This is a genomic window from Citrobacter sp. CK188 (assembly GCF_030333525.1).
In the GTDB taxonomy this organism is placed as follows: domain Bacteria; phylum Pseudomonadota; class Gammaproteobacteria; order Enterobacterales; family Enterobacteriaceae; genus Citrobacter_B; species Citrobacter_B koseri.
On the sequence record NZ_JAOWFU010000012.1, the window covers coordinates 1 to 115,343 of the forward strand.

The window sequence follows — 115,343 nt, forward strand, 5'->3', positions numbered from 1 at the left end:
GATGGTGCATCCGGGAGGATTCGAACCTCCGACCGCTCGGTTCGTAGCCGAGTACTCTATCCAGCTGAGCTACGGATGCAAATGGCGGTGAGGCGGGGATTCGAACCCCGGATGCAGCTTTTGACCGCATACTCCCTTAGCAGGGGAGCGCCTTCAGCCTCTCGGCCACCTCACCACGCGCCTCTTACGAGTGCTTCGAAGAACTTGTTTCTGCTCATCGTCGCTGCGTGGCGCACATATTACTTTCTGGGACTTATAAGTCAAACAATTTTTCCCACGCTTTTATCGTTTGCACACTTCACGCTCAATTAGTCTGCAAAAACGGCAAAAAGGGTGTTTTATCAACAGATAAATCGGCGTGTTACACCGCCTGAGCGCAGGCAGAAAAACAGAATAACCAGGAAAGAGCCTGCCGGCACCGGAAGCGATACGGAAAAAGAGTGAAGAAAAATGAAAAAGAGAAAGGAAGCGAGGAGCAGGTTGCGCCTCATCGGAAGAGATGAGACGCGAAAACCTTAGTAACTGGACTGCTGGGATTTTTCAGCCTGGATACGCTGGTAGATCTCCTCACGATGGACAGAGACTTCTTTCGGGGCGTTTACGCCAATGCGCACCTGGTTGCCCTTTACCCCTAAAACTGTCACGGTGACCTCATCTCCAATCATGAGGGTCTCACCAACTCGACGAGTCAGAATCAGCATTCTTTGCTCCTTGAAAGATTAAAAGAGTCGGGTCTCTCTGTATCCCGGCATTATCCATCATATAACGCCAAAAAGTAAGCGATGACAAACACGTAAAGTGTAAGCAGTCACGGCATCACATTCTGTTAAACCTAAGTTTAGCCGATATACACAACTTCAACCTGACTTTATCGTTGTCAATAACGTTGATGCAAACGCCGCAGACCGGGGCCTGCGGCGTTAGATAACGCTTATAGTTATTACAGTTTTGCGCTAACCCAGCCTTTCACACTGGCTAACGCTGCTGGCAGAGCAGCCGCATCCGTACCACCGGCTTGCGCCATGTCTGGACGTCCGCCGCCCTTGCCGCCCACCTGCTGAGCGACCATGCCGACCAGCTCCCCTGCTTTCACGCGGTCGGTCACATCCTTCGACACGCCCGCAATCAGAGAAACCTTACCTTCCGCTACCGTTGCAAGAACGATAACGGTAGAACCCAGTTGATTTTTCAGATCATCAACCATCGTACGCAGCATTTTTGGCTCAACGCCCGCAAGCTCGCTAACCAGCAGCTTCACGCCGTTGATATCAACCGCTTTGCTGGAAAGGTTCGCACTTTCCTGCGCGGCAGCCTGTTCTTTCAACTGCTGCAACTCTTTTTCAAGCTGACGCGTACGTTCCAGTACAGAACGGACTTTTTCGCCCAGATTCTGGCTGTCGCCCTTCAGCAGCTGTGCGATATCGCTTAAGCGATCGCTTTCAGCGTGCAGCGTAGCAATCGCGCCTTCGCCCGTAACCGCTTCAATACGACGAACGCCTGCCGCAGTACCAGATTCAGAAACGATGCGGAACAGACCGATATCCCCCGTACGGCTGGCGTGCGTACCGCCACACAGTTCGGTGGAGAAATCGCCCATGCTCAGCACACGAACGCGATCGTCATACTTCTCGCCAAACAGCGCCATCGCGCCTTTGGCTTTCGCCGCTTCAAGGTCCATGATGTTGGTTTCGACCGGCAGGTTGCGACGGATTTGCGCATTCACCAGATCTTCCACCGCACGGATTTCAGACGGTTTCATCGCTTCATTATGCGAGAAGTCGAAACGCAGGACTTTGTCGTTAACCAGCGAGCCTTTCTGCGCTACGTGCGTGCCCAGAATCTGGCGCAGCGCCGCGTGCATCAGGTGCGTCGCAGAGTGGTTCAGGCGAATACGCGCCCGGCGAGCGTCATCCACATCAGCCTGCACCGCATCGCCCACTTTCAGGGAACCGGTCGAAAGCGTACCGATATGTCCAATCGCCTGGCCATATTTTTGCGTATCGCTAACCGCAAACGCGAATCCTGCGCCTTTCAGTTCGCCTTTATCGCCAACCTGACCGCCGGATTCCGCATAGAACGGCGTCTGATCCAGTACGACAACGGCTTCCTGACCCGCGCTAATCGCATCTACCGCTTTACCATCCACAAACAGCGCGGTCACTTTACCGTTCAGTTCCAGATGGTCATAACCTTTAAATTCTGACGCGCCGTCAACGCGGATCATCGCGTTATAGTCTGCGCCAAAACCGCTGGCCTCACGCGCGCGACGACGCTGTTCTTCCATCGCGGCTTCAAATCCCGCTTCATCAACTTTGATGTTGCGCTCGCGGCAAACGTCCGCCGTCAGGTCAACCGGGAAGCCGTAGGTGTCATACAGACGGAAAGCGGTTTCGCCATCCAGCGTGTCGCCGGAAAGCTTCGCCAGCTCTTCGTCCAGCAGCGCCAGACCACGTTCCAGCGTACGGGCAAACTGCTCTTCTTCCGTTTTCAGAACCTGCTCAACCTGCGCCTGCTGGCGCTTCAGCTCTTCACCGGCAGAGCCCATAACGTCAATCAGCGGCCCAACCAGCTTGTAGAAGAAGGTCTCTTTCGCGCCCAGCATGTTGCCATGACGAACCGCACGACGAATGATACGGCGCAGCACATAGCCACGGTTTTCATTCGACGGAACCACGCCGTCGGCGATCAGGAAGGCGCAGGAACGGATGTGGTCGGCAATCACGCGCAGCGACTTGTTGCTCAGGTCGGTCGCGCCAGTCACCTTCGCAACGGCTTCAATCAACGTGCGGAACAGGTCAATTTCATAGTTGGAGTTAACGTGTTGCAATACAGCGGCAATACGCTCCAGACCCATACCGGTATCGACGGACGGTTTCGGCAGCGGTTCCATCGTACCGTCAGCCTGACGGTTGAACTGCATGAAGACGATGTTCCAGATCTCAATATAGCGATCGCCATCTTCTTCCGGGCTTCCCGGAGGGCCGCCCCAGATGTGATCGCCGTGGTCGTAGAAGATCTCGGTACATGGACCGCACGGCCCTGTATCGCCCATCTGCCAGAAGTTGTCGGACGCGTATGCCGCGCCTTTGTTATCACCAATTCGGATGATACGTTCGCGCGGAATGCCGACTTCTTTTTCCCAGATCTCGTAGGCTTCATCGTCAGTTTCATAGACGGTCACCCACAGACGCTCTTTTGGCAGGGCAAACCAGTTTTCACCGGTCAGCAGTTCCCACGCAAACTGAATCGCGTCGTGTTTGAAATAGTCGCCGAAGCTGAAGTTACCCAGCATTTCGAAGAAGGTGTGGTGACGTGCAGTGTAACCGACGTTTTCCAGATCGTTGTGTTTACCACCCGCACGTACGCAACGCTGCGAAGTGGTGGCGCGGGAATAATTACGCTTGTCGAGCCCAAGGAAAACATCCTTGAACTGGTTCATCCCGGCGTTGGTAAACAACAAAGTTGGGTCATTGTTTGGCACCAGGGAGCTGCTGGCAACTACCTGATGTCCCTTACTGTGGAAAAAATCGAGAAACGCCTGACGGATCTCAGCGGTGCTCTTGCTCATAATTATCCTGAAATCAAGCTAACGAAATATCATTACCCGCCTCAGCGCTCATATGCCCTGCCCGGCTGGCAATTGAAAAAAGTGGGAATAAGATAAGTTTTCTTTACGGGGAAGTAAAATCCCGTATGCAGTCAATCGTCAAAATTTCGCCATATCTCCTGAATATCCTCCATCAGATAGCCACGATAAAGCAGGAAACGCTGGACTTTGACCTTTTCCGAAAATGCGGCTGGTAAGGGTTCGCCATATTTTCGGATCGCCTGTTCGCGTGCAAGAAGCAACCACTCAATCTCACATTCACGCATCGCGCGTTCAATCGCCTCACGCGCAATGCCTTTTTGATTCAGCTCCTGCCGAATACGTGCCGGGCCATAACCTTTACGGCTGCGGCTGGCGATAAAGCGCGAAACAAAACGATGATCATCAAGGTAGTTGTGCTCATGGCACCAGGCGATAACCCGTTCATAGTCTTCCGGTGCCGCATCGATCTCTTCCGGCCCGTTTTTTCCCATAACCGGTGCAGAGAGTTTACGCCGCAGTTCCTGTTCACTGTGATCGCGTACCGCCAGAATACGTACCGCGCGATCCAGCAGACGGTTATATGCGGGGCGTCGCGGTGTGGATTCACTCATAACAAACCTTCGGAAAAAGAAATGCAAAAAGGGCCGCAAGATATGCAGCCCTTCAAAGTATAAGCCCGATAAAACGCCAGAGCGCCGCCACCGGGCAATGCAACGATTAGAAATCTTCGTTGGTTTCTTTCACACCTTCACCGTTGTCATCAACGGAGAAGTCTGGCGTCGAGTCCTGATTGCTCAGCAGCAGCTCACGCACTTTTTTCTCGATCTCTTTGGCGGTCGCCGGGTTCTCTTTCAGCCAGGCAGTGGCATTCGCTTTACCCTGACCGATTTTCTCGCCGTTATAGCTGTACCATGCACCGGCTTTCTCGATCAGCTTCTCTTTCACGCCCAGGTCAACCAGTTCGCCATAGAAGTTAATGCCTTCGCCGTAGAGGATCTGGAACTCTGCCTGTTTAAACGGCGCGGCGATTTTGTTCTTCACAACCTTCACGCGGGTTTCGCTACCCACGACGTTTTCGCCCTCTTTCACCGCGCCGATACGGCGGATATCCAGACGAACGGACGCGTAGAATTTCAGCGCGTTCCCCCCGGTAGTGGTTTCCGGGTTGCCGAACATAACGCCAATTTTCATACGGATCTGGTTGATGAAGATCAGCAGGGTGTTGGACTGTTTCAGGTTACCGGCCAGCTTACGCATCGCCTGGCTCATCATACGCGCCGCGAGGCCCATATGAGAGTCGCCGATTTCACCTTCGATTTCCGCTTTCGGCGTCAACGCCGCCACGGAGTCAACAACGATAACGTCTACAGCGCCTGAACGCGCCAGCGCATCACAGATTTCCAGCGCCTGCTCGCCGGTGTCCGGCTGGGAGCACAGCAGGTTGTCGATATCGACGCCCAGTTTGCGGGCATAGATAGGGTCCAGCGCATGTTCGGCGTCGATAAACGCACAGGTTTTGCCTTCACGCTGTGCAGCGGCAATCACCTGAAGCGTCAGGGTGGTTTTACCGGAGGATTCCGGCCCGTAGATTTCTACGATACGCCCCATCGGCAGGCCACCCGCGCCCAGCGCGATATCCAGAGAAAGCGAACCGGTGGAGATGGTTTCCACATCCATGGAACGGTCTTCACCCAGGCGCATGATGGAGCCTTTACCGAATTGTTTTTCGATCTGGCCCAGCGCTGCCGCCAACGCTTTCTGTTTGTTTTCGTCGATAGCCATTAACTACTCCTGTCATGAGCCGGGGTCCGCTTGCGCTTGTACCGGATAGTGAGTTCTGTACTGTTAGGTGCGATTATACTGTACAGTCATACAGTATCAAGTATTTTGTAGAAATTGTTGCCAGAGCGTTTTGAGCGCATATTCCGTCGCCTGGCGACGCACGCTGTCACGGTCGCCGCTAAAGCACTCCCGGCGGGTGATCCCCTCGCCCTGCGCGGTTGCGAAACCAAACCAGACAGTGCCGACGGGCTTCACGTCGCTGCCGCCGTCCGGCCCGGCAATACCGCTGATAGAAACGGCATAATTCGCGCGGGCCGCTCTGAGCGCGCCAATCGCCATCTCAATCACCACCGGTTCGCTGACCGCGCCGTGCTGCTCAAGCGTCGGTTCGCGCACGCCAATCATTTGCGCTTTCGCTTCATTACTGTAGGTAACAAAACCGCGTTCAAACCAGGCGGAACTCCCGGCGATATCGGTAATCACTTTCGCTACCCAACCGCCCGTGCAGGACTCCGCTGTCGTTAACGTTGCGCCGCGCTGTTTCAGCGCCAGCCCTACCACTTCGCTTAACTGCATCAATTCATGGTCAGTCATCATCGCTTAAGGCTCCTGAAAAACGTGCAGCACAAGATAGCACTTTCTGAGCAGATATGGGGACGAGGTGCGGATTTTACGAGGAGGCTTCAGAAAAAAGCCGATGCGAAGCATCGGCCAATCGTACGGTTACTTCATGCTGTTGGCGATGGTCTCAACATTGTGGCGAAACGCTTTTACGTAGCTATCCGCCACGCCGCCTTTTGCCGACAAGGCTTCAGGATACAGCTCGCCGCCCGGCTGTGCGCCCGTCGCGCTGGCGATCTGTTTTACCAGACGCGGATCGAGCTGATTCTCCATAAACCAGGTGTTCACCCCATCAGCTTTAATCTGCTTAATGAGCGCGGCGACCTGCGCGGCAGAGGCTTCACTTTCCGACGACAGCCCCTGCGGCGCCAAAAACTCAACGCCGTAGGCGCGACCGAAATAACCGAAGGCGTCGTGGCTGGTCAGCACCTTGCGTTTCTCCTGCGGGATCTGGCTAAAGCGCGCTTTCGCCCACGCGTCCAGTTCAGTCAGCTGTGCGATGTAAGGTTTGCCGGAAGCCTCCAGCGCGGCTTTATCCTGCGGGTCGGCGTTGACCAGCCCGGAAAGAATATTCTGCGCATACAGCGCGCCGTTCGCTGCGCTATTCCAGGCATGCGGATCGGTGACGGTTTCGCCGTCTTCATCCAGCGTATGCGTCTTCACCCCGTCGGAAGCCACCACCAGCGTACCTTTGAAACCGGAGGCTTTTACCAGCCGGTCAAGCCACCCCTCCAGCCCCAGCCCGTTCACTACCACCACATCCGCTTTGCTCAACGCCGCGCTGTCTTTCGGCGAAGGCTCGAAGGTATGCGGATCGCCATCCGGCCCAACCAGCGTAGTGACGTTGACATTCTTACCGCCGACCTCCTGGGTGATGTCGCCGAGAATAGAAAAACTCGTCACCACATTCAGCGTTTTCGCCAGCGCGCCTTGCGTCATCAACCCCAACGCGAGCGCAATCATTACCCCTGTACGTTTCATCTTTTCCCCTTGCATTAAAAAAGCGCGCGCAGACTGTCAGCCAGCCTGCTGCGCGTGCCGAATAAAATGGAAATAAAGAACAGCGCGCTGGCGGTCAGTACAATCGACGGCCCGGCGGGTAAACTCACCGCCCAGGAAAGGCTTAGCCCCAGCCATGCACAGACGACGCCGCTGCCGCCGGCGAGCAATAACAGCCCCGGTAACGTGCGCGCCCAGCAGCGGGCCGCAACGGCAGGAAGCATCATCAGCCCTACCGCCATCAGCGTGCCGAGTACCTGAAAGCCAGCCACCAGATTCAACACCAGCAACGAGAGAAACAGCCCGTGCAGCAGCGAAGGCAGCCAGCGCGCGTTAACCTGCAACCATGCGGTATCAAACGCTTCACTCACCAGACCACGATAGAAAATCGCCAGCATGATCAATGTGAATGCGCATACCCCCGCCACGAACAGCGCGGAATCGCGATCGACCGCCAGAATGGAACCAAACAGAAGATGCAGCAGATCGACATTTGACCCGCGCAGCGACACCAGCGTAACCCCCAGCGCCAGCGATCCCAGGTAGAACCCGGCGAAGCTGGCGTCTTCTTTTAGCGGCGTACGGCGACTCACCATTCCCGCCACCAGCGCTACCGTAATCCCGGCGATAAACCCGCCGATGCTCATTGCCAGCAATGACATTCCACTGAGCAGATAGCCCACCGCCACGCCGGGTAGCACCGCATGCGACAGCGCGTCTCCCATCAGGCTCATATGTCGCAGCAGTAAAAAGACGCCAAGCGCCGTCGTGCTGACCGAAAGCGCCAGACAGACCACCAGCGCCCGCCGCATAAAGCCGTATTCAATAAACGGCTGAAAGAAGATATGCCAGATCATGCCACCCTCACCCGCTCGGTCATCCAGTGAGACACATCCGTATCCAGCCGTAACGTCTGCGGAAAATAGCGCGCCACCCGTTCGCTGTCGTGCAGCACCGCCAGCACCGTTTGCCCTCGCTGATACATCTCCAGCATCAGCCCCATCAGTACGTTGCAGGTCTCCTCATCCACGCCGGTAAAGGGTTCATCCAGCATGACCAGCGGCGCTTCCTGCACCAGCACACGGGCAAACAGCATGCGTTGAAACTGACCGCCAGAGAGTTCATCAATGGTCATCGTCGCCATTGCCTCCAGCCCCACGCGCTCAATAGCGTGGGCGACACGCAGACGGGTTTTGCGTTGAAATCCCCCCAGCAGGGAAATAGCAGGCCAGCACCCCATGCTCACCACGTCCTGAACGGTAAGCGGAAACTGCGTCTCCAGCGCGTGACGTTGCGCCAGCCAGCCAATTACCGGGCGGCGTCCGCGCCAGCGAAATGCGCCGCTCACCGGAGGAAGAAAACCGGCCAGCGTTTTCAGCAGCGTTGATTTGCCGCAGCCGTTAGCGCCGATAATCGCCGTCATGCTGCCGCGTTCCAGCGTGCCGGTCAGCGGCGACGTGACCGGCTGTCGCTCGTAACCGGCCACCAGTTGATTCAGGATAATCATGGCAATGCCACCGCCCAGCGCACGGCTAGTCCGATAAACAAAACAAGCGCGATAGCCATCAGCAGGCGAGTCAGAGCCGAAAGAGAGAAGAGTGAAGCAGACATATTCGCACCACAATAAAATGTTATAACATAACAATAATGAAATACGATGCGGATGTAAATGCCAGGAAAAAAGGGAGTGTGGCGAAATGTTTCAGACGTGAAATAGCGCAGCAGCGGCGCTGCACGCTCCCCTTTCTCTCAGGGAAAAGGGAGCGTAATCCAGACCGGGTAAGCGTAGCCCCCCGGAAAACACACCGCGGCTACTGACTAAACGGCGACGCCGCAGGTACACGCGCCAGCGCGACGGCCTGACCAAGCTGCCAGACCGCCATCGCATAGTGAGTGCTGTGGTTATAGCGCGTGATGGCATAGAAGTTCGGCAACCCGTACCAGTACTGATAGCCCGTACCCACATCCAGACGCAGCAGGCTGGCCTGCTGATGATTACCCAGCGACTGCTGCGGCGTCAGCCCGGCGGCCGCAAGCTGAGCAATGCTGTACTGGGTTTTAAAGCCGTTCGCCAGCCCTGGCGCCTGACCGTTGGCCGGAACGGCGACCACATCGCCTTTCACCCAACCGTGGGCTTTGAAATAGTTCGCCACGCTGCCGATGGCATCAACCGGGTCCCACAGGTTGATGTGCCCATCGCCGTTAAAGTCCACCGCGTACTGCTTATAGGACGACGGCATAAACTGTCCGTACCCCATCGCACCGGCAAAAGACCCTTTCAGATCCAGCGGGTCGTCCTGTTCATCACGCGCCATCAGCAGAAACGTTTCCAGCTCGCCGGAGAAATACTCCGCCCGACGCGGATAGTTAAACGACAGCGTCGCCAGCGCATCCAGAATTCGCGTTTTACCCATGATGCGGCCCCAGCGGGTTTCCACGCCAATAATGCCGACGATAATCTCCGGCGGGACGCCATAAACCTGCCATGCACGGTTCAACGCATCCTCATATTGATTCCAGAACGCCACGCCGTTTTGCACATTGTCCGGGGTAATAAACTGCTTGCGATAGCGCAACCATGCGCCATTCGGCCCCGCTGGCGGTTGTGTGGTCGGCGCCTGTCTGTCCATCAGTCGCAGAACGTAGTCCAGGCGCTTCGCCTGCGACAGGATCTCCTGCAACTGCTGGCGATTAAAACCGTGCTTGTTCACCATCTTCTCAATGAACTGCTGCGCGTTCGGATTATTGGCGAAATCACCGCCCATCACCATGACATTGTGCTGTGGCTCAAGCAGGAAACCGCCGGACGGCGCTCCCGTTGTCGTTTGAATTTCTGAAGACTGTGGTTTGCTGCTACAGGCAGCAAGCAACGCAAAGAGAGGAAGTAGTGCTACATAACGACGCTTGAACATGAGACATCCATTAAACAGATTCAGCCAGGGGGAAGTATGGTAAAGCATCCCGCTTCGCACAAGGAAGCGCTCTTCACAGAATACGCACTATTCTCCCGTAACATCCCTGCTTTTTTTCTCCGCAACAAACGCAAACTTTCACTTTAAAATATTTATCTTTCATTTTGAGATCAAAATAACACTTTTAAATCTTTCGATCTGATTAAAATAACTCACCAATTGGCAAGATAACAACAAACCCTACAGGAGAGAACAATGATCGAAACCATTACACATGGTGCGGAGTGGTTTATCGGGCTGTTCCAGAAAGGCGGAGAGGTGTTCACCAGTATGGTGACCGGCATCCTTCCGCTTTTGATAAGCCTGCTGGTCATCATGAATGCCTTAATAAACTTCATTGGCCAGCAGCGTATTGAACGTTTTGCCCAGCGCTGCGCCGGGAACCCGTTATCCCGTTACCTGCTGCTGCCGTGCATCGGTACGTTTGTGTTTTGTAACCCGATGACGCTGAGCCTGGGCCGCTTTATGCCAGAAAAATACAAGCCCAGTTACTACGCGGCGGCCTCCTACAGCTGCCACTCGATGAACGGACTGTTCCCGCACATCAACCCCGGCGAGCTGTTTGTTTACCTGGGCATCGCCAGCGGCCTGACGACACTCGGCCTCCCGCTTGGCCCGCTCGCCGTCAGCTATCTGCTGGTCGGTCTGGTCACCAACTTCTTCCGTGGCTGGGTGACTGACCTCACCACATCCATCTTTGAGAAAAAAATGGGCATTCAACTTGAGCAGAAAGTCCACCTGGCTGGAGCAACATCATGACGCGTATTCGTATTGAGAAAGGCACCGGCGGCTGGGGCGGCCCGCTTGAACTGGATGCAACACCCGGAAAGAAAATCGTCTACATCACCGCCGGGACGCGTCCGGGGATTGTCGACAAACTGGCGCAACTAACAGGCTGGCAGGCGGTGGATGGCTTTAAAGAGGGCGAACCGCCTGAGGAAGAGATCGGCGCGGCGATCATCGACTGCGGCGGCACGCTGCGCTGCGGGATTTACCCGAAGCGGCGCATTCCAACCATCAACATCCACTCTACCGGGAAGTCGGGGCCGCTGGCGCAATACATCATGGAAGATATTTACGTCTCCGGGGTGAAAGAAGAGAACATCACGCTGAGCGGCGAGGCGCCTGCAAACGCGCAGCCTGTCGCCTCGCCTGCGGGCCGCGATTACGACGCCAGCAAAAAAATCACCGAACAGAGCGATGGCCTCTTGGCGAAAGTCGGTATGGGGATGGGCTCAGCGGTAGCGGTGCTGTTCCAGTCCGGGCGCGACACCATCGATACGGTGCTGAAAACCATTCTGCCGTTTATGGCCTTCGTCTCGGCGCTGATCGGCATCATTATGGCCTCCGGTCTCGGCGACTGGATCGCTCACGGCCTGGCGCCGCTTGCCAGCCATCCGCTGGGGCTGGTCACGCTGGCGCTCATCTGTTCATTCCCGCTGCTGTCGCCCTTCCTCGGCCCTGGCGCGGTGATCGCCCAGGTTATCGGGGTGCTGATTGGCGTGCAGATTGGTCTGGGTAATATCCCTCCCCATCTGGCGCTGCCCGCGCTGTTCGCGATTAACGCTCAGGCCGCGTGCGACTTTATTCCGGTCGGTTTATCGCTGGCAGAGGCCCGCCAGGACACCGTTCGCGTCGGCGTGCCTTCCGTACTGGTGAGCCGCTTCCTGACCGGCGCGCCTACCGTTCTCATCGCCTGGTTTGTTTCCGGCTTTATTTATCAATAAGAGGTTCAGAGATGACCGTGATTTACCAGACCACCATCACCCGTATCGGCGAGAGCGCGCCGGACGCGCTCTGCGACAGGATGCTGATTACCTTTCGTGAAGGCGCGCCGGCGGATATCGAAGCGTTTTGCTTTATCCACTGCCACGGCGAGCTGAACGGCACGCTGCAACCCGGCGCACAGTTTCAGCTGGGTGAGCATCGCTATCCGGTGACTGCTGTGGGCAGCGTGGCCGAGCAGAATCTGCGTGAACTGGGGCATATCACCCTGCGCTTCGACGGGCTGAACGAGGCGGAATTTCCCGGCACCGTACACGTTGCGGGGCCAGTACCGGACGACATCGCGCCGGGCTGTATTTTGAAGTTTGTGGCTTAAAGGTTTAAGGAGAGAAAAATGAATCAGGTTGCCGTTGTCATTGGTGGAGGCCAGACCCTGGGGGCCTTCCTCTGCCGTGGGCTTGCAGAGGTTGGTTATCGCGTCGCCGTTGTCGATATTCAGAGTGATAAAGCCGCAAATGTGGCGCAGGAGATTAACGCCGCGTTTGGCGAAGGCATGGCGTACGGTTTTGGCGCCGATGCCACCAGCGAGCAGAGCGTTCTGGCGCTCTCTCGCGGAGTCGATGAAATTTTTGGCCGGGTTGATCTGCTGGTCTACAGCGCGGGCATCGCCAAAGCGGCGTTTATCAGCGACTTCCAGCTCGGCGATTTCGACCGTTCGCTACAGGTGAATCTGGTGGGGTATTTCCTTTGCGCTCGCGAATTCTCCCGCCTGATGATCCGCGACGGCATTCAGGGACGCATTATCCAGATCAACTCCAAGTCCGGGAAAGTGGGCAGTAAACACAACTCCGGCTATAGCGCGGCGAAGTTCGGCGGCGTGGGCTTAACCCAGTCGCTGGCGCTGGATCTGGCAGAATACGGCATTACCGTGCATTCGCTGATGCTTGGCAACCTGCTGAAATCACCAATGTTCCAGTCGCTGCTGCCGCAGTACGCCGCCAAGCTTGGCATCAAGCCGGACGAAGTGGAGCAGTATTACATTGACAAAGTTCCGTTAAAACGCGGCTGTGATTATCAGGACGTACTGGACATGCTGCTGTTTTACGCCAGCGCGAAGGCGTCGTACTGCACCGGACAGTCCATCAATGTGACCGGCGGTCAGGTGATGTTTTAAGAGGTATGATTGCCCGGTGGCGCTGCGCTTACCGGGCCTACGAATATTATGTAGGCCGGATAAGGCGCAGCCGCCATCCGGCAAAATCAAAGGAGCGCATTATGGTTTCCGCACTGATCACCGTCGCCGTTATCGCCTGGTGTGCGCAACTGGCGCTGGGCGGCTGGCAAATCTCCCGCTTTAACCGGGCGTTTGACAAACTTTGCCAACGAGGGCGAGTGGGCGTCGGGCGCTCCGGCGGACGCTTTAAACCGCGAGTGGTGGTCGCCATCGCTCTGGATGACCAGCAGCGCGTCACGGATACCTTATTCATGAAAGGTCTCACCGTCTTTGCCCGACCGGTTAAAATTCCCGCAATACAGGGCAAACATCTTGATGAATTACAGCCTGATGTGATCTTTCCCCATGATTCGCTCTCACAGAATGCACTATCATTAGCGCTTAAACTGAAACATGGGTAATTTCGTTGTGAATGCTAATTGCTTGCGAAATTATCATTTCACAACTTATACATCAGTCAGGGTAATTACGCCTATGAAACCACGTCAGCGTCAGGCTGCTATTCTGGAGCATCTGCAAAAGCAGGGAAAATGCTCGGTTGAGGAGTTGGCCCAGTACTTTGACACCACGGGCACCACCATTCGCAAAGACCTGGTCATTCTGGAAAATGCCGGAACCGTTATTCGCACGTATGGCGGCGTGGTGTTGAATAAAGATGAATCCGACCCGCCTATCGATCACAAAACGCTGATCAACACCCATAAAAAGGCGTTGATCGCACAAGCGGCCGTTCAGTTTATCCACGATGGCGACTCCATCATCCTTGATGCCGGAAGCACCGTGTTGCAGATGGTGCCGATGCTTACCCGCTTTAGCAATATCACCGTCATGACCAACAGCCTGCACATTGTTAACGCCCTTTCGGAGCTGGACAACGAGCAGACCATCCTGATGCCCGGCGGCACATTCCGCAAAAAATCTGCGTCATTTCACGGTCAGCTGGCAGAAAACGCCTTTGAGCAGTTCAGTTTTGATAAACTGTTCATGGGCACCGACGGCATCGATCTCAATGCCGGAGTGACCACCTTTAATGAGGTCTATACCGTCAGCAAAGCGATGTGCAATGCCGCGCGCGAAGTGATTCTGATGGCGGACTCCTCAAAATTTGGGCGTAAAAGCCCCAACGTTGTGTGCAGTCTGGAAAGCGTCGACAAACTGGTTACCGACGCGGGTATCGACCCCGCGTTTCGTCAGGCGCTGGAAGCAAAAGGGATTGAAGTGATCATAACCGGAGAAACCAATGAGTGATGCATTACTGAACGCGGGTCGCCAGACATTACTGCTGGAGTTACAGGAAGCAAGCCGTCTGCCGGAACGCCTGGGCGATGATTTTGTCCGTGCCGCCAATACTATCCTCCACTGCGAAGGCAAAGTGATTGTCTCCGGTATTGGCAAGTCAGGCCATATCGGCAAAAAAATCGCCGCGACTCTCGCCAGTACAGGAACGCCCGCGTTCTTTGTCCACCCGGCAGAAGCGTTACATGGCGATCTCGGCATGATCGAAAGCCGGGATGTGATGCTATTCATCTCCTATTCCGGCGGTGCGAAAGAGCTGGATCTCATTATTCCGCGCCTGGAAGATAAATCGATAACCCTGCTGGCGATGACCGGAAAGCCGACCTCCCCGCTGGGTCTGGCGGCAAAGGCTGTGCTGGATATCTCCGTTGAGCGTGAAGCCTGCCCGATGCACCTGGCGCCGACCTCCAGCACCGTCAACACCCTGATGATGGGCGACGCGCTGGCTATGGCGGTGATGCAGGCGCGCGGTTTCAATGAAGAGGATTTCGCCCGTTCACACCCTGCCGGGGCGCTGGGCGCGCGTCTGCTCAACAAAGTCCATCACCTGATGCGCCGTGACGATGCGGTGCCGCAGGTTCAGCTCACCACCAGCGTGATGGACGCCATGCTGGAGCTGAGCCGTACCGGGTTAGGTCTGGTTGCGGTATGCGACGCGCAGCGCGTTGTAAAAGGCGTCTTTACCGACGGCGACCTGCGCCGCTGGCTGGTTGGCGGCGGCACACTGGCTACGCCGGTCAGCGAAGCGATGACCCACAACGGCATTACGTTGCAGGAGCAGAGCCGCGCCATCGATGCCAAAGAACTTCTGATGAAGCGCAAGATCACCGCCGCGCCGGTGGTGGATGAAAACGGTAAACTCACCGGCGCAATCAACCTGCAAGATTTCTACCAGGCAGGCATCATCTAACTTTTCAGCCCCAGACGCTTCGCCAGCCGATGCAGGTTGGCGACGTCTGTCTCCAGCGCCCGCGCGCAGGCAGCCCAGTTGTGGTTATTTTGCGCTAACGCACGGCGAATCATCTCCCGCTGGAAAGCCTCGGTCGCGTCGCGCAGATTGTGATTTGCCGGTAGCGTCGGCGTACTGTCGTCAGGCAGAGCGGGAGAAACCTCCTCCTGTAAGGCAAAATGCTGCGCTTCCAGCACCACCTCATCCCCCGCCCGGGTCGCTCTTGCCAGAACCACCGCACGGTGGATCGCATGTTCCAGTTCGCGAACGTTCCCCGGCCAGCCATAGCTCAGCAGGTGGCTACGCGCCCCCGGGCTCAGCACCACGCGGGAAAGCCCCAGCCGCAGGCGGCACTGTTCGCAAAAATACCCGGCCAGCAAGACCACATCCTCACCACGCTCACGCAGCGGCGGCACGGAGAGCGGGAACACGCTCAAACGGTGGAACAGGTCGGCGCGAAAACGCCCGGCCAGCACCTCTTCGCGTAAGTCGCGGTTAGTCGCCGCCAGCACGCGTACGTCGACGCGCAGGCTGCGATCGTCCCCGACGCGTTGAATATCGCCATACTGCAAAACGCGCAGCAGTTTCGCCTGCAACGCCAGCGACAGCTCGCCGATCTCATCAAGAAACAGCGTGCCGTTATCGGCCATTTCGAACTTACCGCTACGGTTGCTGATTGCCCCGGTAAACGCCCCTTTGACGTGGCCGAAAAGCTCGCTCTCCGCCACGCTTTCCGGCAGCGCGGCGCAGTTCAGATACACCAGCGGGTTCACCGCCCGTGGCGAGCCTTCGTGAATCGCTTTCGCCACCAGCTCTTTCCCGGTTCCCGTTTCGCCGCTGATCAGCACGTTGAGATCCGACCCCGCCACAATCTCAATCTCTTTTTTCAACTGCATCATATTTGGCGACAGGCCGATCATCTGCGTTTCTTTCACCTGTTCGAAAGAGGCGGAAGACCCCGGCAACATATTCTGGCTTTCTAATTGCTCAATAAGCAGCGCATTGCTCAGCGCCCCCGCCGCCAGCGCTGCGATGAGCCGCAGCTCTTCATCGCTGAAAACATCAAACTGATCGGGTTCCATGCCGTCAAGCGTGAGTGCGCCAATCAGGGTTTGCCCGGCGAACAGCGGCAGCCCGATACAGGCGTGTACCTTCAGGCTCTCCTGATCCGGGATCAGCCCGTCATACGGGTCCGGCAGATCGCTGTCGGCCGGAAAACGCACCACATCCCCGGCACGGGCAATGGCTTCCAGTCGCGGATGCCCTTCCAGAGTGAAGCGCCTGCCCAGTACATCCTGCGCCAGACCGTCGATCGCCAGCGGAATAAACTGCCGCCCCTCATAGCGCAGCAGCGCCGACGCATCGCACTCCAGCACCTGACGCAGCGTGGTGATCAGGCGCTGAAAGCGGTCCTGATGCCCGATACCACTTTGTAATTCAATGGCGATGCCCGCCAGGACATCAACTGAAAAGCTCATGGCTACCTCATTGTCATTTTGACAATCAATAGTGTCATATTGACAATTAATTGAATAGTCTTTTTGACTACCATTTTATGAGTATAAATTTTTTAATTATTTAAAATCAATCAGTTAAAAAGTTGGCACGCATTCTGCTATTAGCAATACATCTTTCTTAAAAAAACTGTATTTACTGAGGTTGCTATGTCTATTCTGGTTAAAAATAACATTCATTGGGTTGGCCAACGTGACTGGGAAGTTCGTGATTTTCACGGGACCGAATATAAAACGCTGCGCGGCAGCAGCTACAACAGCTATCTCATCCGTGAAGAAAAAAATGTTCTGATCGATACCGTAGATCATAAATTCAGCCGCGAATTCGTGCAAAACCTGCGTAGCGAAATCGACCTGGCCGACATTGATTACATCATTATTAACCATGCGGAAGAAGACCACGCGGGCGCGCTGACCGAACTGATGGCGCAAATCCCGGATACGCCGATCTACTGCACCGCAAACGCCATTGACTCCATTACCGGTCACCACCATCACCCGGAATGGAACTTTAACGTCGTAAAAACAGGCGACACGCTGGATATCGGCAACGGCAAGCAGCTGATTTTTGTTGAAACCCCGATGCTGCACTGGCCGGACAGCATGATGACCTACATGACGGGCGACGCGGTACTGTTCAGTAACGACGCCTTTGGTCAGCACTATTGTGACGAACGTCTGTTCAACGATGAAGTCGATCAGACCGAGCTGTTCGAGCAGTGCCAGCGTTACTACGCCAACATCCTGACGCCATTCAGCCGTCTGGTCACGCCAAAAATCACCGAAATCCTCGGCTTCAACCTGCCGGTAGATATGATTGCCACCTCTCACGGCGTGGTATGGCGCGACAACCCAACCCAGATCGTTGAACTGTATCTGAAATGGGCGGCAGATTATCAGGAAGATCGCATCACCATTTTCTACGACACCATGTCCAACAACACCCGCATGATGGCCGACGCGATTGCGCAAGGCATCAACGAAGTTGACCCGAACGTGGCGGTGAAAATCTTTAACGTCGCACGCAGCGATAAAAACGAAATTCTGACCAACGTGTTCCGTTCCAAAGGCGTGCTGGTCGGTACTTCTACGATGAACAACGTGATGATGCCGAAAATCGCCGGTCTCGTTGAAGAGATGACTGGCCTGCGCTTTCGTAACAAACGCGCCAGCGCTTTCGGTTCCCACGGCTGGAGCGGTGGCGCGGTAGACCGTCTGTCCACCCGTCTGCAAGATGCCGGCTTCGAGATGTCACTGAGTCTGAAAGCGAAATGGCGTCCTGATATTGATGCCCTGGAACTTTGCCGCCAGCACGGCCGCGATATTGCCCGTCAGTGGGCGCTCGCTCCGCTGCCGGAAACAAATGTGAAAGCGTCAACCCAGGAAGAAGAGTGCGCCTGTGCCGCCGCCGCTGCGGCTGACCTCGGCCCAAGCATGCAGTGCAGCGTATGCCAGTGGATTTACGACCCTGCAAAAGGTGAGCCGTTGCAGGATGTCGCGCCGGGTACGCCGTGGAGCGACGTACCGGATAACTTCCTGTGCCCGGAATGTTCATTAGGTAAAGACGTCTTTGATGTGTTGGCAACGGAGGCAAAATGAGCCGGGGAATTGTCATTATTGGTTCGGGCTTCGCCGCCCGCCAGTTAGTCAAAAACATCCGTAAACAGGACGCGACCGTAGCGCTGACCCTGATTGCCGCTGACAGTATGGACGAGTACAACAAACCCGACCTCAGTCACGTCATCAGCCAGGCGCAGCGTGCCGACGACCTCACCCGCCAGTCGGCGGGGGAGTTTGCCGAACAGTTTAATCTGCGTCTGTTCCCACACACCTGGATTACGGACATTGATGCCGACGCCCATGTGGTAAAAAGCCAGGACAAGCAATGGCAGTTCGACAAACTGGTACTGGCGACAGGGGCATCAGCCTTTGTTCCGCCGGTTGCCGGACGTGAGTTAATGCTCACACTGAACAGCCAGCAGGAGTATCGCGCCTGTGAAACGCAACTGCGTGACGCGCAGCGCGTACTGATCGTCGGCGGCGGTCTGATTGGTAGCGAGCTGGCAATGGATTTCTGCCGTGCGGGTAAAGCCGTCACGCTGATTGACAATGCCGCCAGCATTCTGGCCTCGCTGATGCCGCCGGAAGTGAGCAGCCGTTTGCAGCATCGTCTGACCGATATGGGCGTACATCTGCTGCTGAAATCGCAGTTGCAGGGTCTGGAGAAAACCGCTACCGGTATTCGCGCCACGCTGGATCGCGATCGTCAGGTAGAGGTGGATGCGGTCATCGCCGCGACCGGCCTGCGCCCGGAAACCGCGCTGGCGCGCCGTGCCGGGTTGACCATCAACCGTGGCGTCTGCGTTGACAGCTATCTGCAAACCAGCCACCCGGATATTTATGCGCTGGGAGACTGCGCGGAAATTAACGGCCAGGTTCTGCCTTTCCTGCAACCGATTCAGTTAAGCGCCATGTATCTGGCGAAAAATCTGCTCGGCGGGAACGCGCCGCTGAAGCTGCCCGCCATGCTGGTGAAAATCAAAACGCCGGAATTGCCGTTACATCTTGCAGGCGAAACCCAGCGTTGCGACCTGAACTGGCACATTGCGGCGGAGTCCGAAGGGATGGTCGCCCGAGGCATAAATACCGAAGGTCAGCTTTGCGCCTTTGTGGTGAGCGAAGACCGCATGAAGGAGGCCTTTGCGCTGCTGAAAACGCTGCCCGCGTAAGTTCATTGTGCCGGATGGCGGCTGGCCTGCAAATCATGACGCCGTAGGTCTGATAAGCGCAGCGCCATCAGGCAATGTTCGAACATCTTTGCCGGATGGCGGCGTAAACGCCTGATCCGGCCTACGGGAAGCGCCTGTTTGTACGTCGCCATCCGGCGATACTGCCACTGATTTATTAACCTCACGCACACGGAAGTGCGCTGCTGCTTGTCGGTATGCCCCGACACGTTTCGCCCCGCCAGTCCCGGGGCTTTTTTTTATTTCTGCGCCAGCTCGCGCGCTGCGGCAATCGCTCCCTGCCCTAACGACACTCCCCCATCCCCGGCTGGTAAACGCTGCGGGAACAGTAAGGTAAAATCAGCAAGACAGAACGCCAGACGCCTGCACAGCAAGCGGTTATGCAGCACGCCGCCGCCGAATACCAGCGTGGTGATCCCGCGTGCGGTCGCTTCCTGACGCAGCAGCGCGGCGAACCCATGCGCCAGCGCGTCGTGAAAGGCCCACGCCCGCTCCTCGGGAGCGGCCTGCCAGTTCAGCCACTGCCGCCAGAACGTGGCTAAATCCAGCTGGTTGTTTTTAACCGGCATCGTCACCGGATGTTCAACGCGATTGCATCGCGAAGCCAGCGCCTCCAGCGCACAGGCCGCTTCTCCTTCATAACTGAGTGTGTCAGGCGCGCAGCCTGATGCGGCGGCGACGGCATCGAACAGGCGTCCGCACGACGACGCCAGCGGGGCGTTGATTCCGCGCTCAATGGCCCGCGCCAGCACGTTCCACTGCTGTCGTTGCAGCGCAGCCGTTTCTGGATAGTCCCGCCAGTCAGGAACGAAGCGCAGACACTGCGCCAGCAGGTTGCGCCAGGGCTGCTTCGCGGCGAGATCGCCGCCCGCCAGCGCGACGGCGGGCAGGCCGCCAAGATGCTCGCATTCACGGTAATTAACGCGTAAACACTCTCCGCCCCACAGCGCGCCGCCCTCTCCCATACCGATGCCGTCGAGCGTCAGGGCAATCACATCGCCGCCGTTCAACGGCCAGCCGTGCTCGACCATGCATGCCGCCGCATGCGCATGGTGGTGCAATACCGTTTCGGTCGGAAGCGTCATCTCGCTGGCCCACTGGCTGGAGACGTAGCCCGGATGCGCGTCGCAGACAACGCGTTGCGGCGTAAAATCGTAAATGTTCTGAATCAAACGCAGCGCGTCACGCCACTGCGTTTGAATGCCGTCATCGCTGAGATCCCCCAGATGCTGGCTTACCACCGCCTGCTCGCCGCGCACCAGACAGAAGGTATTTTTCAGATCGGCGCCCAGACAAAGCATCGGCGGCACATCGCGAAATCCCGGCGGCAGCGCGATCGCATCCGGCACATAGCCCCGCGAACGGCGTAGCATTTCGCCGCTGTCACGCACGACCGAGTCATCCATTCGCTGCACGATATCGCGGTTGTGCAACAGAAAACCGTCGGCGATCGCCTTCAGGTCGTCCAGCGCCTGTTGGTTAGTGATGGCCGGCGGTTTACCGCTAAGGTTGCCGGAGGTCATCACCAGCGGACAATTCAGCGCCTGTAAAAGCAGATGCTGGAGCGGATTCGCAGGCAGCATTACCCCCACTTCCGCCAGCCCCGGCGCGATCCCCTCGCACAGCGACGCGACATGCTGTTTATCCACCAGCACGATGGGGGCGGCCGGCGTAGTCAGCAGTCGGCGCGCCGCATCCGGCAAGCCTTCCGCATCCGGCAACATTACCGCCAGCGGTTTCGCAGGGCGGCGTTTACGCGCCCGCAGCATCGCCACCGCCTCATCGTTTTGCGCATCGCAGGCCAGATGAAAGCCGCCAATACCTTTGATGGCGACAATGCCCCCCGCTTTTAACATCGCGACGGCAGCCTGTAGCGCAGCGTCTTTTTCCGCCCGCGCGCTGCCAGAGCGCCACGCCAGATGCGGGCCGCAGGCCGGGCAGGCAACAGGTTGGGCGTGGAAACGGCGGTCGTACGGATCGCGGTATTCCGTCGCACACTTCCTGCACAACGGAAACGATGCCATCACGGTAAACGGACGGTCGTAAGGCATCGCACGAATGATCGTAAAACGCGGGCCGCAGTGGGTGCAGTTGATAAAAGGGTAACGGTAGCGCCGCTCGCCGGGCGTATTCATTTCGGCGAGACAGGCCGGGCATGTGGCCGCATCGGGCACAATTTGCGTATTCATCGTTCCGCCCGCACTCTGGCGGATGGAGAAATCGGCAGGCAGTTGAGACCAGGCAAACGACTCGCTCTCGACGCTGTCAATACGGGCCAGCGGCGGGCAATGCTGATGTAACTGCACAATAAACTCCGCCGGATCTTCCTGTAAGCGCACAACCACACCGTCACCGTCGTTACACACGTCGCCATGCAGTTGTAACCGCTGCGCCAGTTGCCAGACAAAAGGCCGAAAACCAACGCCCTGCACCTTGCCACGAATACGCAACTGTACGCCGGAGTGGTTGTTTATTGTCATGAAGTCGTTCCCGCAGTCATCTATCCCGGTTTGCCTGATGGCGCTACGCTTATCAGGCCTACGGGGATACGAACAGTAGGCCGGATAAGGCAAGGCCGCCATCCGGCATGAATACCACCGTATTTTACGCGGTTTTTCAGGAATCAGAAAAGCAAAGACGCGGAGGAGTCCAGCGCCGCACGGCGACGTTTTTCCGCGCTCAGTTGTTCAAGTTTGTTGCGATCGACGCAAATCAGCGCGTGGGTCGGACAGGCTTCCATACAGGCAGGGCCGGCCTCGCGGTGGTGGCAAAGGTCGCATTTGTTGGCCTCCGCTTTTTCCGCCCGGACGTTCAGACCCGCGCCGCTGTTGCGAATCACCGGACGCACAACCACTTCCATCGCGCCGTATGGGCAAGCGACCACGCAGGTTTTACAGCCAATGCAACGCTCCTGCATCACATGTACGAAACCTTTATCACGGCTGATGGCGCCGTTCGGGCAGACATTGGCGCACGGCGCGTCTTCACACTGGCGGCACAGCGTCGCCGTGGAGACATTCACACCTTTGATCACATGGATGCGGGGTAAGAAAGTTTCAGGGGTCAGCGACGCGCAGTCCTGGTTTTCCTGATGAGACACCACACAGGCCACTTCACAGGTACGGCAACCAATGCATTTATTGGCGTCGGCAATGATGAAACGGTTCATCAAATTCTCCAGCAATGACAGATTATGTGCCGAAACATTCATAAATCGTGCCAGTTTTTAACTGATTGTTATTGCTTGATATTTGATGATGACATTGTGACCAGGCACTGTCATCGTCACGAATGACGATGACAAATGACAATGTAAAGCGAGATCAGCGGGCAGGCAGCGGCGCTGCCGAATCGCGCAGGATCAGCGCACCGGTAAAGGTTTTTGGCGGCGTAAATTCACCGCCGTCCAGCATGAAGATAAGACGTCCAATCGTCTCCTGAATCATCTCCGTGACCGGAATTTTAACGCTGGAAAGCGCCGGGATGGTATAGGGCGCCATCGCGATATCGTCGAATCCAATGACCGAGGTCTGCGCAGGCACGCTCATGCCACGCTCGTGTAACTGTTTGATGGCGCCAATCGCCATATCGTCATTACTGGCTACCAGCACGGTAAAACTCACCTTGCGCGCCAGGAGCGTATCCACCCCTTCAGCACCGCTGGCGGGCGTCCACTTTCCGTTGACAATCAATTCGTTATTGATAGCGATGCCGTGTCGCGTCAATGCGTCTTTATACCCTGAGAGACGCTCTACGCCGGTAGGGGAATCCATCGAACCGGTGATAAACGCAATCTCGCGATGCCCCCCGGCGATCAACTGTTCCACCGCGTTAAAACTGGTCTGCTTCTGGTCGCAATAAACGCAGTGGCTGCTGTTTCTTCGCAGCCGACGGTTAAGCACCATAATGGGCTGGGCGTGTGAGTCGATAATGTCGTCAATCTCATCCACGCTAAGAAAACGGGGATAAATCATAATGGCGTCGCAGCGCAGATCGAGCAGATACTGAATCGCCTGACGCTCTTCTTCCGCGCTGTGTTTGCCGTCCGCGAGCAGAAGCTGACGCCCCTTATCCTCTGCCATCCGCGCCGTATGAAACAGCAGCTCGCTAAAATAAACGCCGTGGTAAAGGGTGTTCGTCACCACCAGACCGAGGGTCTGCGTTTTCTTCGCCGCCAGACTGCGCGCTAACAAATTGGGTCGATAGCCGCTCTCTTCAATGGCCTGAAACACGCGGTCTTTGGTCTCCTGGCTGACGTAGCCGTTACCTGAAAGCACCCGGGAAACCGTCGCTTTCGACACCCCGGCGCGTTTCGCCACCTCCAGCATCGTCGTCATATTACTCATCCATTAGCACTCAATGACACGCAGTGTACTTCACCGTACCGTTGTTGTCCTTGATGGTAAATCACCGCCCAAAACAACAAGTGATCATTCTCACAATTATAAAAAATGATCAAATTGTGATCTTGTGTCATTCAGTGAAACTATTCATGATTTTGTGGAACCGGTTTCCTATTTTGCGTTTCATTGCCCACGTTTTTTTAGCGAAAAGGCGTAAGACGATAAAACTACCCTATTGATAAAACAGGATAAAATCCGATGTCTAAGAATTATGCGGCACTGGCGCGCTCCGTGGTGACGGCGCTGGGCGGTGTGGATAACATCACCGCCGTGACACACTGTATGACGCGTCTACGTTTCGTTCTCAAAGATGACGCGCAGGTCGACAGCGCGACGTTGAAAACCCTCAGCGGCGTTCTCGGCGTGGTTCGCAGCGACAACCAGTGCCAGGTGATTATCGGCAACACCGTTTCACAGGCGTATCGCGAAGTCGTCAGTCTGCTGCCGACCGATATGCAGCCCGCAGCGCCCGTCGGTAAACCTAAACTCACCTTTAAACGCATCGGCGCGGGGATCCTTGACGCGCTGATCGGCACTATGTCCCCGTTGATCCCGGCGATTATCGGCGGATCGATGCTGAAACTGCTGGCCATGATCCTCGAAATGACGGGACTGCTGGAAAAAGGCGCCTCCACGCTGACCATCCTGACGGTGATTGGCGACGGCGCGTTCTTCTTCCTGCCGCTGATGGTGGCGGCGTCAGCGGCAATCAAGTTCAAAACAAACATGTCGCTGGCGATTGCCATCGCAGGCGTGCTGGTTCACCCGAGTTTTATCGACCTGATGGCGAAAGCCGCCGAAGGTGAACACGTTGAATTTGCCCTGATCCCGGTGACGGCGGTGAAATACACCTACACGGTGATCCCGGCGCTGGTGATGACGTGGTGTCTTTCATACATCGAACGCTGGGTGGATCGCATTACCCCGGCCGTCACGAAAAACTTCCTGAAACCAATGCTGATCGTCCTGATCGCCGCCCCGCTCGCCATTGTTTTAATCGGCCCAATCGGGATCTGGATCGGTAGCGCCATCTCCGCGCTGGTTTACACCATTCACGGCTATCTGGGCTGGCTTTCCGTCGCCATCATGGGCGCGCTGTGGCCGCTGCTGGTCATGACCGGGATGCACCGCGTCTTTACCCCAACCATCATCCAGACCATTGCTGAAACCGGCAAAGAAGGCATGGTCATGCCGTCTGAAATTGGCGCTAACCTGTCGCTGGGCGGTTCCTCTCTGGCCGTCGCATGGAAAACCAAAAACCCGGAACTGCGCCAGACGGCGCTTGCCGCCGCCGCTTCCGCAATTATGGCGGGGATCTCCGAACCGGCGCTGTACGGCGTGGCGGTACGTCTGAAGCGTCCGCTGATTGCGAGCCTGATTAGCGGCTTTATCTGCGGCGCGGTGGCAGGTATGGCGGGGCTTGCCAGCCACTCGATGGCGGCACCGGGCCTGTTCACCAGCGTCCAGTTCTTCGATCCGGCGAACCCGATAACCATCGCCTGGGTGTTTGGCGTGATGGCGCTGGCCGTGGTGCTCTCTTTTGTTCTGACGCTGCTCCTCGGCTTTGAAGATATCCCCGTGGAAGACGCAGCCGCACAGGCAAGAAAAAACCAGGCCGCGCAACCGACTACTGCAAAAGAAGCCAGCATCTGACTGGCGCATATTGAGGATGACTATGTCTGTATTTCCGCAAGGATTTTTATGGGGCGGCGCACTGGCCGCCAACCAGTCTGAAGGGGCATACCGGGAAGGCGGCAAAGGGCTGAGCACCGTCGATATGATCCCGCACGGCGAGCACCGGATGCCGGTAAAACTGGGGCTGGAGAAACGCTTTCAACTGCGGGATGACGAATTTTATCCAGGCCATGACGCGATTGATTTTTACCATCGCTATAAAGACGATATCGCCCTGATGGCGGAGATGGGCTTCACGGTGTTTCGCACCTCGATCGCCTGGAGCCGTCTCTACCCTGACGGCGATGAGCTGACGCCGAACGAAGAAGGCATCGCGTTTTATCGCGCGGTGTTTGAAGAGTGTAAAAAGTACGGTATTGAGCCGCTGGTCACGCTGTGCCACTTCGATGTGCCGATGCACCTGGTGACGGAGTACGGCTCCTGGCGCAATCGCAAAATGGTGGAATTCTTTACCCGCTACGCGCGAACCTGCTTTGAAGCCTTTGACGGTCTGGTGAAATACTGGCTGACGTTCAACGAAATCAACATCATGCTGCACAGCCCATTCTCCGGCGCGGGCCTAGTGTTTGAGGAAGGTGAAAATCAGGATCAGGTGAAGTATCAGGCCGCACATCACGAGCTGATTGCCAGCGCGCTGGCGACCCAAATCGCCCATGAGGTCAACCCGCAAAACCAGGTCGGCTGTATGCTGGCGGGCGGTAATTTTTATCCGTACTCCTGTAAACCGCAGGACGTCTGGACCGCGCTGGAGAAAGACCGCGAAAACCTGTTCTTTATCGATGTGCAGGCGCGCGGCGCTTACCCGGCCTATTCCGCCCGCGTCTTTCGCGAGAAAGGCGTGGTGATTGAAAAAGCCCCGGAAGACGACGCTATCCTGAAGAACACCGTCGATTTCGTCTCGTTTAGCTACTACGCGTCACGCTGCGCTTCAGCGGAGATGAACGCTAATAACACCAACGCCGCCAACGTGGTGAAATCGCTGCGCAATCCGCACCTTGACGTCAGCGAATGGGGCTGGGGGATTGACCCGCTTGGTCTGCGCATCACTATGAATATGATGTATGACCGCTACCAGAAGCCGCTGTTTCTGGTGGAAAACGGCCTCGGCGCGAAAGATGAGCCGGACACGAAAGGTGAGATCCATGATGATTACCGCATCAGCTACCTGCGTGAGCATATTCGGGCGATGGCCGACGCCATTGAAGACGGCGTGCCGCTGATGGGTTACACCACCTGGGGCTGCATCGATCTGGTGTCCGCCTCGACAGGCGAAATGAGCAAACGCTACGGGTTTGTGTATGTCGACCGTGACGACGCTGGCAACGGCACGCTGGCGCGTACCCGCAAAAAATCATTCTGGTGGTACAAGAAAGTGATTGCGAGTAACGGGGAAGATTTGGCGTAGCCCGTTTTGCCGGGTGGCGGCTTAGCCTTACCCGGCCTACAAAACCGTAGGCCCGGTAAGCGTAGCGCCACCGGGCACCCGCTCAGAACGGAGAAAATCCCCCGTCGCCAACCCACTCTGCAAGCCTTGAATAAACCACTTCCACCGCCTCTTTCACCGGCGGCGTCATCGGATAATAAAAGCCAACGATATCCGGCTGGATGCCGAGGAAAATCACGTCGCCAACGTCCTCTTTCAGCTGATCCACCAGGTAATTCAACGGCATATTGTGGGTGGTCATCATAAACATTTCGGCGATGTCATCCGGGTCGATGATGCGGATCTCGCCCGGATTCAGCCCCATGTCGGTCGCATCGACAATCAGCAGACGATCCGGGCGCAGTTCGCGGATCGCGACAATATCGTTCTCCGGCGCGCTGCCGCCGTCAATAACAACCCAGTTGCCTTTAGGCTGCGCGGCGCACATCTCGGCCAGCAGCGGCCCGGCGCCGTCATCGCCCATCATACTGTTGCCGACGCACAATAAAACGTCAGTCACGGTGTCTCCTCACCATCAGATAGATGGCGCTTTCCTGATGAATATCGTGGAGCATACTCAGCATCAGCTTGCTCCACGCCTGCTGTTGCGGGCTTTGCGCAGCGAGCGCGCTGTCGAAAGCGCGCGCCAGCATTTGCACATGGTTAAAATCGATGACGATCTCGCCGTACTTCGGCACGCCTTCCATTTTACGTCTGGCCTCGCTTCCCTCTTCCAGAGTCGCGATCCACGCCAGATAATCCTCCCACGGGCAGGTTAACGCCGCTTCCAGGCAGTCGATGACCCCAAGGTGGTGGCCAATCGCCAGGCTGTAATAGACAACCTGCTGCGCCTCGGCGGGCGTCGCATCGTTCTCATCAATAAACTTACGGCTCAGTTGACTGAACACCACCGTTTCACTCATCGGATACGCGCCTCTTCAACCACATGATTCAGGTGAGTGACAATCTCGGTCAGACGCGGATCGTTTTCCACTTCCAGCCAGCGCGCCACCTGATGTTCACCCTGCCCCAGTTGGGTCAGGTAATCATCGGCGATCTGACGGCCATAGCGATAACCCGCCAGACGACGCGCCGCGCGATCCACCTTCACGCGCAGCGGCTGCACCATGTCGGGATGCAGAATCTCTGCCGCCTGCTCGTCCAGTTCACCCGGCGCGCGGGCGTGAATTTTCTGCTCCAGCAAACCCAGCGCCATCGCGAAACCGTACAACGTTGCCGCAGGCGTCGGCGGGCAGCCCGGAATGTAGACATCCACCGGTACGATTTTGTCGGTGCCGCCCCAGACGCAGTACAGGTCGTGGAAGATACCGCCGCTGTTGCCGCAGGCGCCGTAAGAGATACAGATTTTTGGGTCCGGCGCGGACTGCCAGGCGCGCAGCGCCGGAGAACGCATCGCGCGCGTCACCGCCCCGGTGAACAGCAGAATATCCGCATGACGCGGTGACGGGACGACTTTGATGCCAAAACGTTCGGCGTCAAACAGCGGAGAAAGGGTGGCAAAAATTTCGATTTCGCAGCCGTTGCAGCCACCGCAGTCCACGCGGTAGACATACGCCGAACGCTTAATGTTTTTCAGCAAAGACGCCTTCATGCTGGCGATGGATTCATCCACCGTCATCGGCAGCGGAATGCCGTTGGCGTCGCGTGGGCCTAATAAATTGCTCATCAGCTGGCCTCTTTCATATGGCGAGTCAGTTCAATACGGTCGGACGGCACCAGGCATTTCTGACGCTTGCAGTCCGGGCAGGTCTCAAAGCTTTCACGGTGATATTCCGCGCGGCTGTCGCCATTGTGTTTCAGCAGCGCGATGGCGTAATCAATCTCTTTCTGCACCGCGAAAGGACGGTTGCACACGCGGCAATTGCACAGCGTAAAGCGGGACTGTTGCAGAAAGTCCGCTTTCTTCCACACCGCCAGCTCATATTCCTGAGAGAGTTTAATCGCCGCTGTCGGGCACACTTCTTCACAGCGGGCGCAAAAGATGCAGCGCCCGAGGTTGAACTGCCAGGCCAGCTCACCGGTAACAAGGCAGGTTTCAACCGTCAGCGCATTCGACGGGCAGGCATTAACGCAGGCTGCGCAGCCAATACACTGCTGCGGATTATGCTCCGGTTTGCCACGGAAGTTTTTATCGACCGCAATCGGCTCCAGCGGATACGACGACGTCGGCGCGCCGGTTTTGATAACTTTTTTGATAAAGGTAAACATGGCGATTCCTTATTTCAGCGGCGAGTTTTTACGCTCAATGCTGTAGCGCTCAAGTTCTTTGTACGGCACGACTTTGCTCTTCTTCTTACGCACATCCACCACGGTCATGCGGTCGGTACAGGAGTAGCAAGGGTCGAGGCTACCGATGATCAGCGGCGCGTCGGAGACCGTGTTACCGCGCAGCATATAGCGCAGGGTCGGCCAGTTGGCGTAGGTCGCCGCACGGCAGCGCCAGCGGTACAGCTTCTGGTTGTCGCCGGTCATGCTCCAGTGGATGTCATCCCCGCGCGGCGCTTCGGCAAAGCCCAGCGCAAAACGGTGTGGGATATAGGTAAAGCCTTCCACCATCAGCGGGCCGCCCGGCAGGTTATCCAGGCCGAAATCGATCATGTTCAGCGCGGTGTACACTTCGTTGATGCGCACTTTCAGACGGGAGATGACGTCACAGCCCTGCTCGCTATGCACTTCCATCGGCAGCAGGCCGTAGCCGACAAACGGGTGATCGGCGCGGGTATCGCGGGCGTGACCGCTGGCGCGCACCATCGGCCCCACGTTACTGAAGTCGCGGGCGATTTCCGGGTCGAGGCGCCCAATGCCGACGGTGCGCTGCTCCATGTTCGGCGTGCTGAGCAGCATATCCACCAGTTCTTGCACCTCGCGGCGCATCTGCTGCGCCAGTTGACGGGTCTGGATCATGTCCTCTTTCAGCAGATCGCGACGAATCCCGCCGATCAGGTTCAGACCGTAAGTTTTACGCGCCCCGGTAAGGATCTCCGCCATTTTCATCGACGTTTCACGCACGCGGAAGAACTGCATAAAGCCGGAGTCAAAGCCGGTGAAGTGACAGGCCAGGCCGAGGTTCAGCAGGTGCGAGTGCAGACGCTCCACCTCCAGCAGAATGGCGCGAATCATCTGCGCGCGTTCCGGCACCACGATGCCCATCGCATTCTCGACGGAGGTGGTATAGGCGGTGCTGTGAGCAAAGCCGCAAATGCCGCACACGCGGTCCGACAGGAAGGTGACTTCGTTGTAACCCATACGGGTTTCCGCCAGTTTCTCCATGCCGCGATGGACGTAGAACAGGCGGTAATCGGCGTCGATAATGTTTTCGCCGTCAACAAACAGACGGAAGTGACCCGGTTCATCAGAGGTGACGTGCAGCGGGCCGATCGGCACCACGTTGTTTTTCTTGTCACCCAGCTCGTTGATAAATTCGTAGGTTTCGGCATCGGTGGTCGGCGCCGGGCGTTGACGGTAATCCATGCTGTCTTTACGCAGAGGATAGAGTTCATCCGGCCAGTCATCCGGCAGCACCAGGCGGCGTTCGTCAGGCAGCCCTACCGGAATCAGGCCATACATGTCGCGCACTTCACGTTCGCCCCAGACGGCAGCCGGCACGCGCGGCGTCACGGACGGAAACTCCAGTTTGTTGGCATCGACTTCAACGCGCACGGTAATCCAGCACTTCGTCCCCTGCTCCATCGACAGCACGTAGTAAACGGCATAGTGGCCGCACAGCTGGCGTTCGTCGTTGCCAAACAGTACCGAGAGCCATCCGCCCTGTTTGTAGTAGAGAAACTCCACCACTTCCGGCAGGTAGTTCACCTTCACGGTGAGGGTCAGCTGATCTTTGGTCTGCCAGGCTTCGTCCAGCACCACGCCCGGAAAAGCCTGGTGCAGCGCCGCAAGGTATTGTTGACCTAATTTTTCTTCAGACATGCTCAAACTCTCTTAAATCACGCCACCAGCAAGGAGACGAATGCTAAAAACGCAAACCCAAAACCGGCCCAGGTCACGCGTGAAGTGGCGCAAAAACGCAGGCGCGCCATGCTGTTTTCGAACAGGGCAATCACCAGTACGCCAGCGATCAGCTTGACGATGGCAATCACCAGCGCCAGCAGCAGCCCACCCGCGCTGAAGGTTTCCATCTGTCCCCACGGCAGGAATACGCCGACAAACATTTGCAGCACCACCAGCTGTTTCAGGCTGATGCCCCACTTCAGCACCGCGAAGCCGCTGCCGCTGTATTCGGTCAGTGGGCCTTCCTGCAACTCCTGCTCCGCTTCCGCCAGATCGAACGGCAGTTTGCCCATCTCGATAAAGGTGGCGAACGCGCAGGCGCACAGCGCCAGCATCAGCGGAATGCTGCGCGCTGCCGGCCAGTGGTAAATCGTGTCGGTGATATTGCTGATGTGTGTGGAACCGGCCACCTGCGCCGCCACCCACAGGCCGAGCAGCAGGATTGGCTCCACCAGTACGCCGAGCATCGCTTCGCGGCTTGCGCCGATCGCGGTAAACGGACTCCCGGTATCCAGACCGGCAATAGAAAAGAAGAAGCGGGCGATCGCAAAGAGGTAGATCAGGGTGATCAGATCGCCCAACTGCGGCAACGGTGAACCAACCGTCACCACCGGCAGCGCGGTCGCGATAGTCAGCATGACGCCGACCATCACAAACGGCGTCAGGCGAAAGACCCAGCCGGAATCGGCAGGCGCAACGCTCTGGCGCCCCAACAGCTTGATCAGGTCACGATACTCCTGCAAAACGCCCGGCCCGCGACGGTTGTGCAACCGGGCACGCGCCACGCGGGTAATACCGGACAGCAGCGGCGCTGCGGCGAATAACACCAGCGCCTGAATTAACGGATATAACACACTCATTCTCAGGCTCCTCGTGAAACCACAATCACCACCAGCACCGCCAGCTCAATCAGCGCCAGGCGGCGGAACAGAACCGGTGCCGCCGCATTCTGCCAGCCCGGAACCAGCGATACCGGGTTAAGCCATTTACGCAACTTGAGTACCGGGGCAAAGGCCTCTTTCACCGGCATGGCGAAACCGTGGGCGGTAATCACCATCGACTGCTCGTGGTCGTAGCCACAGACCCAGGCCGCGCCGCGTGAACGCGACGGCAGACGGTTGCCTTTGAAAATCGCCATGATGATGAACGGCAGCAGCGGACAGGCGATCAGCAGCAGCGCGATCATCGGCTGAGAAACGGTGGTATTCGCCGTCTCCAGCGGCAGAGGCACGGCAGCGGAGATCAGCGGCAGCAGCCACGGCGCGGCAACACCGCCCAGCACGCAGCAAATGGCCAGCGCGACGACGCTCACCCCCATCAGGATTGGCGCACAGCAGGCGTTTTCCGCCTCTTTGGTACGCGGCGCGCCGAGGAAAGTGACGCCATAGACTTTCGCCATACACATCACCGCCAGCGCACCGGTAATCGCCAGCCCGACGGCCAGCAGCGGCCCTAACAGACGGCCAATGAACGCGCCGCTGTTGCCCAGTTTGAAGAAGGACTGATAGATAACCCACTCACCGGCAAACCCGTTCAGCGGCGGCAGCGCGGCCATCGCCATCAGGCCAATCAACATCGCGACAGAAATCACCGGCATACGTTTACCAATACCGCCCAGTTTTTCGATGTCGCGGTGCCCGGTACGGAACCAAATGCTGCCCGCGCCCAAAAACAGCACGCTTTTGAACAGGCTATGGTTGACCAGATGATAGAGACCACCGGTCAGGCCGAGCGCAATCAGCGCCGGTTGATTAAGGGCGATACCGGTGACGCCCGCGCCCAGACCGAGCAGGATAATGCCGATGTTTTCCAGGGTGTGGTACGCCAGCAGACGCTGAATGTTATGTTCCATCAGCGCATACAGACCGCCGACAAACGCGGTGATCATGCCGAGCACCAGCAGCAGAACACCCCACCACAGCGGCGCATTGCCGCCAATCAGCGATAAAGAGAGAATGCCCAGCAGACCCATTTTCATCACCACGGTAGAGAACAGGGCCGCTGCCGGCGCGCTGGCGTTGGCGTGCGCCTGCGGCACCCAACCGTGCAGCGGGATAATCCCGGCCAGCAGACCAAAACCGACTACGCCGAGCAGCCAGATGTCAGAACCGAGCGGCAGCGCCTGGGCGCGCAGATCGAGCAGACGCAGTTCCAGCGTGCCGTAACGCTGCCACACCAGCCAGCAGGCGACAGCCAGCAGCAGCGTACCGATACGCCCCAGCGCAAACCACAGTTTGCCCTCTTTGCTGCAACCGGTAAGAAACACCGCGCACAGCGCCATGATTTCCGCCATCACCACCAGCGTGCCGAGATTGCTGGCGACGACCGCGCAAACTGCCGCCGCCATCAGCAGGTTTACCAGCAGCCCGTTGGCTAACACCTGTGGGTGACGATGCCAGTCGATGTTGTACAGGCTGACGAACAGCCCGCACAGCCCCAGCGTAATCAGCCAGATGGCGTTCAGCGGGGTGATTTGTAAACCATGACCGATCAACGGCATCACGCCGCTGACCGCTGTCGCATTCACCAGGACGGAAAAACCCGCCGCCGCGGTATACAGACTGCCGACCGCGCCGCCGACACCGGCGACCCAGCCGCTCAGCGCTTTATGAAAGGAAAACAGAAATGCCAGTACGGCCGCCGCCGCGAACCAGGCCACACCGCTATTGATCAGTGAAATTGCGTTCATTTTGCCTCCCCACTTTGCGCCTGCTGAAACAAGGTGAGATCGCCAAAATCGGTGTTGAAGGTCAGCTCACGTTTGCGCTTGCTGGCGCGGGCGATATCCATGTTATTCACCAGGTGTAACGCGTTGGTCGGACACATCCGCACGCAGGCCGGGCCTTGTTCGTCGAAGCTGCACAGATCGCATTTGACCGCGATGGCGCGCACGCCCGGCACCCAGTCCAGCAGCGTGCTGACGCGTGCCGGCGCGGGAGGCGCCGGCGGGGCTTTCGGTGAATTGGCATTCGCCGGAATATGCAGCGGACGGCTGCCGGAAAATTCAATCGCGCCGAACGGGCAAGCAATGCCACACAGCTTGCAGCTTACGCACAGGCTTTCATTCAACTGTACGGCGCCGTCTACCCGATTGATGGCGTTCACCGGGCACACCACGGCACAGGGCGCATCTTCACAGTGGTGACACAGCTGCGGCGCGGATTCTTTTTCATTGAGCATCACTTTCAGCCGCGGCATTGATTGCAGGCCGTGCTGGCGATGCGTCTCTGAACAGGCTGCTTCACAGGTGTGGCAGCCAATACAGAGCGTGGAGTCAGCAATTACAAAACGATTCACCAGGCATTCCTCAGGTGATAGTCATTTTTGACGAAAACATGTCTGAAAAATGTCATTTTCGACACTTATCGACATTCCCATCCCCTCAAACATTCATATGCAGCGTGAAGCGCACGCCGCGAGTAACAACGGGCAGCGCCTCGTGCTTATGCCGCCGGGCTATTTCCCTTTACCAGTTGACGTAAATTCACCGGGCGATTGTTTTCCACGGCGGTGTACAGGCTGTCGTAAACGCTGGCGATTTTTTCGAGATAGTGCTCCAGCACCTGCTCGCGATCGCGGTTACTGACCTTCTCATCAACGAGGCCGTCAATGGTCAATTGCGCTTGTGCAATCAACTGCTTATCTTCACCGTCTTTGGTTTCGACGTAATACTCGATGGTGTGGCTGTTAAAGCCGTCCGCCAGGGTGACGTAAATCGTGAAGTGCTCGAAAAGCACAAAGCACAGATCTTTGTCCGGCGCACAGCTCATGGCGTGATGCAGACGCGCTTTTGATAAGGTGATCCCCTGAACCAGTGAGTTGCAGTAGATTCGCCACTGGTCCAGCAGGCGATGATGCCGCTGCGCGATGTAATCAGCCTTTTCGCTTATTTCCCAAATAGTCATGTCAGGTTACCCGGTTAGCAGAGATAGCCAGCCTTAAGCATTTTCCATGCCAGTTTTTAAACCTTTATTTTTCATGATGATACAAAAATAGCTATCACGTTCGACGCTGTGACGACATGTCATTTCGTCATCGTCGTCATTGTCACAAGCAAGGGAAAAATAATTGGCATATTTATTGCTTATTCAGGGCAATGAATTCGGGAGGCGATATGCACGAAATAACTCTCTGCCAACGGGCACTGGAATTAATTGAACAACAGGCCGCAGCGCACGGTGCAAAACGGGTAACTGGGGTCTGGCTCAAAATTGGCGCATTTTCTTGCGTAGAAACCAGCGCTCTCGCCTTTTGTTTTGATCTGGTATGCCGTGGCACCCTGGCGGAAGGTTGTAAACTCCACCTCGAAGAACAAGAAGCCGAATGCTGGTGCGAGTCTTGTCAGCAGTACGTCACGTTACTGACGCAGCGCGTGCGCCGTTGTCCGCAATGCCAGAGCGACACGTTACGCATTGTGGCCGATGACGGGTTGCAGATTCGCCGAATTGAAATAGACAGTAATCCAACGCCGGATAGCGACGCCTGAGCGTCTTATCCGGCCGACAGGAATGGCCTGAGTTGTAGGCTGCATAAAGCAAAGCCGCCATCCGGCAATAGAGTTACCGCAAGATAGAGATCAGGAGTGAGCGATGTGTACGACATGCGGTTGCGGTGAAGGCAACCTTTATATAGAGGGAGATGAGCATAATCCCCATTCGGCGTTTCGTAGCGCGCCTTTTGCCCCGGCGGCTCGCCCGGCACTGAACATCACCGGCGTGAAGACATCCGCCTTTACCCCGAGCCAGACCGCAGAAGGCGATCTGCACTACGGTCACGGTGAAGCGGGAACCCATGCGCCGGGTATGAGCCAGCGCCGGATGCTGGAAGTCGAAATTGACGTGCTGGACAAAAACAACCGTCTGGCCGAGCGCAACCGCGCCCGCTTCGCCGCCCGCCAGCATCTGGTGCTCAACCTTGTCTCCAGCCCCGGTTCCGGTAAAACCACCCTGCTGACCGAAACGCTGATGAAGTTAAAAGACAGTGTGCCGTGCGCGGTGATTGAAGGCGACCAGCAGACGGTCAACGACGCCGCCCGCATCCGCGCGACCGGTACGCCCGCTATTCAGGTCAACACCGGCAAAGGCTGCCATCTTGATGCGCAAATGATTGCCGATGCCGCTCCGCGTCTGCCGCTGGCCGACAACGGTATTCTGTTTATCGAAAACGTCGGCAACCTTGTCTGCCCGGCCAGCTTTGACCTCGGCGAGCGCCATAAAGTGGCAGTGCTTTCCGTTACGGAAGGCGAAGACAAGCCGCTGAAATACCCGCATATGTTCGCCGCCGCTTCGCTCATGCTCCTGAACAAAGTCGATCTGCTGCCGTACCTCAATTTTGACGTTGAGAAGTGCATCGCCAGCGCCCGGGAAGTCAATCCTGACATTGAGATCATCCTCATCTCCGCCACCAGCGGCGAAGGGATGGATCGGTGGCTGAACTGGCTGGAGGCACAGCGATGTGCATAGGCGTTCCGGGGCAAATTCGCTCCATTGACGGCAATCAGGCGAAAGTCGATGTCTGCGGCATCCAGCGCGATGTCGACCTGACGCTGGTTGGCAGTTGCGATGAGAGCGGTGAGCCGCGTCTGGGCCAGTGGGTGCTGGTTCACGTTGGTTTTGCCATGAGTGTGATTAACGAAGCGGAAGCGCGCGACACCCTCGACGCGCTGCAAAACATGTTTGATGTCGAACCGGACGTCGGCGCTTTGTTGTATGGCGAGGAAAAATAATGCGTTTTGTTGACGAATATCGCGCACCGGAACAGGTGATGCAGTTGATTGATCACCTGCGTGAACGTGCCGCGCATCTCCCTTATACCGCCGAACGTCCGCTGCGCATCATGGAAGTATGCGGCGGTCATACGCACGCCATCTTCAAGTTCGGCCTCGACCAACTGCTGCCCGACAACGTGGAGTTTATCCACGGCCCCGGTTGCCCTGTCTGCGTGCTGCCGATGGGCAGAATTGACAGCTGCGTGGAGATCGCCAGCCATCCTGAGGTGATTTTCTGCACCTTTGGCGATGCCATACGCGTACCGGGGAAACAGGGTTCGCTATTGCAGGCCAAAGCCCGTGGCGCAGATATCCGCATTGTTTATTCGCCAATGGATGCCCTGAAACTGGCGCAGGAAAACCCAACGCGCAAAGTCGTTTTCTTCGGTCTGGGATTTGAAACCACCATGCCGACCACCGCCATCACGCTGCAACAGGCGAAGCTTCGCAACGTGCAGAACTTTTACTTTTTCTGCCAGCACATCACGCTTATTCCAACGCTGCGCAGCCTGCTGGAGCAGCCGGATAACGGAATTGACGCGTTTCTCGCGCCGGGTCACGTCAGCATGGTGATCGGTACCGACGCCTATAGCTTCATCGCGACGGATTTCCATCGTCCTCTGGTGGTGGCGGGATTCGAACCGCTTGATCTACTGCAAGGCGTCGTCATGCTGGTTGAGCAGAAAATAGCCTCCCATAGCCAGGTTGAGAACCAGTACCGTCGCGTGGTGCCGGATGCCGGTAATCTACTGGCGCAACAGGCTATCGCCGAGGTGTTTTGCGTCAACGGCGACAGCGAATGGCGCGGGCTGGGCGTGATTGAATCATCCGGTGTCCACCTGACGCCAGACTACCAGCGGTTTGACGCCGAAGCGCACTTCCGCCCGGCGCCGCAACAGGTGTGCGACGATCCGCGTGCGCGCTGCGGAGAAGTGCTCACCGGCAAGTGCAAACCGCACCAGTGCCCGTTGTTTGGCACGACCTGTAACCCGCAGACGGCGTTCGGCGCGTTAATGGTCTCCTCCGAGGGGGCATGCGCCGCCTGGTATCAATATCGTCAGCAGGAGTGTGAAGCATGAACAGCGTACAACTTGCCCACGGCAGCGGCGGTCTGGCCATGCAGCAGCTGATTAACAGCCTGTTTATGGAGGCCTTTGCCAACCCGTGGTTGGCTGAGCAGGAAGATCAGGCGCGTCTTGAACTGGCGCAACTGGCGGCGGAAGGCGACCGCCTGGCCTTCTCCACCGACAGCTATGTTATTGACCCGCTGTTTTTCCCCGGCGGCAATATCGGCAAACTGGCGATTTGCGGCACGGCCAACGACGTGGCGGTCAGCGGCGCGATCCCGCGTTATCTCTCCTGCGGCTTTATCCTCGAAGAAGGTCTGCCGATGGAGACGCTGAAAAGCGTGGTGAACAGCATGGCGGCAACCGCGCGCGAAGCCGGTATCGCCATTGTGACCGGTGATACCAAAGTCGTTCAGCGCGGCGCGGCGGATAAGCTGTTCATCAACACCGCCGGGATGGGGGCGATTCCCGCCAATATTCACTGGGGGGCGCAGACATTAAGTGTGGGAGATGTGCTGCTGGTCAGCGGCACGCTCGGCGATCATGGCGCAACGATCCTCAATTTGCGTGAACAACTGGGGCTGGATGGCGAGCTGGTCAGCGACTGCGCAGTATTAACCCCGCTTATTCAGACGCTGCGCGATATTCCAGGCGTGAAAGCCTTACGCGATGCGACGCGCGGCGGCGTGAATGCTGTCGCCCATGAGTTTGCCGCCGCCTGCGGCTTCGGTATTGAGTTGTCCGAATCCGCGCTGCCGGTCAAACCGGCGGTGCGCGGCGTTTGCGAACTGCTGGGGCTGGATGCGCTTAACTTTGCCAATGAAGGCAAACTGGTGATCGCCGTTGAGCGTCAGGCCGCAGACGCGGTGCTTGACGCGCTGCGCGCGCATCCGCTGGGCCGCGATGCGGCGCCGATCGGCGAGGTGGTTGAACGCAGAGGCGTTCGCCTGGCCGGTCTGTATGGCGTGAAACGTACCCTTGATTTACCCCACGCCGAACCGTTGCCGCGTATATGCTAGCGCCTGATGGCGCTGTGCTTATCAGGCCTACGGTTCAATGCAGTTTGTAGGTCGGATAAGGCGTTTACGCCGCCATCCGGCAAAGGTGCCTGATGGCGCTGCGCTTATCAGGCCTACGGTTCGACGCAGTTTGTAGGCCGGATAAGGCGTTTACGCCGCCATCCGGCAAAGGCGCCTGATGGCGCTGCGCTTATCAGGCCTACGGATGGACAGGCCTGCGGTGATACCCAAAATATATTACCTATATCTATAATTTATTTACCGTTTTCGCACCGCATCGCGGTGCTTTTCTGGAAAAGCAACATGTCGTATACACCGATGAGCGATCTCGGACAACAAGGTTTGTTCGACATCACTCGTACATTATTGCAGCAGCCCGACCTGGCGTCGCTCAGTGAAGCGCTTTCGCAACTGGTCAAGCGCTCAGCGCTGGCCGACAGCGCGGCTATTGTGTTATGGCAGCCACAGACACAACGCGCGCGTTATTATGCAACTCGCGAAAATGGTAAAGCTGTCGCGTATGAAGACGAAACCGTGCTGGCACACGGCCCGGTTCGGCGCATTCTCTCGCGCCCCGATGCGCTGCACTGCAATCATCACGAATTCAGCGAAACCTGGCCGCAACTGGCGACAAACGGGCTGTACGGTGAATTTGGCCACTACTGTTTGCTGCCGCTGGCCGCTGAAGGGCGCATTTTTGGCGGCTGCGAATTCATCCGCCAAAACGACCAGCCGTGGAGCGAGAAAGAGTACGAACGTCTGCAAACCTTCACCCAGATTGTCGCAGTGGTCGCTGAGCAAATTCAGTGTCGGGTCAGCAATAACGTTGACTACGATCTCCTGTGCCGTGAGCGCGACAACTTCCGCATTCTGGTGGCGATCACCAATGCCGTGCTTTCACGGCTGGACATCGACGAACTGGTGAGCGAAGTCGCGAAAGAGATCCACCACTACTTTAATATCGATGCCATTAGCATCGTCCTGCACAGCTCCCGCAAAAACAAGCTGAGTATCTATTCCACGCATTATCTGGATGAACATAATCCCGCGCATGAACAAAGCGAAGTGGACGAAGCGGGAACACTCTCTGAACGGGTTTTCAAAAGCAAAGAGATGCTGCTGATTAACCTGAACGAGCGGGATACGCTTGCGCCGTACGAACGTATGCTGTTCGACACCTGGGGCAACCAGATACAGACCCTGTGTCTGCTGCCGCTGATGTCCGGCAATACAATGCTCGGCGTGCTGAAGCTGGCGCAATGCGAAGAAAAAGTGTTTACCACCGCCAACCTCAAACTGCTGCGCCAGATTGCCGAACGCGTGGCGATTGCCGTGGACAACGCCCTCGCCTATCAGGAGATTCACCGGCTGAAAGAGCGTCTGGTCGACGAGAACCTGGCGCTTACCGAGCAGCTCAATAACGTGGATAGCGAATTTGGCGAGATAATCGGTCGCAGCGAAGCCATGTACAACGTGCTCAAGCAGGTGGAGATGGTGGCGCAAAGCGACAGCACCGTCCTGATCCTCGGTGAAACAGGAACCGGTAAAGAGCTGATTGCCCGGGCGATTCATAATCTGAGCGGGCGTAACGCACGGCGAATGGTGAAGATGAATTGCGCGGCGATGCCCGCCGGGCTGCTGGAAAGCGATCTGTTTGGTCACGAGCGCGGCGCCTTTACCGGCGCCAGCGCGCAGCGTATTGGTCGTTTTGAGCTGGCGGATAAAAGCTCGCTGTTTCTTGATGAAGTGGGCGACATGCCGCTGGAGCTACAGCCGAAACTGCTGCGTGTGCTCCAGGAGCAGGAATTTGAACGTCTGGGCAGCAATAAACTGATCCAGACGGACGTCAGGCTGATCGCCGCCACCAACCGCGATCTGAAAAAAATGGTGGCCGATCGTGAGTTCCGCAACGATCTCTATTACCGTCTGAACGTCTTTCCGATCCAGCTCCCGCCGCTGCGCGAGCGCCCGGAGGACATTCCGCTGCTGGTCAAAGCCTTCACCTTTAAAATCGCCCGCCGGATGGGGCGCAACATCAACAGTATTCCTGCCGAAACGCTACGCACGCTGAGCAATATGGAGTGGCCGGGGAACGTCCGCGAGCTGGAAAACGTCGTCGAGCGCGCCGTTCTGCTGACGCGGGGCAACGTGCTGCAACTCTCGCTGCCGGACATGGGAATGCTCACGCCGGGCGCGCCGCCGGTCGCCACCGAAGTCGCCCAGGAGGGCGAGGATGAATTTCAGCTCATTATGCGCGTGTTGAAAGAGACAAATGGCGTGGTGGCGGGGCCAAAAGGCGCCGCGCAGCGTCTGGGGCTGAAGCGCACCACCCTGCTCTCTCGCATGAAACGATTAGGCATTGATAAAGATGCATTGGTATAGCATCTCTGGCTATACTGGCAGATATCTCAACGAAAGGAGGCAGTATGGCGGTATCAGCACGTAATCAACTGACCGGTACGGTTAGCGCAGTCGCAACGGGTGCGGTGAATGATGAAGTTGAACTGACGCTGGCGGGCGGCGCAAAACTGGTGGCGATTGTCACTCACAGCAGCCAGCAGGCGCTGGGTCTGACAAACGGAAAAGACGCCATTGCTTTGATTAAAGCCCCCTGGGTTACTCTGGCAAGCGAAGATTGCGGCCTGAAGTTCTCCGCCCGCAACCAGTTTGCCGGTAGCGTATCTCAGGTAACGGAAGGCGCGGTCAACGCGACTGTACACATCAAAACCGACGCTGGTTTTGAGATTGTGGCCGTTGTCACCAATGAAAGTCAGGAAGAGATGAAACTGGCGCAGGGCAGTCGCGTTATTGCGCTGATTAAGGCGTCAGCGATTCTGATTGCGACCAAAGCGTAATGGTGTTGCCCGATGGCGCTAACGCTTATCGGGCCTACGCAACTGCGATTAACTCCCGCCATCCGGCAAGACACATTTATTTCTTGCGCTGATACTTTTCCGGCAATTCCGGGACGGGGCGTTTGTCATCAATAAGGTGACGGATGGTCAAAATCGGATGGCGCCAGAGCATTCTTGGGCCTGCCCAACGCATGATCTGCTTCATCTCCTCACGCTTCGCGGGCTGATAACAGTGCACCGGACACTGCTTACAGGCCGGTTTTTCCTCGCCAAACACGCACTTATCCAGCCGCTTTTGCGCATAGGCAAACAGCGCATCGTAATGACCTTGCTCGTTTGAGGCCTGCGGGCACTGGCTCTCGTACAGCGCGATCATTTTTTTAATCGTCAGTTTTTCACGAGCAATACGCTTACCGGACATGATGCCTCCACAAATAAGTTGCATAAATAATACACCTTATCTTCTCTCAGGACTATCACCCTAAGGTGACACATCCTTAGCGCCCTACGTAAATAAGAATTATTTTCATTTATCTATACCTTGTGCTATATAACATAGCAAAGGCTATATTCGATGAATAATTAACCGCATTATGATGAGGGATACTATGCCGCACTTGCTCCGTCTGAAATCCATTCTCCTTGCCAGCGCGCTGGCGATGCTTGCGCTGTCGCCTGCTTATGCAAAAGATAAATTTAAGGTCATCACAACGTTTACCGTCATCGCCGACATGGCGAAAAACGTAGCGGGCGATGCGGCGGACGTCAGTTCAATCACGAAGCCTGGCGCGGAGATCCACGAGTATCAGCCGACGCCCGGCGACATTAAGCGGGCGCAGGGCGCGCAGTTGATCCTCTCTAACGGCCTGAACCTGGAGCTGTGGTTCGCCCGGTTCTACCAGCACTTATCCGGCGTGCCGGAAGTTACGGTATCCAACGGCGTGAAGTCGATGGGCATTACCGAAGGGCCGTATAACGGCAAACCCAACCCGCACGCCTGGATGTCGGCGGAAAATGCGCTGATTTACGTGGATAACATTCGCGATGCGCTGGTGAAATACGATCCAGATAACGCCGCGACGTACCAGAAAAACGCCGAAAACTATAAAGCCCAAATCCGCCAGACGCTCGATCCACTACGCGACGCGCTGGCGAAGATTCCTGCCGACAAGCGCTGGCTGGTGACCAGTGAAGGGGCATTTTCCTATCTGGCGCGCGATAACGACCTGAAAGAGCTGTACCTCTGGCCGATCAACGCCGATCAGCAAGGCACGCCTAAACAGGTACGCAAAGTGATCGACGCGATCAGGGAACATCACATCCCGGCGGTGTTCAGCGAAAGTACCGTTTCCGATAAACCGGCCCGCCAGGTCGCGCGTGAATCCGGCGCGCACTACGGCGGTGTGCTATATGTTGATTCTCTGAGCGCTGCCGACGGTCCGGTGCCGACGTATCTGGATCTGCTGCGCGTCACAACTGAAACCATCGTCAGCGGCATCACTGACGGGCTGAGGAGCCAGAAATGAGTCAATCTGCGATTACCGTTGATCGCGTCACGGTGACGTATCGCAATGGTCACACTGCCCTGCGGGACACAACGTTTCAGGTGCCTGGCGGCTCAATTGCCGCGCTGGTTGGCGTCAACGGTTCAGGGAAATCGACGCTGTTTAAAGCATTGATGGGGTTTGTCCGACTGGTGAAGGGAGAAATCGCCATCCTGCAACAGCCCGTCAACAAAGCGTTGAAACAGAATCTGATCGCCTATGTCCCGCAATCTGAAGAGGTGGACTGGTCGTTTCCGGTACTGGTGGAAGATGTGGTAATGATGGGGCGCTACGGCCATATGGGGTGGCTGCGCCGCCCCAGCGCGCGCGATCGTGAAAGCGTGGACGCTGCGCTGGCGCGGGTGGACATGCTGGAATATCGCTATCGGCAGATTGGCGAGCTTTCCGGCGGGCAGAAAAAACGCGTCTTTCTGGCCAGAGCCATCGCCCAGGACGGGCAGGTTATTCTTCTGGATGAGCCTTTTACCGGTGTTGACGTGAAAACCGAAGCCCGCATTATTGCCCTGTTGCGCGAGCTGCGCGATGAAGGCCGCACCATGCTGGTTTCAACGCATAACCTCGGCTCGGTAACGGAGTTTTGCGATTACACGGTGATGATCAAAGGCACCGTGCTGGCGAGCGGCCCGACGGAAACCACCTTCACCGCTGAAAACCTCGAACTGGCGTTCAGCGGCGTATTGCGTCATGTGGCGCTGAGCGGCGGCGAGGAGCATATCATCACCGACGACGAGCGTCCCTTTATCTCACGGCGCGCAGCAGGCGGAGGTGAATCATCATGAACTGGCTTGTGGAACCGTTCGGCTACCAGTACATGCTCAACGCCATGTGGGTCTCGGCAATGGTCGGCGGCCTGTGCGCCTTTCTCTCCTGCTATCTGATGCTTAAAGGCTGGTCGCTGATTGGCGACGCGCTTTCCCACTCCATCGTCCCCGGCGTGGCGGGCGCATATATGCTGGGGCTGCCCTTCTCTCTCGGCGCGTTTCTCTCCGGCGGCCTGGCGGCGGGCAGCATGCTTTTTCTCAACCAGCGTTCACGCCTGAAGGAAGACGCGATTATCGGTCTTATCTTCTCCTCTTTCTTTGGCATCGGGCTGTTTATGGTTTCGCTCAATCCGATGTCGGTCAACATCCAGACCATTATCCTCGGCAACGTGCTGGCTATTGCGCCGGAAGATATTCTGCAACTGGCGATCATCGGTACGGTCTCTCTGGTGATTTTGCTGCTGAAGTGGAAAGATCTGATGGTGACTTTTTTCGACGAAAACCATGCGCGATCGATTGGGCTTAACCCCGCCCGGCTGAAGCTGCTGTTTTTCACGTTGCTGTCGGTCTCCACCGTCGCCGCTCTGCAAACCGTCGGCGCTTTTCTGGTGATCTGTCTGGTGGTCACGCCTGGCGCCACCGCCTGGCTGCTGACCGATCGTTTTCCGCGCCTGTTAACCATCGCCGTCGCCATTGGCAGCCTGACCAGCTTTTTCGGCGCCTGGCTCAGCTACTGGCTGGATGGTGCGACCGGCGGGATCATCGTCGTCCTGCAAACGCTATTGTTTCTGCTGGCGTTTATCTTCGCTCCGAAACACGGCCTGCTTGCCAACCGCCGTCGTGCGCGCCTGAATAAGGAGACCCCATGCGCTTAACCGCCTTACTGGAACCCTTCCAGTTTGATTTTATGATCAACGCGCTCATGGTCTCGGCAATTGTGGCGATCCCCTGCGCGTTATTGTCGGTGTTTCTGGTGCTGAAAGGCTGGGCGTTAATGGGCGACGCCATGAGTCACGCCGTGTTCCCCGGCATTGTGCTGGCCTATATCGCCGGTATTCCGCTGGCCATCGGCGCGTTTATTGCCGGGCTATTCTGCGCGGTTGCCACCGGCTATCTCGACGATAACAGCCGTATTAAGCGCGATACCATCATGGGAATCGTCTTCTCAGGAATGTTTGGCGCAGGGCTGGTGCTGTACGTTTCTATCCAGTCTGAAGTCCATCTGGATCATATTCTGTTCGGCGATATGCTGGGCGTGTCCATCAGCGATATTCTGCAAACGGCGCTGATTGCGCTGGGTATTGCGCTGATTATCGGGCTAAAATGGAAAGATTTTTTACTGCATGCCTTCGATCCACACCAGGCAAAAGCCAGCGGCCTTAATACCTCCCTGCTGCATTATGGCCTGTTGTGCATGATCGCGTTGACCATCGTCGCAACGCTGAAATCGGTAGGGATTATTCTTTCCATCTCGCTGTTAATCGCCCCTGGCGCGATTGCGATTTTGCTGACGCGGCGTTTTGCCCGCGCGCTGATGCTGGCGGTCACGCTGTCGGTCGTCACCTCTTTTCTCGGCGTTTATCTGTCGTTTTTCCTCGACAGCGCCCCTGCGCCAACCATCGTGGTATTGTTCACTGCGATCTTCATCGTGGCATTTATTTACGCTACGTTGCGGGAGCGGCGTTCCGAAATGCAGCTCAAACAGCAGTTATAAAAATCAGAAACGGAATAAGGATCGATAAGTCGTCCATCGCTGCTTTCCCTGAAATGCGTATCTCCGTTATCATGTGCCCCTTATGTGATAACAACGAAAAGAAAAAGCATCGCAATCCATTTAAAATCAGGGAACTGGACACGACTCCATGAGTACAATCGATAATCTCGACGCCCATACCCCCATGATGCAGCAGTATCTCAAGCTGAAAGCCCAGCACCCGGAGATCCTGCTGTTTTACCGCATGGGCGATTTTTACGAACTGTTTTACGACGATGCACGCCGCGCCTCGCAATTACTCGATATTTCGCTGACCAAACGCGGCGCATCGGCGGGCGAACCGATTCCGATGGCGGGCATCCCGCATCACGCCGTCGAAAACTACCTTGCGAAGCTGGTCAATCAAGGGGAGTCCGTCGCAATCTGTGAACAGATTGGCGATCCGGCCACCAGCAAAGGCCCGGTTGAACGTAAGGTCGTGCGCATCGTTACGCCTGGCACTATCAGCGATGAAGCGCTGTTGCAGGAGCGCCAGGACAACCTGCTGGCTGCCATCTGGCAGGACAGCAAAGGCTACGGTTACGCCACGCTGGACATCAGCTCCGGGCGTTTTCGCTTAAGCGAACCGGTTGACCGTGAAACGATGGCCGCAGAATTACAGCGCACTAACCCGGCAGAACTACTATACGCCGAAGATTTTGCCGAAATGGCGCTGATCGACGGCCGCCGTGGTTTACGCCGTCGCCCGCTGTGGGAATTTGAAATCGATACCGCTCGCCAGCAGCTAAACCTGCAATTTGGTACACGGGACCTGATCGGCTTTGGCGTAGAGAACGCACCACGCGGACTGTGCGCCGCAGGCTGTCTGTTGCAGTACGTCAAAGACACCCAGCGCACTTCACTGCCGCACATTCGCTCCATTACAATGGAACGCCAGCAGGACAGCATCATTATGGATGCCGCCACGCGCCGCAACCTGGAGATCACCCAGAACCTGGCGGGCGGCGTGGACAATACGCTGGCTTCGGTGCTCGACTGCACCGTCACGCCAATGGGCAGCCGTATGCTCAAACGCTGGCTGCATATGCCGGTGCGCGACACGAAAACCCTGATCGAACGTCAGCAGACCATTGGCGCGTTGCAGGATGTGACCAGTGAATTGCAACCGGTGCTGCGTCAGGTGGGCGACCTGGAGCGTATCCTCGCCCGTCTGGCCTTGCGTACCGCCCGACCACGCGACCTCGCCCGTATGCGTCACGCCTTCCAGCAGTTACCGGAACTGCGCGCACAGCTTGAAACCGTAACCAGCGCCCCCGTGCAGAACCTGCGCGAGAAAATGGGCGAGTTTACCGAACTGCGCGATCTGCTGGAACGCGCCATTATCGACGCGCCGCCGGTTCTGGTGCGCGACGGCGGCGTTATTGCGCCGGGCTACAACGAAGAGCTGGACGAATGGCGCGCGCTGGCTGACGGGGCGACCGACTATCTCGATCGTCTGGAAATCCGCGAGCGTGAACGTACCGGGCTGGATACGCTGAAAGTCGGCTTTAACGCCGTACACGGTTATTACATCCAGATCAGCCGTGGGCAAAGCCACCTGGCGCCCATTAACTACGTCCGCCGTCAGACGCTGAAAAACGCCGAGCGCTACATTATTCCCGAGCTGAAAGAGTACGAAGACAAAGTTCTGACCTCTAAAGGCAAAGCGCTGGCGCTGGAAAAACAGCTTTATGACGAACTGTTTGATCTGCTGCTCCCTCACCTGGCAGAGCTGCAACAGAGCGCCAATGCGCTGGCTGAACTGGACGTGCTGGTCAACCTGGCTGAACGCGCGTATACGCTGAATTATACCTGTCCGACCTTTAGCGATAAGCCCGGCATTCGTATTACCGAAGGTCGCCATCCGGTTGTCGAGCAGGTGCTGAACGAGCCGTTTATCGCCAACCCGCTGAACCTTTCCCCGCAGCGCCGAATGTTGATTATCACCGGGCCGAACATGGGGGGTAAAAGCACCTATATGCGTCAGACCGCGCTGATTGCGCTGCTGGCGTATATTGGCAGCTACGTGCCAGCGCAAAGCGTTGAGATTGGCCCGATCGACCGCATCTTTACCCGCGTAGGCGCGGCGGACGATCTGGCTTCCGGTCGTTCAACCTTCATGGTCGAGATGACCGAAACCGCCAATATTTTGCACAACGCGACCGAAAACAGTCTGGTTTTGATGGACGAAATCGGGCGCGGCACATCGACCTATGACGGCCTGTCGCTGGCGTGGGCGTGTGCGGAAAATCTGGCGAATAAGATCAAAGCGTTGACGCTGTTCGCCACCCACTACTTCGAACTGACGCAGTTGCCGGAGAAAATGGAAGGCGTCGCGAATGTGCATCTGGACGCGCTGGAGCACGGCGATACCATCGCCTTTATGCACAGCGTGCAGGACGGGGCGGCAAGCAAGAGTTACGGTCTGGCGGTAGCTGCGCTGGCGGGCGTGCCGAAAGAGGTGATCAAACGCGCGCGGCAGAAGCTGCGCGAGCTGGAAAGCCTCTCGCCGAATGCCGCCGCGACCCAGGTGGATGGTACGCAGATGTCGCTGCTGTCGGTTGCGGAAGAGACCTCTCCTGCCGTTGAAGCGCTGGAAAACCTCGACCCTGACTCTCTGACGCCACGCCAGGCGCTGGAGTGGATCTACCGGTTGAAGAGTCTGGTGTAAATCAGAAACGCCCGCTGGCGCTACGCTTACCGGGCCTACAAGAAGCATCGCAATACGTAGGCCGGATAAGGCGCCAGCCGCCATCCGGCACAACGCCCGATGCACAGGCCAGCAAAACACAACCACAATCCGTAGGCCGGATAAGGCGCCAGCCGCCATCCGGCACAACGCCCGATGCACAGGCCAGCAAGACACACCACAATCCGTAGGCCGGATAAGGCGTCAGCCGCCATCCGGCTTTTTTATTAACGCTTATCTTCCGCCAGCAGCGGTGGAATGCTCGGCACCATCGGCGCTTGATCAATATCTTTCTGCGTCATGCGAAACGCTTGCGGATAATGTTCACGGCTGGTACGGCGTAGCGGCTCGGTATCACGCCAGGTGTACAGACAATGCTGGCACTGATACACCGTCCAGATCCCTTTGACCGGAGAGGTCGCCATCAATTCAATATGTTCATCAGCGCAACGTGGACAAATCATCTGCTACTCCTTATTTACGGTTGGCCAGCATGGCAGTCAGCTTTTCAGCCCAGGCTTTGGTTTCCGGTAAATCACATACCGGCTGGCTGTAGTGGCCGCGATTATCCGGCGCAACCGGCGTTGTGGCGTCGATGATCAGTTTGTCAGTGATCCCCGCCGGGCTTGAGCCTGGGTCCAGTTCCAGTACCGACATGTTCGGCAGTTGCACCAGATCGCCTGCCGGGTTGACCTTCGACGACAGCGCCCACATCACCTGTGGCAGGTTGAACGGATCGACATCCTCATCAACCATAATCACCATCTTCACATAGCCCAGACCATGCGGCGTGGTCATTGCCCGCAGGCCGACTGCGCGGGCAAATCCGCCGTAGCGTTTTTTGGTCGAGATAATCGCCAGCAGACCGTGGGTATACATGGCGTTAACCGCCTGCACTTCCGGGAATTCCGCTTTCAACTGCTGATACAGCGGCACACAGGTCGCTGGCCCCATCAGGTAGTCAATTTCAGTCCACGGCATCCCCAGATAGAGCGATTCAAAAATCGGTTTAGTGCGATAAGACACTTTGTCGATGCGCACTACCGTCATATTGCGCCCACCAGAATAGTGGCCGGTAAACTCGCCAAACGGCCCTTCAATTTCACGCTTACGGCTTTCGATCACCCCTTCAAGGATCACTTCTGAACCCCACGGCACATCAAAGCCGGTCAGCGGCGCGGTGGCGATCGGGTATGGGCTTTCGCGCAGCGCGCCCGCCATTTCATACTCAGACTGATCGTATTTCAGCGGCGTGGCGCCCATCAGAGTAATGATCGGATCGTTACCGAGCGTAATAGCAATCGGCAGATCTTCGCCACGCTCTTCCGCCTTATGCAGATGCAGCGCGATATCGTGCATTGGCACCGGTTGCAGGCCCAGCTTGCGCTTGCCTTTCACTTCCATCCGGTAGATACCCACATTCTGCTTGCCGAAGTGATCCGGGTCGAGCGGATCGCGGGAGACGACACAGGCTTTATCCAGATAGAAGCCGCCATCGCCATCGTTGAGGCGAAACAGCGGCAGAATATCAAACAGGTTGATCGCCTCGCCATCAACGGTGTTTTCCGCCCACGCCGGGTTGGCTCGGCGCTCGGGGGCGACGGGGAACGTGTCCCAGCGGCGGATAAATTCATCAATTTGCTTTTTTACTGGCGTATTGGGCGGCAAGCCTAAAGAGATGGCATGGTTCTGCCAGGAACCAATGGTGTTCATCGCCACGCGCGCATCCGTGAAGCCACGGATATTATCGAACCACAGCGCGGGCGCGCCGTCGCCAATGCGCCCGGTTGCGTTAGCCGCAGCAGCCAGATCCGGCTCTGCATTCACTTCTTCACTGATTTTTAGCAGTTGCCCCTGCTCGTCGAGCGCCTGCAAAAAGCTGCGTAAGTCATCAAATGCCATTATTCATTCTCCTGTGAAAAATTCTGCGCCTGCTGCAACCCCTGCCAGCGCCGGGCACGCGGATGCTCCAGACCAAACTGATCCAGCACACGCGCCACAATATGCTGCGTAATATCATCAATAGTTTGCGGATGGTTGTAGAAAGCAGGCATGGGCGGCACCATCGCGACCCCCATGCGGGAAAGGGCGAGCATGTTTTCCAGATGAATCGTGCTGAGCGGCATTTCACGCGGCACCAGCACCAGTTTGCGCCCTTCTTTCAGCACCACGTCGGCGGCACGGCCAACTAACCCCTCGGCATATCCTGCGCGAATCCCCGCCAGCGTTTTCATACTGCAAGGAATAATGATCATGCCGTCGGTGCGAAATGAGCCGGAAGAGATCGTCGCCGCCTGATCCGCCGGGTTATGGCAGTAATCAGCCAGTCCGGCAACATCACGCGCACTGTAAGGCGTTTCCAGCTCAATGGTCGTTTTGGCCCACTTAGACATTACCAGGTGTGTTTCTACTGTCGGCATTTGCCGCAGCGCCTGTAGCAGCGCAATGCCTAGCGGCGCCCCCGTTGCGCCGGTCATCCCCACAATCAGTCTCATCCATCACTCCATTTTGTTCGTATACGAACGTTTTAGATAAAATACGCTACCCGGAATACCTGGACAAGCTTCATTCCCCATAGCCGCACGGAGAGCTAAAAGATTGAGCATTATAAAAATTGCTACAACCCGTTATGATAGCAACAGATATTTTGCCAGGAGCGCACATGGAGTTACGAAACACAGCGTTTCATCTGTTACGTCAGCTTTTTCAACAGCATACGGCCCGCTGGCAGCACGAATTACCGGAACTGACCAAGCCACAGTATGCGGTAATGCGCGCTATTGCTGAGCATCCAGGCATTGAGCAGATTGCCCTAATGGAGGCGGCGGTCAGTACAAAAGCGACGCTGGCGGAGATGCTAAGCCGAATGGAAAGCCGGGGACTGGTGACGCGGGAAAGCGATCCACAAGATAAACGCCGCCGCTTTGTTTATCTTACTGGCGAAGGAGAAACGCTGCTGACCAGCGCCATGCCGTTGGGGGATCGTGTGGATGATGAATTTTTAGGGCGCCTGAGCGACGATGAGCGCAAACAGTTCACGCAGCTGGTGCGTAAGATGATGGGGTAAAGTCAGCCTGGGATATTTTTGTCGGCCCGATAAGCAAAGCGCCATCGGGCAATAAGTGCCGGATGACGGCTACGCCTTATCTGGCCTACGAACTGACGGCCAAAGAAAAAGGCCAGTCTCACGACTGGCCTTTTTTTGACGAATAATCACTTACTCACGGAACAGCGCTTCGATATTCAGCCCCTGAGTCTGCAAAATTTCGCGCAGACGACGCAGGCCTTCAACCTGAATCTGACGAACACGTTCACGGGTGAGACCAATTTCACGCCCCACATCTTCCAGTGTCGCCGCTTCATACCCCAGCAGACCGAAACGACGTGCCAGCACTTCACGCTGTTTGGCGTTCAGTTCGAACAGCCATTTGACGATACTCTGTTTCATATCATCATCTTGCGTGGTGTCTTCCGGGCCGTTCTCTTTTTCATCGGCCAGGATATCCAGCAACGCTTTTTCGGAATCACCACCCAACGGGGTGTCTACCGAGGTTATGCGCTCGTTGAGACGAAGCATACGGCTGACGTCATCAACCGGCTTATCCAGTTGCTCTGCTATCTCTTCCGCGCTCGGTTCGTGGTCCAGTTTATGCGACAACTCTCGTGCGGTACGCAGATAGACGTTCAGCTCTTTAACAATGTGAATCGGCAGTCGAATCGTACGGGTTTGGTTCATAATGGCCCGTTCGATCGTCTGGCGAATCCACCAGGTAGCGTATGTTGAGAAACGGAACCCACGTTCAGGGTCAAACTTCTCGACGGCACGGATAAGCCCCAGATTGCCCTCTTCAATCAGGTCCAGCAACGCCAGTCCACGATTGCCATAACGGCGGGCAATTTTTACCACCAGACGCAAGTTACTCTCAATCATGCGACGGCGAGAGGCAACATCTCCACGCAGTGCGCGACGCGCAAAATAAACTTCTTCTTCGGCCGTTAACAGTGGCGAATAACCAATCTCACCAAGGTAAAGCTGAGTCGCGTCCAACACACGCTGTGTGGCCCCTTGCGATAACAGCTCCTCTTCAGCCAGGTCGTTATCACTGGGTTCCTCTTCACTCAAGGCTTTTTCGTCAAAAGCCTCTACTCCGTTCTCATCAAATTCCGCGTCTTCATTTAAATCATGAACTTTCAGCGTATTCTGACTCATAAGGTGGCTCCTACCCGTGATCCCTGGACGGAACTAGCAAGTGCAAGCCTGGTTCCGCCGAATTATCGCTGCGGTAAATAGCGCAGCGGGTTTACGGATTTCCCCTTGTAACGAATTTCAAAATGCAAGCGTGTAGAACTGGTTCCGGTGCTACCCATGGTAGCGATTTTTTGCCCCGCCTTAACTTCTTGTTGTTCCCGGACCAGCATCGTATCGTTATGGGCGTAGGCACTCAGGTAATCATCGTTGTGTTTGATGATAATAAGATTACCGTAACCGCGCAGCGCGTTACCGGCATATACGACGCGTCCATCTGCGGTCGCGACAATAGCCTGTCCTTTACTGCCTGCAATGTCGATCCCTTTGTTGCCACCTTCGGTAGCCGCGAAGTTTTCGATCACTTTGCCCTCAGTCGGCCAGCGCCATGTGGAGATTGGCGAACTGGTTGACGTACTGCTTGCAGTCGGTTCGGTTGTGCTCGCTGTTGGTGCCGTTACAGGCGCTGTGACCACGGTCCCAGCAGGCTTGTTGTTCGGCAACATTTTATTAGCACTTTGTTCACCTGAATCCTCAGAATACGTAATTGTCGGTTTCGACGCAACTACAACGGTGGAATTTTGTGCAGGTTTGGTCACAACTCCTTGCTCTACTGCATCCGCCTGCGTAATCGCGTTGCCGCCGGTAATTGGCGTGCCTGAGGCATTGCCGACCTGGAGCGTTTGCCCCACATTCAGGCCGTATGGGGCCGGAACGTTGTTACGCTGAGCAAGGTCGCGGAAATCGTTCCCGGTGATCCAGGCGATATAAAAAAGCGTGTCGCCTTTTTTAACGGTGTATGTGCTGCCGCCGGTGTAGCTGCCTTTCGGAATGTTCCCATACTGGCGGTTGTACACGATACGGCCATTTTCCATTTGCACAGGCTGCTCAGCGACCGGCTGGATCTGCCGGGACTGGGCAACCGGTTGAACAGGCTGCACGGGCTGAATCTGCGGCGTTTGTTGCGCCGTTGTCCCCATTTTGGGCGGCGGTGTGATCAGCATCCCGGAGCTGGTGCTCGACGGGGCATTACCATTAACTGAGCTTACCGGCGCAGGAGGATTCGAAGAATTGGAACAACCTGCCAGCCATAGCGAAACCAGCGACAATGCCGCAATGCGGCTAACGGTGAATTTTGGGCTTCCCGCGCTCATTTATCCCCCAGGAAAAATTTGGTTAACAACCAGTGACGTAATAACCGTGCAAGGCATCGGCCTGGACGCTGGAAACGTCCCCACAATACGCTTACCCTTTATAAAATAACCAGGAAAAATCCGGGTATTAAAGGATGCTTAAGCGAGTTCGCCTTTCACTAAAGGCACAAAGCGGACGGCCTCCACGGTATCGATAATAAATTCGCCTCCCCGGCGACGCACCCGTTTCAAGAACTGATGCTCCTCACCCACGGGTAAAACGAGAATCCCGCCTTCATCCAGTTGCGTCATTAACGCCGTCGGAATTTCCGGCGGAGCTGCCGTCACGATGATGGCGTCAAACGGGGCGCGAGCCTGCCAACCTTGCCATCCATCGCCATGACGAGTTGAAACATTGTGTAAATCAAGCTGTTTCAGGCGACGACGCGCCTGCCATTGCAGCCCTTTAATGCGCTCCACCGAGCACACATGCTGTACCAGATGCGCGAGAATCGCCGTCTGATACCCGGAGCCAGTGCCGATCTCCAGCACTCTGGATTGCGGCGTCAGCTCAAGCAATTCTGTCATTCGCGCCACCATATAGGGCTGCGAAATGGTCTGCCCCTGGCCAATCGGCAAAGCGATATTGTCCCAGGCTTTATGTTCAAACGCTTCATCAATGAATTTTTCACGCGGGACGGCGGCAAGCGCATCCAGCACTTGCTCATCTTTGATGCCCTGAGCGCGCAATTGTTCAAGAAGAGTGTGTACGCGTCTGCTTACCATTGCGCGTCAACTCCCACGCTGTCTAACCAGTCCGAAACCACATCATGCGCGCTATACGCCGTTAAATCCACATGCAGCGGGGTAACGGAGACATAGCCCTCATCCACCGCCGCAAAATCGGTGTCCGGCCCGGCGTCGCATTTGCCTCCCGGCGGGCCGATCCAGTACAGCGTGTTGCCGCGCGGGTCCTGCTGTGGAATAACCTGATCGGCCGGATGGCGGCTGCCGCAGCGGGTTACGCGAATGCCTTTGATTTGATCCAGCGGCAGATCCGGGACATTGATATTCAGAATGCGTCCGGTACGCAGCGGCTCCCGACGTAATGCACGCAAAATAGAGCAGGTTACCGCTGCCGCCGTCTCATAGTGCTGATGGCCGTCAAGCGATACCGCCAGCGCGGGAAAACCCAGGTGACGGCCCTCCATCGCTGCGGCGACGGTCCCGGAATAGATGACATCATCGCCCAGATTAGGGCCCGCGTTAATGCCTGAAACCACAATATCCGGGCGCGGACGCATCAGCGCGTTCACGCCCAAGTAGACGCAGTCGGTCGGCGTGCCCATCTGCACGGCGATATCGCCGTTATCAAAGGTAAAGGTACGAAGCGAGGATTCCAGCGTCAGCGAGTTTGACGCGCCACTGCGGTTACGATCCGGGGCGACGACCTGTACGTCAGCAAACTCACGCAGCGCTTTCGCCAGCGTTTGTATACCGGGCGCGTGGACCCCATCATCGTTACTCAGCAATATGCGCATAATCACCCATTGTGTTAATCAGTTCCCTTACGACGCTGGTGGCGAAACTGCCTGCCGGTAGCCAGAAGCGCAGCTCAACGGTGACGTCATCCCACCAGTTCCAGCGTAATTGTTGCGGATAGAGCAGCATCGCCCTGCGCGCCGCGTCAACCTTTTCGCGTAGCAGTAACGATTGCAGTTCGCTCTCATCCGCAATGGCAGCCTCTTCAAACGCCAGCGCGTCGCGCAGGGTTCCCCACTCGCCGCTACCGGGAAGCGCCGCCGTAATCATCAGTTCTTTTTCGTCAACGCGACGCTGCAATTCCGCCTGTTCTTCCTGCGTGGCCACAAACCAGCTCCCGCGCCCCGCTAATTGTAGCGCATCGCCATCAACAACTTGATTAAAGTCTGGTTTTTTCACGCGTTCGTTGACGATCTGATTAAACAACGCACTGCGGGCCGCCGACAACCAAAAACTGCGTTTATTGCGATCGCGCACCGGCGCATTGCTTTGCGCCCAGCGCAGCGCGCCTTGCAGGTTGCTGCCGCCAATGCCGAATCGCTGCGCGCCAAAATAGTTTGGTACGCCGCGCGTATTGATGGCCTGTAGCCGGGCTTCGACATCATCACGATGGCTGACTTCACGCAGCACCAGCGTAAACGCGTTGCCCTTCAGCGCGCCTAAACGCAGCTTACGTTTGTGACGCGCGTACTCCAGCACTTTACAGCCTTCAATCTGGAATGCGCTCAGGTCTGGCATCTCTTTGCCCGGCACGCGCGCGCACAGCCACTGTTCAGTGACGGCATGCTTGTCTTTCTGCCCGGCAAAGCTCACTTCACGGGCATGAATTTTAAGGAATTTCGCCAGCGCATCGGCCACAAAACGGGTGTTACAACCGTTTTTCAGAATGCGAACCAGAATATGTTCGCCTTCGCCATCTGGCTCAAAACCTAAATCTTCAACCACCACAAAATCTTCCGGGTTCGCTTTAAGCAGCCCGGCGCCCTGCGGCTTTCCGTGGAGGTACGTCAGGTTTTCAAACTCGGTCATTTCGCGGCCTTAATCAGTAGCGCCACCGCTTCGCAGGCAATCCCTTCCCCACGCCCGGTGAACCCGAGTCTCTCCGTGGTGGTCGCCTTGACGTTGACATCATCCATATGACAACCAAGATCTTCCGCGATAAACACGCGCATTTGCGGGATATGCGGCAGCATCTTCGGCGCCTGGGCGATAATGGTCACGTCCACGTTACCAAGGGTATAGCCTTTGGCCTGAATGCGTCGCCATGCTTCCCGCAGCAATTCGCGGCTGTCCGCGCCTTTAAAGGCCGGATCGGTATCCGGGAAAAGTTTGCCGATATCGCCAAGCGCCGCCGCGCCGAGCAGCGCATCGGTCAGCGCATGCAGCGCCACGTCGCCATCAGAATGCGCCAGCAGCCCTTTGTCATACGGGATGCGCACGCCACCAATGATAATTGGGCCTTCTCCGCCAAAAGCGTGTACGTCAAAACCGTGTCCGATTCGCATTATGCATTCTCCTGATATACACATCATCCTTCAAGCTGCCTCTTTGTTGGCTGCCTTTGTTCACCCCAGTCACTTACTTATGTAAGCTCCTGGGGATGCACTCAGTTGCCGCCTCGATGCAGCCTGAATGATTTTGTGTCTAGATTGTTCGGGTCAGATAAAATTCCGCAAGCGCCAGATCTTCCGGGCGGGTGACTTTTATATTATCAGCCCGGCCTTCAACCAGTTGGGGATGAAAACCGCAATACTCCAGCGCGGACGCCTCATCGGTAATGGTCGCGCCTTCGTTCAGCGCACGGCTCAGGCAATCGTGCAGCAGCTCGCGTGGGAAGAATTGCGGCGTTAACGCGTGCCACAGGTCGGTACGCTCTACGGTATGCGCAATAGCGGTTTTACCCGGCTCGGCGCGTTTCATGGTGTCGCGTACCGGAGCGGCGAGGATTCCGCCCGTGCGGCTGGTTTCGCTAAGCGAGAGCAGGCGCGCCAGGTCATCCTGATGCAGACAAGGCCGGGCGGCGTCATGCACCAGCACCCACTGCGCGTCACCGGCCGCCCGTAAGCCTGCCAGTACGGAATCGGCGCGTTCGTCACCCCCGTCCACGACGGTGACCTGCGGATGTTGCGCCAGAGGAAGTTCGGCGAAGCGGCTGTCGCCAGGGCTGATTGCGATAACGACGCGCGTCACCCGGGGATGCGCCAGCAGCGCATGCACCGAGTGTTCAAGAATGGTTTTATTGCCAATAGAGAGATATTGCTTAGGACATTCCGTTTGCATTCGGCGGCCAAATCCGGCAGCCGGTACCACAGCGCAAACGTCCAATAAAGTGGCTGCCATGTCATTTCCTGGGCTGATTTATCGATTAGTTTGCCCCGCAGCCTGAGCACGTTTAGACGCGTCAGGCACCAGACGGTAAAAAGTTTCGCCCGGTTTGGTCATGCTGAGTTCATTACGCGCGCGCTCCTCGATCGCTTCCTGGCCGCCATTGAGATCGTCAATTTCGGCGAAAAGCTGATCGTTACGCGCTTTAAGTTTCGCATTCGTAGCTTGCTGCGCAGCCACATCATCGTTGACGCGGCTGTAGTCATGTATGCCGTTCTTACCGAACCACAGCGAATACTGCAACCAGACCAGTAAAGTCAGCAGCAGCAGCGTTAGTTTACCCATCCTGCCCCCTGAAAAACGGCACCATCATCCCATAACTTTCCCAGAGACTCTACTCTGAGGCGGGAATGCCGCGACAACGCGGGCAAATGTACCACATTTATCCGCCGATCCGCATATCTCGTGCAGGGAGAACATAATCTTATTGTTGGTTACGGTTTGAATTATGGCCACTCTCGCCCGTCATGAAAAGGGAGGGCTGACCTACCCCAACAGCCACATGAAGAGCGCGCCAAACATCGCGCCTACCGTTAATAGCGTAGCCGTAATGCTGTAGAACAGTTTGCCGCTCATGATTGAATGCAGGGCCACGCCGACCACAACCGCAACGGGCATGAGCGCCAGGAAGAAGGGCCAGGTATAGAGGAAGAAAAACAGCGTGTTAGGGCCATAGATGAGAAAGGGAATTCCCAACGCCAGCAGCCACGAGGCAAAACCGACCACGGCGCCCGGCAGTGACCAGGTTGTGTCGTCGTCGGTCGTGAGGGCATCTGACCTTGTGATAATAATGTTATGGCTATTACGCATATCGAATCCTGTAACCTTGACTCACCGGGCATACAAGCCCGGCGGTGTCTCAGGATCTGATAATATCGCCCTGTCTCAGTAGATCTAATAATTGGGCAACCAAATTTGTTACTAATTGTTCACCATCCAGATGAACTTCAGGCGATTCAGGCGTTTCATATACCGAATCAATGCCGGTGAAATTACGCAGCTCACCCGCCCTGGCCTTCTTGTACAGCCCTTTAGGATCGCGCGCTTCACAGGTTGCCAGCGGCGTATCGACAAAAACCTCGATAAACCGCCCCTCCCCGATGCGCTCGCGCACCATCTGCCGCTCCGCGCGATGCGGCGAAATAAACGCCGTCAGCACCACCAGCCCGGCATCCACCATCAGGTTCGCAACCTCCCCCACCCGGCGGATATTCTCTTTACGGTCTGCGTCGCTAAAGCCAAGATCGCTGCACAGGCCGTGACGGACATTATCGCCATCCAGCAACCAGGTGCTGATGCCCAGCTTATGCAGGGCCTCTTCCAGCGCGCCTGCAATCGTTGATTTCCCTGAACCGGAAAGTCCCGTAAACCAGACCACTGCCCCTTTATGCCCATGCAGCGCTTCACGATCTTCGCGCGTTACCGCATGGGCATGCCAGACGACGTTTTCGTCATGCAGCGCCATTACTTGCCTCCCAGCAAATCACGCGCGCCCCAGTGCGGGAAGTGGCGACGGATCAGCGCGTTCAGTTCCAGCTCAAAATCGCTGAACCCGGAAGGCGTCGCGGCGGTGTGCTCAATAGGCTCACGTACCAGCCCCGCGCCAACGGTCACGTTGGACAGCCGGTCGATGATGATTAACCCGCCAGTGACCGGGTTCTGCTGGTATGTATCCAGCACTAACGGTTCGTCAAAAGTCAGTTCGACCAGGCCGATACCGTTCAACGGCAGGCTTTCCACCTCGCGCTGGGTCAGGTTGTTGATATCAACCTGATGGCGAATGGCATCAACGCGCGCACGGGTCTTTTTACCGGCAATCTTGATGTCATAACTCTGCCCGGCCGACAGCGGTTGTTCCGCCATCCATACCACATCAACGGCGGCGCTCTGTACAGCTGGCAGGTTTTCGCCTGCATCCAGCAACAGATCGCCACGGCTGATGTCGATTTCATCTTTCAGCACCAGCGTAATCGCTTCACCGGCGTGCGCCTCTTGCAGATCGCCATCAAAGGTGACGATGCGCGCCACGTTGGATTCAACGCCGGACGGCAGAACTTTGACACGCTGCCCGACCTTCACGCTGCCGGAGGCCAGCGTTCCGGCATAACCACGGAAATCGAGGTTCGGACGGTTCACATACTGTACCGGGAAGCGCATCGGCTGGGTGTCGACAACCCGCTGGATCTCAACCGTCTCCAGCACTTCCAGCAGCGTCGGGCCGTTGTACCACGGCATACTGGCGCTCTGGGTCGCGACGTTATCCCCTTCCAGCGCAGAGAGCGGCACAAAGCGGATGTCCAGGTTCCCCGGCAACTGCCCGGCAAACGTCAGGTAATCTTCGCGAATACGGGCGAACGTCTCCTCGCTGAACCCCACCAGATCCATCTTGTTGATCGCCACCACCAGGTGCTTGATGCCCAGCAGCGTAGAGATGAAACTGTGGCGGCGGGTCTGATCCAGCACGCCTTTGCGGGCGTCGATCAGCAGGATCGCCAGATCGCAGGTCGATGCGCCGGTCGCCATGTTACGCGTGTACTGCTCGTGCCCTGGCGTGTCGGCAATAATAAATTTGCGTTTCTCGGTCGAGAAATAGCGGTACGCCACATCAATGGTAATTCCCTGCTCGCGCTCAGCCTGCAACCCGTCGACCAGCAGCGCCAGATCGAGTTTTTCACCCTGGGTGCCATGACGCTTACTGTCGTTATGCAGCGACGAGAGCTGATCTTCATAAATCTGACGCGTATCGTGCAGCAGTCGGCCAATCAGCGTGCTTTTACCGTCATCGACGCTGCCGCAGGTCAGGAAACGCAGCAGGCTTTTGTGTTGCTGGGCCACCATCCAGGCTTCGACGCCGCCTTCATTAGCGATTTGTTGTGCAAGTGTGGTGTTCATGGCGGCTCCTTAGAAATACCCCTGACGTTTCTTCAGCTCCATTGAGCCCGCCTGGTCGCGGTCAATCACGCGCCCCTGACGTTCACTGGTGGTCGAGACCAGCATCTCTTCAATAATTTCCGGCAGCGTCTGAGCGCTGGATTCCACCGCCCCCGTGAGCGGCCAGCAGCCGAGGGTACGGAAACGCACCATGCGTTTTTTGATCACCTCGCCGGGTTGCAGGTCAATACGATCGTCATCGATCATCATCAGCATGCCGTCGCGCTCCAGCACCGGGCGCTCAGCGGCCAGGTACAGCGGCACGATCTCGATATTTTCCAGCCAGATGTACTGCCAGATATCCTGCTCGGTCCAGTTAGAGAGCGGGAAAACGCGGATGCTTTCGCCTTTGTTAATCTGCCCGTTGTAGTTGTGCCATAGCTCCGGGCGCTGGTTTTTCGGGTCCCAGCGGTGAAAGCGGTCGCGGAAGGAGTAAATACGCTCTTTGGCGCGCGACTTCTCTTCGTCGCGGCGCGCGCCACCGAACGCGGCGTCAAAGCCATATTTATCCAACGCCTGTTTCAACCCTTCGGTTTTCATAATATCGGTGTGTTTAGCGCTGCCGTGAACGAACGGGTTAATCCCCATCGCCACCCCTTCCGGGTTTTTATGCACCAGCAGTTCACAGCCGTAGGCCTTCGCGGTGCGATCGCGGAATTCGTACATCTCACGAAACTTCCAGCCGGTATCAACGTGCAGCAGCGGAAACGGCAACGTACCTGGATAAAACGCTTTACGCGCCAGATGCAGCATGACGCTGGAATCTTTACCGATGGAATACATCATCACCGGATTAGAAAATTCGGCGGCCACCTCGCGAATGATATGGATGCTTTCCGCTTCCAGCTGCCGCAGGTGGGTGAGTCGTTTTTGGTCCATAACCGTTCCTTTGCAATACCGCTATTTTGCTAAACATTCAGATAACACGACTATAGGGAGCGCAGGAGAACGAATGAAATTACGAATTGGAATGAGTAGTTCCTCAAAGGAATAACGATTTGAGAAAGCAAATATCAAAAAGTGCTTAACCCACCGGATTTAGGGCATTTCAGAGCAAATGAAATTGTTTTACGGCAATCACGGTTTCATACTAAGCGGGTAAAAATTTCTGCTCTGTATTTAAGGACTCACTATGTTTTCCGCATCGCGCCTCCGTGCAGCGCTCCTGGCGCTCGGCGTATGCTTTATCCTTCCCGCGCAGGCAACGTCACCGAAGCCTGGCGATATCGCCAATATTCAGGCACGACACATTGCAACATTCTTTCCCGGCAGAATGACCGGAACACCGGCGGAGATGCTCTCTGCCGATTATTTACGTCAGCAATTTGAGCTGATGGGATATCGCAGCGATATCCGAACATTTAATAGCCGCTATATTTATACCGCCAGGAATAATCGCAAGAACTGGCATAACGTGACGGGCAGTACCGTTATTGCGGCGCACGAAGGGAAAGCGCCACAACAAATTATTATTATGGCGCACCTGGATACCTATGCGCCGCTGAGCGATGCCGATACCGACGCCAATCTCGGCGGTTTAACCTTGCAGGGCATTGACGATAACGCCGCCGGGCTGGGCGTGATGCTGGAACTGGCTGAACGCCTGAAAGACATCCCGACGCAGTACGGCATCCGCTTTATCGCCACCAGCGGTGAAGAAGAGGGAAAACTGGGCGCAGAAAACCTGCTTAAGCGGATGAGCGCCGCTGAGAAGAAAAATACGCTGCTGGTAATTAACCTTGATAACCTGATTGTCGGCGACAAACTCTACTTCAACAGCGGGCAGCAAACGCCGGAAGCCGTACGCAAACTGACGCGCGACCGGGCGCTGGCGATTGCGCGCAGCCACGGTATCGCCGCCGCGACCAATCCGGGTCTGAACAAGGATTACCCGAAAGGCACAGGCTGCTGCAACGACGCCGAAGTCTTCGATAAAGCCGGTATTTCCGTGCTGTCGGTTGAGGCCACCAACTGGAATCTGGGGAAAAAAGACGGCTATCAGCAGCGTGCGAAAACGCCTTCATTCCCCGCCGGAAACAGCTGGCACGATGTGCGTCTGGATAACCAACAGCACATCGACAAGGCGCTACCAGGAAGAATTGAACACCGCAGTCGCGATGTCGTGCGCATCATGTTGCCGCTGGTAAAAGAACTGGCGAAAGCCGGTAAAGCCTGATGTGTCGCCCGGTGGCGGCTACGCCTTACCGGGCCTACAGAGCTGCACTTGCCGGATGGCGGCATAAATGCCTTATCAGGCCTACCGTCTACGTAGGCCTGATAAGCGCAGCGCCATCAGGCAAAACAATCACCCTTCGTGCAGCCCGCACTCGCGCTTCAGCCCGAAGAATCGCGTCTCTTCTTCCGCCATGCCGGGCTCCCATTTACGGGTGGTGTGGGTATCGCCAACCGACAGATAGCCCTGATCCCATAGCGGATGGTATTTCAGACCGTGTTTTTGCAGATACTGGTACACCGTCCGGTTATCCCAGTCGATGATGGGCAGCACTTTAAAAACGCCGCGCTGAATCGCCAGCACTGGCAGATGCGCCCGGCTCCCGGATTGTTCGCGGCGCAGGCCAGCAAACCACGTTTGCGCGTTAAGCTCTTTTAACGCCCGGTTCATCGGCTCGACTTTGTTGATGTCATTGTATTTCTCAATGCCCTCAACGCCTTGCTCCCACAGTTTACCGTAGCGGGCTTCCTGCCAGGCCGCGCTTTCCGTCGCACGGTAGACTTTCAGGTTCAGGTTCAGCTTTTCCGTCAGCTCATCAATAAACTGGTAGGTTTCCGGGAACAGATAGCCGGTATCGGTCAGGATAACCGGAATATCCGGGCGAACCTGGTTAACCAGATGCAGGCTGACCGCCGCCTGAATACCAAAGCTCGACGAGAGCACGTATTCACCGGGTAGATTCTCCAGCGCCCACGCCACGCGTCCTTCAGCATCCAACTTTTCCAGCTGCGCGTTGGTTTCAGCCAGCGCCATGACGCGCTCGACTTTCGGCAATTCATTCAGGGCGTTTAGATCGAGTACGGACATAAGTTCCTCACTGTTTGCCTTGCCTGATGGCGCTACGCTTATCAGGCCTACCGTCTACGTAGGCCGGATAAGGCATTTATGCCGCCATCCGGCGATGCACGTTATTCCCAGAAATCCCGGGCGGGATCGAGCACCGGGCGAATGATGCCCGCACGCACCGTAAAGTCGCCGAAGCCTTCACCCGCTTCGCGCTCTTTCACCCAGCGCCCAATCAGTTCATCCAGCGACGCCAGAATTTCCGGCTCGGTAATGTTCTCTTTGAACATACGCGGGATACGCGTTCCGATGCGATTGCCGCCCAGATGCAGGTTATAACGACCCGGCGCTTTCCCCACCAGACCGACTTCCGCCAGCATGGCGCGTCCGCAGCCATTTGGGCAACCCGTCACGCGCAGCACGATGTGCTCATCGCTCACGCCGTGGTGGGTCATCAACGCGTCCACTTTATCGACAAAAGTCGGCAGGAAACGCTCCGCTTCCGCCATCGCCAGCGGGCAGGTCGGGAACGATACGCAGGCCATTGAGTTTTCACGCTGCGACGTGACCGCATTCATCAGGCCGTGGTTGCGCGCCAGTTTTTCAATCTTCGCTTTCTGGCTTTCCGGCACGCCGGCAATGATCAGGTTCTGGTTGGCGGTAATACGGAATTCACCCTTGTGGATCTTCGCGATCTCCAGCAGACCGGTTTTCAGCGGGCGCCCCGGATAATCCAGAATACGGCCATTCTCAATAAACAGCGTCAGGTGCCATTTGTTGTCGATGCCTTTCACCCAACCGATGCGATCGCCGCGCCCGGTAAATTCATACGGGCGGATCGGTTCAAATTTGATGCCTGCACGACGCTCGACTTCCGCCTTGAACGTCTCGACCCCAACACGCTCCAGAGTGTATTTGGTTTTGGCATTTTTACGATCGGTGCGATTACCCCAGTCGCGCTGAGTCGTCACCACCGCTTCCGCCACCGCCAGGGTATGCTCCAGCGGCAGATAGCCGAACTCGCTCGCGGTGCGGGCATACGTTTTCTTGTTCCCGTGCTCAATAGAAAGCCCGCCGCCGACCAGCAGGTTAAAGCCCACCAGCTTGCCGTTTTCCGCCACAGCGACAAAGTTCATGTCGTTGGCGTGCAGATCGATGTCGTTCTGCGGCGGGATCACCACGGTCGTTTTGAACTTACGCGGCAGATAGGTCTGGCCGAGGATCGGCTCCTCATCTGTTGTGGCGACCTTTTCCTGATCAAGCCAGATCTCCGCATAGGCGCGGGTACGCGGCAGCAAATGCTCGGAGATCTTTTTCGCCCACTCATAGGCTTCGGCATGCAGCTCAGACTCATACGGGTTAGAGGTGCACAGCACGTTACGGTTCATGTCGTTGGCGGTCGCCAGCGCGTCCAGCCCAACGGAGTGCAGCATCTGATGTACCGGCTTCACGTTCTTTTTCAGAATGCCGTGGAACTGGAAGGTCTGACGGTTAGTCAGGCGAATGCTGCCGTAAATCGTATTTTCAGCGGCGAATTTATCGATCGCCTGCCACTGTCTGGTGGTGATAACCCCCCCCGGCAGACGGCAACGCAGCAGCATCGCATGACGCGGCTCCAGCTTCTGCTCGGCGCGCTCGGCGCGAATGTCACGGTCATCCTGCTGGTACATACCGTGAAAACGGATCAGCAGAAAGTTGTCGCCTTTAAAACCGCCGGTCAGGCCGTCATTCAAATCTTCAGCAATGGTGCCGCGCAGGTAGTTGCTCTCAAGCTTCATGCGCTCGGCATCTGCCAGTTTACCTTCGACCACCAGTGGGCCTGGATGTTTTTCGCTCATTAGTAGACATCTCGCTGATAACGGCGCTCAACGCGCAGCTCACTTAAAAATTCATCCGCCGCTTCGGCATCCATACCGCCGAATTCGGCAATCACTTCCAGCAGTGCCTGCTCAACGTCTTTCGCCATGCGATTCGCGTCGCCGCAGACATAAATGTGCGCGCCGTCATTAATCCAGCGCCACAGCTCTGCGCCCTGTTCGCGCAGTTTGTCTTGTACGTATATTTTTTCTTTTTGATCGCGGGACCAGGCCAGATCGATGCGGCTCAGGACGCCCTCTTTGACGTAGCGCTGCCATTCCACCTGGTAGAGGAAATCTTCGGTAAAGTGCGGGTTGCCAAAGAACAACCAGTTTTTACCCGGCGCTTCATCTGCCGCACGCTGCTGCATAAAGGCGCGGAAAGGGGCGATCCCGGTGCCTGGACCAATCATGATCACCGGTGTTTCCGGGTTGGCCGGCAGACGGAAATTATCGTTGTGTTCGATAAATACGCGCACTTCACCCTCTTCTTCCACGCGGTCGGCCAGGAAGCTTGATGCCCCGCCCGCCCGCGCCCGGCCTTCTATTTCATAACGCACGGCGCCTACGGTGATATGCACTTCGCTCTCGACTTCCGCCTGGGAAGAGGCTATCGAGTAAAGACGCGGCGTTAGCGGGCGCAGCAGCCCCACCAGCGCGTCAGCATCCAGCTGAGCCGGAGAGAAACGCAGCATATCAACGACAGGCGTCGTCGCGGCGTAATGCTGCAACTGGGCTTTATCACCCACCAGCGGCAACAGCGATTCGCTGCGGGTCAGCGTGGCGTAGTTTTCCACGATATTGGCGGTGTTCACCGTCAGCTCAAAATGCCACTGCAAGGCTTCGGCAAGCGGCAGCACCTTACCGTTAACGGTGACCGGCTCCGTGCCTTTCAGCCAGACCAGTTCGACGATCTCTTTGACCAGTTCAGGATCGTTCTGATACCAGACGCCCAGGGCATCGCCCGGCTGATAACGCAGGCCGGAATCGCCCAGATCGATTTCGATATGGCGCACATCTTTTTCCGAGTCGCGGCCGGTGATTTTCTGATTGACGGCGAGCGAGGCGCTCAGCGGCGCTTCTTTGGTATAAGGGCTGGAATGCACATCATTCACGGCCCCCGTTGCTGCGACAGCGACCTGCGCTGCCGATGCGCTCGGCGCGCGCGCTTTCAGTACGTCAACAACGCGAGCCCGCCATTCTTGTGCCGCCGCCTGGTATTCCACATCCGCATCGACGCGATCGAGCAGACGCTCCCCCCCCAGTTCCGCCAGCTTGCTGTCGAAATCTTTACCCGCCTGGCAGAAAAATTCATAAGAGGTATCACCGAGGCCAAAAACGGCGAAGGCGGTGTTGTCGAGCTTCGGCGCTTTTTTAGAGAACAGAAACTTACGCAGCGCAACGGCTTCTTCCGGCGGTTCGCCTTCGCCCTGCGTGGACGCGACCACGATCAGCAGCTTTTCATTGGCGATCTGTTTGAATTTGTAGTCGCCCGCATTAACCAGCGTGACGCTCAGTTTTGCCGCCAGCAGGTCATCGCGCAGGGCTTCCGCCACGCGCCGCGCATTGCCGGTTTGCGATGCAGAAATAAGCGTAATACCCGGCATTTCAGCGACAGGCGCTGGCGTGGCGGCGAGCGTGCCCGGCTGCTGGTTCAGCATTCCCCAGAAATAGCCGGAAACCCAGGCAAGCTGGGTGGGAGAAAGATCGGTTGTGGCCGCCTGAAGGCGTGCCAGCTGCTCCGGGTTTAGCGGAAGCAAAGCGGATGGTGGGGCCTGTGTTGTCATGCGTCGTTATGTTCCAGTAGCAAAGCGGAATTTATGCAAAAAGACCAAACTAGCGATAAGGTTAACGGCGGGGATAATAACAATTAAAGAAGGGATGGAAATAACAAATAACCAAATGGACTAACCTGTTTTAGTTATAGTTATTAACAACAAAAGCGATTAAACAACTTATTGAAATAGAAAGAAATAATTCACAATTCTTGTGTAAATCTCATTATCCGCGCGTCAACGCCGTTTTAGTTAATGATAAAAAATGTGCTTTCCGGTACCCTACGGCGGTTTTTGTATTCTTGAGAGTTAATCATCCATGTCCACCACCTTGTTTAAAGATTTCACCTTTGAAGCCGCTCACCGCCTGCCCCACGTACCGGAAGGGCATAAATGTGGCCGCCTGCATGGTCATTCATTTATGGTGCGCCTTGAAATTACCGGTGACGTCGATCCGCATACCGGTTGGATCATGGATTTCGCCGAACTGAAAGCCGCGTTCAAACCGACGTACGATCGTCTGGATCATTATTATCTGAACGATATTCCAGGTCTGGAAAATCCAACCAGCGAAGTGCTGGCAAAATGGATTTGGGATCAGGTTAAACCTGCCGTACCGCTGCTGAGCGCAGTAATGGTGAAAGAGACCTGCACAGCAGGCTGCGTGTATCGCGGCGAGTGATTTTTTTGTTTGTGTCGCGGGTCAATTTTCCTTAAATAACGTTATGTTAGGGTTGTGTTCTCAGGATTTCTGGAGCACAACATGGCTGACGATTTCGATATCATCATCATCGGTGCAGGGATAGCGGGCACTGCTTGTGCTTTACGCTGTGCGCGGGCTGGACTCTCAGTCCTGCTGCTTGAACGCGGTGAGTTTCCCGGCAGAAAAAATCTTTCCGGCGGTCGTTTATATTGTCATGCGCTCGCCGAACTTCTTCCCGACGTTCACCAGTCCGCCCCCCTTGAACGCCGTATCACTCAGGAAAACCTCACGCTATTAACCCGTGATGGCGCGACAACCTGGTCCAGTCTGCAACCAGACGGTGACTCATGGAGCCTACTGCGAGCCCGCTTCGATCCCTGGTTTGTCGCTCAGGCCGAGGCCGCAGGGGTACAGTGCGTTAACGGCATTACGGTTGAAGCGCTCCATATTGAAGATGGCCGAGTCTGCGGCGTCATGTGCGAAGATGAAACGCTGCGCGCCCGTTATGTCGTGCTGGCCGAAGGAGCAAACAGCGTACTGGCGGAACGGTATGGATTCCTGCCTCGCCCCGCCGCGACATCAATGGCGCTGGGGATCAAGGAGGTGCTGGCGCTGGATAAACAAACGCTTGAAGAGCGCTTCCGATTGTCCGGGGCGGAAGGTGCCGCCATGTTGTTTAGCGGAGAAATTTGCGGCGATCTCCCTGGCGGCGCGTTTCTTTATACCAACCAGGAGACGCTCTCTTTAGGCGTCGTGTGTCCACTCTCTTCTGTTGCGCAGAGCGACATTCCGACAGTCGAAATGCTGGAACGGCTCAAAGCACATCCAGCGCTGCGTCCTTTGCTCAGAGGCAGCGAAACGCTGGAGTACGGCGCACATCTGGTGCCGGAAGGCGGCTTACACAGCATGCCCGTCCAGTACGCAGGCGAAGGCTGGCTGCTGACAGGCGATGCGTTGCGCAGCTGCGTCAATACCGGCTTCTCCGTACGCGGTATGGATATGGCGCTCATCGGCGCTCAGGCGGCCGCGCAAACCCTGATTAACGCCTGCCAGAAACATGCGCCGCAAAATCTGTTCCCGGCCTATCATCAGGACATCCGGCACAGTCTGCTGTGGGAGGTTTTGCAACGCTATCGGGATGTTCCCGCGCTGTTGCAGCGCCCGGGATGGTATCGTCAATGGCCTGCATTAATGCAGGATATTTCTCACGAGCTCTGGCATCAGGGGCATCATCCTGTGCCGCCGCTGCGCCAGATCGTCTGGCGTCATTTTCGCCGTCACGGCCTGCGCCATCTGGCAGGCGATATTATCAGGAGCTTACGATGTCTGTAGCCCGCAACATCTGGCGCCCCGCCGATATTTCCCATATCGTTACGGCTGCCGCTGTCGACAGCAAAACGGCAGAACGGCTGATCACGTCCTGCCCCGCCGGACTCTTTTCCCGCACGCCGGAAGGGGGCCTGCAAGTCGACTTTCGCGGCTGCCTGGAGTGTGGCGCCTGTCGACTACTGTGTGATGAAAAAACGCTGCAACAGTGGCGCTACCCGGCATCTGGGTTTGGCATCACTTACCGATTTGGCTAATTTGATACTCTAAATAATTCGAGTTGCGAGGAAAGCCAACGCACCAGCAAATTGAAGTATGACGAGTATATAAGGATAATCTATGCCCCTGTTACACCTGCTCCGCCAGAATCCGGTGATTGCCGCCGTTAAAGATAACGCCAGCCTACAGTTAGCCATTGATTCCGAATGTCAGTTCATCTCCGTGCTGTACGGGAACATTTGCACCATCAGCGCGATTGTGAAGAAAATAAAAAATGCGGGTAAATATGCGTTTATCCACGTTGATCTGCTGGAGGGGGCGTCAAATAAAGAGGTCGTGATCCAGTTTTTAAAATTGGTCACCGAAGCGGATGGCATCATCAGCACGAAAGCGGCAATGCTGAAAGCCGCCAGAGCGGAAGGTTTTTTCTGTATTCACCGTCTGTTTATCGTTGATTCCATTTCATTTCACAATATTGATAAGCAGGTCGCGCAGTCAAACCCGGACTGTATTGAGATCCTGCCGGGCTGTATGCCGAAAGTGTTGGGCTGGGTGACAGAGAAGATACGCCAGCCGCTGATTGCCGGGGGGCTGGTATGCGATGAAGAAGACGCCCGCAATGCGATGAAAGCCGGTGTGGCGGCGCTTTCCACCACCAATACCGATGTCTGGACGTTAGCGAAACACCTTAATTAAGCCGGGCAACGCCGGATGGCGACGATAAATCGTCTTATCCGGCCTACACGTAGGCCCGATAAGCATAGTGCCATCAAGCATTTTTGTAGCCTACACGTAGGCCTGATAAGCGTAGCGCCATCAGGCATTTTTGCAGCGGACCAACTCTTCCAGCACCGGTAGCCAGTCATCGACAATCCCGACATCCGCCTGCGCAAAAACCGGCGCGCTGGCATCGTGGTTTATCGCCACAACAAAACGGCTCTGGCGTACTCCGGCCATCAACGCCGCCGCCCCTGACGCGCCAGCCACGATACAGACATCCGGCGACAGCAGATGCCCCGATATTCCAGTCACGCGATCGGCATCAAAACCGCCGTTCATCACCCGCGCACGGCTGTACCCTACCTCAGCATCAAGCGCCTGACCAAGCGCGGTAATCTTATCTGCATCCGCTTCACTTCCCCCTTGCCCAACCACCAGTACGCGCCCGGCACGTAACAAAGGATGGGTAGCGACGCTATTTACGCTTTCCACCTTATCCAGCCAGTCGGGGGGCGCCGTGGGGGTAATCAGATATTCCGTCATCACAGGCAAGGAATGACCAGAAGCGCTCACCTCCTGCTGTCGCGCCAGCGACAGGCACAAAGGGCGTGCGGTAATTTGCAACGTTGCCGTCAGTGCATTCCCCCAGTGGGATTTTTTCACCAGGCCTTGTCGCACATCCACAGCCTGAACCTGACAGAGGCTGCCGCCATGCAGACGCCAGGCGAGTCGCGTCGCCAGTTCATCGCCCGGACTACCTGCCGGAAAGATCAGCATATCAACAGGTGTCCGCAGCCATTGCGCCGCCAGCGCATCCAGCACCTGCTCTGCAACATCCGGCACGGGATCGATAATCCAGCGCTCCAGTTCTGCGGTGCAAAGCGCATTCTCTGCGATCCAGCTCGCCATCGCCGCACACTCATGCGAGTCAGTAATGATGGCAATTTTCATGACGGCATCCTCTGGCGCAAATAATCCGCCCATAGCCTCCGGGCTTTTTCCTGCGCCGTCGCGCCGCTGATAATCGTTGCATGCCGCCGCTGCTCCGGCCTCTCCAGACGCAGGCACTGAACCGCTGGTGTTGTCTCAACCACAACGTTCCGACGCTCGACGTCTGCTTTCGCCGCCGCCAGACGCTGGCGCATCCCCGGTACGGGAAGCGCCACTTCACCACACTGCCTGACGGCGATGACGGCCGGGAACCGTACCCGACAACGCCGAAACCCGGTCATCGTTCGCTGCTCAACCACAATAAAAGGAGGCTCAAGCGTAAAACGCTCCACCTGGGTAAAACAGGGCCACGCCAGCATTTCAGCAACCAGAAATGGCGTCTGACTGTTCTGACCCTCGCTACTCTGACAGCCCGTTATAATCAGATCCGCACCGTGATTACGCTGCCAGTCGGCAATGTTCCTGGCGATAAATTCGGGAGCAAACCGCAGGTCTGCCGTCGTCTCCAGCAACACCGGCGTCTCAAAACCCAGCGCGACAAAATAACGTAACCAGTGGAGCGCCCGCTCGTCGCCGATGCTTAACGCAGTCAACGTCATCTCACAGCCCCCATTGCGCTGAGCCAGCAGCAACGCTGCCGCCGCCTGTTCATCCGCACCTGGGGAGCAACGCAGCAAGGAGACATCCGGGCCGTGGGTATCCACCGTCGCCGCCTGCCAGTCTTTCTCCGCCAGCATGCCGGGATCGGGCTCTGCCTTAAACGCTAACAGAATGTTCATTCACACCTCCCTGTCTTTTGTCCACACTCCCGGCAGCCACCAGCGGCAGCGCCTTGGTTTCCGGCGCCCACAGCCAGGTCACCACAAATCCGATGACTAATATCCCAGCCAGCAGTAATAGCGTGACCTGCATTCCCCACTGCGCCAGCGTCCAGGGCAACAAACTGGTGCTGATCGCCGCCCCTAATCGGCTCATTGCCGTGGCAAACCCGACGCCCAGGGAACGAATATCCGTCGGGAAGCTTTCCGCAGGCAGAACCCCCACCAGATTGCTGACGGCAGAAATGGTGGTACTGAACAACACAAACAGCAACAGCGTCAGGCTGCTTCCCGCCGGTAAACAAGCCATGACGACAAGCGTCGCGGCGAGCAGCATAAAACTGCCGAGCAGAAATTGGCGGTGCGCCAACAGGTGTGTTAACAACAGCCCCAGCAGCGCGCCAACAATCAGCAGCGCGTTAAGCATCAGGCTGGCGGTTAGCGCATTTTCAAGACCGATCGTTTGTGCAATGGTGGGAAGCCAGGTGTAAATCACAAACCACGGGATCACCAGGCAGACAAAGAACACGCTGTTAAACGCGGTTCTTCGCCAGTAATGCGTTGAAAATAGCGTTTTGATATGTCTGCTCGTCGGCGCCGCCACCTCATCGCCGAGCAGCACATGCGTGCCAAAATAGCGGTGCACAATCGCATACGCTTCTGTTATCCGCCCCTGACGCATCAGCCAGCGAGGCGACTCCGGCGTTCCCCAGCGTAAGAACGTAATGCACAGCGCGGGTAATGATGCCGATGCCAGCAGCCAGCGCCAGGCATCCGGCGTTTCCTGAATAAAATGATGCCCCACCAGGCTCGCCAGAACATAGCCGATAGTCCACACCACACTGAATGCGCCCAGTAATATTCCCCGATGGCGACGCGGCGCAAATTCAGCCAGCAATGTATGACCAACCGAGTAGTCACCGCCAAGGCCGATACCAATCAGAATGCGCAAGCCAATAAGCTGTTCCGGCGTTGTGGCAAAAAACTGTAGGAAAGAGGCGATGGTTATCAGCATAAAGCTGAAGGTAAAAATTTTCTGACGCCCGATATAATCAGATACCCATCCCAGGATCAGGCTACCGAGAAAAAGTCCAACCAGCGCCGAGCCGCCAATCATCCCTTCCATAAAAGGCGTCAGTTGCATGGCGGGGGTCAGTTGGATCATGGCATAGCCGACGACGCCTAATACATAGCCATCGGTCAAATGCGCGCCGAATGTCAGCGCAGCAATGCGGCAATGAAAACCATTCAGCGGTAAATCATCCATTCGCACCGGTGAAGTGTTCATCGTAGCCCCTTCATTGTCCGGTAAAGTCGCGGCTTCCCGGTTGAGAAGCCGTTTATACGCTTCGCCCTTTAAGCTGCCTGATGCAGCTTAAAGGATTTTGCGTATAACTCTCTATTTTTCAATCGGGTAGATCGTGCCTGTATTCATAATACCGTTTGGATCAAACTGGCGCTTGAGACCTTCCAGCAGCGGCCAGGCGCTACCGTGTTCCAGCTTGCTCCAGTGAACGCGGTGCTTACCAATGCCGTGGTGATGCACCATTGAGCCGCCAAGACGGATCGTCTCTTCGCAGATGATCTTGTTGAGCGGGTTATGGTACTTATCAATCTCCTCTTCCGGCTTGCAGTCCACCACGTTGTAGTCGTACACAAAATACATGTTGGTGCCGTTGATATAGCTGTGAGAAGAGTGGCCGCCCAGCATGGTGATATCGTCCGCATGCGGGAACTCGGTACGGATACGGTTGATCACGCTTTCGTAGATTTGATGGATGCAGCTCCAGCAACCGGATACTTCCGTCGTAAAGCCCATATTGCCGGTTTTCAGGATCTGTACGCGTTCGGCAGCCACTTTTTCCGGCCCCCAGTTCAGATGGTTGAACCAGTTTTCGATAAGTTTGCTGTCCACCCGCTGGCACTGCGGGTAGCGCGCCACGATCTCCGCAATCCCTTCGCCGGTGGCTTGCGCCAGTCGCGGATTGCCTTCAGCCATAAAAATCAGCACACATTTGCCGTCGGCAAAATGCGTGAAGTGCTGGGTTCCATCTTCGGCGTCGTACAGGCGCGCAATGGAGGGGCGATAGCCTTCCACCATGACTTCACGCAGGATGTCGAAACCGGTTTTCATGTCGTCCAGCACATAGCCGTAGTAGAGGTTGTTTTCGGGCGTGAACTTAAAGATTTTCACTGTGACTTCAGTGATGTAGCACAGCGCGCCTTCGTTCCCAATGATGATATGGCGGATATCCGGCCCGGCCGCCCGGCGAGGCACGTTTTTGATGCGGGTAATGGTGCCGTCCGCCAGTACGGCTTCCAGCCCCACCACCATATCTTCAATCGCGCCGTACAGCGTGGAGAACTGGCCGATACTGCGAGTGGCGACCAGACCGCCCATCTGCGCCAGCGGCTTAGACTGCGGCGAGTGCCCGGTGGTATAGCCTTTTTCACGCAGCACGTTTTCCAGAATCTCAAGCGGTACGCCACATTGCGCGGTTGCCTGCATGTTTTCGATATCAATACTCAGGATTTGATTCATCCCTGCGCCGTCCAGCACCACAGAATCTTTGACGACAGTTTCCAGACCGCCTTCCGTCGCAGACGCGCCGGTACGCGGCACGCCATTGATTTTATGCTGGTTCATGAATGCCAGAACGCGAGAGACCTGCTCCGTCGAACCGAGCTTAACCACGGCCGCCGGAATGGGCAACGTGTAAACGCCGTGAATATCCGCATATTTGCGAAAACGGTCAATACTGTTTTTCTTTAATACGGTTTCATCCGTAATAACACGCCCGGAACCCACAATTTCTTTTAACTGGTCAACAATCGCTTCACGGGATAATGACATAATAAATCCTTCCTGATAGTCAATGCAGAATAAAATAAAAAACAGAAACCACCGATATTAAAATTAACGCACCAGATAACCGCCATCGACAACCAAAAGATGACCATTAACATAATTTGATGCCTGACTGGCGAGGAATATCGCCGCCCCCATAAGATCCTGAGTATCACCCCAACGATTGGCCGGAATATGATCCAGTACACGCTGATTAGTTTCCGGGTTACTGCGGGTTGCCAGCGTAATATCAGTGGCATAATAACCCGGCGCAATACCGTTAACCTGAATATTATATTGCCCAAGTTCATCGCAATATGCTTTGGTAAAACCAGCAAGCGCATGCTTGGTTGCTGAATAAGCCGGAGACCACTGCCCGCCAAGATAAGAGAACAAAGAGCAGATATTAATAATTTTCCCGCTATTTTGTGGGATCATAATTTTTGCCGCTTCATAGCTCAGCTCAAACGCCGCGGTCAGGTTAACATCAATCATCGGGTCCCAGTCCGCGCGGCCAAAGTCCAGAACCTTATTCAGCTTACAGATCCCGGCGTTGTTCACCAGAATATCTACCGTGCCAAAACGCTCGCAGCAGGCGGCAATAATCTTCTGCGGCGCGCCTTTCTCGGTGATGTCCACTTGCATGAACGCCACTTCAACACCTTGTGCTTCAATGAGTTCTTTCGTTTCACCGTTATCCTTTACGAAGCTGGGAATAAAAAGGTTGGCTCCGGCTTTCGCCAGCGCCATTGCGAAAGCCTGGCCCAGACCACTGTTCCCGCCCGTTACAATTGCCGTTTTCCCTTTCAGGGAGAAAAAATCCATTGAGAATGCATTGAGAGATTCGATCGACATAGTTGGCTCCAAATTCCTTCAGGCAAAAAAAAAGAAAGGTAACTTCCCCCGCGAGAGGGAAGTTACCTTTCTCATTATCTCTGGTAACTGGCGTAAATTTTTAGCACAACCTCCAGACATCTAATGTGATCGTAATCACAGATGAACCGTTCGCTTTGTAATTATGGTAAAAAACAAGAAGCGTGATTATTCTCACACTATAAGCTGCCCTTCCATGCTATTTCTAACGTAATTACTAGAGACCTGAGAAAAGTAATCCTCCTGAAAAGGCGGCTTACTTTTCTCTTTTTTTTGTCCATTACAAATGGGAATTCGATATGCAACACAACTCATATCGCCGCTGGATAACCCTCGCCATTATTAGTTTTAGCGGTGGCGTCAGTTTTGATCTGGCTTATTTACGCTATATATATCAAATTCCCATGGCAAAATTTATGGGATTTAGCAATACCGAAATAGGGCTAATAATGAGTACCTTTGGTGTTGCTGCTATTATTCTTTATGCGCCCAGCGGAATCATCGCCGATAAATTTTCCCATCGCAAAATGATTACCTCCGCAATGATTATTACCGGACTACTCGGTCTGGTCATGGCGACGTATCCACCGCTATGGGTCATGCTGTGCATTCAGGTCGCGTTCGCAATTACGACAATCCTGATGCTGTGGTCCGTATCCATTAAAGCCGCGTCGCTGCTTGGCGATCACAGTGAACAAGGCAAAATTATGGGCTGGATGGAAGGGCTGCGCGGCGTCGGCGTAATGTCGCTGGCAGTGTTTACCATGTGGGTCTTTTCTCGCTTCGCGCCGGATGACAGCAACAGCCTGAAAACGGTGATTCTGATTTACAGCGTGGTCTATATCCTGCTGGGCATCCTGTGCTGGTTCTTCGTCAGCGATGGTCATCATCACAGCAGCGCGGCGAAAGAAGAGAAAAAATCATTCCAGCTCAGCGATATTCTGGCCGTGTTACGCATCAGCACCACCTGGTATTGCAGCATGGTCATCTTCGGCGTCTTTACGATCTATGCCATCCTCAGCTACTCCACCAACTACCTGACCGAAATGTATGGCATGTCGCTGGTCGCCGCGAGTTACATGGGCATTGTGATCAACAAAATTTTCCGCGCTATCTGTGGCCCGCTGGGCGGCATCATTACCACTTACAGCAAAATTAAATCGCCGACGCGCGTCATTCAGCTTCTCTCCATTGTCGGAGCCGTCGCGCTTATTGCGCTGCTGGTCACCAACTCAAATCCGCAGTCTGTCGTGATGGGGATCGGCCTGATTCTGCTGTTGGGCTTCACCTGCTACGCCTCACGCGGGCTTTACTGGGCCTGCCCTGGTGAAGCCAGAACGCCGTCTTACATCATGGGAACGACGGTAGGTATCTGCTCGGTTATCGGTTTTCTGCCCGACGTTTTTGTTTATCCGATCGTAGGCCACTGGCAGGACACGCTCCCGGCAGCGGAAGCCTATCGCAACATGTGGCTGATGGGACTGGCGGCGCTGTGTATGGTGATTCTGTTTACCTTTTTGCTCTTTCGCAAAATTCGTACCGCTAACGCCACACCGGAAAAGATGACATCGCTGGCCGCAGAAGCCTCCGGCGAGTGAAGAGAGAAAATTAAGGAGAATGACAATGTCGACGAAATACATCATTGGAATTGATGGCGGAAGTCAGAGTACGAAGGTCGTGATGTACGATCTCGAAGGGAATGTGGTGTGCGAAGGGAAAGGATTGTTACAGCCCATGTATACACCCGATGCCAATACGGCAGAACATCCTGATGATGATTTATGGACGTCTTTATGCTCCGCAGGGCAAGACCTGATGAGTCAGTTTTCGGGTGACAGAAAAGACATTGCTGGAATCGGTCTGGGTTCCATCCGTTGCTGTCGCGCATTATTAAAAGCCGACGGCACGCCCGCAGCTCCGCTGATTAGCTGGCAGGACGCGCGCGTAACCCGTCCCTACGAGCATACCAACTCCGATGTGGCTTATGTCACCTCATTTTCAGGTTATCTGTCGCATCGCTTAACCGGTGAGTTTAAAGACAATATCGCCAACTACTTTGGGCAGTGGCCGGTGGATTACAAAACCTGGGCGTGGAGCGATGACGATGAGGTGATGAAGAAGTTCAACATTCCGCGCAGGATGCTGTTTGACGTCCAGATGCCGGGAAGCGTGCTCGGTCATCTGACTGAAGCCGCCGCCCTGGCAACGGGTTTCCCTGTCGGCTTGCCCGTGGTCTGCACCACCAGCGACAAACCGGTGGAAGCACTGGGCGCAGGATTGCTGGACGATGAAACCGCAGTTATCTCATTAGGCACCTATATCGCCCTGATGATGAACGGCAAAGCGCTCCCCAAAGATCCGGTCGCTTACTGGCCGATTATGTCTTCTATTCCCGAAACCCTGCTCTATGAAGGCTACGGTATTCGTAAAGGCATGTGGACGGTCAGCTGGCTGCGGGATATGTTGGGCGAATCACTGATTCAGGACGCCAAAGCACAGGGACTGTCGCCGGAAGATTTACTCAATAAGAAAGCGGCCGGCGTACCGCCTGGCTGTAACGGTTTAATGACGGTTCTCGACTGGCTGACCAATCCCTGGGAACCGTTCAAGCGAGGAATCATGATCGGCTTTGATTCCAGCATGGATTACGCATGGATTTACCGTTCTATTCTGGAGAGCGTTGCGCTGACGCTGAAAAACAACTACGACAATATGTGCAATGAAATGAACCACTTTGCTAAACATGTGATCATCACCGGGGGTGGTTCGAATAGCGACCTGTTTATGCAAATCTTTGCCGATGTGTTCAATCTCCCCGCCAGACGCAATGTGATAAATGGCTGCGCGAGTCTGGGAGCGGCAATTAACACGGCCATAGGGCTTGGTCTGTACCCGAACTATGAGACCGCGGTTGAAAAAATGGTGCGGGTAAAAGATGTGTTTATGCCGATAGAGAGCAATGCCAGACGCTATGACGCGCTGAATAAAGGGATTTTCCGCGACTTAACGCAATACACCGATGTGATTTTGAAAAAGTCGTATGAAGTGCTGCATGGCAATCTGGATAACGTCGATTCGATTCAAAGCTGGTCGAACGCGTAGTATTCCTTATCTCGCGTCTTATCCGGCCTGTAAATGAACGGGCGAACGTGCCGGATGGCGACGCGTTGCGTCTTATCCGGCCTACAAATGAGTATGACCGTAGGCCGGGCAAGCGAAGCGCCCCCGGCAAGCGAAGCGCCCCCGGCAAGCGCGCTAACGATTTTTTTATCACGCAATATTCAGATATTTGTGCGTCTGCATTGATAAGCGCCAGTTACGCGCGATACAGGTTTCAATGCACAGACGCGTCGCGTCTTCTTTCTGGCTGATTGGCTGCAAGGCAATGATTCGCGGCTTATCGTCGCTCAGCGTCGCCAATAGCTCATCCAGTGCTTCAATATCACGGACGCGACCAACAGGGTGCTTGATTTCATTCGCACGCTCCAGCGCCTGCGACAGGACATCATAGCCACCGCGCATATTCACCTTCGGCGAGACCGTCACCCAGGTATTGGGCGTACAGCGCACCTCGTGGGTACCGCTGGTTTCAATCTGACAGCTGAATCCATTCTTCTCGAGTAAATCAGTCAATGGCATCAGGTCATGGATGCAGGGCTCACCGCCGGTGATCACGGCATGACGCGCGGTATACCCCTGTCGGTTTATCACCGCCAGCAGGTCTTCGCTACTTGCCGCGCCCCACTTGTCGCTCTCTTTGGTCTTCGCCAGGATGCTGTACAACGACACTTCCCGATCTTCAAGCTTATCCCAGGTGTGTTTGGTATCGCACCAGGCACAGCCAACCGGGCATCCCTGTAAACGAATAAAAATGGCGGGGACGCCGGTAAAGTAACCCTCACCTTGCAGGGTCTGGAATATCTCGTTAATCGGGTACTGCATAGCATTCTCTGTTAAGGGGATAATCAGTGATTATCGCAGAAAACCTCGCTAAGGTCATGCACAGCAGCTGTTTAAGGTAAGATTCCGCTGTTCCCCACAAAGCATATATCGAGCTTAGTTTCTCTACCGCTTACCCATTAGTTTAATCTGAACCTTGATGCCCCAAACCAGATTGATAAAGAAAGAGTTAAAGAAAACTGAAATCAAGGCTAAGGTGAGGCAACAAAGTATATAAATTATAAATATCTCATTGTTGCAGGGAAAAGTATAGAGAAAAACAACGTACCACTAAACCAGTCACTTACAGCCCTCGCAACTTGATATAAATTCTCCATATCTTAAAGTAGCCTTTATGAAATCGGCAGGTTAATTCAATGACAAAAAACGACAAACCGAATATTAAAAAGAAAGACCATAATTCACTGAAGTCCTTTTGTGCAATTGAAAAGGCAAAGAGTAATAAAATCGAAACCATGATAATATCAACTCTGATAACACTTGCATCTTTTAGCCAATAAGCTTTCTGCAAACTTATTTTATTTTCATTAGCAAAACGAATAAGTTTCTGTGCTTTATATTCACTTAAACCCGCAAGTTTAATACTTTCAGTTAAAGACTTATCATTCTGATCATATGTTTTGAAGATCATTTCCTTATTCCCTCAATTCAGCCCAGTTAGTACTTTCTCCACCAAGAAGTTGATAAATGGTGAATCCACTAACTGCATCACCGGCTAACTCACTCGCGCTTCCAACAGCTCCCAAGGTTCTCCAGCTGCGAATATAATCTTCCTGTATATAGCGGAATAATTTCCACGAATCTGTTCTCAATGTCAGCGTTGAGGCTGAACCGAAAGAAAGAACAAGATCTCCCGTTGAAAAAGCAATATCACCATCCTTTTCATCCCCACCCAAAAGCTTTGTTGCCTGACGGTAGGCATACCGCAAAGGCATTTTCCTGGGGTCTTCATGATATAATAAATAATAACCATTTTCCCAAATATTCTCGCTTCCCTGCATCATTAAAGGAACTCCATAACTTTTACATGCAGCTCCAAGGGTTGCTTTACATAAACCAAAACCACCGATAACTTGCATTGTCCCACTAACAAATCCAACTCGTTTTAATGTTATGGTAAGTGTAGAATGCCTTTCTCTTTCACGCTCAGCTATTGCATATAATTTAATACTCCCCATTTTTAATTGCATATAATATTTAGTTAAAGACATATGATATTCACGTAATCTATCCATCGCCCTGCCAAAATCTAATTTTCCATACCGATATTCATCAAGGCAATATGATGTAACTCTACGTTCCTCGATCATATATTTTGAACGCATAGCCGGATCATGAAGATATTGAAAACCGATATCATAGACAAGTCGGTCAGTCTTTTCTTTTTCGCGCTGTAAATTCATTAATCCATAAATACTCAAAATAACCTCCTGTTATTTTCCGATCAACTTAACTTGAATTTTAATACTCCGAATTAAATTTATGACAAAGGGTGTAAAGAAGAGTGAAACTAGAGCTACAGCAATACAGAAGAGAACGTTTACTATAAAGTACTCAATTCCCTCAGAAAGGGAGGCAAAAATGACTGCCAATAGTAAAGCTCCACTCCAGGCATAATATTTCCATGCATACAAAAAAAATGCCCGACCCAAGCTGATATGTTTCCTTTTTGCCAGCTTAATCAGGATAGTAGCATCCTTTTTTTTCATGCCCGTTTTCGCCAGTATGTCTTCCAATTCATTATCCATTCAATATTTCTATTATTTATTAATGATAAATATAAAAACACATATTAGTAAATAGTCACACCATTAAATTACTCTCTGTAAAATAATAACAAAGTGACAAAGATCAAATCGATCATTAAAATTTTCAAATAAGAATATATTACAGACATAAAAAAACCCGCCGGAGCGGGTTTTTTACGTTAAGAGTGAAAGCAGGATTACGCCTGACCTTTAATCTCTTTACGACCGTTGTACGGAGCTTTTTCGCCCAGCGCTTCTTCGATACGAATCAGCTGGTTGTATTTAGCAACACGGTCAGAACGGCTCATAGAACCGGTTTTGATCTGGCCTGCTGCGGTACCAACAGCCAGGTCAGCGATGGTCGCGTCTTCAGTTTCGCCAGAACGGTGAGAGATAACGGCAGTGTAGCCAGCGTCTTTCGCCATCTTGATAGCAGCCAGCGTTTCGGTCAGAGAACCGATCTGGTTGAATTTGATCAGGATGGAGTTAACGATGCCTTTGTCGATACCTTCTTTCAGGATCTTGGTGTTGGTTACGAACAGGTCGTCACCAACCAGCTGGATTTTGTCGCCCAGCACTTTGGTCTGGTATGCGAAACCGTCCCAGTCAGACTCGTCCAGACCGTCTTCGATGGAAACGATCGGGTACTGTTTGGTCAGGTCTTCCAGGAAGTGAGTGAATTCTTCAGAGGTGAATGCTTTGTTGCCTTCGCCAGCCAGAACGTATTTGCCGTCTTTGTAGAATTCAGATGCTGCGCAGTCCATCGCCAGAGTGATGTCTTTGCCCAGCTCGTAGCCAGCAGCTTTAACCGCTTCAGCGATAACAGCCAGTGCTTCAGCGTTGGAGCCCAGGTTCGGCGCATAGCCGCCTTCGTCACCAACAGCAGTGTTCATACCTTTAGCTTTCAGAACTTTAGCCAGGTTGTGGAACACTTCAGAACCCATACGTACTGCTTCTTTCAGGGTTTTAGCGCCAACCGGCTGAATCATGAATTCCTGGATATCAACGTTGTTGTCAGCGTGCTCGCCGCCGTTGATGATGTTCATCATCGGAACCGGCATGGAGTATTTACCCGGGGTGCCGTTCAGTTCAGCGATGTGCTCGTACAGCGGCTGACCTTTAGAGGCCGCAGCGGCTTTGGCGTTAGCCAGAGACACAGCCAGGATCGCGTTCGCACCGAAGTTAGATTTGTTTTCAGTACCGTCCAGGTCGATCATGATTTTATCAATGCCAGCCTGATCTTTGGCGTCTTTGCCAAGGATTGCCTGAGCGATCGGGCCGTTAACCGCTGCAACAGCTTTGGTTACGCCTTTACCCAGGAAACGGGATTTGTCGCCATCGCGCAGTTCCAGCGCTTCGCGGGAACCCGTAGAAGCACCTGACGGAGCGGCTGCCATACCAACGAAACCACCTTCCAGGTGTACTTCGGCTTCAACAGTCGGGTTACCACGGGAGTCGATGATTTCACGACCGATGACTTTAACGATTTTGGACATTAGGTTTTCCTCAGTACAAGTTAAACTAAAACTCCAGACAAACAACGCGTACCTTTGGTACGCGTTGCCGTTCTAACTTTTTTTACTTCTTACTTCGCCTGACGCTTCTGATATTCGCTGGCGGCTTTCACAAAGCCTGCAAACAGCGGATGCCCGTCACGCGGCGTTGAAGTAAATTCCGGGTGGAATTGACAGGCAACGAACCACGGATGGTTCGGCACTTCGATGATCTCGACCAACTGATCATCCCCGGAACGGCCCGCAATGCGCAGACCCGCAGCTTCAATTTGGTTCAACAACATGTTGTTGACTTCATAGCGGTGACGATGGCGCTCAGTGATTGTCGGCGTACCGTACATCTGGCGAACCAGGCTCTCATCGGAAAGCTGACACATCTGCGCGCCAAGACGCATGGTGCCACCCAGATCGCTCTTCTCCGTACGGACTTCAACGTTGCCGTTCTCGTCACGCCACTCGGTAATCAGCGCCACAACAGGGTACTTACAGTCTGGCACAAATTCCGTTGAGTTGGCGTTTTCCATACCCGCTACATTGCGCGCAAATTCAATCAGCGCAACCTGCATACCCAGGCAAATACCCAGATAAGGAATATTGTTTTCACGCGCATAACGCGCCGTCGCGACCTTACCTTCAACGCCACGGTAGCCGAAGCCGCCAGGGATCAGGATAGCGTCTAAATCTTTCAGAATTTCGACGCCGCGCGTTTCAACATCCTGCGAATCGATCAGCTTGATGTTGACGGTGACACGGTTCTTCAGGCCACCGTGTTTCAGCGCTTCAATCACCGACTTATAGGCATCCGGCAGTTCAATGTACTTGCCGACCATACCGATAGTCACTTCGCCCGCCGGGTTCGCTTCTTCGTAGATAACCTGTTCCCATTCGGCCAGGTTCGCTTCCGGGCAGTCTAAGCTGAATCGTTTACAAATATAATCGTCCAGACCCTGAGATTTCAACATGCCCGGAATTTTATAAATAGAATCGACGTCTTTCAGAGAAATAACGGCCTTTTCAGCAACGTTACAGAACAATGCAATCTTCGCACGCTCATTGGCCGGAACGGCGCGATCGGAACGGCAGATCAGAATATCCGGCTGGATACCGATGGAGAGCAGTTCTTTAACGGAGTGCTGCGTCGGTTTCGTTTTGACTTCGCCTGCCGCGGCCATGTACGGCACCAGCGTCAGGTGCATAAACAGCGCGTGCTCACGACCGATATCAACCGCCAGTTGACGAATCGCTTCCAGGAACGGCAGGGACTCGATATCACCGACAGTACCGCCGATTTCGACCAGCACCACGTCGTGGCCTTCGCCGCCTTCGATGATGCGCTCTTTAATCGCGTTGGTGATGTGCGGGATAACCTGTACGGTTGCGCCCAGATAATCGCCACGGCGTTCTTTACGCAGAACGTCAGAGTAAATACGACCCGTGGTGAAGTTGTTGCGGCGGCTCATCTTGGTGCGAATGAAGCGCTCATAGTGACCCAGGTCCAGATCGGTTTCGGCGCCGTCTTCAGTAACGAACACTTCCCCGTGTTGGATTGGACTCATAGTACCAGGATCGACGTTGATGTACGGATCCAGTTTCATGATGGTCACGTTGAGGCCACGGGCTTCAAGAATGGCTGCGAGGGAGGCTGCGGCAATGCCTTTACCCAGAGAGGATACGACCCCGCCGGTCACAAAAATATAGTTCGTTGTCATGCTGAACCTGAGAAGTTAGGTTTAAAAGACGATGGAATAACCAGGACGGGAAAGCAGTATACCCGAACATGGCGTACGCCACAAACTTTCATTATCCCCTCTCCTTTGTTCTTCAAGCCGCACCAGTGTTAGCTTCCTTCACTCACCCCAGTCACATCGCATTTCTATGTTCCTGGGGATTCTTTCAGTCGCCGCCTTGTTGCGACTCGAATAACTCGAAGAGGCAGTATACAAGGTGTTTCATCAACATAACGGGAAGAGAAAATAGCCCCTTTGGGGTAAATGTTTTTGACGTAAATCAAGAGCTTGTTATTTAAAAAATCACACAAAACGCCCTTGACTGCCTAAATTCGTTAGAGATCAATTTCCTGGCGTTTTACCTGCTGCCAGACTTCTTCCATTGTTTCCAGATCAACCCCCGTCATTTCCAGGCCTCGCGCCGCAACAATCCGCTCAACTTCACGAAAACGCCGTTCAAACTTTTCATTGGCTTTTTGTAACGCGGTCTCTGCTTTTGTCCCTAAATGACGCGCCATATTGACGGTGGCAAAGAGCAGGTCGCCCATTTCCTCCTCCAGTTTAGCCTGGTCTACGACAGCCTGCCGCGCCTCGAACATGACCTCGTCGATCTCTTCATACACCTTATCGACAACCGGCCCTAACGTCGTCCAGTCAAAGCCGACGTTCGAACAGCGCTTCTGGATTTTTTGCGCGCGCATTAACGCCGGTAAGCTGCGGGGAATATCATCCAGCGCCGAATGCTGCGCTTTCTGCGCGCGCTCTTCGGTTTTGATTTGCTCCCAGCGGGCTAATACCTCGGTACTGTTGTTAGCGGCAACGTCCGCAAAAACATGCGGGTGGCGACGTTCCAGTTTATCGCTGATGGCGGCGCAAATATCATTAAAGTCAAAGCGCCCTTCTTCCTGCGCCATCTGCGCATAAAACACGACCTGAAACAGCAGATCGCCCAGCTCTCCGCGCAGGTCGTCAAAGTCCTCACGGGCAATGGCGTCGAGCACTTCATAGGTTTCTTCAAGGGTATACGGCGCAATGGTGGCAAACGTCTGCTCTTTGTCCCACGGGCAGCCGTTTTCCGGGTCGCGCAAGCGTTGCATGATGCCAAGCAGGCGATCGATTTGATTCATTGGAATATCCTGAAAATTGTCACCAACGTAGGCCGGATAAGGCGATAGCTGCCATCCGGCAACTGGCAATGCCTGATGGCAACGCTGACGCGTCTTATCAGGCCTACAAAGCTTATCCGGCCTGGAAAAATTAATTGCCGTGTAAACGACGCGCGTCGATCACATCCGGCACCTGGTTGAGTTTACTGAGAACGCGCCCCAGCACTTGCAGGTTGTAAATTTCGATGGTCATATCGATGGTAGCGAGCTGCTGCCGGGTGTCGCTGCGGCTGGCCACCCCCAGCACGTTCACCTTCTCGTTAGCCAGAATGGTGGTGATATCCCGCAACAAGCCGCTGCGATCGTTGGCCTGAACGCGTACCACCAGCGAATATCCCGCAGAGTAGCTCTCGCCCCACACCGCATCCACGATACGTTCCGGTGCATGAGAACGCAGCTCCACAAGCTGTTCGCAGTCCGCCCGGTGAACGGAGATCCCACGCCCCTGGGTGATAAACCCGACAATCTCATCTCCAGGAATCGGCTGGCAGCAGCGCGCAATGTGGTGCATCAGGTTGCCGACCCCTTCCACCACCACGCGACCATCGTCTTTACGGCGATTCTGCGGGGCGTATGTTTTCTGCTGAAGCTGTTTCAGCGCGGCGGCATCCTGTTCAGCGGCGCTCGGCTTATTAAACTGCGATTGCAGGAAGTTCACCATCTGGTTAAGGCGAATATCCCCGCCGCCAATCGCCGCCAGCAGTTCCTCCAGCTCATTGAAGTTGTAGCGCGGCAGCAGGTGTTTTTCCGCCTCTTTCAGGCTGATGCCCAAATGCGCCAGTTCATCGTCGAGGATTTGCCGCCCGGCGAGAATGTTCTTGTCCCGATCCTGCTTGCGGAACCAGGCGTGGATTTTAGAACGGCCACGGCTGGTCGTCACATAGCCCAGGTTCGGGTTGAGCCAGTCCCGGCTAGGGTTTGGCTGTTTCTGGGTGATGATTTCAATCTGATCGCCCATCTGCAACTGATAGGTAAACGGCACGATACGCCCGCCGATTTTCGCCCCGATGCAGCGATGCCCCACATCGCTGTGGATATGGTAGGCAAAGTCAAGCGGCGTGGAGCCTGCGGGCAGATCCACCACATCGCCTTTTGGCGTAAAGACATACACCCGGTCGTCAAAGACCTGGCTGCGCACTTCATCCAGCATTTCGCCAGAATCCGCCATCTCTTCCTGCCAGGCGATCAGCTTACGCAGCCACGCAATTCTGTCTTCATGGCCCGTGCGCGCCCCCCCGGAGACCGCTCCCTCTTTGTACTTCCAGTGCGCCGCGACGCCCAGTTCGGCATCTTCGTGCATCTGTTTGGTACGAATCTGGATCTCAACGGTTTTACCGCCAGGGCCAAGCACCACCGTATGGATTGACTGGTAGCCATTAGGTTTTGGATTGGCGACGTAATCATCGAACTCGTCCGGCAGATGGCGATAGTGCGTATGCACAATCCCCAGCGCGGCATAGCAGTCCTGCAAACGTTCGGCCACAATACGCACGGCTCGCACGTCAAACAGCTCGTCAAACGCCAGATGCTTTTTCTGCATTTTGCGCCAGATGCTGTAGATGTGTTTCGGGCGGCCATAGACCTCCGCCTTCACACCTTCGGTTTTCATTTCAGAACGCAGATGCCCGACAAACTCTTCAATGTAATGCTCGCGGTCAATGCGGCGTTCGTGCAACAGTTTGGCGATCCGCTTGTATTCCGCCGGGTGCAGATAGCGGAAGCAGTAATCTTCCAGCTCCCACTTCAGTTGCCCGATGCCCAGCCGGTTAGCCAGCGGAGCATAGATATTGGTGCACTCTTTCGCCGCCAGTACGCGTTCATCTTCCGGCGCGTCTTTAACCTCGCGCAGATGGGCGATACGTTCCGCCAGCTTGATGACCACGCAGCGGAAGTCGTCCACCATCGCCAGCAGCATCCGACGAACGTTATCCACCTGCTCGGAGGAGACGGAATCGTTATGCGTCGCTTTCAGCTGACGAATCGCCGCCATATCGCGCACGCCGTGAATCAGATTGACGATCGATGTCCCCACGCTCTCGCGCAGGATATCTTCGCTGACAACATTGGCGTCAGCCAGAGGGAAGAGCAGCGCCGCCCGCAGCGTGTCGATATCCATACTTAACGTCGAGAGGATTTCCACCATCTCCACGCCACGCCACAGCAACAGTTCCGCATCGGGATGTCCTTGTGTCTGTTGCAGGCAATACGCCCAGGTTTCGGCTAAGCGTTCACACGACTGCTGGCTGGAGATACTCAGACTCGCGATCCATTTTTTCGGATCAAACTCACCAGCTTTATTAAGATGTGCACTTCTTACCGCAACCATTGTCCTCTCCTTAAGGGACCAGGCCTACCGAAGTCAGCAAGCCATGACTCATTACAAACGCTCAAACAACACCATTGATTCCAGATGCCCAGTGTGTGGGAACATGTCGAGCATCGCCAGCCGCTGAATTTGGTATCCGGCATTCAACAAGGCGTCGCTATCCCGTGCCAGCGTAGCAGGATTACAGGATACATAAACAATACAAATTGGTTTTAACTTTATAATGTGTTTCATCACGCCTGCCGCCCCGGCACGAGCGGGATCGAGCAAAATTTTGTCAAAACCGTTTTTCGCCCATTGCTGCTTCGTGACATCTTCTTCGAGATTTTCGTGAAAGAATGTCACATTCTGTAATCCGTTACGCCGCGCGTTTTCCCGGCCTTTTTCCACCAGCGCCGGAACGCCTTCAACGCCCACAACGCTGGCGGCGCGCGTCGCCAGCGGCAGAGTAAAATTCCCCATGCCGCAGAACAGATCCAGAACCCGGTCGTCAGGTTGAATATCCAGCCATTCCAGCGCCCGGGCGACCATTTTCTGGTTCACCCCTTCGTTGACCTGAATAAAGTCGCGCGGGCTGAAGGTTAAGCGTAGCCCGTTTGAATCATACCAGGGCGTCTCCCCGGTAAGCGGTTCAAGTATGTCGCTTTGAGAGGCCAGAAACAGAGACAGTCCCTCAGAATGCGAAAAGCGTTCCAGTTTTTCTCTGTCTGCCGCGCTCAAGGGCGCCGTATGACGCAGCACCATCAGGGTGCCATTCCCCGCCTGTACCAGCTCGACATGGCCAAAGTGGCGGTTTCCTTGCAAACTTTCCAGACACGCCCTGACGCGAGGCAGCAGCGCCTCAAGCTGGGGCACCAGAATGGGGCACTGCCTGACATCCACGATATCGCTGGAGCCCGCCTTGCGAAATCCCATCTGCAATTGCTGAGTTTTAGGCAGATAATTCAGGCTTAAACGCGCACGGCGCCGATAGCCCCACGGCGTATCGGCGATCACCTCGGCGACATCGCATTTCATTAAGCGCGACAGCGCGGCGCTTTTGCTGCGTTGTTGCAGCGCGACGCTGGCATGCTGCTGCTGGCAGCCGCCACAGACGCCAAAGTGCGGGCAGCGCGGCGTTTCCCGTTCCGGGCTATTATTCAGGCGACGCTTAACTTGCGCGCGGGCGAACTGTTTTTTATCTTCGGTAATGACGACGTCGCCCTTTTCCTGGGGCAGTAATCCCGGTATAAACAGCGCCTTTCCATTATGGCGAGCCACGCCCTGACCAAAAGGATCGAGGTCATTGACCGTAACGGTTATGATCTGACGCGTCGTCACGCGTCGTTTTGCAGAGTAGAATTGCGCCATCGACGAGATATTTCTCAATTTAACAGTGTGACCCTAATTGTCCCATAACGGAACTCCATGACCAACTACAGCCTGCGCGCACGCATGATGATTCTGATCCTGGCCCCGACCGTCCTCATTGGTTTACTGCTCAGTATCTTTTTCGTTGTGCATCGCTATAACGACTTGCAGCGTCAACTGGAAGATGCTGGCGCCAGCATTATCGAACCTCTTGCGGTCTCCAGCGAATATGGCATGAACCTGCAAAACCGCGAATCAATCGGGCAGCTCATCAGCGTTCTCCATCGCCGCCACTCCGACATCGTGCGCGCCATTTCCGTTTATGACGAGAATAACCGGCTGTTTGTCACATCCAATTTCCATCTCGATCCGTCAGAAATGCAGCTCGCCACCGGGGAGCCGTTTCCCCGCAGGCTGAGCGTGACCCGCCACGGGGACATTATGATCCTGCGAACGCCGATTATCTCCGAAAGGTATTCACCGGACGAATCCCCCGTAACAGACGCCAAAACGCCGAGAAATATGTTGGGATATGTGGCGCTTGAACTGGATCTCAAGTCCGTCCGCCTGCAACAGTACAAAGAGATTTTCATCTCCAGCGTGATGATGCTGTTCTGTATCGGCATTGCCTTAATTTTTGGCTGGCGTCTGATGCGCGACGTCACCGGCCCCATTCGTAATATGGTCAATACCGTTGACCGCATTCGTCGTGGGCAGCTCGACAGCCGCGTCGAGGGCTTTATGCTGGGCGAGCTGGATATGCTGAAAAACGGCATCAACTCGATGGCGATGTCGCTTGCCGCTTACCATGAAGAGATGCAGCATAATATCGATCAGGCCACTTCGGATCTGCGCGAAACGCTGGAACAGATGGAGATCCAGAACGTTGAGCTGGATCTGGCGAAGAAGCGCGCTCAGGAAGCGGCGCGTATTAAGTCTGAGTTTTTGGCCAACATGTCGCACGAACTGCGCACGCCGCTTAACGGCGTGATTGGCTTTACCCGTCTGACGCTAAAAACCGAACTTAATACAACCCAGCGCGATCACCTCAATACTATCGAGCGTTCGGCCAACAACCTGCTGGCGATCATCAATGACGTGCTCGATTTTTCCAAGCTGGAAGCGGGCAAGCTGATTCTGGAAAGCATTCCTTTCCCGCTACGCAGCACGCTGGATGAAGTGGTGACGCTGCTGGCGCATTCATCCCATGACAAAGGGCTGGAACTCACGCTAAACATCAAAAATGACGTACCGGATAACGTCATCGGCGACCCGCTGCGCTTGCAGCAGGTCATTACCAATCTGGTCGGTAATGCCATTAAATTTACCGAAAGCGGCAATATCGACATTCTGGTTGAAAAGCGCGCGCTCAGTAATACCAAAGTACAGATTGAAATCCAGATCCGCGATACCGGCATCGGCATTCCCGAGCGCGACCAGTCGCGTCTGTTCCAGGCTTTCCGCCAGGCGGACGCCAGCATTTCACGCCGTCATGGCGGAACCGGTCTGGGGCTGGTGATTACGCAAAAACTGGTCAATGAGATGGGCGGCGATATCTCGTTCCACAGTCAGCCCAATCGCGGTTCCACTTTCTGGTTCCACATTAATCTCGATCTCAACCCGAATGTGATAAGCGACGCGCCGCCAACGCGCTGTCTGGTCGGAAAACGGCTGGCCTACGTCGAACCGAACGCCACCGCCGCGCAATGCACGCTGGATATGCTGAGCGACACGCCGCTGGAGGTGATCTACAGCCCGACGTTCTCAGCGTTGCCGCTGGATCACTACGATATCCTGCTCATCAGCGTTCCGGTGACCTTTAACGAACCGCTCACCATGCAGCAAGAACGGCTGGCAAAAGCCGCCGCCATGACGGACTTCCTGCTGCTGGCGCTGCCTTGCCATGCCCAGATTAACGCCGAAAAACTCAAGCAAGGCGGCGCGGCGGCCTGTCTGTTAAAACCGCTCACCTCAACGCGTTTACTGCCAGCGCTGACGGAATACTGCCATTTAAATCAGCATGTTGAACCGCTGCTGACGGATGAGAATAAAATCGCCATGACGGTAATGGCGGTCGACGATAACCCGGCCAACCTGAAGCTGATCGGCGCGCTGCTGGAGGACAAAGTCCAGCATGTAGAGCTTTGCGACAGCGGGCATCAGGCGGTGGAGCGGGCCAAACAGATGCAGTTTGATTTGATCCTGATGGACATTCAGATGCCGGATATGGACGGTATCCGCGCCTGTGAGCTGATTCATCAGCTTCCGCATCAGCAGCAAACGCCGGTGATCGCCGTGACGGCACATGCGATGGCGGGTCAGAAAGAGAAGCTGCTGAGCGCGGGGATGAATGACTATCTGGCCAAGCCGATAGAAGAAGAAAAGCTGCACAGCCTGCTGTTGCGCTATAAGCCGGGGGCCGTGGTAGCAACCCGATTACCCGCCGCTGAATCGGCTGAGTTTATCGTCAACCCGAACGCAACGCTCGACTGGCAACTGGCGCTGCGCCAGGCGGCCGGAAAATCCGATCTGGCGCGGGATCTGCTACAAATGCTCATCGACTTCCTGCCGGAAGTGCGTAACAAAATTGAAGAACAGCTGGTGGGAGAGGCGCCCGAAGGGCTGGTGGATCTCATCCACACGCTGCACGGCAGTTGCGGCTACAGCGGGGTGCCGCGCATGAAAAACTTGTGCCAGTTAATTGAGCAGCAGTTACGCAGCGGCACCAAAGAAGAGGAGCTTGAACCCGAGTTCCTGGAGCTGCTTGATGAGATGGACAACGTCGCGCGCGAAGCAAAGAAAATATTAGGATGAGGGGATGCCGGATGGCGACGCTAGCGCGTCTTATCCGGCCTACAGGTGCGTGACCGTAGGCCTGATAAGCGCAGCGCCATCAGGCTGTTAACGTAAATGCTGCCCCACGTTAAGGGTGGCGGCGATATTGCGCGCAGCCATGCGCACATTTTCTGCGGCATTCTCCAGCGCCTCATCCAGCGTACAGATGGTATAAATCACGCTGAAAACAGCATCCAGCCCATGTTGGTGTACAACCCCCACATCCGCCGTCAGGCTACCTGCAATGCCAATCACGGGCTTATTATGTCGTTTCGCGACCTTTGCCACGCCGACAGGCACTTTGCCGTGAATCGTTTGGCTGTCGATGCGCCCTTCTCCGGTAACAACCAGATCCGCATCAGCAACGCACTCTTCCAGATGCAAGGCATCGGTCACGATCTCAATGCCGCGCCGTAACTCCGCGCCGCAAAACGCATATAATGCGGCTCCCAGACCGCCCGCCGCGCCGCCGCCCGCCAGTTCGAATACATTAATATCCAGATCGCGGGAAATCAGCCGGGCATAGTGCGTCAGCGCATCGTCTAAGCGTTGAATCATCTCCGGCGTGGCGCCTTTTTGCGGACCAAATACCGCAGATGCCCCCTCTTTCCCGGTCAGCGGATTCGTAACATCGCAGGCGACTTCGATACGACACGCGGCAAGACGTTTATCAATACCGCTGATATCAATCTTTGAGAGCGCTTCCAGCGCCGCGCCGCCTTGCGTAATCTCCTGGTGCTGCGCATCCAGCAATTTCGCCCCCAGCGCCTGCACCATACCGGCGCCGCCGTCATTCGTCGCGCTACCGCCAAGGCCAATAATAATATGTTCCACCCCGGCATCGAGAGCGTGGCGAATTAACTCGCCGGTTCCCCACGAGGTGGTTTTTAGCGGATCGCGTAATTGCGGTGGAACCAACTCCAGCCCGCTGGCGGCGGCCATTTCGATAAAGGCCGAACGCTCGTCGCCAGAAAGCCCATAAAATGCCCGCACGCTGTCACCGAGCGGGCCTGTCACGTCAACATCAACAATCCGGCCTGCCGTGGCCTCGACCATCGCTTCAACCGTTCCCTCACCACCATCAGCAACCGGGAGTTTTACGTAATCCGCATCAGGCCAGATTTCACGAAACCCCTCCTCAATGGCGGTCGCTACCTCAAGAGCGCTCAAACTTTCCTTATAAGAGTCCGGTGCGATCACTATTTTCATAAAGCATCCTTACGCATGTTGACTGTACTAAGCATACACCAGGAGAAGAACCGACCCCATGACGAAACCGGTTCAATACAGTCAGCGCACCATGCACGGGCGCTTATTGTCGAATGTCCAGTTCGGGATCAGATACTGCATTCCCATCGCATCATCACGCGCGCCCAGGCCGTGTTGCTGATACAACTCGTGCGCCTTCATCACCTGATCCATGTCAATCTCAACGCCAAGACCTGGTTTATCAGGCACCTGCACCATACCGCCTTTGATTTCAAACGGCTCTTTGGTCAGACGCTGATTACCTTCCTGCCAGATCCAGTGGGTGTCAATCGCGGTGATCTTGCCTGGCGCGGCGGCGGCCACATGCGTGAACATCGCCAGGGAAATATCAAAGTGGTTATTGGAATGCGAACCCCAGGTCAGGCCGAACTCATGGCACATCTGCGCGACGCGAACTGATCCCTGCATCGTCCAGAAATGTGGGTCAGCCAGCGGAATGTCCACAGACTGCAAGGAGAGCGTATGCCCCATCTGACGCCAGTCAGTGGCGATCATATTGGTGGCCGTCGGCAGACCGGTCGCGCGACGGAACTCCGCCATCACTTCGCGGCCAGAGAAACCCTGCTCCGCCCCGCACGGATCTTCCGCATAGGCCAGCGAGCCTTTCAGGTACTTACCGATTTGGATTGCTTCGTTCAGCGACCAGGCGCCGTTCGGGTCCAGCGTCACGCGGGCATTCGGGAAGCGTTTCGCCAGCGCTACAATGGATTCCGCCTCTTCATCTCCCGCCAGAACGCCGCCCTTCAGTTTAAAGTCGTTAAAGCCATACTTCTCGTATGCCGCTTCCGCCAGGCGGACGACCGCATCAGGAGTCATCGCCTCTTCGTGACGCAGACGATACCAGTCGCATTTCTCATCCGGCTGACTCTGGTACGGCAGCGGCGTCGCTTTACGGTTGCCGACAAAGAACAGATAGCCAAGCATTTCCACTTCGCTACGCTGTTGCCCCTCACCCAGCAGGGATGCCACGTTAACCCCCAGGTGTTGGCCTAACAGATCAAGCAGCGCCGCTTCAATGCCGGTGACCACATGAATGGTGGTACGTAAGTCGAAGGTTTGTAAGCCGCGCCCACCCGCATCACGATCGGCGAACTGATGACGCACGGCATTCAGCACGTTTTTGTACTCACCCAGCGTTTTACCCACCACCAGCGGGATCGCCTCTTCCAGCGTCTGGCGGATTTTCTCGCCGCCGGGGATTTCCCCCACGCCGGTGTGACCAGAATTGTCTTTAATAATGACGATATTACGGGTGAAGAACGGCGCATGCGCCCCGCTCAGGTTCATCAGCATACTGTCATGCCCCGCAACCGGGATAACCTGCATAGCGGTAACAACAGGGGTCGTAAATTGTGTACTCATCATTCAGTCCTTATATGAATTAGCGACGGCCGAAAACGGGGCGTTTACGATCAAAAGTCCAGCCGGGGATCAGGTATTGCATCGGGCCTGCGTCATTGCGCGCGCCGCCGGGCAGTTTTTTGTAAGCGTCATGCGCTTTTTGCACCTGCTCCCAGTCCAGCTCCACGCCAAGACCCGGCGCATCCGGCACTGCAATTTTTCCGTCTTTAATTTCCAGCGGTTGCTTCGTCAGGCGACAATCGCCCTCCTGCCAGATCCAGTGGGTGTCAATCGCCGTCGGTTTACCCGGCGCGGCAGCGCCAACGTGAGTGAACATCGCCAGGGAAATATCGAAATGGTTGTTCGAATGGCAGCCCCAGGTCAGCCCCCAGTCATCGCATAATTGCGCCACGCGCACCGCGCCGGAGAGCGTCCAGAAGTGCGGGTCGGCGAGCGGAATATCCACCGCGTTTAACATCACCGCATGGCCCATTTCACGCCAGTTGGTGGCAATCATGTTGGTCGCGACCGGCAGCCCCGTCGCACGACGGAACTCCGCCATCACTTCACGCCCGGAGAATCCTTGTTCTGCGCCACACGGATCTTCAGCATACGTGAGCACATCGTTCAGCCCTTTACACAGCGCGATGGCTTCATCCAGCAGCCAGGCGCCGTTTGGGTCAACCGTGATTCGCGCATCCGGGAAGCGTTTTTTCAGCGCGCGGGCCGTGTCGATCTCCTGCTCGCCGGGCAACACGCCGCCCTTCAGTTTGAAATCTTTAAAGCCGTAGCGATCCTGCGCCGCCTGCGCCAGATGCACAACCGCGTCGCTGGTGAGCGCTTCCTGATGGCGCAGGTGATACCAGTCATGATTGCCCGGCGTTTTTTCGAGATAAGGCAAATCCGTTTTGGTGCGATCGCCCACGTAGAAAAGGTAGCCCAGCACAGTCACCGCATCGCGCTGTTTGCCCGGCCCTAACAGTTCGCACACCGGTACATTCAGCGCTTTGCCCAGCAGATCCAGCAGCGCCGCTTCCAGCGCCGCTACCGCATTCACCCGCAGTTCGAAAGTCCAGGCGCCTTTACCAAAGGTATCAAAGTCGGCAGCCTGATTACCTTTATGCACCTGTTGCACCACTTTATTCAGGCGGGCCACTTCCTGGCCTAAAACCATTGGAATCGCATCCACCAGCGTCTGGTAAATCACCTCGCCGCCGGGCGCTTCACCCACGCCGGTGTTACCGGCGTTATCGGTGAGGACGACGATATTGCGCGTGAAATACGCGTTATGCGCCCCACCGATGTTGAGTAACATACTGTCATGTCCGGCCACCGGAATGACTTTCATATCGGTAATGACGGGACTTGATTGCGTTGTCATATTTATTGTCCTGCTACAGGTTTCAGTTCGATGCGTTTAATATCCCCGACCAGCACGAGGTAACTCAGTACCGCCACCAGCGCATGGACGCCAACGTAAATCAGCGCGCCATTGAACGAGCCGGTCGTGCCGACGATGTAGCCAATCGCAATTGGCGTTACGATGCCGGAAATATTGCCAAACATGTTGAATAAGCCGCCGCTCAAGCCGCTGATTTCTTTCGGCGCGGTGTCCGCCATGACTGCCCAGCCCAGCGCGCCAATGCCTTTACCGAAGAAGGCCAGCGCCATGAAGCCGATAATCATCCATTCGACGTTGACGTAATTACAGAACACCATCACCATCGACAGCAGCATCCCCATCACGATCGGCGTCTTACGGGCGATGTTCAGCGAGCCGGTACGACGCATCAGCCAGTCGGAAATAATGCCGCCCAGCACGCCGCCCACGAAGCCGCAAATAGCCGGGACGGAAGCGACGAACCCCGCTTTCAGAATCGACATGCCACGCGCCTGCACCAGATAAACCGGGAACCAGGTGATAAAGAAATAGGTCAACGCATTAATGCAGTACTGGCCGATATAGACGCCGATCATCATGCGGGAACCCAGCAGCTGTTTGATTTGGCCCCATTTCACGCTAAACGGGACTTTCACCTTCGTATCTTTCTGATCCATATTGATCAGCGCGCCGCCTTCAGCAATGTACTCCAGCTCTTTTTTGTTAACGCCGGGATGCTGGTTTGGTTCATGGATCACTTTCAGCCAGATAAAGCTGATCACGATCCCCAGACCGCCCATAAAGAAGAAGACATGCGACCAACCCACTTCATGGGTCAGCCAGCCCATGATTGGCGCAAAGATAACGGTGGCAAAGTATTGCGCGGAGTTGAAAATCGCCACCGCCGTTCCCCTCTCCTGCGCCGGGAACCAGGCCGCGACGATTCGGCTGTTGCCGGGGAAAGATGGCGCTTCGGCTAACCCGACCAGGAATCGCAGGGTAAACAGCGCCACGATGATGCCAAAACCGCTGAAGATATCCACAAAGCCCTGTAACAGGGTAAACATGGACCAGATAAAGATGGACCAGAAGTAGACACGTTTAGAACCAAAACGGTCGAGCAGCCAACCGCCGGGGATTTGCCCGATCACGTAGGCCCATGAGAAAGCGGAGAACACGTACCCCATGCCTACCGGGTCGAGACCAATATCTTTGGCCATTTCCGATCCGGCAATGGACAATGTGGCGCGGTCGCCATAGTTGAAGGATGTGACGATAAACAGCATCACCACTATCCAGTAGCGGGCATTGGTGCGTTTTTCCGCGCCGCTCACCACGTGACTTAATGAACTCATTGTTGCACTCCTGAATTTTCGCGTTATCTACGCTCACTCTGAACTGCACAACCGGTAGGGAATCAGAGATGACGTTTCGTGTTTTTTTGCAGCTTTTTATGAGGTCGTTTGCCTTGTGTACTGCATTTTTAATAACTGGCACGAGAAGTATAAAAAGCACACCTCGCACTCTCACCGTGCAACAACACAGTATTTCGGCAGCGTATCACGTATGTTTGTGGCAAAAGCCCAGGGCAATGGAAGCCACTTCACGGAAATGAAAAACGAAGAGGTAAACAGACAGGGTGCGAGAAGCAAAAGAAGAGGAGTGTGAAACGGGTCGCTTGACCCTATGAAAATGCCTCTGAAAACCCTTTCGTATGAAAGGGTTTTAGGGCACATGCCTGATGGCGCTACGCTTATCAGGCCAAAAGACTGCGCATGTAGACCGGACGTCGCCATCCAGCTGGGTTTTGCTCAGGAGAGCAATGTTCCCCAGTTTTCGACCCAGGGGTTGGATTCGCTCTCCGGCTCCGGGTGTTCGCTGGCGTCAATCAACAGCATCTCCCCAACACGCTGCGCGCTTTGCTCCTGCAACAGCGCATCGAACTGTTTGCCGCCATTGCAAAAATTAACGTAGCTGCTGTCGCCCAGCGCAATCACGCCGTAACGCAGATTTGGCTGAAAACCGAGATTGTCCTTTATTCCCTGGAACAGCGGCACAATGCTGTCCGGGAGATCGCCCTGCCCCGTCGTCGATGTCACAACCAGCACAACTTTATCCAGATACGGCTGCCAGTCGCTCAGTTGCGGATCTTCAAAGACGGTTGCTTTATGCCCCTGCGCGGTAAGGATCGCCTCGGCCTCTTCGGCAACCAACAGCGAGTTTCCATACATGGTGCCGACAAAAATACCAATTTCCGCCATTAACGTTTTCTCCCTGATTTAAGCCTGATTATTTTCATCCTGCCGGGACAACGCACTAAACTCAACCCTTTCATTCTCAGGGAGAAGTCCGCGCCAGCCAAACTGTGATAACGCCTGCATCCAGACGTCGTCCAGACCGGCGCGCAGGATCAGCGGTTCACCGGTAAAGGGGTGGGTAAGCGTCAGTTGACTGGCGTGCAGCATTAAGCGCTGGCAACCAAAATGCTCTGCGGCGCTGCGATTCTGACGTAAATCGCCGTGTTTGCTGTCGCCGATAATCGGATGGCGTAAATGCGCGAGATGACGTCTGAGCTGGTGTTTACGGCCCGTTTTCGGCTCCAGTTCCACCAGACCGTAGCGGGTTGTCGGATAACGCCCGGTCGCCACCGGCATTTCGACCGTCGCCAGCCCCCGGTAATGGGTCACGGCAGGCTGCGGGCCTTTATCTTCGCGGGCAAATTTATCGGCAATCTTATCCAGTTCTTCCACCAGCGGATAATCCAGAACGGCCTCATCCATTAACCAGCCGCGCACAATCGCATGGTAGCGTTTCTGAATCTGATGCTGCTCAAACTGCTGCGCCAGCAAGCGCCCCGCTTCGCTGGAAAGCCCCATCAGCAGGACACCGGAAGTCGGCCTGTCGAGCCGGTGGGCAGTAAAGACGTGCTGACCAATCTGGTCGCGTACGGTTTGCATCACCACGACTTTTTCGTCGCGATCCAACCAGCTGCGGTGAACCAGCCAGCCAGACGGTTTATTCACCGCCACCAGCCATTCATCCTGATAGAGGATTTCCAGCATCAGACGTTATCGCGCGTAAACAGCGCGTCCAGATCCTGCAATGTCGTCAGGATCACCTCGCGTTGAGGATGATCGGCCGTCAGCGCCATTTCATAATACGGCGCGACAGCAAAGGCTTGCGGAAGCGGCTGCGCGTTATCAAGCAACGCGTGCATACGGGGGATCAGCACCCATTGCAGCCATTCAAGCGGTTCCATCGTATCCATACAAAAAGGTTGCGTGCTGGTAAACAGGTGGGCCTGCGGCTCGTCCATCCGCCAGTGATGATGTTCACGCAGCAGGGCTTCCAGCGCGTGGAGCTGCTGGCGCACACGGTCATGAGTCGTCATGAAATTAACCTCAGTGATGAAAAACTGGCGCGAAGAATAGCATCAGTGAAGACGAAATAAAAAAAGGGAGCACTGTAAAAACAGTGCTCCCGGTTCGTTTCGCAGCATTCCGGCTACTTTTGGTGCTCCCTGCTCATCCGTGACAACTTTTCCTGTGGTCTTGCGACCTGCTCATCCTGAACAATTTGCATCCTGCTCACATCACCCCGATGTGAATCGACTTCATCCTGAAGTGTCCTGGCCATCCTGACCCACCGAACATCCTGCCCGGCTCTCGTTCTCCGTCCTGGAGGTGTCCCTTAACGCATCCGGCGTTTTCCACTTTGCTTCATCCTGAAGCCTGTCCTTGTAACACCATCCTGGCGTGTCCTGCTGAAGCGCCATCATCCTGACGTTCGCTTCGTTGTGCGACTCCTTGTCGACAGGTATAGAATCGCCTGTTTCGCCTTGTCTTACAAGACACTTACAGACAATGCCTTAAGGATATTTTCATATGAAAGGCAGGATTGTTAACTCAACTCATTAATATTAAAGGAATTATAGTTAACACCATGAGATAAGTATTCGCTTATTATCTGGCGATCTCTCACAGGGTATGTAAGAGATCTCTCACACGGTGTCTGGCAAAGTGGATTACAGAAGCGGCTTAAGCTGAGTCAGGAATTCCGCAAGAGAGGCGGCCAGAACGGTACGATTGCGCGTTCCCAGGGTCTCTTTGCAAACTTCCCCAGAGAGATTACACACCGAAATGACCTCAAGTTCATTTTCCAGCGTGGCGATAAAAAGCGTAGGCGGTAACTTGAGACGCTTCTGCGTGACCAGATGGCCGATCAGGTTTTCCTGAACGCGTCTGAAGTCATCTGCGCTCCATGTTTGCAGCAGCGTCAGCTTTTCATCCGCGAACTGCGCGTACATATCCCCGGCAAATTGCGTGGTGTAAAAAGCATGGACCGCAGGTTGTATCACAATATCAAATGCGCGTTCAACCGCGTTTACATTCGCCTCGCCTTCAAACGGCTGCGGCTGCCAGTAAACGGCATCGCTGGTCGAAGAGATAATGCACGGGGAAGGCACGCCATACAGCTCTTCGCTGAGCGGCCAGCTGTTGTGTTTCTCATGCCATGCGTCGCAATAACGCGTCGTAAATGCCGTCAGGGCTTGCGATGTCAGTTCGTCCACCGATTTCTCTCTTCATAAAAGCCAGGATACACTTGACGCATAGTGTATCTGGTTTATGACGGTGAAACATGTCTTCTTATGAAAACCATCAGGCGCTTGATGGCCTGACTCTCGGAAAATCAACGGATTACCGGGATAATTATGACGCCAGCCTGTTACAGGGCGTTCCGCGCAGCCTGAATCGCGATCCGCTGGATTTAAAAGCGGACAACCTGCCTTTTCACGGCGCCGATATCTGGACGCTGTATGAACTGTCATGGCTGAACGCGAAAGGCGTGCCGCAGGTCGCCGTTGGTCATGTGGAACTGGACTACACCAGCGTCAATTTGATTGAGTCGAAAAGTTTTAAGCTGTACCTGAACAGCTTTAACCAGACCCGTTTTGACTCCTGGGACGCCGTGCGCCAGACGCTGGAAAACGACCTGCGCGTCTGTGCGCAAGGCGAAGTCAGCGTCGCGCTGTACCGTCTTGATGAGCTGGAAGGGCAACCTGTCGCCCATTTTCACGGCACCTGCATTGATGACCAGGATATCACCATCGATAACTATCAGTTCAGCACCGACTACCTGGAGAATGCCGCCAGCGGCGAAAAAGTCGTGGAAGAGACGCTGGTCAGCCATCTGCTGAAGTCAAACTGCCTGATCACCCACCAGCCAGACTGGGGCTCCATACAAATTCGTTATCGCGGGCGCAAAATCGACCGCGATAAGCTGCTGCGTTATCTGGTCTCGTTCCGTCATCACAACGAGTTCCACGAGCAGTGCGTAGAGCGCATTTTTAACGACCTTCTGCGTTTCTGCCAGCCGGAAAAACTGAGCGTGTACGCACGCTATACGCGTCGTGGCGGTCTGGATATCAACCCGTGGCGCAGCAACACCGATTTTGTGCCTGCGACGGGCAGACTGGTGCGTCAGTAATCTTTTTTTCTCAATTTTGCGCGCCGGATTCCGCGCGCAAGGTTGTGAAAGGTCATAAGCCAGCGCTATTGTAATCAACAGGGAATGACGTCTTGCGTCCCATAAGGAGTTTACTTGATTACACATATTAGCCCGCTTGGCTCAATGGACATGTTGTCGCAGCTGGAAGTCGATATGCTTAAACGCACGGCCAGCAGCGACTTGTATCAACTGTTTCGTAACTGTTCGCTTGCCGTACTGAACTCCGGCAGTCTGACTGATAACAGCAAAGAATTGCTGTCTCGTTTTGAAAGTTTCGACATCAACGTGCTGCGTCGTGAACGCGGCGTGAAGCTCGAACTGATTAACCCGCCTGAAGACGCCTTTGTGGACGGACGCATCATCCGCGCCTTGCAGGCTAACCTGTTCGCCGTGTTGCGCGACATCCTGTTCGTCAACGGTCAGATTCACAATGCAGGCCGCTTCCAGCATCTGGATCTCGAAAGCTCGGTGCATATTACCAACCTGGTGTTCTCGATCCTGCGCAACGCCCGGGCGCTGCACGTCGGCGAAGCGCCAAACATGGTTGTCTGCTGGGGCGGTCACTCCATTAACGAAAACGAATATCTCTATGCCCGCCGCGTCGGCACCCAGCTGGGTCTGCGTGAGCTGAACATTTGCACCGGCTGCGGGCCAGGCGCAATGGAAGCGCCAATGAAAGGCGCGGCAGTAGGCCACGCGCAGCAGCGTTACAAAGACAGCCGCTTTATCGGTATGACGGAACCTTCCATCATCGCGGCAGAACCGCCTAACCCGCTGGTCAATGAATTGATCATCATGCCGGATATCGAAAAACGCCTCGAAGCCTTCGTGCGTATCGCCCACGGCATTATCATCTTCCCAGGCGGCGTCGGTACGTCGGAAGAACTTCTCTATCTGCTGGGGATTCTGATGAACCCGGCGAATAAAGATCAGGTGCTGCCGCTGATCCTCACCGGGCCGAAAGAGAGTGCGGATTACTTCCGCGTGCTGGACGAATTTATCGTGCATACGCTGGGAGAAGACGCCCGCCGTTACTACCGCGTCATCATTGATGACGCCACGGAAGTGGCGCGGCTGATGAAAAAAGCGATGCCGCTGGTGAAAGAGAATCGCCGCGACACTGGCGACGCTTACAGCTTCAACTGGTCGATTCGCATCGCGCCGGACCTGCAAATTCCGTTCGAACCATCGCATGAGAATATGGCGAATCTGCAACTTTACCCCGATCAACCGGTTGAAATTCTGGCGGCGGATCTGCGGCGCGCCTTCTCCGGCATCGTTGCGGGTAACGTCAAGGAGGTTGGCATCCGTGCGATTGAGGAGTTCGGGCCTTATAAAATCCACGGCGACCGCGAGATGATGCGTCGCATGGACGACCTGCTCCAGGGCTTTGTCGCGCAGCATCGTATGAAACTGCCCGGCTCGGCTTACATTCCCTGCTACGAAATCTGCGCATAACGCGCAGCGCCCGGTGGAGCACATCCGCCGGGTCAGACGATCGTCCGCTTTCTCAGACCGGGTCTGGTGTTTTCACCGCCCGGTTTTTTCATTGATACCAGTCACATAGTGAAGCTAAGTTTATAAATGCCGCTTATATTTCAAAATAAAAGCATTAATGCGCAAACGTTTACCTTACAATACCAATAGTAATTTATCAGCCGTAATTCTTATTAGTCGCGACAATCCTCCAAAAACATTGTTTTTTATAGCCAAACCTCCGTATATTGCGCCCCGATCTTTTAGGGCATATGTCGTTAATGGTAGCCTTCGCGCCCGTAAATTCGCTTTGACGTTTTTTTAACAGATTAATGGTCCAAATTTATCCACATAACAGGTGGATTATTGCATTTGGGATCGCGATCACTGATACATTCATAAGTTAAATGTATCTTTCCGCCCGCAAATTATTACGGCGAAAAATTATATAAAAATCGTCATTAAACGAATTTCATTTTACGGTCAGGTCTTTTTTCATTGGATTAGACCACAAACCTGACTTTTAGCTTCCTCCAGGAGAAACAGATGGAAACCACTCAAACCAGCACTATTGCTTCGATTGATTCTCGAAGCGGATGGCGCAAGACGGACACCATGTGGATGCTGGGCCTTTACGGCACGGCAATCGGCGCGGGCGTACTGTTCCTGCCAATTAACGCAGGCGTCGGCGGTATGATCCCGCTGATCATCATGGCGATTATCGCTTTCCCGATGACCTTCTTCGCACACCGTGGCCTGACTCGCTTCGTGCTGTCCGGTAAAAACCCTGGCGAAGACATCACTGAAGTGGTTGAAGAGCACTTCGGTATTGGCGCGGGTAAACTGATCACCCTGCTCTACTTCTTCGCGATTTACCCGATTCTGCTGGTTTACAGTGTGGCGATTACCAACACCGTGGAAAGCTTCATGACCCACCAGTTGGCCATCACCCCGCCGCCGCGCGCGATTCTGTCTCTGATCCTGATTGTCGGCATGATGACCATCGTGCGCTTCGGTGAGCAGATGATCGTTAAAGCGATGAGTATTCTGGTATTCCCGTTTGTTGCGGCCCTGATGCTGCTGGCCCTGTACCTGATCCCTCAGTGGAGCGGCGCAGCGCTGGAAACGCTCTCCTTTGATTCCGCTGCCTCTACCGGCAATGGTCTGTGGATGACGCTGTGGCTGGCAATTCCGGTAATGGTGTTCTCTTTCAACCACTCTCCGATCATCTCCTCCTTCGCGGTCGCGAAGCGTGAAGAGTACGGCGATGCGGCTGAGAAGAAATGCTCTAAGATCCTGGCATTCGCTCACATCATGATGGTGCTGACCGTTATGTTCTTCGTCTTCAGTTGCGTACTGAGCCTGACGCCAGCAGACCTGGCGGCAGCGAAAGAGCAGAACATCTCTATTCTGTCTTACCTGGCGAACCACTTTAACGCGCCAGTTATCGCCTGGATGGCGCCGATCATCGCGATTATCGCCATCACGAAATCCTTCCTCGGCCACTACCTGGGCGCTCGTGAAGGTTTCAACGGAATGGTTATCAAGTCTCTGCGCGGCAAAGGCAAATCCATCGAAATCAACAAGCTGAACAAAATCACTGCGCTGTTCATGCTGGTTACGACCTGGATTGTCGCCACGCTGAACCCAAGCATCCTGGGAATGATTGAAACCCTGGGCGGCCCAATCATCGCGATGATTCTGTTCCTGATGCCGATGTATGCCATCCAGAAAGTCCCGGCAATGCGTAAGTACAGCGGCCACATCAGCAACGTATTCGTTGTTGTTATGGGTCTGATCGCTATCTCCGCTATTTTCTACTCCCTGTTCAGCTAAGTTTTGTAGCGCCGCTTTCGGGCGGCGCTTCCTCCCTGAGATTTAAGCAATGGATGCCCTATGATTAGCGTATTCGATATTTTCAAAATCGGCATTGGCCCTTCCAGCTCTCACACCGTCGGGCCAATGAAAGCAGGCAAACAATTCACGGATGATCTGATTGCCCGCAATATCCTGACCGATGTCACCCGCGTCGTGGTGGATGTCTATGGTTCACTGTCGCTGACCGGTAAGGGTCACCACACTGACATTGCCATTATTATGGGTCTGGCGGGAAATCTGCCGGATACCGTCGACATCGACGCCATTCCGTTCTTTATTCAGGACGTGAATACCCACGGACGTTTACTGCTGGCGAATGGTCAACATGAAGTGGAGTTTCCGGTCGATAAGTGCATGAATTTCCATGCCAACAACCTGTCTCTGCATGAGAACGGGATGCGTATTAGCGCGCTGGCGGGCGATAAGGTCCTCTACAGCCAAACTTACTACTCCATTGGCGGTGGTTTCATCGTTGATGAAGAACATTTCGGTTTGTCGAACAGTGCGCCGGTCAACGTGCCGTATCCGTACAAATCCGCAGCCGATCTGCAAAAACACTGCCAGGAAACCGGTCTGTCGCTTTCCGGCCTGATGATGCAAAACGAGCTGGCGCTGCACAGCAAAGAAGAGCTGGAACAGCACTTTGCCAACGTCTGGGAAGTGATGCGCGGCGGTATTGAGCGCGGCATCACGACGGAAGGCGTACTGCCGGGGAAACTGCGCGTTCCACGTCGTGCCGCAGCGCTGCGTCGTATGCTGGTCAGCCAGGATAAAACCACGACCGATCCGATGGCGGTTGTCGACTGGATCAACATGTTCGCGCTGGCGGTCAACGAAGAGAACGCGGCGGGCGGGCGTGTCGTGACTGCGCCAACCAACGGCGCATGCGGCATCGTTCCGGCGGTACTGGCGTACTACGACAAGTTTATCCGCGAAGTTAACGCCAACTCACTGGCTCGCTACATGCTGGTGGCCAGCGCGATCGGCTCTCTGTACAAGATGAACGCCTCCATTTCCGGTGCGGAAGTGGGCTGTCAGGGTGAGGTCGGCGTGGCCTGCTCTATGGCGGCGGCGGGTCTGGCAGAGCTGCTGGGCGGCAGTCCGACGCAAGTGTGCATCGCTGCGGAAATTGGCATGGAACACAACCTGGGTCTGACCTGCGATCCGGTTGCGGGTCAGGTACAGGTGCCGTGCATTGAGCGTAACGCGATTGCCTCCGTGAAAGCGGTCAACGCCGCGCGTATGGCGCTGCGTCGTACCAGCGAGCCGCGCGTGTGCCTCGATAAAGTTATTGAGACCATGTACGAAACCGGTAAAGACATGAACGCCAAGTACCGTGAAACCTCTCGCGGCGGCCTGGCGATGAAGATTGTCGCCTGCGATTAAGTCCTACCACGTTTCAGGATCTGTAGGCCGGATAAGGCGCTCGCCGCCATCCGGCATTTATTGCCTGATGGCGCTTCGCTTATCAGGCCTACGGATCGCGCTATTTCGCAACACTCGCCTCCTGTCGCCCTGGATGTTACCCTGTCCCCCAAATTTGTCAGGGAGAACACCGTGGCCGTCCATCTGCTTATCGTCGATGCACTGAATTTAATTCGCCGTATTCATGCGGTTCAAGGCTCGCCCTGCGCGGAGACCTGCCTGCATGCGCTTGAGCAGTTGGTTGTACACAGTCAGCCGACGCACGCCGTCGCCGTATTTGACGATGAAGCGCGCAACAGCGGCTGGCGTCATCAGCGTCTCCCGGACTACAAAGCCGGTCGTCCTCCCATGCCTGACGAGTTGCACAATGAAATGCCCGCAATACGCGCCGCCTTCGAACAGCGCGGCGTGCAATGCTGGGTTTCCAGCGGCAATGAGGCGGATGATTTAGCCGCTACGCTGGCGGTCAAGGTCACACAGGCCGGACATCAGGCCACTATCGTTTCTACCGACAAAGGCTACTGTCAGTTGCTCTCCCCGACACTGCGTATCCGCGATTATTTCCAGAAACGCTGGCTGGATGCGCCATTCATTGAGAAAGAGTTCGGCGTCCTTCCCCAACAGTTGCCGGACTACTGGGGACTGGCGGGGATCAGCAGTTCAAAAGTCCCCGGCGTGGCGGGTATCGGCCCCAAAAGCGCGACTCAATTGTTGGTTCAGTTTCAGACTCTGGAAGGGATTTATGCGCACCTCGACGAGGTGGCGGAAAAGTGGCGCAAGAAGCTTGAAGCGCATAAAGAGATGGCATTTTTGTGCCGCGATATCGCGCGCCTGCAAACGGATCTCCATATCGACGGAAACTTGCAGCAGCTACGGCTGACGCGGTAGCTGTGTTGCCGGGTGGCGCTACGCTTATCCGGCCTACATTTCGTGCAATCCTGTAGGCCGGATAAAGCCATCCGGCAAAATTACCAGGCGGTATGATACAACTCGACGATATCGGCAATACTCGCTTCACGCGGATTACCACCGGTGCAAACATCGTCAAATGCCGCCTGCGCCAGCGCCGGAACATCCTCTTTACGCACGCCGACATCGCGTAAATGCAACGGAATACCGACGTCCCGGTTGAGGGTAAATACCGCTTCCACGGCGGCATTACGCGCCTCGCTCAAACTTATCCCTTCGACCTTCTCGCCCATCGCACGCGCGATATCACGGAACTTCTCACCGGTATATTCCGCGTTGTAGCGCATGATATGCGGCAGAAGAATCGCATTAGCAACGCCGTGCGGAGTGTTATAAAACGCGCCCAGCGGATGCGCCATCCCGTGCACCAGCCCAAGCCCCACATTGGAAAAGCCCATCCCGGCAACGTACTGCCCCAGCGCCATCGCTTCGCCCGCTTCACGCTCGCCCGCAACCGAACCACGCAATGCCCCGGAGATAATCTCAATGGCCTTAATATGCAGCGCATCCGTCAACGCCCACGCGGCACGGGTGATGTATCCTTCGATCGCGTGGGTTAACGCATCCACCCCGGTTGCCGCCTTCAGCGCGGGCGGCATGCCGTCCATCATGTCGGCATCAATAAACGCGACCTGTGGGATATCATGCGGATCGACACAAACAAATTTACGCCGCTTTTCTTCATCGGTGATCACATAGTTAATGGTCACTTCCGCTGCGGTTCCCGCAGTGGTCGGGATCGCCATCACCGGCACGCTCGGATAACGGGTCGGCGACAGACCTTCCAGACTGCGCACGTCAGCAAACTCAGGGTTATTGCTGATAATACCGATCGCCTTACAGGTATCCTGCGGGGAGCCGCCGCCGATGGCAATCAGGTAGTCTGCCCCGCTTTGTTGAAATACGTTCAGCCCCTCTTTCACCACGCCGATGGTTGGATTTGGGATCACGCCATCGTAGATTGCCCATGCCAGCCCTGCGGCATCCATCTTCTCCGTGACATTTCTGACCACACCGCACTGCACCAGCGTTTTGTCACTGACAATTAGCGCCTTGCGATAGCCCCGGCGTTGAACCTCATCGGTTAACGCCGCCACCGCCCCCCGGCCAAACCATGCCGTTTCGTTCAGGATCATTCTGTTCGCCATAGCCCGTCTCCTTCGCTGTGCGAAATTACTCTTCGATACGTAATCCGTAGGTTTTGAATTTTTCCAGCACAATGGCGATAGCCTCATCATCCAGTACAGGCACCGGATCGGTAATCGCCAGCGTACTGAGGTACAGCTGCGCCAGTACTTCCACTTCATGCGCCAGCCACAGCGCTTTTTCCAGGTTCTCTTCGCAGGCGATCAACCCATGATGCTGTAGCAGGGTCGCTTTGCGATTTTTGAGCGCAACGGCAACGTATTCAGAAAGTTCACGCGTGCCGAACGTGGCGTAAGGCGCACACGGAATGGAGTTCCCCCCCGCCGCCGCAATCATGTAATGAATGGCTGGAATAGGACGATTGAGGATCGACACCGCCGTGCAGTGAACGGCATGGTTATGGACGACAGCGTTAGCATCCGGGCGCGTCTGGTAGGCCGCCATATGGAAACGCCACTCGCTGGAAGGCAATTTTCCCTGCTCATGCTGACCCTCTGCATCAATAAAGACGATATGTGATTCGGTGAGTTTGTCATACGGAATGCCCGTTGGCGTGATCAGCATCCCGCCCTGATAACGCACGCTCACATTGCCTGCGGTCCCCTGGTTCAGCCCCAGCCGGGTCATCTCCAGGCAGGTGTCGATAATCTGGCGGGCCAGTGTGTTTCGTTCCATTAGTTACCTCTCTCAGTCATTCAAAACGCGACAACAGAACAGCACGTTGCTCTGCTGAATTAATTGAACATTTGGTAACCATCATCATATTGAATAGCGATAAAGAAATTTACATGACTTTATTTTGTGATACGCATCAATTAATCACGTCAGTTAAATACCGTTTTCGCCGGATTCACTCTCGCCAAAATGACCGCTCTTAATATTATTTATCCAAACGGGCATTTTCATAATATTTGTAACAAATGCCCGTTTTCGCAGTAATAAATTAAATCGGTCATCAACGCTGTGGGTTTTTAATTTTATTTACTCAAACGGGCATCATTTTTCAGAAATTAAAGTGATGATAATCACATAAAGCCACCCTCCAGGTGCTAAATGTGACCACCATCATATTAAACAGCGTTTTTTATTTGAAAATGAATTCATGAGTTCACCATCAACAGCCAATTTTCTCTGGCAGATAACAGGAACTCGCCTGGTTTGTCGATCTGGTGAGAAACACCGGTCGTACTTCTAAAATGTTGAACACGCTTCTGAGCCAATGAGGATGCTATGGGAAACACAACAATACAGACGCAGAGTTTTCGTGCGGTGGATACAGGGCAAAGCAAACGCTATATCATTCCGTTCGCTTTACTCTGCTCACTGTTTTTCCTTTGGGCGGTTGCCAATAACCTGAATGACATTTTATTACCACAATTTCAGCAAGCCTTTACGTTAACTAATTTTCAGGCAGGTTTGATTCAGTCTGCTTTTTATTTCGGCTATTTTGTTATTCCCATCCCCGCGGGTATTTTGATGAAAAAGCTGAGTTATAAAGCGGGGATAATTACCGGACTATTCTTATATGCTTTTGGCGCAGCATTATTCTGGCCAGCTGCTGAAGTGATGAATTACACCTTGTTTTTGATTGGTCTTTTTATTATTGCCGCAGGACTTGGTTGTCTTGAAACCGCCGCGAACCCTTTTGTTACGGTATTAGGGCCAGAAAGCGGTGGCCATTTCCGTCTCAATCTGGCGCAAACATTTAACTCTTTCGGCGCTATTATCGCCGTGGTGTTCGGGCAAAGTCTTATTTTGTCTAACGTCCCACATCAATCTCAGGACGTGCTCGATAAAATGACGCCTGAGCAATTGAGTACGTATAAACACAGCCTGGTTTTGTCGGTACAGACGCCTTATATGATCATCGTGGCTATCGTTTTACTGGTTGCCCTGCTGATCATGCTGACCAAATTCCCGGCGCTACAGAGCGACGATCACAGTGACGCCCAACAAAGTTCATTCACCGCTTCGCTTGCCCGCCTGGTGCGTATTCGCCACTGGCGCTGGGCGGTGCTGGCGCAGTTCTGCTACGTCGGCGCGCAAACCGCCTGCTGGAGCTACCTGATCCGTTACGCTATCGAAGAGATCCCCGGCATGACGCCTGGCTTTGCCGCCAACTACCTGACCGGCACGATGGTGTGCTTCTTTATCGGCCGCTTCTCCGGCACCTGGCTTATCAGCCGCTTTGCGCCGCATAAAGTGCTGGCGGCCTATGCCCTGCTCTCCATGATCCTGTGTCTGGTTTCAGCCTTTAGCGGCGGCCATATCGGTCTGTTGGCCCTGACGCTGTGCAGCGCATTTATGTCGATTCAGTACCCCACTATCTTCTCGCTGGGTATTAAAAATCTGGGACAGGACACCAAATACGGCTCGTCGTTCATCGTCATGACCATCATTGGCGGCGGCATCGTCACGCCGGTCATGGGTTTTGTCAGCGATGCGGCGGGCAACATCCCAACGGCTGAGCTGGTCCCGGCGCTCTGCTTTGCCGTCATCTTCATCTTTGCCCGTTTCCGTTCACAAGCGGCAACTAACTGAACATTTTTCCGAATAACGTGAGGAACCTGTAATGAAAAAAATCAGCTTACCGAAAATTGGCATTCGCCCGGTTATTGATGGACGTCGCATGGGGGTACGCGAGTCGCTGGAAGAACAGACCATGAATATGGCGAAAGCCACCGCTGCGCTTATCACCGAAAAACTCCGCCATGCCTGCGGCGCGCAGATTGAGTGCGTGATTGCGGATACCTGCATTGCCGGAATGGCGGAATCCGCCGCCTGTGAGGAGAAATTCAGCAGCCAGAATGTTGGCGTAACCATTACCGTGACGCCGTGCTGGTGCTACGGCAGCGAAACCATCGATATGGACCCAATGCGCCCGAAAGCCATCTGGGGCTTCAACGGTACGGAACGTCCCGGCGCCGTTTATCTGGCCGCCGCGTTGGCCGCGCACAGCCAGAAAGGCATTCCGGCATTCTCTATTTATGGTCATGACGTACAGGATGCCGACGACACCTCGATCCCTGCCGACGTTGAAGAAAAACTGCTGCGCTTTGCGCGCGCGGGTCTGGCGGTCGCCAGCATGAAAGGCAGAAGCTACCTCTCTGTGGGCGGCGTCTCAATGGGGATTGCCGGTTCCATCGTCGATCACAACTTCTTTGAGTCCTGGCTGGGGATGAAAGTGCAGGCGGTGGACATGACCGAGCTGCGCCGTCGCATCGACCAGAAAATCTATGACGAAGCCGAGCTGGAGATGGCGCTGGCGTGGGCGGATAAAAACTTCCGCTATGGCGAGGATCAGAACGCGCAGCAGTACAAACGTAATGAAGAACAAAGCCGCGCGGTGCTGAAAGAGAGCCTGCTGATGGCGATGTGCATTCGCGACATGATGCAGGGCAACAACAAGCTAGCGGAAAAAGGGCTGGTCGAAGAGTCGCTGGGATATAACGCCATTGCGGCAGGCTTCCAGGGCCAGCGCCACTGGACCGATCAATACCCGAACGGCGACACCGCCGAAGCGCTGCTGAACAGCTCCTTTGACTGGAACGGCGTGCGCGAACCGTTTGTCGTCGCTACCGAAAACGACAGCCTCAACGGCGTAGCGATGCTGCTGGGCCACCAACTCACCGGAACCGCGCAGGTCTTTGCCGACGTGCGAACCTACTGGTCGCCGGAAGCGGTAGAGCGCGTCACAGGCCAGCCGCTCACCGGCCTTGCGGAGCACGGCATCATTCACCTGATCAACTCCGGCTCTGCGGCGCTGGACGGCTCCTGCAAACAGCGCGATAGCGAAGGCAAACCGACCATGAAGCCGCACTGGGAAATCAGCCAACAGGAAGCGGACGCCTGCCTGGCCGCCACCGAATGGTGCCCGGCGATCCACGAATACTTCCGTGGCGGCGGCTACTCCTCTCGCTTCCTGACCGAAGGCGGCGTGCCGTTCACCATGACCCGCGTGAACATCATCAAGGGTCTGGGGCCGGTACTGCAAATCGCTGAAGGCTGGAGCGTGGAACTGCCGAAGGAGATGCACGATCAGCTCGACGCCCGCACCAACTCGACCTGGCCGACCACCTGGTTTGCGCCGCGTCTTACCGGTAAAGGCCCGTTCACCGACGTTTACTCGGTGATGGCGAACTGGGGCGCTAACCACGGCGTACTGACCATCGGCCACGTCGGCGCTGACTTCATCACGCTCGCCGCCATGCTGCGTATTCCGGTCTGCATGCACAACGTGGACGATGCGAAAATCTACCGTCCTTCCGCCTGGGCTGCGCACGGTATGGATATTGAAGGCCAGGATTATCGCGCCTGCCAGAACTACGGGCCGCTGTACAAACGTTAATGCGTCACTTCTTTGCCCGGTGGCGTAAGCTTACCGGGCCTACAATTTCGCATTTTGTAGGCCGGATCAGCGAAGCGCCATCCGGCAACGTTTCGGAGCTACTATGAAACAAGACGTCATTCTGGTTCTCGACTGCGGCGCCACCAACGTACGGGCAATGGCCGTTGACCGTCAGGGAAACATTGTCGCCCGCGCATCAACAGCGAATGCCAGCGACATCGCCACGGAAAATAGCGCCTGGCATCAGTGGTCGCTGGCGGCCATTCTGCAACGCTTCGCGGACTGCTGTCAGCAACTGAAGACGGAACTGGCGGCCTGCCGGGTTCGCGGCATCACCGTCACGACGTTCGGCGTAGACGGCGCGCTGGTTGATGAACAGGGTCAGTTACGCTATCCGGTCATCAGCTGGAAATGCCCTCGCACCCTTGCCGTCATGGAAAACATCGGCCGCTTTATGCCGCCGCAGCAGTTGCAGGCGATCTCCGGCGTCGGCGCATTCGCCTTTAATACGCTGTATAAACTGGTGTGGCTGAAAGAGAACCACCCGCAGTTGCTCGAACAGGCGCACGCCTGGCTATTTATTTCATCGCTGATCAACCACCGTTTAACCGGTGAATTCACCACGGATATCACCATGGCGGGCACCAGCCAGATGCTGGATATCCACCAGCGGGATTTCAGCCCGGAGATTTTACAGGCCACGGGTTTACCCCGCCGTCTGTTTCCACGGTTAGTTGAAGCGGGCGAACGGATTGGCACGCTGCAAAACGACGCCGCAAACCTGCTTGGGCTTGAGGCGGGTATTCCGGTGATCTCCGCCGGGCATGACACGCAGTTTGCCCTCTTTGGCGCCGGCGCAGAACAGGATGAACCGGTACTCTCGTCCGGTACGTGGGAAATCCTGATGGTACGCAGCGCGCAGGTGAACACGCCGCTGCTCAGCCATTACGCCGGTTCCACCTGTGAACTGGACAGCCAGGCCGGACTTTATAACCCAGGCATGCAGTGGCTGGCTTCCGGCGTGCTCGAATGGGTGCGCAAACTGCTCTGGACGCCAGAAACGCCGTGGCAGACGCTGATTGACGAGGCGCACGCCATTCCGCCGGGTGCTGAAGGCGTGAAGATGCAGTGCGATCTCCTCACCTGTCAAAACGCGGGCTGGCAGGGGGTGACGCTGAACACAACGCGTGGTCATTTTTACCGCGCCGCGCTGGAAGGGCTCACGGCGCAACTGCAACGTAATCTGCAAACGCTGGAAAAGATTGGTCACTTCCAGGCAACTGAGCTTCTGCTGGTTGGCGGCGGAAGCCGCAACGCGCTGTGGAATCAAATCAAAGCCAATCTGCTTGATATACCGATTAAGGTGCTGGATGACGCGGAAACCACCGTCGCCGGGGCCGCCATGTTCGGCTGGTATGGCGTAGGCGAATTTGCCAGCCCGGAACAGGCCCGAGCCCAGGTGCGCTATCAGTACCGCTATTTCTGGCCGCAAACTGAACCCGAATTTATTGAGGGAGTGTGAGATGCTAAAAACTATTTCGCCATTGATATCCCCTGAGTTACTGAAAGTGCTGGCTGAAATGGGGCACGGGGATGAGATTATTTTTTCCGATGCCCACTTTCCCGCGCACAGCATGGGACCGCAGGTTATTCGCGCAGATGGTCTGAAAGTCAGCGATCTGCTCCGGGCGATTATCCCGTTGTTTGAACTGGACAGCTACGCGCCGCCGCTGGTGATGATGGCCGCCGTAGAGGGCGATTCGCTCGACCCGGCGGTTGAAGCGCGTTATCGCGATGCGCTCTCATTGCAGACGCCGTGCCCGGAGATTGTCCGCATCGACCGCTATGCGTTTTATGAGCGGGCGCAAAAAGCCTTTGCGATCGTTATCACAGGAGAGTGCGCGAAGTACGGGAATATTCTTTTAAAAAAAGGGGTAACGCCGTAATCTCTTGCCGGTGCGCCCGCATGATGCGGGCGTTCATCGAATGATGGGGTGAGAAAAGATGAAAGCGGCACGCCAACAAGCGATAGTAGACCTGCTGATCAACCATAAAAGTCTGACCACCGAGGCGCTGTCGGTACAGCTTAACGTCAGCAAAGAGACCATTCGCCGCGATCTCAGCGAGCTACAGGCGCAGGGAAAAGTGCTGCGCAATCACGGGCGCGCCAAGTATATTCA

At 55.4% G+C, this 115,343-nt stretch carries 107 protein-coding genes and 2 tRNA genes (1 of these 109 running past the window's edge); 42 read left to right on the forward strand and 67 right to left on the reverse strand.

Annotated elements, in window-relative coordinates:
* Positions 1–2 precede the first annotated feature (2 nt).
* The 11 genes from OGV67_RS01910 to mltB form a co-directional block, all read right to left on the reverse strand.
* Positions 3–79, reverse strand: a tRNA-Arg gene (locus OGV67_RS01910).
* A 3-nt stretch (positions 80–82) separates the two neighbouring features.
* A tRNA-Ser gene (locus tag OGV67_RS01915) sits at positions 83–175 on the reverse strand.
* A gap of 340 nt (positions 176–515) precedes the next feature.
* Positions 516–701, reverse strand: a complete 186-nt coding sequence (gene csrA / locus OGV67_RS01920) for a carbon storage regulator CsrA (RefSeq protein ID WP_000906486.1) — start codon at positions 699–701, stop codon at positions 516–518.
* 239 nt (positions 702–940) lie between these two features.
* Entirely contained in the window at positions 941–3,568 is a 2,628-nt protein-coding gene (gene alaS / locus OGV67_RS01925; RefSeq protein WP_047461723.1) for an alanine--tRNA ligase, read from the reverse strand.
* Positions 3,569–3,699: 131 nt separating this feature from the next.
* Positions 3,700–4,200 (reverse strand): recombination regulator RecX, encoded by a 501-nt coding sequence (gene recX, locus OGV67_RS01930; protein WP_047461718.1) that lies wholly within the window; start codon positions 4,198–4,200, stop codon positions 3,700–3,702.
* A 106-nt stretch (positions 4,201–4,306) separates the two neighbouring features.
* Positions 4,307–5,371 carry a recombinase RecA gene (recA, locus tag OGV67_RS01935; RefSeq protein ID WP_012134806.1) on the reverse strand — a complete coding sequence of 355 codons (1,065 nt, stop codon included), beginning with the start codon at positions 5,369–5,371 and terminating at the stop codon, positions 4,307–4,309.
* A gap of 96 nt (positions 5,372–5,467) precedes the next feature.
* On the reverse strand, positions 5,468–5,965 hold the full coding sequence (gene pncC, locus OGV67_RS01940; RefSeq protein ID WP_115615320.1) for a nicotinamide-nucleotide amidase: 498 nt from the start codon (positions 5,963–5,965) through the stop codon (positions 5,468–5,470).
* 129 nt (positions 5,966–6,094) lie between these two features.
* Positions 6,095–6,973, reverse strand: a complete 879-nt coding sequence (locus OGV67_RS01945; protein ID WP_024130887.1) for a metal ABC transporter substrate-binding protein — start codon at positions 6,971–6,973, stop codon at positions 6,095–6,097.
* Positions 6,974–6,987: 14 nt separating this feature from the next.
* Positions 6,988–7,848: a metal ABC transporter permease gene (locus OGV67_RS01950; RefSeq protein WP_286464857.1), complete on the reverse strand. Its 861-nt coding sequence runs from the start codon at positions 7,846–7,848 to the stop codon at positions 6,988–6,990.
* Positions 7,845–8,498: a metal ABC transporter ATP-binding protein gene (locus OGV67_RS01955; RefSeq protein WP_071257943.1), complete on the reverse strand. Its 654-nt coding sequence runs from the start codon at positions 8,496–8,498 to the stop codon at positions 7,845–7,847. Before OGV67_RS01955 ends, OGV67_RS01950 begins: the two co-directional genes overlap by 4 nt.
* A 304-nt stretch (positions 8,499–8,802) precedes the next feature.
* Positions 8,803–9,903 carry a lytic murein transglycosylase B gene (gene mltB / locus OGV67_RS01960; RefSeq protein WP_071257942.1) on the reverse strand — a complete coding sequence of 367 codons (1,101 nt, stop codon included), beginning with the start codon at positions 9,901–9,903 and terminating at the stop codon, positions 8,803–8,805.
* A 255-nt stretch (positions 9,904–10,158) separates the two neighbouring features.
* On the opposite strand from mltB, the gene srlA reads away from it, so the two are divergent.
* The 7 genes from srlA to gutQ all read left to right on the forward strand — a co-directional run bounded on the left by srlA (position 10,159) and on the right by gutQ (position 15,128).
* Positions 10,159–10,722 (forward strand): PTS glucitol/sorbitol transporter subunit IIC, encoded by a 564-nt coding sequence (gene srlA, locus OGV67_RS01965; protein WP_012134812.1) that lies wholly within the window; start codon positions 10,159–10,161, stop codon positions 10,720–10,722.
* Positions 10,719–11,690 (forward strand): PTS glucitol/sorbitol transporter subunit IIB, encoded by a 972-nt coding sequence (srlE, locus tag OGV67_RS01970; protein ID WP_012134813.1) that lies wholly within the window; start codon positions 10,719–10,721, stop codon positions 11,688–11,690. The genes srlA and srlE overlap by 4 nt, the downstream gene beginning before the upstream one ends.
* Before the next feature lie 11 nt (positions 11,691–11,701).
* The gene (gene srlB, locus OGV67_RS01975) at positions 11,702–12,064 is read left to right on the forward strand and encodes a PTS glucitol/sorbitol transporter subunit IIA (protein WP_012134814.1); all 363 of its coding nucleotides are present in this window, start codon (positions 11,702–11,704) and stop codon (positions 12,062–12,064) included.
* Positions 12,065–12,082: 18 nt separating this feature from the next.
* A complete protein-coding gene (gene srlD, locus OGV67_RS01980; RefSeq protein WP_012134815.1) occupies positions 12,083–12,862 on the forward strand; it encodes a sorbitol-6-phosphate dehydrogenase in 780 nt (259 codons plus the stop codon).
* A gap of 101 nt (positions 12,863–12,963) precedes the next feature.
* Positions 12,964–13,323, forward strand: coding sequence for a transcriptional regulator GutM (gene gutM, locus OGV67_RS01985; RefSeq protein ID WP_012134816.1), 360 nt, complete (start codon positions 12,964–12,966; stop codon positions 13,321–13,323).
* A gap of 73 nt (positions 13,324–13,396) precedes the next feature.
* On the forward strand, positions 13,397–14,170 hold the full coding sequence (gene srlR, locus OGV67_RS01990) for a glucitol operon DNA-binding transcriptional repressor SrlR (RefSeq protein ID WP_012134817.1): 774 nt from the start codon (positions 13,397–13,399) through the stop codon (positions 14,168–14,170).
* On the forward strand, positions 14,163–15,128 hold the full coding sequence (gutQ, locus tag OGV67_RS01995; RefSeq protein ID WP_012134818.1) for an arabinose-5-phosphate isomerase GutQ: 966 nt from the start codon (positions 14,163–14,165) through the stop codon (positions 15,126–15,128). Before srlR ends, gutQ begins: the two co-directional genes overlap by 8 nt.
* Here the strand turns inward: gutQ and norR are convergent.
* Positions 15,125–16,645: a nitric oxide reductase transcriptional regulator NorR gene (gene norR, locus OGV67_RS02000; RefSeq protein WP_012134819.1), complete on the reverse strand. Its 1,521-nt coding sequence runs from the start codon at positions 16,643–16,645 to the stop codon at positions 15,125–15,127. The genes gutQ and norR overlap by 4 nt on opposite strands.
* Positions 16,646–16,831: 186 nt before the next feature.
* On the opposite strand from norR, the gene norV reads away from it, so the two are divergent.
* Together norV and norW are read left to right on the forward strand one after the other, a co-directional pair.
* Positions 16,832–18,280, forward strand: coding sequence for an anaerobic nitric oxide reductase flavorubredoxin (norV, locus tag OGV67_RS02005; RefSeq protein WP_115614487.1), 1,449 nt, complete (start codon positions 16,832–16,834; stop codon positions 18,278–18,280).
* Positions 18,277–19,410 (forward strand): NADH:flavorubredoxin reductase NorW, encoded by a 1,134-nt coding sequence (norW, locus tag OGV67_RS02010; protein WP_012134821.1) that lies wholly within the window; start codon positions 18,277–18,279, stop codon positions 19,408–19,410. Before norV ends, norW begins: the two co-directional genes overlap by 4 nt.
* A gap of 257 nt (positions 19,411–19,667) precedes the next feature.
* On the opposite strand, the gene hypF is transcribed toward norW, so the two are convergent.
* The 3 genes from hypF to OGV67_RS02025 all read right to left on the reverse strand — a co-directional run bounded on the left by hypF (position 19,668) and on the right by OGV67_RS02025 (position 23,765).
* Positions 19,668–21,908, reverse strand: coding sequence for a carbamoyltransferase HypF (gene hypF / locus OGV67_RS02015; protein WP_115615319.1), 2,241 nt, complete (start codon positions 21,906–21,908; stop codon positions 19,668–19,670).
* A 143-nt stretch (positions 21,909–22,051) separates the two neighbouring features.
* On the reverse strand, positions 22,052–22,597 hold the full coding sequence (gene hydN / locus OGV67_RS02020; protein WP_024130889.1) for an electron transport protein HydN: 546 nt from the start codon (positions 22,595–22,597) through the stop codon (positions 22,052–22,054).
* A gap of 154 nt (positions 22,598–22,751) precedes the next feature.
* Complete coding sequence (locus tag OGV67_RS02025) at positions 22,752–23,765, reverse strand: LacI family DNA-binding transcriptional regulator (protein WP_200003625.1); 1,014 nt, start codon at positions 23,763–23,765, stop codon at positions 22,752–22,754.
* A 264-nt stretch (positions 23,766–24,029) separates the two neighbouring features.
* Here OGV67_RS02025 and ascF point away from each other — a divergent pair, with 264 nt between their 5' ends.
* Both ascF and OGV67_RS02035 read left to right on the forward strand, forming a co-directional pair.
* The gene (gene ascF / locus OGV67_RS02030) at positions 24,030–25,484 is read left to right on the forward strand and encodes a PTS cellobiose/arbutin/salicin transporter subunit IIBC (RefSeq protein ID WP_115614486.1); all 1,455 of its coding nucleotides are present in this window, start codon (positions 24,030–24,032) and stop codon (positions 25,482–25,484) included.
* Between the two features lie 22 nt (positions 25,485–25,506).
* On the forward strand, positions 25,507–26,931 hold the full coding sequence (locus OGV67_RS02035) for a 6-phospho-beta-glucosidase (RefSeq protein WP_115614485.1): 1,425 nt from the start codon (positions 25,507–25,509) through the stop codon (positions 26,929–26,931).
* An 82-nt stretch (positions 26,932–27,013) separates the two neighbouring features.
* Here OGV67_RS02035 and hycI read toward each other — a convergent pair whose 3' ends face one another.
* The 9 genes from hycI to hycA form a co-directional block, all read right to left on the reverse strand.
* Entirely contained in the window at positions 27,014–27,469 is a 456-nt protein-coding gene (gene hycI, locus OGV67_RS02040) for a hydrogenase maturation peptidase HycI (protein ID WP_115614484.1), read from the reverse strand.
* Complete coding sequence (locus OGV67_RS02045) at positions 27,462–27,872, reverse strand: formate hydrogenlyase maturation HycH family protein (protein WP_058668007.1); 411 nt, start codon at positions 27,870–27,872, stop codon at positions 27,462–27,464. The genes hycI and OGV67_RS02045 overlap by 8 nt, the downstream gene beginning before the upstream one ends.
* On the reverse strand, positions 27,869–28,636 hold the full coding sequence (gene hycG / locus OGV67_RS02050; protein ID WP_047461678.1) for a formate hydrogenlyase subunit HycG: 768 nt from the start codon (positions 28,634–28,636) through the stop codon (positions 27,869–27,871). The genes OGV67_RS02045 and hycG overlap by 4 nt, the downstream gene beginning before the upstream one ends.
* A complete protein-coding gene (locus OGV67_RS02055; protein ID WP_114848662.1) occupies positions 28,636–29,178 on the reverse strand; it encodes a formate hydrogenlyase complex iron-sulfur subunit in 543 nt (180 codons plus the stop codon). The genes hycG and OGV67_RS02055 overlap by 1 nt, the downstream gene beginning before the upstream one ends.
* Before the next feature lie 9 nt (positions 29,179–29,187).
* Positions 29,188–30,897 (reverse strand): formate hydrogenlyase subunit HycE, encoded by a 1,710-nt coding sequence (hycE, locus tag OGV67_RS02060; protein ID WP_012134832.1) that lies wholly within the window; start codon positions 30,895–30,897, stop codon positions 29,188–29,190.
* 17 nt (positions 30,898–30,914) lie between these two features.
* Positions 30,915–31,838, reverse strand: a complete 924-nt coding sequence (locus tag OGV67_RS02065; RefSeq protein ID WP_012134833.1) for a respiratory chain complex I subunit 1 family protein — start codon at positions 31,836–31,838, stop codon at positions 30,915–30,917.
* 2 nt (positions 31,839–31,840) lie between these two features.
* Positions 31,841–33,667, reverse strand: coding sequence for a formate hydrogenlyase subunit 3 (gene hycC, locus OGV67_RS02070; RefSeq protein WP_114848663.1), 1,827 nt, complete (start codon positions 33,665–33,667; stop codon positions 31,841–31,843).
* Positions 33,664–34,275, reverse strand: coding sequence for a formate hydrogenlyase subunit HycB (gene hycB, locus OGV67_RS02075; protein ID WP_047461668.1), 612 nt, complete (start codon positions 34,273–34,275; stop codon positions 33,664–33,666). Before hycB ends, hycC begins: the two co-directional genes overlap by 4 nt.
* A 146-nt stretch (positions 34,276–34,421) precedes the next feature.
* A complete protein-coding gene (hycA, locus tag OGV67_RS02080; protein WP_012134837.1) occupies positions 34,422–34,883 on the reverse strand; it encodes a formate hydrogenlyase regulator HycA in 462 nt (153 codons plus the stop codon).
* A gap of 209 nt (positions 34,884–35,092) precedes the next feature.
* On the opposite strand from hycA, the gene hypA reads away from it, so the two are divergent.
* The 7 genes from hypA to OGV67_RS02115 all read left to right on the forward strand — a co-directional run bounded on the left by hypA (position 35,093) and on the right by OGV67_RS02115 (position 41,686).
* Entirely contained in the window at positions 35,093–35,464 is a 372-nt protein-coding gene (gene hypA, locus OGV67_RS02085; protein WP_024130894.1) for a hydrogenase maturation nickel metallochaperone HypA, read from the forward strand.
* Positions 35,465–35,567: 103 nt separating this feature from the next.
* Positions 35,568–36,440, forward strand: a complete 873-nt coding sequence (hypB, locus tag OGV67_RS02090; RefSeq protein ID WP_012134839.1) for a hydrogenase nickel incorporation protein HypB — start codon at positions 35,568–35,570, stop codon at positions 36,438–36,440.
* A complete protein-coding gene (gene hypC, locus OGV67_RS02095; protein WP_047461662.1) occupies positions 36,431–36,703 on the forward strand; it encodes a hydrogenase 3 maturation protein HypC in 273 nt (90 codons plus the stop codon). The genes hypB and hypC overlap by 10 nt, the downstream gene beginning before the upstream one ends.
* On the forward strand, positions 36,703–37,824 hold the full coding sequence (gene hypD, locus OGV67_RS02100; RefSeq protein WP_012134841.1) for a hydrogenase formation protein HypD: 1,122 nt from the start codon (positions 36,703–36,705) through the stop codon (positions 37,822–37,824). Before hypC ends, hypD begins: the two co-directional genes overlap by 1 nt.
* Positions 37,821–38,831 (forward strand): hydrogenase expression/formation protein HypE, encoded by a 1,011-nt coding sequence (hypE, locus tag OGV67_RS02105; RefSeq protein ID WP_047461655.1) that lies wholly within the window; start codon positions 37,821–37,823, stop codon positions 38,829–38,831. Before hypD ends, hypE begins: the two co-directional genes overlap by 4 nt.
* Before the next feature lie 303 nt (positions 38,832–39,134).
* Entirely contained in the window at positions 39,135–41,213 is a 2,079-nt protein-coding gene (gene flhA / locus OGV67_RS02110; RefSeq protein ID WP_115614483.1) for a formate hydrogenlyase transcriptional activator FlhA, read from the forward strand.
* Positions 41,214–41,257: 44 nt separating this feature from the next.
* Positions 41,258–41,686 (forward strand): TOBE domain-containing protein, encoded by a 429-nt coding sequence (locus tag OGV67_RS02115; RefSeq protein ID WP_012134844.1) that lies wholly within the window; start codon positions 41,258–41,260, stop codon positions 41,684–41,686.
* Positions 41,687–41,762: 76 nt separating this feature from the next.
* Here OGV67_RS02115 and OGV67_RS02120 read toward each other — a convergent pair whose 3' ends face one another.
* Positions 41,763–42,107: a nitrous oxide-stimulated promoter family protein gene (locus OGV67_RS02120; RefSeq protein ID WP_024130896.1), complete on the reverse strand. Its 345-nt coding sequence runs from the start codon at positions 42,105–42,107 to the stop codon at positions 41,763–41,765.
* A 187-nt stretch (positions 42,108–42,294) separates the two neighbouring features.
* Between OGV67_RS02120 and sitA the strand changes: the two genes are divergently transcribed.
* The 5 genes from sitA to mutS all read left to right on the forward strand — a co-directional run bounded on the left by sitA (position 42,295) and on the right by mutS (position 48,436).
* Positions 42,295–43,212 (forward strand): iron/manganese ABC transporter substrate-binding protein SitA, encoded by a 918-nt coding sequence (sitA, locus tag OGV67_RS02125; RefSeq protein WP_115614482.1) that lies wholly within the window; start codon positions 42,295–42,297, stop codon positions 43,210–43,212.
* A complete protein-coding gene (gene sitB, locus OGV67_RS02130; RefSeq protein WP_115614481.1) occupies positions 43,209–44,030 on the forward strand; it encodes an iron/manganese ABC transporter ATP-binding protein SitB in 822 nt (273 codons plus the stop codon). Before sitA ends, sitB begins: the two co-directional genes overlap by 4 nt.
* A complete protein-coding gene (gene sitC / locus OGV67_RS02135; RefSeq protein ID WP_012134848.1) occupies positions 44,027–44,887 on the forward strand; it encodes an iron/manganese ABC transporter permease subunit SitC in 861 nt (286 codons plus the stop codon). The genes sitB and sitC overlap by 4 nt, the downstream gene beginning before the upstream one ends.
* Positions 44,878–45,726: an iron/manganese ABC transporter permease subunit SitD gene (gene sitD, locus OGV67_RS02140; RefSeq protein ID WP_012134850.1), complete on the forward strand. Its 849-nt coding sequence runs from the start codon at positions 44,878–44,880 to the stop codon at positions 45,724–45,726. The genes sitC and sitD overlap by 10 nt, the downstream gene beginning before the upstream one ends.
* A 148-nt stretch (positions 45,727–45,874) precedes the next feature.
* Entirely contained in the window at positions 45,875–48,436 is a 2,562-nt protein-coding gene (gene mutS / locus OGV67_RS02145) for a DNA mismatch repair protein MutS (RefSeq protein WP_012134851.1), read from the forward strand.
* Between the two features lie 245 nt (positions 48,437–48,681).
* Here mutS and OGV67_RS02150 read toward each other — a convergent pair whose 3' ends face one another.
* Genes OGV67_RS02150 through OGV67_RS02160 form a run of 3 tightly spaced genes read right to left on the reverse strand, consistent with a single transcriptional unit; the run spans position 48,682 to position 50,949 of the window.
* On the reverse strand, positions 48,682–48,918 hold the full coding sequence (locus OGV67_RS02150) for a non-oxidative hydroxyarylic acid decarboxylases subunit D (RefSeq protein ID WP_047461644.1): 237 nt from the start codon (positions 48,916–48,918) through the stop codon (positions 48,682–48,684).
* A gap of 10 nt (positions 48,919–48,928) precedes the next feature.
* Entirely contained in the window at positions 48,929–50,356 is a 1,428-nt protein-coding gene (locus OGV67_RS02155) for a non-oxidative hydroxyarylic acid decarboxylases subunit C (protein ID WP_110493893.1), read from the reverse strand.
* Positions 50,356–50,949 (reverse strand): non-oxidative hydroxyarylic acid decarboxylases subunit B, encoded by a 594-nt coding sequence (locus OGV67_RS02160; RefSeq protein ID WP_071257924.1) that lies wholly within the window; start codon positions 50,947–50,949, stop codon positions 50,356–50,358. The genes OGV67_RS02155 and OGV67_RS02160 overlap by 1 nt, the downstream gene beginning before the upstream one ends.
* 167 nt (positions 50,950–51,116) lie before the next feature.
* Here OGV67_RS02160 and OGV67_RS02165 point away from each other — a divergent pair, with 167 nt between their 5' ends.
* Positions 51,117–51,521 (forward strand): MarR family winged helix-turn-helix transcriptional regulator, encoded by a 405-nt coding sequence (locus tag OGV67_RS02165; protein ID WP_049010284.1) that lies wholly within the window; start codon positions 51,117–51,119, stop codon positions 51,519–51,521.
* Between the two features lie 150 nt (positions 51,522–51,671).
* Here the strand turns inward: OGV67_RS02165 and rpoS are convergent, their stop codons facing one another.
* The 12 genes from rpoS to cysD form a co-directional block, all read right to left on the reverse strand.
* On the reverse strand, positions 51,672–52,664 hold the full coding sequence (gene rpoS, locus OGV67_RS02170; protein ID WP_000081498.1) for an RNA polymerase sigma factor RpoS: 993 nt from the start codon (positions 52,662–52,664) through the stop codon (positions 51,672–51,674).
* 62 nt (positions 52,665–52,726) lie between these two features.
* Positions 52,727–53,854 carry a murein hydrolase activator NlpD gene (nlpD, locus tag OGV67_RS02175; RefSeq protein ID WP_024130899.1) on the reverse strand — a complete coding sequence of 376 codons (1,128 nt, stop codon included), beginning with the start codon at positions 53,852–53,854 and terminating at the stop codon, positions 52,727–52,729.
* Positions 53,855–53,992: 138 nt separating this feature from the next.
* Complete coding sequence (gene pcm / locus OGV67_RS02180) at positions 53,993–54,619, reverse strand: protein-L-isoaspartate O-methyltransferase (RefSeq protein ID WP_012134859.1); 627 nt, start codon at positions 54,617–54,619, stop codon at positions 53,993–53,995.
* On the reverse strand, positions 54,613–55,374 hold the full coding sequence (surE, locus tag OGV67_RS02185) for a 5'/3'-nucleotidase SurE (protein ID WP_012134860.1): 762 nt from the start codon (positions 55,372–55,374) through the stop codon (positions 54,613–54,615). The genes pcm and surE overlap by 7 nt, the downstream gene beginning before the upstream one ends.
* Positions 55,355–56,404: a tRNA pseudouridine(13) synthase TruD gene (truD, locus tag OGV67_RS02190; RefSeq protein WP_114848666.1), complete on the reverse strand. Its 1,050-nt coding sequence runs from the start codon at positions 56,402–56,404 to the stop codon at positions 55,355–55,357. Before truD ends, surE begins: the two co-directional genes overlap by 20 nt.
* On the reverse strand, positions 56,401–56,880 hold the full coding sequence (gene ispF, locus OGV67_RS02195) for a 2-C-methyl-D-erythritol 2,4-cyclodiphosphate synthase (RefSeq protein WP_114848667.1): 480 nt from the start codon (positions 56,878–56,880) through the stop codon (positions 56,401–56,403). The genes truD and ispF overlap by 4 nt, the downstream gene beginning before the upstream one ends.
* 139 nt (positions 56,881–57,019) lie before the next feature.
* Entirely contained in the window at positions 57,020–57,715 is a 696-nt protein-coding gene (gene ispD, locus OGV67_RS02200; protein WP_058668016.1) for a 2-C-methyl-D-erythritol 4-phosphate cytidylyltransferase, read from the reverse strand.
* Positions 57,716–57,733: 18 nt separating this feature from the next.
* On the reverse strand, positions 57,734–58,045 hold the full coding sequence (gene ftsB / locus OGV67_RS02205) for a cell division protein FtsB (RefSeq protein WP_012134864.1): 312 nt from the start codon (positions 58,043–58,045) through the stop codon (positions 57,734–57,736).
* Positions 58,046–58,246: 201 nt separating this feature from the next.
* Entirely contained in the window at positions 58,247–58,570 is a 324-nt protein-coding gene (locus tag OGV67_RS02210; RefSeq protein ID WP_110493889.1) for a DUF3561 family protein, read from the reverse strand.
* Positions 58,571–58,619: 49 nt separating this feature from the next.
* A complete protein-coding gene (gene cysC, locus OGV67_RS02215) occupies positions 58,620–59,225 on the reverse strand; it encodes an adenylyl-sulfate kinase (protein ID WP_012134866.1) in 606 nt (201 codons plus the stop codon).
* A complete protein-coding gene (gene cysN / locus OGV67_RS02220) occupies positions 59,225–60,652 on the reverse strand; it encodes a sulfate adenylyltransferase subunit CysN (protein ID WP_047461627.1) in 1,428 nt (475 codons plus the stop codon). Before cysN ends, cysC begins: the two co-directional genes overlap by 1 nt.
* A 9-nt stretch (positions 60,653–60,661) precedes the next feature.
* On the reverse strand, positions 60,662–61,570 hold the full coding sequence (gene cysD / locus OGV67_RS02225; RefSeq protein WP_012134868.1) for a sulfate adenylyltransferase subunit CysD: 909 nt from the start codon (positions 61,568–61,570) through the stop codon (positions 60,662–60,664).
* A gap of 253 nt (positions 61,571–61,823) precedes the next feature.
* Here cysD and OGV67_RS02230 point away from each other — a divergent pair, with 253 nt between their 5' ends.
* Positions 61,824–62,867: an aminopeptidase gene (locus OGV67_RS02230; RefSeq protein ID WP_115614477.1), complete on the forward strand. Its 1,044-nt coding sequence runs from the start codon at positions 61,824–61,826 to the stop codon at positions 62,865–62,867.
* A 129-nt stretch (positions 62,868–62,996) separates the two neighbouring features.
* Here OGV67_RS02230 and cysH read toward each other — a convergent pair whose 3' ends face one another.
* The 3 genes from cysH to cysJ form a co-directional block, all read right to left on the reverse strand.
* Complete coding sequence (gene cysH, locus OGV67_RS02235) at positions 62,997–63,731, reverse strand: phosphoadenosine phosphosulfate reductase (protein WP_047461618.1); 735 nt, start codon at positions 63,729–63,731, stop codon at positions 62,997–62,999.
* A gap of 101 nt (positions 63,732–63,832) precedes the next feature.
* Positions 63,833–65,545, reverse strand: a complete 1,713-nt coding sequence (cysI, locus tag OGV67_RS02240; protein WP_012134872.1) for an assimilatory sulfite reductase (NADPH) hemoprotein subunit — start codon at positions 65,543–65,545, stop codon at positions 63,833–63,835.
* Positions 65,545–67,350 carry an NADPH-dependent assimilatory sulfite reductase flavoprotein subunit gene (gene cysJ, locus OGV67_RS02245; RefSeq protein WP_114848671.1) on the reverse strand — a complete coding sequence of 602 codons (1,806 nt, stop codon included), beginning with the start codon at positions 67,348–67,350 and terminating at the stop codon, positions 65,545–65,547. Before cysJ ends, cysI begins: the two co-directional genes overlap by 1 nt.
* A gap of 307 nt (positions 67,351–67,657) precedes the next feature.
* Between cysJ and queD the strand changes: the two genes are divergently transcribed.
* The 4 genes from queD to OGV67_RS02265 all read left to right on the forward strand — a co-directional run bounded on the left by queD (position 67,658) and on the right by OGV67_RS02265 (position 70,282).
* Entirely contained in the window at positions 67,658–68,020 is a 363-nt protein-coding gene (gene queD / locus OGV67_RS02250; RefSeq protein WP_012134875.1) for a 6-carboxytetrahydropterin synthase QueD, read from the forward strand.
* A gap of 81 nt (positions 68,021–68,101) precedes the next feature.
* Positions 68,102–69,373 (forward strand): FAD-dependent oxidoreductase, encoded by a 1,272-nt coding sequence (locus OGV67_RS02255; protein ID WP_115614475.1) that lies wholly within the window; start codon positions 68,102–68,104, stop codon positions 69,371–69,373.
* Positions 69,364–69,624, forward strand: a complete 261-nt coding sequence (locus OGV67_RS02260) for a ferredoxin family protein (RefSeq protein ID WP_012134877.1) — start codon at positions 69,364–69,366, stop codon at positions 69,622–69,624. The genes OGV67_RS02255 and OGV67_RS02260 overlap by 10 nt, the downstream gene beginning before the upstream one ends.
* Positions 69,625–69,706: 82 nt before the next feature.
* The gene (locus OGV67_RS02265) at positions 69,707–70,282 is read left to right on the forward strand and encodes a glycerol-3-phosphate responsive antiterminator (protein ID WP_012134878.1); all 576 of its coding nucleotides are present in this window, start codon (positions 69,707–69,709) and stop codon (positions 70,280–70,282) included.
* Positions 70,283–70,402: 120 nt separating this feature from the next.
* Here the strand turns inward: OGV67_RS02265 and OGV67_RS02270 are convergent, their stop codons facing one another.
* The 5 genes from OGV67_RS02270 to OGV67_RS02290 form a co-directional block, all read right to left on the reverse strand.
* Positions 70,403–71,257 (reverse strand): electron transfer flavoprotein subunit alpha/FixB family protein, encoded by an 855-nt coding sequence (locus tag OGV67_RS02270; protein ID WP_115614474.1) that lies wholly within the window; start codon positions 71,255–71,257, stop codon positions 70,403–70,405.
* Positions 71,254–72,036, reverse strand: coding sequence for an adenine nucleotide alpha hydrolase family protein (locus OGV67_RS02275; RefSeq protein ID WP_115614473.1), 783 nt, complete (start codon positions 72,034–72,036; stop codon positions 71,254–71,256). Before OGV67_RS02275 ends, OGV67_RS02270 begins: the two co-directional genes overlap by 4 nt.
* Positions 72,014–73,363, reverse strand: coding sequence for an MFS transporter (locus OGV67_RS02280; protein ID WP_232103851.1), 1,350 nt, complete (start codon positions 73,361–73,363; stop codon positions 72,014–72,016). The genes OGV67_RS02275 and OGV67_RS02280 overlap by 23 nt, the downstream gene beginning before the upstream one ends.
* A 111-nt stretch (positions 73,364–73,474) precedes the next feature.
* A complete protein-coding gene (locus tag OGV67_RS02285) occupies positions 73,475–74,929 on the reverse strand; it encodes an FAD-binding oxidoreductase (protein ID WP_115614472.1) in 1,455 nt (484 codons plus the stop codon).
* Positions 74,930–74,992: 63 nt separating this feature from the next.
* The gene (locus OGV67_RS02290) at positions 74,993–75,778 is read right to left on the reverse strand and encodes an SDR family oxidoreductase (protein ID WP_012134885.1); all 786 of its coding nucleotides are present in this window, start codon (positions 75,776–75,778) and stop codon (positions 74,993–74,995) included.
* Between the two features lie 317 nt (positions 75,779–76,095).
* Here OGV67_RS02290 and OGV67_RS02295 point away from each other — a divergent pair, with 317 nt between their 5' ends.
* Both OGV67_RS02295 and OGV67_RS02300 read left to right on the forward strand, forming a co-directional pair.
* Positions 76,096–77,394, forward strand: coding sequence for an MFS transporter (locus tag OGV67_RS02295; protein WP_058668025.1), 1,299 nt, complete (start codon positions 76,096–76,098; stop codon positions 77,392–77,394).
* 25 nt (positions 77,395–77,419) lie between these two features.
* Positions 77,420–78,898, forward strand: coding sequence for an FGGY-family carbohydrate kinase (locus OGV67_RS02300; protein ID WP_115614471.1), 1,479 nt, complete (start codon positions 77,420–77,422; stop codon positions 78,896–78,898).
* A gap of 168 nt (positions 78,899–79,066) precedes the next feature.
* Here OGV67_RS02300 and queE read toward each other — a convergent pair whose 3' ends face one another.
* From queE to rlmD, 9 genes are all read right to left on the reverse strand, one after another.
* A complete protein-coding gene (gene queE / locus OGV67_RS02305) occupies positions 79,067–79,738 on the reverse strand; it encodes a 7-carboxy-7-deazaguanine synthase QueE (protein WP_114848678.1) in 672 nt (223 codons plus the stop codon).
* A 301-nt stretch (positions 79,739–80,039) separates the two neighbouring features.
* A complete protein-coding gene (locus OGV67_RS02310) occupies positions 80,040–80,387 on the reverse strand; it encodes a hypothetical protein (RefSeq protein WP_114848679.1) in 348 nt (115 codons plus the stop codon).
* A gap of 4 nt (positions 80,388–80,391) precedes the next feature.
* Positions 80,392–81,177, reverse strand: a complete 786-nt coding sequence (locus OGV67_RS02315) for a DUF4225 domain-containing protein (protein WP_115614470.1) — start codon at positions 81,175–81,177, stop codon at positions 80,392–80,394.
* Positions 81,178–81,189: 12 nt separating this feature from the next.
* On the reverse strand, positions 81,190–81,504 hold the full coding sequence (locus OGV67_RS02320; protein ID WP_115608894.1) for a hypothetical protein: 315 nt from the start codon (positions 81,502–81,504) through the stop codon (positions 81,190–81,192).
* Between the two features lie 197 nt (positions 81,505–81,701).
* Complete coding sequence (gene eno, locus OGV67_RS02325; RefSeq protein WP_012134889.1) at positions 81,702–83,000, reverse strand: phosphopyruvate hydratase; 1,299 nt, start codon at positions 82,998–83,000, stop codon at positions 81,702–81,704.
* A gap of 89 nt (positions 83,001–83,089) precedes the next feature.
* Positions 83,090–84,727: a glutamine hydrolyzing CTP synthase gene (pyrG, locus tag OGV67_RS02330; protein WP_012134890.1), complete on the reverse strand. Its 1,638-nt coding sequence runs from the start codon at positions 84,725–84,727 to the stop codon at positions 83,090–83,092.
* A 353-nt stretch (positions 84,728–85,080) separates the two neighbouring features.
* Entirely contained in the window at positions 85,081–85,872 is a 792-nt protein-coding gene (gene mazG / locus OGV67_RS02335) for a nucleoside triphosphate pyrophosphohydrolase (protein ID WP_110493880.1), read from the reverse strand.
* A 130-nt stretch (positions 85,873–86,002) separates the two neighbouring features.
* A complete protein-coding gene (relA, locus tag OGV67_RS02340) occupies positions 86,003–88,237 on the reverse strand; it encodes a GTP diphosphokinase (protein ID WP_047461598.1) in 2,235 nt (744 codons plus the stop codon).
* Positions 88,238–88,288: 51 nt separating this feature from the next.
* Complete coding sequence (gene rlmD, locus OGV67_RS02345; RefSeq protein ID WP_115614469.1) at positions 88,289–89,587, reverse strand: 23S rRNA (uracil(1939)-C(5))-methyltransferase RlmD; 1,299 nt, start codon at positions 89,585–89,587, stop codon at positions 88,289–88,291.
* Positions 89,588–89,644: 57 nt separating this feature from the next.
* Between rlmD and barA the strand changes: the two genes are divergently transcribed.
* Entirely contained in the window at positions 89,645–92,401 is a 2,757-nt protein-coding gene (gene barA / locus OGV67_RS02350) for a two-component sensor histidine kinase BarA (RefSeq protein WP_012134894.1), read from the forward strand.
* 87 nt (positions 92,402–92,488) lie between these two features.
* Here barA and OGV67_RS02355 read toward each other — a convergent pair whose 3' ends face one another.
* The 8 genes from OGV67_RS02355 to syd all read right to left on the reverse strand — a co-directional run bounded on the left by OGV67_RS02355 (position 92,489) and on the right by syd (position 100,983).
* Positions 92,489–93,631, reverse strand: coding sequence for a glycerate kinase (locus tag OGV67_RS02355; protein WP_047461590.1), 1,143 nt, complete (start codon positions 93,629–93,631; stop codon positions 92,489–92,491).
* Between the two features lie 81 nt (positions 93,632–93,712).
* A complete protein-coding gene (gene gudD / locus OGV67_RS02360; RefSeq protein ID WP_024130902.1) occupies positions 93,713–95,053 on the reverse strand; it encodes a glucarate dehydratase in 1,341 nt (446 codons plus the stop codon).
* A 19-nt stretch (positions 95,054–95,072) separates the two neighbouring features.
* Positions 95,073–96,413: an enolase C-terminal domain-like protein gene (locus tag OGV67_RS02365; protein WP_012134897.1), complete on the reverse strand. Its 1,341-nt coding sequence runs from the start codon at positions 96,411–96,413 to the stop codon at positions 95,073–95,075.
* A gap of 2 nt (positions 96,414–96,415) precedes the next feature.
* Entirely contained in the window at positions 96,416–97,768 is a 1,353-nt protein-coding gene (gene gudP / locus OGV67_RS02370) for a galactarate/glucarate/glycerate transporter GudP (protein WP_286464863.1), read from the reverse strand.
* Between the two features lie 456 nt (positions 97,769–98,224).
* Positions 98,225–98,674 (reverse strand): flavodoxin, encoded by a 450-nt coding sequence (locus tag OGV67_RS02375; RefSeq protein WP_012134900.1) that lies wholly within the window; start codon positions 98,672–98,674, stop codon positions 98,225–98,227.
* An 18-nt stretch (positions 98,675–98,692) separates the two neighbouring features.
* The gene (truC, locus tag OGV67_RS02380; protein WP_047461581.1) at positions 98,693–99,475 is read right to left on the reverse strand and encodes a tRNA pseudouridine(65) synthase TruC; all 783 of its coding nucleotides are present in this window, start codon (positions 99,473–99,475) and stop codon (positions 98,693–98,695) included.
* Positions 99,475–99,804 (reverse strand): YqcC family protein, encoded by a 330-nt coding sequence (locus OGV67_RS02385; RefSeq protein WP_058668029.1) that lies wholly within the window; start codon positions 99,802–99,804, stop codon positions 99,475–99,477. Before OGV67_RS02385 ends, truC begins: the two co-directional genes overlap by 1 nt.
* Before the next feature lie 633 nt (positions 99,805–100,437).
* Positions 100,438–100,983: a SecY-interacting protein gene (gene syd, locus OGV67_RS02390; RefSeq protein ID WP_047461575.1), complete on the reverse strand. Its 546-nt coding sequence runs from the start codon at positions 100,981–100,983 to the stop codon at positions 100,438–100,440.
* Positions 100,984–101,051: 68 nt separating this feature from the next.
* On the opposite strand from syd, the gene queF reads away from it, so the two are divergent.
* The 5 genes from queF to xni all read left to right on the forward strand — a co-directional run bounded on the left by queF (position 101,052) and on the right by xni (position 107,588).
* A complete protein-coding gene (queF, locus tag OGV67_RS02395) occupies positions 101,052–101,900 on the forward strand; it encodes an NADPH-dependent 7-cyano-7-deazaguanine reductase QueF (RefSeq protein ID WP_286464864.1) in 849 nt (282 codons plus the stop codon).
* A 114-nt stretch (positions 101,901–102,014) separates the two neighbouring features.
* Positions 102,015–103,379 carry a nucleotide 5'-monophosphate nucleosidase PpnN gene (gene ppnN / locus OGV67_RS02400; RefSeq protein ID WP_115614467.1) on the forward strand — a complete coding sequence of 455 codons (1,365 nt, stop codon included), beginning with the start codon at positions 102,015–102,017 and terminating at the stop codon, positions 103,377–103,379.
* Positions 103,380–103,943: 564 nt separating this feature from the next.
* The gene (gene sdaC, locus OGV67_RS02405) at positions 103,944–105,233 is read left to right on the forward strand and encodes an HAAAP family serine/threonine permease SdaC (protein ID WP_049009488.1); all 1,290 of its coding nucleotides are present in this window, start codon (positions 103,944–103,946) and stop codon (positions 105,231–105,233) included.
* A gap of 60 nt (positions 105,234–105,293) precedes the next feature.
* Entirely contained in the window at positions 105,294–106,661 is a 1,368-nt protein-coding gene (gene sdaB, locus OGV67_RS02410; RefSeq protein ID WP_115614466.1) for an L-serine ammonia-lyase II, read from the forward strand.
* A 171-nt stretch (positions 106,662–106,832) separates the two neighbouring features.
* Complete coding sequence (xni, locus tag OGV67_RS02415) at positions 106,833–107,588, forward strand: flap endonuclease Xni (RefSeq protein WP_115614465.1); 756 nt, start codon at positions 106,833–106,835, stop codon at positions 107,586–107,588.
* Between the two features lie 80 nt (positions 107,589–107,668).
* Here the strand turns inward: xni and fucO are convergent, their stop codons facing one another.
* Positions 107,669–108,817 (reverse strand): lactaldehyde reductase, encoded by a 1,149-nt coding sequence (gene fucO / locus OGV67_RS02420; protein WP_115614464.1) that lies wholly within the window; start codon positions 108,815–108,817, stop codon positions 107,669–107,671.
* A gap of 25 nt (positions 108,818–108,842) precedes the next feature.
* Positions 108,843–109,490: an L-fuculose-phosphate aldolase gene (fucA, locus tag OGV67_RS02425; protein WP_012134912.1), complete on the reverse strand. Its 648-nt coding sequence runs from the start codon at positions 109,488–109,490 to the stop codon at positions 108,843–108,845.
* 555 nt (positions 109,491–110,045) lie between these two features.
* Here fucA and fucP point away from each other — a divergent pair.
* The 5 genes from fucP to fucR all read left to right on the forward strand — a co-directional run.
* Positions 110,046–111,356: an L-fucose:H+ symporter permease gene (fucP, locus tag OGV67_RS02430; RefSeq protein WP_012134914.1), complete on the forward strand. Its 1,311-nt coding sequence runs from the start codon at positions 110,046–110,048 to the stop codon at positions 111,354–111,356.
* 31 nt (positions 111,357–111,387) lie between these two features.
* Positions 111,388–113,163, forward strand: coding sequence for an L-fucose isomerase (fucI, locus tag OGV67_RS02435; protein ID WP_112001597.1), 1,776 nt, complete (start codon positions 111,388–111,390; stop codon positions 113,161–113,163).
* A 103-nt stretch (positions 113,164–113,266) separates the two neighbouring features.
* Positions 113,267–114,685, forward strand: coding sequence for an L-fuculokinase (gene fucK / locus OGV67_RS02440; protein WP_047461559.1), 1,419 nt, complete (start codon positions 113,267–113,269; stop codon positions 114,683–114,685).
* 1 nt (position 114,686) lies between these two features.
* On the forward strand, positions 114,687–115,109 hold the full coding sequence (fucU, locus tag OGV67_RS02445; protein ID WP_115614462.1) for an L-fucose mutarotase: 423 nt from the start codon (positions 114,687–114,689) through the stop codon (positions 115,107–115,109).
* 58 nt (positions 115,110–115,167) lie between these two features.
* Positions 115,168–115,343, forward strand: partial view of an L-fucose operon activator gene (fucR, locus tag OGV67_RS02450; RefSeq protein WP_012134922.1) — the start only. 547 nt of this gene lie beyond the right edge of the window; only the first 176 of its 723 coding nucleotides appear in the window; the start codon lies at positions 115,168–115,170; its stop codon lies beyond the right edge, outside the window.

Bases quoted from the DNA above. Each gene is read 5' to 3' on its own strand.
- gudD (WP_024130902.1), bottom strand. From the start codon at position 95,053: ATGAGTACACAATTTACGACCCCTGTTGTTACCGCTATGCAGGTTATC.
- gutQ (WP_012134818.1), top strand. From the start codon at position 14,163: ATGAGTGATGCATTACTGAACGCGGGTCGCCAGACATTACTGCTGGAG.
- OGV67_RS02290 (WP_012134885.1), bottom strand. From the start codon at position 75,778: ATGTCGATCGAATCTCTCAATGCATTCTCAATGGATTTTTTCTCCCTG.
- flhA (WP_115614483.1), top strand. From the start codon at position 39,135: ATGTCGTATACACCGATGAGCGATCTCGGACAACAAGGTTTGTTCGAC.
- hypF (WP_115615319.1), bottom strand. From the start codon at position 21,908: ATGACAATAAACAACCACTCCGGCGTACAGTTGCGTATTCGTGGCAAG.
- hycE (WP_012134832.1), bottom strand. From the start codon at position 30,897: ATGTCTGAAGAAAAATTAGGTCAACAATACCTTGCGGCGCTGCACCAG.
- fucK (WP_047461559.1), top strand. From the start codon at position 113,267: ATGAAACAAGACGTCATTCTGGTTCTCGACTGCGGCGCCACCAACGTA.
- OGV67_RS02310 (WP_114848679.1), bottom strand. From the start codon at position 80,387: ATGATCTTCAAAACATATGATCAGAATGATAAGTCTTTAACTGAAAGT.
- cysJ (WP_114848671.1), bottom strand. From the start codon at position 67,350: ATGACAACACAGGCCCCACCATCCGCTTTGCTTCCGCTAAACCCGGAG.
- OGV67_RS02365 (WP_012134897.1), bottom strand. From the start codon at position 96,413: ATGACAACGCAATCAAGTCCCGTCATTACCGATATGAAAGTCATTCCG.
- OGV67_RS01950 (WP_286464857.1), bottom strand. From the start codon at position 7,848: ATGATCTGGCATATCTTCTTTCAGCCGTTTATTGAATACGGCTTTATG.
- barA (WP_012134894.1), top strand. From the start codon at position 89,645: ATGACCAACTACAGCCTGCGCGCACGCATGATGATTCTGATCCTGGCC.
- fucO (WP_115614464.1), bottom strand. From the start codon at position 108,817: ATGGCGAACAGAATGATCCTGAACGAAACGGCATGGTTTGGCCGGGGG.
- sitC (WP_012134848.1), top strand. From the start codon at position 44,027: ATGAACTGGCTTGTGGAACCGTTCGGCTACCAGTACATGCTCAACGCC.
- ascF (WP_115614486.1), top strand. From the start codon at position 24,030: ATGTCTAAGAATTATGCGGCACTGGCGCGCTCCGTGGTGACGGCGCTG.
- hypB (WP_012134839.1), top strand. From the start codon at position 35,568: ATGTGTACGACATGCGGTTGCGGTGAAGGCAACCTTTATATAGAGGGA.
- truD (WP_114848666.1), bottom strand. From the start codon at position 56,404: ATGACCGAGTTTGAAAACCTGACGTACCTCCACGGAAAGCCGCAGGGC.
- OGV67_RS02055 (WP_114848662.1), bottom strand. From the start codon at position 29,178: ATGTTTACCTTTATCAAAAAAGTTATCAAAACCGGCGCGCCGACGTCG.
- pcm (WP_012134859.1), bottom strand. From the start codon at position 54,619: ATGGTAAGCAGACGCGTACACACTCTTCTTGAACAATTGCGCGCTCAG.
- queD (WP_012134875.1), top strand. From the start codon at position 67,658: ATGTCCACCACCTTGTTTAAAGATTTCACCTTTGAAGCCGCTCACCGC.
- srlD (WP_012134815.1), top strand. From the start codon at position 12,083: ATGAATCAGGTTGCCGTTGTCATTGGTGGAGGCCAGACCCTGGGGGCC.
- OGV67_RS02165 (WP_049010284.1), top strand. From the start codon at position 51,117: ATGGAGTTACGAAACACAGCGTTTCATCTGTTACGTCAGCTTTTTCAA.
- OGV67_RS02210 (WP_110493889.1), bottom strand. From the start codon at position 58,570: ATGCGTAATAGCCATAACATTATTATCACAAGGTCAGATGCCCTCACG.
- queE (WP_114848678.1), bottom strand. From the start codon at position 79,738: ATGCAGTACCCGATTAACGAGATATTCCAGACCCTGCAAGGTGAGGGT.
- queF (WP_286464864.1), top strand. From the start codon at position 101,052: ATGTCTTCTTATGAAAACCATCAGGCGCTTGATGGCCTGACTCTCGGA.
- OGV67_RS02115 (WP_012134844.1), top strand. From the start codon at position 41,258: ATGGCGGTATCAGCACGTAATCAACTGACCGGTACGGTTAGCGCAGTC.
- hypC (WP_047461662.1), top strand. From the start codon at position 36,431: ATGTGCATAGGCGTTCCGGGGCAAATTCGCTCCATTGACGGCAATCAG.
- srlE (WP_012134813.1), top strand. From the start codon at position 10,719: ATGACGCGTATTCGTATTGAGAAAGGCACCGGCGGCTGGGGCGGCCCG.
- OGV67_RS02025 (WP_200003625.1), bottom strand. From the start codon at position 23,765: ATGACGACGATGCTGGAGGTGGCGAAACGCGCCGGGGTGTCGAAAGCG.
- OGV67_RS02255 (WP_115614475.1), top strand. From the start codon at position 68,102: ATGGCTGACGATTTCGATATCATCATCATCGGTGCAGGGATAGCGGGC.
- OGV67_RS02150 (WP_047461644.1), bottom strand. From the start codon at position 48,918: ATGATTTGTCCACGTTGCGCTGATGAACATATTGAATTGATGGCGACC.
- gutM (WP_012134816.1), top strand. From the start codon at position 12,964: ATGGTTTCCGCACTGATCACCGTCGCCGTTATCGCCTGGTGTGCGCAA.
- fucU (WP_115614462.1), top strand. From the start codon at position 114,687: ATGCTAAAAACTATTTCGCCATTGATATCCCCTGAGTTACTGAAAGTG.
- hycG (WP_047461678.1), bottom strand. From the start codon at position 28,636: ATGAGCAATTTATTAGGCCCACGCGACGCCAACGGCATTCCGCTGCCG.
- OGV67_RS02265 (WP_012134878.1), top strand. From the start codon at position 69,707: ATGCCCCTGTTACACCTGCTCCGCCAGAATCCGGTGATTGCCGCCGTT.
- srlA (WP_012134812.1), top strand. From the start codon at position 10,159: ATGATCGAAACCATTACACATGGTGCGGAGTGGTTTATCGGGCTGTTC.
- sitD (WP_012134850.1), top strand. From the start codon at position 44,878: ATGCGCTTAACCGCCTTACTGGAACCCTTCCAGTTTGATTTTATGATC.
- OGV67_RS02295 (WP_058668025.1), top strand. From the start codon at position 76,096: ATGCAACACAACTCATATCGCCGCTGGATAACCCTCGCCATTATTAGT.
- sitA (WP_115614482.1), top strand. From the start codon at position 42,295: ATGCCGCACTTGCTCCGTCTGAAATCCATTCTCCTTGCCAGCGCGCTG.
- hycC (WP_114848663.1), bottom strand. From the start codon at position 33,667: ATGAACGCAATTTCACTGATCAATAGCGGTGTGGCCTGGTTCGCGGCG.
- surE (WP_012134860.1), bottom strand. From the start codon at position 55,374: ATGCGCATATTGCTGAGTAACGATGATGGGGTCCACGCGCCCGGTATA.
- recX (WP_047461718.1), bottom strand. From the start codon at position 4,200: ATGAGTGAATCCACACCGCGACGCCCCGCATATAACCGTCTGCTGGAT.
- OGV67_RS01955 (WP_071257943.1), bottom strand. From the start codon at position 8,498: ATGATTATCCTGAATCAACTGGTGGCCGGTTACGAGCGACAGCCGGTC.
- OGV67_RS02065 (WP_012134833.1), bottom strand. From the start codon at position 31,838: ATGAGTGTGTTATATCCGTTAATTCAGGCGCTGGTGTTATTCGCCGCA.
- sdaB (WP_115614466.1), top strand. From the start codon at position 105,294: ATGATTAGCGTATTCGATATTTTCAAAATCGGCATTGGCCCTTCCAGC.
- cysC (WP_012134866.1), bottom strand. From the start codon at position 59,225: ATGGCGCTGCATGACGAAAACGTCGTCTGGCATGCCCATGCGGTAACG.
- OGV67_RS02275 (WP_115614473.1), bottom strand. From the start codon at position 72,036: ATGAACATTCTGTTAGCGTTTAAGGCAGAGCCCGATCCCGGCATGCTG.
- OGV67_RS02155 (WP_110493893.1), bottom strand. From the start codon at position 50,356: ATGGCATTTGATGACTTACGCAGCTTTTTGCAGGCGCTCGACGAGCAG.
- OGV67_RS01945 (WP_024130887.1), bottom strand. From the start codon at position 6,973: ATGAAACGTACAGGGGTAATGATTGCGCTCGCGTTGGGGTTGATGACG.
- gudP (WP_286464863.1), bottom strand. From the start codon at position 97,768: ATGAGTTCATTAAGTCACGTGGTGAGCGGCGCGGAAAAACGCACCAAT.
- OGV67_RS02320 (WP_115608894.1), bottom strand. From the start codon at position 81,504: ATGGATAATGAATTGGAAGACATACTGGCGAAAACGGGCATGAAAAAA.
- pyrG (WP_012134890.1), bottom strand. From the start codon at position 84,727: ATGACAACGAACTATATTTTTGTGACCGGCGGGGTCGTATCCTCTCTG.
- eno (WP_012134889.1), bottom strand. From the start codon at position 83,000: ATGTCCAAAATCGTTAAAGTCATCGGTCGTGAAATCATCGACTCCCGT.
- OGV67_RS02045 (WP_058668007.1), bottom strand. From the start codon at position 27,872: ATGAGTGAAACGGTGGTGTTCAGTCAACTGAGCCGTAAGTTTATTGAT.
- sdaC (WP_049009488.1), top strand. From the start codon at position 103,944: ATGGAAACCACTCAAACCAGCACTATTGCTTCGATTGATTCTCGAAGC.
- norV (WP_115614487.1), top strand. From the start codon at position 16,832: ATGTCTATTCTGGTTAAAAATAACATTCATTGGGTTGGCCAACGTGAC.
- OGV67_RS02375 (WP_012134900.1), bottom strand. From the start codon at position 98,674: ATGGCGGAAATTGGTATTTTTGTCGGCACCATGTATGGAAACTCGCTG.
- hycA (WP_012134837.1), bottom strand. From the start codon at position 34,883: ATGACTATTTGGGAAATAAGCGAAAAGGCTGATTACATCGCGCAGCGG.
- sitB (WP_115614481.1), top strand. From the start codon at position 43,209: ATGAGTCAATCTGCGATTACCGTTGATCGCGTCACGGTGACGTATCGC.
- nlpD (WP_024130899.1), bottom strand. From the start codon at position 53,854: ATGAGCGCGGGAAGCCCAAAATTCACCGTTAGCCGCATTGCGGCATTG.
- alaS (WP_047461723.1), bottom strand. From the start codon at position 3,568: ATGAGCAAGAGCACCGCTGAGATCCGTCAGGCGTTTCTCGATTTTTTC.
- srlB (WP_012134814.1), top strand. From the start codon at position 11,702: ATGACCGTGATTTACCAGACCACCATCACCCGTATCGGCGAGAGCGCG.
- fucP (WP_012134914.1), top strand. From the start codon at position 110,046: ATGGGAAACACAACAATACAGACGCAGAGTTTTCGTGCGGTGGATACA.
- relA (WP_047461598.1), bottom strand. From the start codon at position 88,237: ATGGTTGCGGTAAGAAGTGCACATCTTAATAAAGCTGGTGAGTTTGAT.
- cysD (WP_012134868.1), bottom strand. From the start codon at position 61,570: ATGGACCAAAAACGACTCACCCACCTGCGGCAGCTGGAAGCGGAAAGC.
- hypA (WP_024130894.1), top strand. From the start codon at position 35,093: ATGCACGAAATAACTCTCTGCCAACGGGCACTGGAATTAATTGAACAA.
- OGV67_RS02300 (WP_115614471.1), top strand. From the start codon at position 77,420: ATGTCGACGAAATACATCATTGGAATTGATGGCGGAAGTCAGAGTACG.
- hydN (WP_024130889.1), bottom strand. From the start codon at position 22,597: ATGAACCGTTTCATCATTGCCGACGCCAATAAATGCATTGGTTGCCGT.
- rlmD (WP_115614469.1), bottom strand. From the start codon at position 89,587: ATGGCGCAATTCTACTCTGCAAAACGACGCGTGACGACGCGTCAGATC.
- hypD (WP_012134841.1), top strand. From the start codon at position 36,703: ATGCGTTTTGTTGACGAATATCGCGCACCGGAACAGGTGATGCAGTTG.
- OGV67_RS02280 (WP_232103851.1), bottom strand. From the start codon at position 73,363: ATGAACACTTCACCGGTGCGAATGGATGATTTACCGCTGAATGGTTTT.
- mazG (WP_110493880.1), bottom strand. From the start codon at position 85,872: ATGAATCAAATCGATCGCCTGCTTGGCATCATGCAACGCTTGCGCGAC.
- cysN (WP_047461627.1), bottom strand. From the start codon at position 60,652: ATGAACACCACACTTGCACAACAAATCGCTAATGAAGGCGGCGTCGAA.
- norR (WP_012134819.1), bottom strand. From the start codon at position 16,645: ATGAGCTTTTCAGTTGATGTCCTGGCGGGCATCGCCATTGAATTACAA.
- pncC (WP_115615320.1), bottom strand. From the start codon at position 5,965: ATGACTGACCATGAATTGATGCAGTTAAGCGAAGTGGTAGGGCTGGCG.
- recA (WP_012134806.1), bottom strand. From the start codon at position 5,371: ATGGCTATCGACGAAAACAAACAGAAAGCGTTGGCGGCAGCGCTGGGC.
- cysH (WP_047461618.1), bottom strand. From the start codon at position 63,731: ATGTCCGTACTCGATCTAAACGCCCTGAATGAATTGCCGAAAGTCGAG.
- srlR (WP_012134817.1), top strand. From the start codon at position 13,397: ATGAAACCACGTCAGCGTCAGGCTGCTATTCTGGAGCATCTGCAAAAG.
- ftsB (WP_012134864.1), bottom strand. From the start codon at position 58,045: ATGGGTAAACTAACGCTGCTGCTGCTGACTTTACTGGTCTGGTTGCAG.
- cysI (WP_012134872.1), bottom strand. From the start codon at position 65,545: ATGAGCGAAAAACATCCAGGCCCACTGGTGGTCGAAGGTAAACTGGCA.
- csrA (WP_000906486.1), bottom strand. From the start codon at position 701: ATGCTGATTCTGACTCGTCGAGTTGGTGAGACCCTCATGATTGGAGAT.
- norW (WP_012134821.1), top strand. From the start codon at position 18,277: ATGAGCCGGGGAATTGTCATTATTGGTTCGGGCTTCGCCGCCCGCCAG.
- fucA (WP_012134912.1), bottom strand. From the start codon at position 109,490: ATGGAACGAAACACACTGGCCCGCCAGATTATCGACACCTGCCTGGAG.
- OGV67_RS02355 (WP_047461590.1), bottom strand. From the start codon at position 93,631: ATGAAAATAGTGATCGCACCGGACTCTTATAAGGAAAGTTTGAGCGCT.
- ispF (WP_114848667.1), bottom strand. From the start codon at position 56,880: ATGCGAATCGGACACGGTTTTGACGTACACGCTTTTGGCGGAGAAGGC.
- ispD (WP_058668016.1), bottom strand. From the start codon at position 57,715: ATGGCAGCCACTTTATTGGACGTTTGCGCTGTGGTACCGGCTGCCGGA.
- mltB (WP_071257942.1), bottom strand. From the start codon at position 9,903: ATGTTCAAGCGTCGTTATGTAGCACTACTTCCTCTCTTTGCGTTGCTT.
- OGV67_RS02230 (WP_115614477.1), top strand. From the start codon at position 61,824: ATGTTTTCCGCATCGCGCCTCCGTGCAGCGCTCCTGGCGCTCGGCGTA.
- OGV67_RS02260 (WP_012134877.1), top strand. From the start codon at position 69,364: ATGTCTGTAGCCCGCAACATCTGGCGCCCCGCCGATATTTCCCATATC.
- OGV67_RS02120 (WP_024130896.1), bottom strand. From the start codon at position 42,107: ATGTCCGGTAAGCGTATTGCTCGTGAAAAACTGACGATTAAAAAAATG.
- truC (WP_047461581.1), bottom strand. From the start codon at position 99,475: ATGCTGGAAATCCTCTATCAGGATGAATGGCTGGTGGCGGTGAATAAA.
- OGV67_RS02385 (WP_058668029.1), bottom strand. From the start codon at position 99,804: ATGACGACTCATGACCGTGTGCGCCAGCAGCTCCACGCGCTGGAAGCC.
- OGV67_RS02270 (WP_115614474.1), bottom strand. From the start codon at position 71,257: ATGAAAATTGCCATCATTACTGACTCGCATGAGTGTGCGGCGATGGCG.
- OGV67_RS02160 (WP_071257924.1), bottom strand. From the start codon at position 50,949: ATGAGACTGATTGTGGGGATGACCGGCGCAACGGGGGCGCCGCTAGGC.
- OGV67_RS02035 (WP_115614485.1), top strand. From the start codon at position 25,507: ATGTCTGTATTTCCGCAAGGATTTTTATGGGGCGGCGCACTGGCCGCC.
- hypE (WP_047461655.1), top strand. From the start codon at position 37,821: ATGAACAGCGTACAACTTGCCCACGGCAGCGGCGGTCTGGCCATGCAG.
- fucI (WP_112001597.1), top strand. From the start codon at position 111,388: ATGAAAAAAATCAGCTTACCGAAAATTGGCATTCGCCCGGTTATTGAT.
- OGV67_RS02285 (WP_115614472.1), bottom strand. From the start codon at position 74,929: ATGTCATTATCCCGTGAAGCGATTGTTGACCAGTTAAAAGAAATTGTG.
- rpoS (WP_000081498.1), bottom strand. From the start codon at position 52,664: ATGAGTCAGAATACGCTGAAAGTTCATGATTTAAATGAAGACGCGGAA.
- mutS (WP_012134851.1), top strand. From the start codon at position 45,875: ATGAGTACAATCGATAATCTCGACGCCCATACCCCCATGATGCAGCAG.